Source organism: Blastomonas sp. SL216 (genome assembly GCA_026625625.1).
Taxonomy (GTDB): Bacteria; Pseudomonadota; Alphaproteobacteria; order Sphingomonadales; family Sphingomonadaceae; genus Blastomonas.
Genome location: CP113055.1, coordinates 689900 through 805242 on the forward strand (window position 1 = coordinate 689900; position 115343 = coordinate 805242).

General features: G+C 64.0%; 109 protein-coding genes, 3 tRNA genes and 1 other RNA gene (2 of these 113 running past the window's edge). 83 read left to right on the forward strand and 30 right to left on the reverse strand.

What is annotated here, in order from left to right; genetic code table 11:
- The 3 genes in view from OU999_03240 to OU999_03250 are tightly spaced (at most 10 nt apart) and all read left to right on the forward strand, a layout consistent with a single transcriptional unit that may run on beyond the window.
- Positions 1-461 carry the 3' end of an intradiol ring-cleavage dioxygenase gene (locus OU999_03240; GenBank protein WAC24225.1) on the forward strand. The gene continues 469 nt to the left of window position 1, outside the view, so 461 of the gene's 930 nt are visible here — the last part of the coding sequence; the start codon falls outside the window, past its left edge; the stop codon is at positions 459-461.
- A 10-nt stretch (positions 462-471) separates the two neighbouring features.
- A complete protein-coding gene (locus tag OU999_03245) occupies positions 472-1212 on the forward strand; it encodes a response regulator transcription factor (protein WAC24226.1) in 741 nt (246 codons plus the stop codon).
- A 3-nt stretch (positions 1213-1215) separates the two neighbouring features.
- Positions 1216-2535 carry a HAMP domain-containing sensor histidine kinase gene (locus OU999_03250; protein ID WAC24227.1) on the forward strand — a complete coding sequence of 440 codons (1320 nt, stop codon included), beginning with the start codon at positions 1216-1218 and terminating at the stop codon, positions 2533-2535.
- Positions 2536-2592: 57 nt separating this feature from the next.
- Here the strand turns inward: OU999_03250 and OU999_03255 are convergent, their stop codons facing one another.
- Positions 2593-3072, reverse strand: a complete 480-nt coding sequence (locus tag OU999_03255) for a peroxiredoxin (protein WAC25334.1) — start codon at positions 3070-3072, stop codon at positions 2593-2595.
- 217 nt (positions 3073-3289) lie between these two features.
- Between OU999_03255 and ahcY the strand changes: the two genes are divergently transcribed.
- The 9 genes from ahcY (at position 3290) to trxA (ending at position 19664) form a co-directional block, all read left to right on the forward strand.
- A complete protein-coding gene (ahcY, locus tag OU999_03260) occupies positions 3290-4708 on the forward strand; it encodes an adenosylhomocysteinase (GenBank protein WAC24228.1) in 1419 nt (472 codons plus the stop codon).
- Between the two features lie 269 nt (positions 4709-4977).
- The gene (locus tag OU999_03265; protein WAC24229.1) at positions 4978-8175 is read left to right on the forward strand and encodes an amidohydrolase family protein; all 3198 of its coding nucleotides are present in this window, start codon (positions 4978-4980) and stop codon (positions 8173-8175) included.
- 134 nt (positions 8176-8309) lie between these two features.
- A complete protein-coding gene (locus tag OU999_03270; protein WAC24230.1) occupies positions 8310-10658 on the forward strand; it encodes a PAS-domain containing protein in 2349 nt (782 codons plus the stop codon).
- A complete protein-coding gene (gene tsaE / locus OU999_03275) occupies positions 10655-11116 on the forward strand; it encodes a tRNA (adenosine(37)-N6)-threonylcarbamoyltransferase complex ATPase subunit type 1 TsaE (protein WAC24231.1) in 462 nt (153 codons plus the stop codon). The genes OU999_03270 and tsaE overlap by 4 nt, the downstream gene beginning before the upstream one ends.
- Complete coding sequence (locus OU999_03280; protein WAC24232.1) at positions 11107-12099, forward strand: phosphotransferase; 993 nt, start codon at positions 11107-11109, stop codon at positions 12097-12099. Before tsaE ends, OU999_03280 begins: the two co-directional genes overlap by 10 nt.
- A gap of 29 nt (positions 12100-12128) precedes the next feature.
- Positions 12129-12824: a nucleotidyltransferase family protein gene (locus OU999_03285; GenBank protein ID WAC25335.1), complete on the forward strand. Its 696-nt coding sequence runs from the start codon at positions 12129-12131 to the stop codon at positions 12822-12824.
- On the forward strand, positions 12817-15792 hold the full coding sequence (locus tag OU999_03290) for a PD-(D/E)XK nuclease family protein (protein ID WAC24233.1): 2976 nt from the start codon (positions 12817-12819) through the stop codon (positions 15790-15792). The genes OU999_03285 and OU999_03290 overlap by 8 nt, the downstream gene beginning before the upstream one ends.
- Positions 15789-19244, forward strand: a complete 3456-nt coding sequence (addA, locus tag OU999_03295) for a double-strand break repair helicase AddA (GenBank protein WAC24234.1) — start codon at positions 15789-15791, stop codon at positions 19242-19244. The genes OU999_03290 and addA overlap by 4 nt, the downstream gene beginning before the upstream one ends.
- A gap of 93 nt (positions 19245-19337) precedes the next feature.
- Complete coding sequence (gene trxA, locus OU999_03300) at positions 19338-19664, forward strand: thioredoxin (protein ID WAC24235.1); 327 nt, start codon at positions 19338-19340, stop codon at positions 19662-19664.
- Between the two features lie 4 nt (positions 19665-19668).
- On the opposite strand, the gene OU999_03305 is transcribed toward trxA, so the two are convergent.
- From OU999_03305 to OU999_03330, 6 genes are all read right to left on the reverse strand, one after another.
- Positions 19669-20463, reverse strand: coding sequence for an inositol monophosphatase (locus OU999_03305; GenBank protein WAC24236.1), 795 nt, complete (start codon positions 20461-20463; stop codon positions 19669-19671).
- Entirely contained in the window at positions 20460-21068 is a 609-nt protein-coding gene (locus OU999_03310; GenBank protein WAC24237.1) for a glutathione S-transferase family protein, read from the reverse strand. The genes OU999_03305 and OU999_03310 overlap by 4 nt, the downstream gene beginning before the upstream one ends.
- Before the next feature lie 5 nt (positions 21069-21073).
- On the reverse strand, positions 21074-22300 hold the full coding sequence (gene argJ / locus OU999_03315; protein WAC24238.1) for a bifunctional glutamate N-acetyltransferase/amino-acid acetyltransferase ArgJ: 1227 nt from the start codon (positions 22298-22300) through the stop codon (positions 21074-21076).
- A gap of 120 nt (positions 22301-22420) precedes the next feature.
- Positions 22421-22504, reverse strand: a tRNA-Leu gene (locus OU999_03320).
- Between the two features lie 70 nt (positions 22505-22574).
- Entirely contained in the window at positions 22575-24023 is a 1449-nt protein-coding gene (locus tag OU999_03325; GenBank protein ID WAC24239.1) for a coniferyl aldehyde dehydrogenase, read from the reverse strand.
- 92 nt (positions 24024-24115) lie between these two features.
- A complete protein-coding gene (locus OU999_03330; GenBank protein WAC24240.1) occupies positions 24116-25294 on the reverse strand; it encodes a PQQ-dependent sugar dehydrogenase in 1179 nt (392 codons plus the stop codon).
- A gap of 158 nt (positions 25295-25452) precedes the next feature.
- Between OU999_03330 and OU999_03335 the strand changes: the two genes are divergently transcribed.
- The 4 genes from OU999_03335 to OU999_03350 all read left to right on the forward strand — a co-directional run bounded on the left by OU999_03335 (position 25453) and on the right by OU999_03350 (position 28742).
- Positions 25453-26043 (forward strand): ribonuclease HII, encoded by a 591-nt coding sequence (locus tag OU999_03335; GenBank protein WAC24241.1) that lies wholly within the window; start codon positions 25453-25455, stop codon positions 26041-26043.
- Positions 26044-26392: 349 nt separating this feature from the next.
- Positions 26393-27418 (forward strand): site-specific DNA-methyltransferase, encoded by a 1026-nt coding sequence (locus tag OU999_03340; GenBank protein WAC25336.1) that lies wholly within the window; start codon positions 26393-26395, stop codon positions 27416-27418.
- Entirely contained in the window at positions 27418-28527 is a 1110-nt protein-coding gene (gene folP, locus OU999_03345; GenBank protein WAC24242.1) for a dihydropteroate synthase, read from the forward strand. Before OU999_03340 ends, folP begins: the two co-directional genes overlap by 1 nt.
- Positions 28528-28541: 14 nt before the next feature.
- Entirely contained in the window at positions 28542-28742 is a 201-nt protein-coding gene (locus tag OU999_03350) for a hypothetical protein (protein ID WAC24243.1), read from the forward strand.
- A gap of 502 nt (positions 28743-29244) precedes the next feature.
- Here the strand turns inward: OU999_03350 and katG are convergent.
- Both katG and OU999_03360 read right to left on the reverse strand, forming a co-directional pair.
- On the reverse strand, positions 29245-31455 hold the full coding sequence (katG, locus tag OU999_03355) for a catalase/peroxidase HPI (protein ID WAC24244.1): 2211 nt from the start codon (positions 31453-31455) through the stop codon (positions 29245-29247).
- 208 nt (positions 31456-31663) lie between these two features.
- Positions 31664-31740: transfer RNA gene (locus OU999_03360), tRNA-Pro, on the reverse strand.
- A 145-nt stretch (positions 31741-31885) separates the two neighbouring features.
- Between OU999_03360 and thyA the strand changes: the two genes are divergently transcribed.
- From thyA to OU999_03380, 4 genes are all read left to right on the forward strand, one after another.
- Positions 31886-32851, forward strand: a complete 966-nt coding sequence (gene thyA / locus OU999_03365; GenBank protein WAC24245.1) for a thymidylate synthase — start codon at positions 31886-31888, stop codon at positions 32849-32851.
- Between the two features lie 118 nt (positions 32852-32969).
- Positions 32970-34244 carry a 3-methyl-2-oxobutanoate dehydrogenase (2-methylpropanoyl-transferring) subunit alpha gene (locus tag OU999_03370; protein WAC24246.1) on the forward strand — a complete coding sequence of 425 codons (1275 nt, stop codon included), beginning with the start codon at positions 32970-32972 and terminating at the stop codon, positions 34242-34244.
- Positions 34245-34270: 26 nt separating this feature from the next.
- A complete protein-coding gene (locus OU999_03375; protein ID WAC25337.1) occupies positions 34271-35275 on the forward strand; it encodes an alpha-ketoacid dehydrogenase subunit beta in 1005 nt (334 codons plus the stop codon).
- 6 nt (positions 35276-35281) lie between these two features.
- Positions 35282-36565, forward strand: coding sequence for a dihydrolipoamide acetyltransferase family protein (locus OU999_03380; protein ID WAC24247.1), 1284 nt, complete (start codon positions 35282-35284; stop codon positions 36563-36565).
- A 37-nt stretch (positions 36566-36602) separates the two neighbouring features.
- On the opposite strand, the gene OU999_03385 is transcribed toward OU999_03380, so the two are convergent.
- Entirely contained in the window at positions 36603-37070 is a 468-nt protein-coding gene (locus OU999_03385; protein WAC24248.1) for a hypothetical protein, read from the reverse strand.
- A gap of 182 nt (positions 37071-37252) precedes the next feature.
- Between OU999_03385 and OU999_03390 the strand changes: the two genes are divergently transcribed.
- Both OU999_03390 and OU999_03395 read left to right on the forward strand, forming a co-directional pair.
- The gene (locus OU999_03390; protein ID WAC24249.1) at positions 37253-38422 is read left to right on the forward strand and encodes an AI-2E family transporter; all 1170 of its coding nucleotides are present in this window, start codon (positions 37253-37255) and stop codon (positions 38420-38422) included.
- 55 nt (positions 38423-38477) lie between these two features.
- Positions 38478-38554, forward strand: a tRNA-Asp gene (locus tag OU999_03395).
- Positions 38555-38625: 71 nt separating this feature from the next.
- Here OU999_03395 and OU999_03400 read toward each other — a convergent pair.
- The 5 genes from OU999_03400 to OU999_03420 all read right to left on the reverse strand — a co-directional run bounded on the left by OU999_03400 (position 38626) and on the right by OU999_03420 (position 40188).
- Positions 38626-38835, reverse strand: coding sequence for a DUF2842 domain-containing protein (locus OU999_03400; protein ID WAC24250.1), 210 nt, complete (start codon positions 38833-38835; stop codon positions 38626-38628).
- Positions 38832-39437 (reverse strand): 5-formyltetrahydrofolate cyclo-ligase, encoded by a 606-nt coding sequence (locus tag OU999_03405; protein WAC24251.1) that lies wholly within the window; start codon positions 39435-39437, stop codon positions 38832-38834. Before OU999_03405 ends, OU999_03400 begins: the two co-directional genes overlap by 4 nt.
- Positions 39438-39481: 44 nt before the next feature.
- Positions 39482-39638, reverse strand: a non-coding RNA gene (ssrS, locus tag OU999_03410) — 6S RNA.
- An 8-nt stretch (positions 39639-39646) separates the two neighbouring features.
- Entirely contained in the window at positions 39647-40024 is a 378-nt protein-coding gene (locus OU999_03415) for a cell division protein ZapA (GenBank protein ID WAC24252.1), read from the reverse strand.
- Between the two features lie 5 nt (positions 40025-40029).
- The gene (locus OU999_03420) at positions 40030-40188 is read right to left on the reverse strand and encodes a hypothetical protein (protein ID WAC24253.1); all 159 of its coding nucleotides are present in this window, start codon (positions 40186-40188) and stop codon (positions 40030-40032) included.
- A 246-nt stretch (positions 40189-40434) separates the two neighbouring features.
- On the opposite strand from OU999_03420, the gene tkt reads away from it, so the two are divergent.
- The 6 genes from tkt to thiE all read left to right on the forward strand — a co-directional run bounded on the left by tkt (position 40435) and on the right by thiE (position 46780).
- On the forward strand, positions 40435-42408 hold the full coding sequence (gene tkt / locus OU999_03425; GenBank protein WAC24254.1) for a transketolase: 1974 nt from the start codon (positions 40435-40437) through the stop codon (positions 42406-42408).
- Positions 42409-42444: 36 nt separating this feature from the next.
- Complete coding sequence (gene gap, locus OU999_03430; GenBank protein ID WAC24255.1) at positions 42445-43452, forward strand: type I glyceraldehyde-3-phosphate dehydrogenase; 1008 nt, start codon at positions 42445-42447, stop codon at positions 43450-43452.
- A 36-nt stretch (positions 43453-43488) separates the two neighbouring features.
- Positions 43489-44679: a phosphoglycerate kinase gene (locus OU999_03435; protein ID WAC24256.1), complete on the forward strand. Its 1191-nt coding sequence runs from the start codon at positions 43489-43491 to the stop codon at positions 44677-44679.
- A gap of 53 nt (positions 44680-44732) precedes the next feature.
- A complete protein-coding gene (locus OU999_03440; protein WAC24257.1) occupies positions 44733-45632 on the forward strand; it encodes a fructose bisphosphate aldolase in 900 nt (299 codons plus the stop codon).
- A gap of 72 nt (positions 45633-45704) precedes the next feature.
- Positions 45705-46136 carry a hypothetical protein gene (locus OU999_03445; protein ID WAC24258.1) on the forward strand — a complete coding sequence of 144 codons (432 nt, stop codon included), beginning with the start codon at positions 45705-45707 and terminating at the stop codon, positions 46134-46136.
- Positions 46133-46780: a thiamine phosphate synthase gene (gene thiE / locus OU999_03450; GenBank protein ID WAC24259.1), complete on the forward strand. Its 648-nt coding sequence runs from the start codon at positions 46133-46135 to the stop codon at positions 46778-46780. Before OU999_03445 ends, thiE begins: the two co-directional genes overlap by 4 nt.
- On the opposite strand, the gene OU999_03455 is transcribed toward thiE, so the two are convergent.
- Positions 46721-46948, reverse strand: coding sequence for a hypothetical protein (locus OU999_03455; GenBank protein WAC24260.1), 228 nt, complete (start codon positions 46946-46948; stop codon positions 46721-46723). The two genes, thiE and OU999_03455, sit on opposite strands and share 60 nt — an antisense overlap.
- Before the next feature lie 237 nt (positions 46949-47185).
- On the opposite strand from OU999_03455, the gene efp reads away from it, so the two are divergent.
- Together efp and OU999_03465 are read left to right on the forward strand one after the other, a co-directional pair.
- A complete protein-coding gene (gene efp / locus OU999_03460) occupies positions 47186-47749 on the forward strand; it encodes an elongation factor P (protein WAC24261.1) in 564 nt (187 codons plus the stop codon).
- Positions 47750-47761: 12 nt separating this feature from the next.
- On the forward strand, positions 47762-48580 hold the full coding sequence (locus tag OU999_03465) for an inositol monophosphatase family protein (GenBank protein ID WAC24262.1): 819 nt from the start codon (positions 47762-47764) through the stop codon (positions 48578-48580).
- A 21-nt stretch (positions 48581-48601) separates the two neighbouring features.
- Here the strand turns inward: OU999_03465 and OU999_03470 are convergent, their stop codons facing one another.
- A complete protein-coding gene (locus tag OU999_03470) occupies positions 48602-49051 on the reverse strand; it encodes a YbjN domain-containing protein (GenBank protein WAC24263.1) in 450 nt (149 codons plus the stop codon).
- Between the two features lie 249 nt (positions 49052-49300).
- Here OU999_03470 and ndhC point away from each other — a divergent pair, with 249 nt between their 5' ends.
- The 26 genes from ndhC to OU999_03600 all read left to right on the forward strand — a co-directional run bounded on the left by ndhC (position 49301) and on the right by OU999_03600 (position 71587).
- On the forward strand, positions 49301-49666 hold the full coding sequence (gene ndhC / locus OU999_03475; GenBank protein WAC24264.1) for an NADH-quinone oxidoreductase subunit A: 366 nt from the start codon (positions 49301-49303) through the stop codon (positions 49664-49666).
- Positions 49636-50229 (forward strand): NADH-quinone oxidoreductase subunit B, encoded by a 594-nt coding sequence (locus OU999_03480; protein ID WAC24265.1) that lies wholly within the window; start codon positions 49636-49638, stop codon positions 50227-50229. Before ndhC ends, OU999_03480 begins: the two co-directional genes overlap by 31 nt.
- Positions 50230-50279: 50 nt before the next feature.
- Complete coding sequence (locus OU999_03485; protein ID WAC24266.1) at positions 50280-51017, forward strand: NADH-quinone oxidoreductase subunit C; 738 nt, start codon at positions 50280-50282, stop codon at positions 51015-51017.
- 20 nt (positions 51018-51037) lie between these two features.
- A complete protein-coding gene (locus OU999_03490; GenBank protein ID WAC25338.1) occupies positions 51038-52252 on the forward strand; it encodes an NADH-quinone oxidoreductase subunit D in 1215 nt (404 codons plus the stop codon).
- Complete coding sequence (locus OU999_03495) at positions 52240-52584, forward strand: nuclear transport factor 2 family protein (GenBank protein WAC24267.1); 345 nt, start codon at positions 52240-52242, stop codon at positions 52582-52584. The genes OU999_03490 and OU999_03495 overlap by 13 nt, the downstream gene beginning before the upstream one ends.
- Positions 52584-53255, forward strand: a complete 672-nt coding sequence (nuoE, locus tag OU999_03500) for an NADH-quinone oxidoreductase subunit NuoE (GenBank protein ID WAC24268.1) — start codon at positions 52584-52586, stop codon at positions 53253-53255. The genes OU999_03495 and nuoE overlap by 1 nt, the downstream gene beginning before the upstream one ends.
- Positions 53252-53422, forward strand: a complete 171-nt coding sequence (locus tag OU999_03505; protein WAC24269.1) for a hypothetical protein — start codon at positions 53252-53254, stop codon at positions 53420-53422. Before nuoE ends, OU999_03505 begins: the two co-directional genes overlap by 4 nt.
- Positions 53419-54720, forward strand: coding sequence for an NADH-quinone oxidoreductase subunit NuoF (gene nuoF / locus OU999_03510; GenBank protein WAC24270.1), 1302 nt, complete (start codon positions 53419-53421; stop codon positions 54718-54720). The genes OU999_03505 and nuoF overlap by 4 nt, the downstream gene beginning before the upstream one ends.
- A complete protein-coding gene (locus OU999_03515; GenBank protein WAC24271.1) occupies positions 54717-55352 on the forward strand; it encodes a hypothetical protein in 636 nt (211 codons plus the stop codon). The genes nuoF and OU999_03515 overlap by 4 nt, the downstream gene beginning before the upstream one ends.
- Positions 55353-55393: 41 nt before the next feature.
- A complete protein-coding gene (locus OU999_03520) occupies positions 55394-55984 on the forward strand; it encodes a hypothetical protein (protein WAC24272.1) in 591 nt (196 codons plus the stop codon).
- A complete protein-coding gene (nuoG, locus tag OU999_03525; GenBank protein ID WAC24273.1) occupies positions 55977-57995 on the forward strand; it encodes an NADH-quinone oxidoreductase subunit NuoG in 2019 nt (672 codons plus the stop codon). Before OU999_03520 ends, nuoG begins: the two co-directional genes overlap by 8 nt.
- Positions 57992-59035, forward strand: coding sequence for an NADH-quinone oxidoreductase subunit NuoH (gene nuoH, locus OU999_03530; GenBank protein ID WAC24274.1), 1044 nt, complete (start codon positions 57992-57994; stop codon positions 59033-59035). The genes nuoG and nuoH overlap by 4 nt, the downstream gene beginning before the upstream one ends.
- 5 nt (positions 59036-59040) lie before the next feature.
- Entirely contained in the window at positions 59041-59520 is a 480-nt protein-coding gene (gene nuoI / locus OU999_03535) for an NADH-quinone oxidoreductase subunit NuoI (protein ID WAC24275.1), read from the forward strand.
- Positions 59521-59627: 107 nt separating this feature from the next.
- Complete coding sequence (locus OU999_03540) at positions 59628-60242, forward strand: NADH-quinone oxidoreductase subunit J (protein ID WAC24276.1); 615 nt, start codon at positions 59628-59630, stop codon at positions 60240-60242.
- Positions 60239-60544 carry an NADH-quinone oxidoreductase subunit NuoK gene (gene nuoK, locus OU999_03545; protein ID WAC24277.1) on the forward strand — a complete coding sequence of 102 codons (306 nt, stop codon included), beginning with the start codon at positions 60239-60241 and terminating at the stop codon, positions 60542-60544. The genes OU999_03540 and nuoK overlap by 4 nt, the downstream gene beginning before the upstream one ends.
- 5 nt (positions 60545-60549) lie before the next feature.
- A complete protein-coding gene (gene nuoL / locus OU999_03550) occupies positions 60550-62547 on the forward strand; it encodes an NADH-quinone oxidoreductase subunit L (protein WAC24278.1) in 1998 nt (665 codons plus the stop codon).
- Position 62548: 1 nt separating this feature from the next.
- Positions 62549-64090 (forward strand): NADH-quinone oxidoreductase subunit M, encoded by a 1542-nt coding sequence (locus OU999_03555; protein WAC24279.1) that lies wholly within the window; start codon positions 62549-62551, stop codon positions 64088-64090.
- Entirely contained in the window at positions 64090-65553 is a 1464-nt protein-coding gene (nuoN, locus tag OU999_03560) for an NADH-quinone oxidoreductase subunit NuoN (GenBank protein ID WAC24280.1), read from the forward strand. The genes OU999_03555 and nuoN overlap by 1 nt, the downstream gene beginning before the upstream one ends.
- Positions 65550-66260, forward strand: a complete 711-nt coding sequence (locus OU999_03565; GenBank protein ID WAC24281.1) for a biotin--[acetyl-CoA-carboxylase] ligase — start codon at positions 65550-65552, stop codon at positions 66258-66260. The genes nuoN and OU999_03565 overlap by 4 nt, the downstream gene beginning before the upstream one ends.
- A 32-nt stretch (positions 66261-66292) precedes the next feature.
- Positions 66293-67069: a type III pantothenate kinase gene (locus tag OU999_03570; protein ID WAC24282.1), complete on the forward strand. Its 777-nt coding sequence runs from the start codon at positions 66293-66295 to the stop codon at positions 67067-67069.
- A 4-nt stretch (positions 67070-67073) separates the two neighbouring features.
- A complete protein-coding gene (locus OU999_03575) occupies positions 67074-68744 on the forward strand; it encodes a ribonuclease J (protein WAC24283.1) in 1671 nt (556 codons plus the stop codon).
- Positions 68745-68777: 33 nt separating this feature from the next.
- Entirely contained in the window at positions 68778-69056 is a 279-nt protein-coding gene (locus OU999_03580; GenBank protein ID WAC24284.1) for a DUF1467 family protein, read from the forward strand.
- A gap of 169 nt (positions 69057-69225) precedes the next feature.
- Positions 69226-69393: a hypothetical protein gene (locus OU999_03585; GenBank protein WAC24285.1), complete on the forward strand. Its 168-nt coding sequence runs from the start codon at positions 69226-69228 to the stop codon at positions 69391-69393.
- 162 nt (positions 69394-69555) lie between these two features.
- On the forward strand, positions 69556-69765 hold the full coding sequence (locus tag OU999_03590) for a cold-shock protein (protein WAC24286.1): 210 nt from the start codon (positions 69556-69558) through the stop codon (positions 69763-69765).
- A 120-nt stretch (positions 69766-69885) separates the two neighbouring features.
- On the forward strand, positions 69886-70392 hold the full coding sequence (locus tag OU999_03595; GenBank protein WAC24287.1) for a hemerythrin domain-containing protein: 507 nt from the start codon (positions 69886-69888) through the stop codon (positions 70390-70392).
- 70 nt (positions 70393-70462) lie between these two features.
- Complete coding sequence (locus OU999_03600; GenBank protein ID WAC24288.1) at positions 70463-71587, forward strand: ATP phosphoribosyltransferase regulatory subunit; 1125 nt, start codon at positions 70463-70465, stop codon at positions 71585-71587.
- On the opposite strand, the gene OU999_03605 is transcribed toward OU999_03600, so the two are convergent.
- Positions 71584-72603, reverse strand: coding sequence for an alpha/beta hydrolase (locus OU999_03605; protein ID WAC24289.1), 1020 nt, complete (start codon positions 72601-72603; stop codon positions 71584-71586). The genes OU999_03600 and OU999_03605 overlap by 4 nt on opposite strands.
- A gap of 195 nt (positions 72604-72798) precedes the next feature.
- On the opposite strand from OU999_03605, the gene OU999_03610 reads away from it, so the two are divergent.
- The 4 genes from OU999_03610 (at position 72799) to grpE (ending at position 76697) form a co-directional block, all read left to right on the forward strand.
- Entirely contained in the window at positions 72799-74088 is a 1290-nt protein-coding gene (locus OU999_03610; GenBank protein WAC24290.1) for an adenylosuccinate synthase, read from the forward strand.
- 80 nt (positions 74089-74168) lie between these two features.
- Positions 74169-74990: a MarR family winged helix-turn-helix transcriptional regulator gene (locus OU999_03615; protein WAC24291.1), complete on the forward strand. Its 822-nt coding sequence runs from the start codon at positions 74169-74171 to the stop codon at positions 74988-74990.
- A gap of 55 nt (positions 74991-75045) precedes the next feature.
- On the forward strand, positions 75046-76086 hold the full coding sequence (hrcA, locus tag OU999_03620) for a heat-inducible transcriptional repressor HrcA (protein WAC24292.1): 1041 nt from the start codon (positions 75046-75048) through the stop codon (positions 76084-76086).
- A complete protein-coding gene (gene grpE, locus OU999_03625; GenBank protein ID WAC24293.1) occupies positions 76083-76697 on the forward strand; it encodes a nucleotide exchange factor GrpE in 615 nt (204 codons plus the stop codon). Before hrcA ends, grpE begins: the two co-directional genes overlap by 4 nt.
- A 67-nt stretch (positions 76698-76764) precedes the next feature.
- On the opposite strand, the gene OU999_03630 is transcribed toward grpE, so the two are convergent.
- The gene (locus OU999_03630) at positions 76765-77232 is read right to left on the reverse strand and encodes a vgr related protein (GenBank protein ID WAC24294.1); all 468 of its coding nucleotides are present in this window, start codon (positions 77230-77232) and stop codon (positions 76765-76767) included.
- Positions 77232-77684 (reverse strand): copper chaperone PCu(A)C, encoded by a 453-nt coding sequence (locus OU999_03635; GenBank protein WAC24295.1) that lies wholly within the window; start codon positions 77682-77684, stop codon positions 77232-77234. Before OU999_03635 ends, OU999_03630 begins: the two co-directional genes overlap by 1 nt.
- 197 nt (positions 77685-77881) lie before the next feature.
- Here OU999_03635 and dnaK point away from each other — a divergent pair, with 197 nt between their 5' ends.
- Both dnaK and dnaJ read left to right on the forward strand, forming a co-directional pair.
- Positions 77882-79783: a molecular chaperone DnaK gene (gene dnaK / locus OU999_03640; protein ID WAC24296.1), complete on the forward strand. Its 1902-nt coding sequence runs from the start codon at positions 77882-77884 to the stop codon at positions 79781-79783.
- A 117-nt stretch (positions 79784-79900) separates the two neighbouring features.
- The gene (dnaJ, locus tag OU999_03645; GenBank protein WAC25339.1) at positions 79901-81037 is read left to right on the forward strand and encodes a molecular chaperone DnaJ; all 1137 of its coding nucleotides are present in this window, start codon (positions 79901-79903) and stop codon (positions 81035-81037) included.
- Between the two features lie 25 nt (positions 81038-81062).
- On the opposite strand, the gene aguB is transcribed toward dnaJ, so the two are convergent.
- The 5 genes from aguB to OU999_03670 form a co-directional block, all read right to left on the reverse strand.
- Positions 81063-81911 carry an N-carbamoylputrescine amidase gene (aguB, locus tag OU999_03650; protein WAC24297.1) on the reverse strand — a complete coding sequence of 283 codons (849 nt, stop codon included), beginning with the start codon at positions 81909-81911 and terminating at the stop codon, positions 81063-81065.
- Positions 81908-82264, reverse strand: a complete 357-nt coding sequence (locus OU999_03655) for a DUF3147 family protein (protein WAC24298.1) — start codon at positions 82262-82264, stop codon at positions 81908-81910. The genes aguB and OU999_03655 overlap by 4 nt, the downstream gene beginning before the upstream one ends.
- A gap of 61 nt (positions 82265-82325) precedes the next feature.
- Positions 82326-83174 carry a methyltransferase gene (locus OU999_03660; GenBank protein ID WAC24299.1) on the reverse strand — a complete coding sequence of 283 codons (849 nt, stop codon included), beginning with the start codon at positions 83172-83174 and terminating at the stop codon, positions 82326-82328.
- Positions 83175-83254: 80 nt separating this feature from the next.
- Positions 83255-84256, reverse strand: a complete 1002-nt coding sequence (locus OU999_03665; protein WAC24300.1) for an agmatine deiminase family protein — start codon at positions 84254-84256, stop codon at positions 83255-83257.
- Positions 84257-84262: 6 nt separating this feature from the next.
- A complete protein-coding gene (locus OU999_03670; GenBank protein ID WAC24301.1) occupies positions 84263-85942 on the reverse strand; it encodes a M28 family metallopeptidase in 1680 nt (559 codons plus the stop codon).
- Between the two features lie 245 nt (positions 85943-86187).
- On the opposite strand from OU999_03670, the gene OU999_03675 reads away from it, so the two are divergent.
- The 12 genes from OU999_03675 (at position 86188) to OU999_03730 (ending at position 100148) form a co-directional block, all read left to right on the forward strand.
- Entirely contained in the window at positions 86188-86829 is a 642-nt protein-coding gene (locus OU999_03675) for a sigma-70 family RNA polymerase sigma factor (protein WAC24302.1), read from the forward strand.
- Between the two features lie 56 nt (positions 86830-86885).
- On the forward strand, positions 86886-89606 hold the full coding sequence (locus tag OU999_03680; GenBank protein WAC24303.1) for a bifunctional [glutamine synthetase] adenylyltransferase/[glutamine synthetase]-adenylyl-L-tyrosine phosphorylase: 2721 nt from the start codon (positions 86886-86888) through the stop codon (positions 89604-89606).
- 16 nt (positions 89607-89622) lie between these two features.
- Positions 89623-90087, forward strand: coding sequence for a peroxiredoxin (locus tag OU999_03685; GenBank protein WAC24304.1), 465 nt, complete (start codon positions 89623-89625; stop codon positions 90085-90087).
- Positions 90088-90513: 426 nt separating this feature from the next.
- Positions 90514-91182, forward strand: a complete 669-nt coding sequence (locus OU999_03690; GenBank protein WAC24305.1) for a M23 family metallopeptidase — start codon at positions 90514-90516, stop codon at positions 91180-91182.
- Positions 91183-91378: 196 nt separating this feature from the next.
- Positions 91379-92917: an acyl-CoA synthetase gene (locus OU999_03695; protein ID WAC24306.1), complete on the forward strand. Its 1539-nt coding sequence runs from the start codon at positions 91379-91381 to the stop codon at positions 92915-92917.
- A gap of 3 nt (positions 92918-92920) precedes the next feature.
- Positions 92921-94213 carry a cytochrome P450 gene (locus OU999_03700; GenBank protein WAC24307.1) on the forward strand — a complete coding sequence of 431 codons (1293 nt, stop codon included), beginning with the start codon at positions 92921-92923 and terminating at the stop codon, positions 94211-94213.
- A gap of 121 nt (positions 94214-94334) precedes the next feature.
- Complete coding sequence (locus tag OU999_03705; protein ID WAC24308.1) at positions 94335-95762, forward strand: aldehyde dehydrogenase family protein; 1428 nt, start codon at positions 94335-94337, stop codon at positions 95760-95762.
- Positions 95763-96018: 256 nt separating this feature from the next.
- Positions 96019-97191, forward strand: a complete 1173-nt coding sequence (locus OU999_03710) for an acetyl-CoA C-acetyltransferase (GenBank protein ID WAC24309.1) — start codon at positions 96019-96021, stop codon at positions 97189-97191.
- Positions 97192-97377: 186 nt separating this feature from the next.
- Positions 97378-98160, forward strand: coding sequence for an SDR family NAD(P)-dependent oxidoreductase (locus OU999_03715; protein ID WAC24310.1), 783 nt, complete (start codon positions 97378-97380; stop codon positions 98158-98160).
- 64 nt (positions 98161-98224) lie between these two features.
- On the forward strand, positions 98225-99091 hold the full coding sequence (locus tag OU999_03720) for a crotonase/enoyl-CoA hydratase family protein (protein ID WAC24311.1): 867 nt from the start codon (positions 98225-98227) through the stop codon (positions 99089-99091).
- The gene (locus tag OU999_03725; GenBank protein ID WAC24312.1) at positions 99084-99719 is read left to right on the forward strand and encodes a TetR family transcriptional regulator C-terminal domain-containing protein; all 636 of its coding nucleotides are present in this window, start codon (positions 99084-99086) and stop codon (positions 99717-99719) included. Before OU999_03720 ends, OU999_03725 begins: the two co-directional genes overlap by 8 nt.
- 99 nt (positions 99720-99818) lie before the next feature.
- Positions 99819-100148, forward strand: a complete 330-nt coding sequence (locus tag OU999_03730) for a hypothetical protein (GenBank protein WAC24313.1) — start codon at positions 99819-99821, stop codon at positions 100146-100148.
- 195 nt (positions 100149-100343) lie between these two features.
- Here OU999_03730 and OU999_03735 read toward each other — a convergent pair whose 3' ends face one another.
- Complete coding sequence (locus OU999_03735) at positions 100344-100778, reverse strand: DUF2147 domain-containing protein (GenBank protein ID WAC24314.1); 435 nt, start codon at positions 100776-100778, stop codon at positions 100344-100346.
- An 89-nt stretch (positions 100779-100867) separates the two neighbouring features.
- On the opposite strand from OU999_03735, the gene OU999_03740 reads away from it, so the two are divergent.
- The 3 genes from OU999_03740 to OU999_03750 all read left to right on the forward strand — a co-directional run bounded on the left by OU999_03740 (position 100868) and on the right by OU999_03750 (position 104046).
- A complete protein-coding gene (locus tag OU999_03740) occupies positions 100868-102073 on the forward strand; it encodes a right-handed parallel beta-helix repeat-containing protein (protein WAC24315.1) in 1206 nt (401 codons plus the stop codon).
- Positions 102070-103095: a hypothetical protein gene (locus OU999_03745; GenBank protein WAC24316.1), complete on the forward strand. Its 1026-nt coding sequence runs from the start codon at positions 102070-102072 to the stop codon at positions 103093-103095. Before OU999_03740 ends, OU999_03745 begins: the two co-directional genes overlap by 4 nt.
- Before the next feature lie 78 nt (positions 103096-103173).
- Complete coding sequence (locus OU999_03750; GenBank protein WAC24317.1) at positions 103174-104046, forward strand: S-methyl-5'-thioadenosine phosphorylase; 873 nt, start codon at positions 103174-103176, stop codon at positions 104044-104046.
- Positions 104047-104056: 10 nt separating this feature from the next.
- Here the strand turns inward: OU999_03750 and OU999_03755 are convergent, their stop codons facing one another.
- Positions 104057-104914: an oxygenase MpaB family protein gene (locus tag OU999_03755; GenBank protein ID WAC24318.1), complete on the reverse strand. Its 858-nt coding sequence runs from the start codon at positions 104912-104914 to the stop codon at positions 104057-104059.
- A 148-nt stretch (positions 104915-105062) separates the two neighbouring features.
- On the opposite strand from OU999_03755, the gene OU999_03760 reads away from it, so the two are divergent.
- The 6 genes from OU999_03760 to OU999_03785 all read left to right on the forward strand — a co-directional run bounded on the left by OU999_03760 (position 105063) and on the right by OU999_03785 (position 113404).
- Entirely contained in the window at positions 105063-107675 is a 2613-nt protein-coding gene (locus OU999_03760) for an EAL domain-containing protein (protein ID WAC24319.1), read from the forward strand.
- Between the two features lie 65 nt (positions 107676-107740).
- Positions 107741-108364 carry a YceI family protein gene (locus OU999_03765; protein ID WAC24320.1) on the forward strand — a complete coding sequence of 208 codons (624 nt, stop codon included), beginning with the start codon at positions 107741-107743 and terminating at the stop codon, positions 108362-108364.
- An 85-nt stretch (positions 108365-108449) separates the two neighbouring features.
- The gene (locus OU999_03770; GenBank protein WAC24321.1) at positions 108450-110246 is read left to right on the forward strand and encodes an arylsulfatase; all 1797 of its coding nucleotides are present in this window, start codon (positions 108450-108452) and stop codon (positions 110244-110246) included.
- Positions 110247-110298: 52 nt separating this feature from the next.
- Positions 110299-111327 carry a glutathione S-transferase family protein gene (locus tag OU999_03775; GenBank protein ID WAC24322.1) on the forward strand — a complete coding sequence of 343 codons (1029 nt, stop codon included), beginning with the start codon at positions 110299-110301 and terminating at the stop codon, positions 111325-111327.
- Positions 111324-112985, forward strand: a complete 1662-nt coding sequence (locus OU999_03780) for a sulfatase (protein ID WAC24323.1) — start codon at positions 111324-111326, stop codon at positions 112983-112985. Before OU999_03775 ends, OU999_03780 begins: the two co-directional genes overlap by 4 nt.
- Complete coding sequence (locus OU999_03785) at positions 112985-113404, forward strand: hypothetical protein (protein ID WAC24324.1); 420 nt, start codon at positions 112985-112987, stop codon at positions 113402-113404. Before OU999_03780 ends, OU999_03785 begins: the two co-directional genes overlap by 1 nt.
- Here OU999_03785 and OU999_03790 read toward each other — a convergent pair.
- The 3 genes in view from OU999_03790 to OU999_03800 are tightly spaced (at most 32 nt apart) and all read right to left on the reverse strand, a layout consistent with a single transcriptional unit that may run on beyond the window.
- The gene (locus tag OU999_03790; GenBank protein WAC24325.1) at positions 113361-114296 is read right to left on the reverse strand and encodes an SUMF1/EgtB/PvdO family nonheme iron enzyme; all 936 of its coding nucleotides are present in this window, start codon (positions 114294-114296) and stop codon (positions 113361-113363) included. The genes OU999_03785 and OU999_03790 overlap by 44 nt on opposite strands.
- Positions 114293-114877, reverse strand: coding sequence for a TetR/AcrR family transcriptional regulator (locus OU999_03795; protein WAC24326.1), 585 nt, complete (start codon positions 114875-114877; stop codon positions 114293-114295). Before OU999_03795 ends, OU999_03790 begins: the two co-directional genes overlap by 4 nt.
- A gap of 32 nt (positions 114878-114909) precedes the next feature.
- On the reverse strand, positions 114910-115343 hold the 3' portion of the coding sequence (locus tag OU999_03800; GenBank protein ID WAC24327.1) for a DUF1330 domain-containing protein. It continues 49 nt past the right edge of the window; only the last 434 of its 483 coding nucleotides appear in the window; its start codon lies off the right edge, out of view — the gene reads right to left on this strand; it ends in the stop codon at positions 114910-114912.

Genomic DNA, 115343 nt, shown 5'->3' on the forward strand with positions numbered 1-115343 from the left:
ACAACAGCTGCGCGCCGCTCGCCAATTATGCCATCTACCTCTGGCATGCCGATCAGCTGGGCCGCTATTCGCTCTACGACCTGCCCGCCGAGAGCTATCTGCGCGGGCTTCAGGTCACCAATGCCAGCGGTCAGGTGACCTTCACCACCGTCGTCCCCGGCTGCTATGCCGGGCGCTATCCGCACATTCATTTCGAGCTGTTCACATCGCTGGCCAACGCCACGCGCGGCAGCTTCGCCCGGCTGATCTCGCAGTTCGCGCTGCCTGCAGATGCCTGCAGCACCGTCTATGCCTCGAGCGGCTACACGACGAGCGCGAGCAACTTCCGTTCGGTCTCCATCGCCAATGACAATGTGTTCGGCGACAACAGCAGCGCGCAGATCACGGCGATGACCATGGCGATGAGCGGATCGGTTTCAGCGGGTTATACCGCGACTGCGACCGTCGCCATTGCAACCTGACATGCGCGCCATGGCAGTTGCATCGTCCGCCGCGCCGGGCAATGGTGCACAGGCCATGGCGGGGGAAACGATCATAGTCGTCGATGACGATCTCGGCCTGCGCAGCCTGATATGCGAGTATCTGGCAGCGCAGGGCTTCGAGGTCCACCCGTCCGAAAGTGTCGCGGCCTTGCGCAGGCTCATGGAAACCGTCCGGCCTGACGTGATCATCATGGATGTCATGATGCCGCAGGAAGATGGGCTGGATGGCATGCGCTGGCTGCGCCAGCGGTCCGATGCTGCCTGCATCATGCTGTCGACGCTTGCGGCCGATGTTGATCGCATTGTCGGGCTGGAGCTTGGGGCGGACGATTATATCGCCAAGCCCTGCAATCCCCGCGAGCTGCTGGCGCGGGTCCGCGCCGTGTTGCGACGCCGGTCGTCAGGGTCGATTGCTGCGGCAGAGGATAACACGCCAGGTTGGACGTTCGATACCCGCCACTGGCGGTTGATGGCCCCCGATGGCCGCCAGCCCGACCTGTCGACGCATGACCTGCGCCTTCTGGACGCGCTGGTCGAGGCGCAGGGCAGGGTGCTGTCGCGCGATCAGCTGATGCAGGCGCTCGATCCCGATGCGGAGAGCTTTGACCGGTCCATCGACGTGCAGGTCAGCCGGTTGCGGCGCAAACTGGCGGATTGTGGCGGCCAGGCGCTGATCCGCACCGTGCGGGGCTTTGGCTACGGCCTGGGGCTGCCCGTTCGGCGGATATAGGCAATGGCGGCAACAAGCCCTGGGTCGTGGTGGTCGCGCCGACCGATCTTCTGGCAGGTGTTTACACTGGTCATTGTCGCGGTGCTGCTGACAGCGGCGGCCATGCTGACGCTGACGTTCGTCGGGCCGCCTTCGCGTCCCGCGCCGACGGTGATCGCTGATATCGCTGCGAGCCTGCGCGCTGGGCCTGTCCGACCGAATAACGGCCGCCCGATGACGCTGACGCGCAGTGTCGCTCCGCCATCGCCCCAGACGGGAGAAGTGCGTGCGCCATGGCTCGAAGCCGCGCTGACGCCATTGCTCGCCGCGCCTGAGGGGGCAGGCACCGAGCCGTGGGTGATCGCCTATTCCTCCGAGCAGCCCGGGCCGCGCAGAAGATCGGCCGAGCGCGAGGTGCGCGGCACCGTGACTGTCGGGTGGCGGCAGGGCAGGGTCTGGCAGGTGCTGCGATCGCATCCTTCGCCGACGGAAACGCAATGGGTGATCACGTTCGCGCTGGCCGTCGGTGCCGTGCTGGCATTCATTCTGGCCTGTGCCTGGTTTGTCGTGCGGGCGATAGCGCAGCCCTTGTCGGCATTGGCGGATGCCGCTGAATCGGCCCGGATAGGCCAGCCATGGTCGGGCCCCGACGGTCCGGCCACTCCGGAAGTGGCAAAGCTGGCAGCTGCTCTGGCGAGTTTCGATGCCCGGCAACGCGATCATGTGCGTCAGCAGACGACGATGCTCGCGGGCATCGCGCATGACCTCGGCACGCCACTGACCCGCCTGGCCTTTCGCGCCGAAACCCTGAGCGACCCGCAGCGCGAGGCAGCCAATTCGGACATCGCCCTGATGCGCGGGCTTATCGGCAGTTCGCTGGCGCTGGCGCGCAGCAGCATGGCGCGCAGCGAACTGGTGGACATGCACCACCTCGTCCATGCGGTGATTGCGGCGAGCTGGCAGGAAAGTGCGCCGTTGCAGGTCACGGCATCGCCCGGATTGACCGTGGAAGGCGAACCTGTCGCGCTGCAATGCCTGGTGCAGAATCTGGTGGACAACATGCAGCGCCACGCAGGCGGCGGCCGGATCAGCCTGATCGAGCGCGACGCCATGGCGGTGCTGCGCGCAGAGGATCACGGGCCAGGCTTTCCTCCAGACCTGCTGAGCCAGCTGGGATCACCCTTTGTGCGGGGAGAGCCTTCGCGCAACGCGATGACCGGGGGCAACGGCCTGGGGCTGGCGATCGCCAGGACGATTGCCGAACGCCATGGCGGGGGGCTGACACTGGGCAATCTGGATCAGGGCGGTGCCTGGGTGGAGGTGATACTGGCGCGCCAGACATGAAAAGGGCGCAGCAGCCAAAGCTGCCACGCCCCTCTTGCTATCCGGTCAGACCAGAAATCAAAGCTGGTCGAGCATGTAATCCGCGCTGCTGACCTTGAAGTCGCCCGGCTCTTCGACGAACAGCTTGTCGACCACGCCGTCCTTCACGACCATCGCGAAACGCTGGCCGCGCTTGCCCATGCCGAAGCCGGAGCCGTCCATCGTCAGGCCCAGGGCTTCCACGAAATCGCCGTTGCCGTCGGCCAGCATCGCGATCGAATCGGCATTGGCCGACTTGCCCCAGGCACCCATCACGAATGCATCGTTGACTGCGGTGCAGGCGATCTCGTCGACACCCTTGGCCTTCAGCGCATCGGCCTTTTCGACAAATCCGGGCAGGTGGCGGGCCGAGCAGGTCGGCGTGAACGCGCCAGGAACCGAGAACAGCGCCACGGTCTTGCCAGCGAAATAATCCTTGGCTTCGACCTGCTGCGGGCCTTCGGCGGTTGCGCGAACGAACTTGGTGTTGGGGATGGTATCGCCGACTTTGATCATGATCCTGTCTCCTGCTGGGCAATTGAAACCGGGCTGCATGTTGTCCCGTCTTGGGCGCAATGCAAGGGGGCACGGCCAGGGTTGGCGGAATTGGCGCCATGACGTACATAATAGCATATAAAGGAATCTTTATATTTGCCTGAAAGAGCGAGTCTGGCTATGGGGGCGCAGTTTCCGATCGCCCCGTTGGCCAGTAGGACAGACATTCAGGAGATATAGCGTGGCCAGTGCCCCGACCCTCGACCGCAACGATTATGTGGTTGCAGACATTTCGCTCGCCGATTTCGGACACAAGGAAATCGCGATTGCGGAAACCGAAATGCCCGGCCTGATGGCGATCCGCGAAGAATATCGCGCCGCTCAGCCGCTCAAGGGTGCCAAGATCACCGGCTCGCTGCACATGACCATCCAGACCGCCGTTCTCATCGAGACGCTGGTGGCACTGGGCGCCGAAGTGCGCTGGGCAACCTGCAACATCTATTCGACCCAGGACCATGCCGCTGCCGCCATCGCCGCGCAGGGCATCCCCGTTTTCGCCATCAAGGGCGAGACGCTGGAAGAATATTGGGAATATGTCGATCGCATCTTCGACTGGGGCGCCGAAGAAGGCACCACCTGCAACATGATCCTCGACGATGGCGGCGATGCCACCATGTACGCCCTGTGGGGCGCGCGCGTGGAAGCCGGTGAAGAGCTGTTCACCCCGACCAACGAGGAAGAAGAGTGCTTCGTCAAGGTTCTGAAGCGCCGTCTGGCCCAGACCCCGGGCTACCTCACCAAGACCGTGCAGAACATCAAGGGCGTTTCGGAAGAAACCACCACCGGTGTGCACCGCCTGTATGATCTCGCCAAGAAGGGCAAGCTGCCTTTCCCCGCGATCAACGTGAACGACAGCGTCACCAAGTCGAAGTTCGACAACAAGTACGGCTGCAAGGAATCGCTGGTCGACGGCATCCGTCGCGGTACCGACGTGATGATGGCCGGCAAGGTCGCTGTCGTGTGCGGCTATGGCGATGTCGGCAAGGGTTCGGCTGCTTCGCTGCAGGGCGCCGGCGCCCGCGTGATCGTGACCGAAATCGATCCGATCTGCGCGCTGCAGGCAGCAATGGACGGCTTTGCCGTGCAGACGCTGGAAGACGTCGTGTCGACCGCTGACATCTTCGTCACCACCACCGGCAACAAGGACGTCATCACGCTCGATCACATGCGCGCGATGAAGGACATGGCGATCGTCGGCAACATCGGTCACTTCGACAACGAAATCCAGGTTGTCGCTCTCGAGAACATGAAGTGGACCGAGATCAAGCCGCAGGTCGACATGGTCGAATTCCCCGATGGCAAGCGCATCATCATGCTGTCGAAGGGTCGTCTGCTCAACCTCGGCAACGCCACCGGCCATCCCAGCTTCGTGATGTCGGCCAGCTTCACCAACCAGGTGCTGGCGCAGATCGAACTGTTCAGCGGTGCGAACAAGTATCAGAACGACGTGTACGTGCTGCCCAAGCACCTGGACGAAAAGGTCGCCCGTCTGCACCTCGCCAAGCTGGGCGTGAAGCTGACCGAACTGACCAAGGAACAGGCCGCCTATATTGACGTGCCGCTCGCCGGTCCGTTCAAGAAGGACGAATATCGCTACTGATTGCGCGCTCTGCCGCTGGTTCGGCAGAGGCAATCCCAAAGCCCGCTCCGCGTCATCGCGGGGCGGGTTTTTTGTTGCGTGCGGCAAGGGTTGCGAACGCGGATTTTGCTTGCCCTGCTGACAGGCGCGGAGCGACCGTCGCGCCCATAGCGGCCCCATCCATGCGTGGGGCTTTCTGGCACCGGTTGCAGTTCATCGTTTTGCCATTGCGCTTGCGCCCGTGGCGGCTAGCCTTGTCGTATACGAACAAGATTCTGGGGACCATCATCATGAAAGCACTGCGTTTTTCCGCCGCCCTTGCGGCGCTTGCCATCGCCATGCCCGCGCTGGCGCAGGAAAAGCCCGCTAGCTGGGACGTCAACGCGCCGCCGATGAAGACGCGGACCATCCCGATCAAGGTGGACGAGGGCACCTGGATGAACCTCGACGTCAGTCCCGATGGCAGCCGCATCGTCTTCGATCTGCTCGGTGACATCTACACCATGCCCATCGCGGGCGGCGCGGCTACGCGGATCGCCGAGGGCCTGGCCTATGAACAGCACCCGCGCTTTTCGCCCGATGGCAAGCGCATTGCCTTCACCTCGGATCGCGGCGGCGGCGACAACATCTGGATCATGAACGCCGACGGTTCCGACAAGCGCCAGCTGACCAAGGAAAGCTTCCGGTTGCTCAACAACCCCAGCTGGAGCCCCGACGGCCAGTATATCGTCGCGCGCAAGCATTTCACCACCGGGCGTTCGCTCGGCACCGGGGAGCTGTGGCTGTACCATGTCAGCGGCGGCAACGGCGTGCCGCTGGTCAAGCGGCCGAGCGAAGCGCACCAGAAGGAGCTGGGCGAGCCGATCTTCGCGCCCGATGGCAAGGGCATTTTCTACAGCAAGGATACAACGCCGGGTCCGATCTTCGAATATGCGCAGGACAGCAACGGCCAGCTGTTCGTGATCGACCGCTATGACATGGCGACCGGCAAGGTCGAGCGCGTCACCGGCGGCCCTGGCGGCGCGGCGCGACCCCAGCCTTCGCCCGATGGCCGCTATCTTGCCTTTGTCCGGCGCGAGCGGGCCAGGACCAAGCTCTATGTCCGCGACATGCTGAATGGCGAGGAGCGCAAGATCTACGACGATATGGACCGCGACGTGCAGGAAACCTGGGCGGTGCACGGCGTCTATCCGAACATGGGATGGACACCCGACAGCAAGCGCCTGATCTTCTGGGCGGGCGGCAAGATCCGGGCGATCGACATGGCGAGCGGCGCGCAAAGCGTCATCCCGTTCAGCGTCAACGACACGCGCAGCATCATCGACCCCATCCGCCCGCAAAAGCCGGTTGCGCCCGATACCGTGGCGGTCACCATGCCGCGCTTTGCCAGCGTCTCGCCCGATGGCAGCCGGATGGTGTTCGAGGCGCTCGGCAAGCTGCACCAGCAGCCCGCAGGCGGCGGTGCAGCACAGCCGCTGGTCAGCAACGGTGGCACCGATTTCGAGCTGTTCCCCGCCTTTTCGCGCGATGGCAGCCAGATCGTCTATGTCAGCTGGGATGATGAACGGCTGGGCGAGCTGCGCATTGTCGGTGCAGGCGGCGGCGAAGCCCGCACGATCAGCCGCACCCCAGGCCATTATCGCCGCCCGCAATTCTCGCCTGATGGCCGTTTTGTCGTTTACGAGGCGGGCAGCGGCGGCGGGCTGACGTCGGATGCCTGGGGTGTGCAGCCGGGCGTCTATCTGCTCGATATCGCCAGCGGTCAGACCCGGCGGATCACCCAGGATGGCGGCGAACCGCATTTCGGCGCGAGCGGCGACCGGGTCTATTTCAGCAAATATGCAGGCGGCAAGCTGGCACTGGTCAGCACCGATCTGAACGGTGAGGCCGAGCGTACCCATGCCAGCGGCGATCTGGTCAGCGGCTATGCGCTCTCGCCCGATGGCAAGATGCTCGCCTTCCGCCAGAATTATGCTGCATTCGTCATGCCCTTCATGGCCGGCGCGGTCGATCTTGGTGCGGGCAGGGGCGGCGGCGCGCTTCCCGCGGTCCAGGTGAGCCAAGGCGGCGCGACCTTCCTGCAATGGTCGCATAATGGCGCTCAGCTCAACTGGTCGCTGGGCCCGGTGGTCTATTCCGCCAATGCCGCGAGCGCGATTGCCAGCGGACCCGTCGCCAAGACCGATGCGAAATTCGCATCGCCAAAGACCGGCGTGGCGATCAATGTCACCGCACCTGCCGACAAGCCTTCCGGCACCGTCGCCTTGACCAATGCGCGCATCGTCACCATGGCCGATGACACGGGCGGCATCATTGATCGCGGCACCGTGCTGGTGCGCGACAACCGCATCGTTGCCGTCGGCGCGAATGTCGCCGTTCCTGCGGGCGCACAGACGGTCGATGTCGCGGGCAAAACGATCATCCCAGGTCTGGTCGACGCGCATGCGCACGGACCGCAGGGGCAGGACGATCTGGTGCCGCAGCAGAACTGGAGCGCGGTCGCGCATCTGGCGATGGGCGTGACCACCATCCACGATCCCAGCAACAGTGCCGCCGAAATCTTCCCCGCTGCCAGCTATCAGCGGGTCGGCAAATATCTCGCCCCGCGCATCTTCTCGACCGGAGAGGTAGTCTATGGTGCCAAGGCGGCGGGCATCTTTGCCGAGATCGACAGCCTCGCCGATGCGCGTGCGCACACCACGCGGCTGAAGATGCAGGGCGCGCACAGTGTCAAGAACTACAACCAGCCACGCCGCGAGCAGCGCCAGCAGGTCGTCGCGGCAGCTCAGGCCGATGGTCTGGCCAGCGTGGCAGAAGGCGGATCGCTGTTCGGGCAGGACATCACGATCATCGCCGATGGCAACACGACGCTGGAGCATAACATCCCGCAGGAACGGCTGTACGAGGATGTCCGCAGCTTCTTCGCGCAGAGCAAGGTCGGCTATACGCCCACTCTGGTGGTCACCTTTGGCGGCATGGGCGCGGATCCCTATTGGCGGTCGCACACCGATATCTGGCAGCACCCGATCCTCAGCAAGCACGTACCCCGCCGCAAGCTGGAAGCGACCAGCGTGCGGCGCGAGATCGGGCCCGAAGAGGATTATGCCGATACCGCCTCTGCGCGCGAGGCAGCAGCGCTTGCCAAGCGCGGGGTGCCGGTGGGCATCGGTGCGCACGGCCAGGAAGAGGGACTCGCCTCGCACTGGGAGCTTTGGAGCTTCGTCAAGGGCGGCATGACGCCATTGGAGGCGCTGCGCACCGCGACGATCTGCGGCGCGCGCTCGCTGGGCTTTGACAAGGATATCGGGTCGATCGAACCGGGCAAGCTGGCCGACATGGTCATCATCAATGGCGATCCGGTCGCCGATATCCGCCAGTCCGACAGGATCACCCATGTCATGCTGAACGGGCGGCTGTACGAAGTGCCGACGATGAACGAGACACTGACCGGCAATGCCAGGCTGCGCAAATGGTATTGGGAGAAGTGACGGGCAGAAATTCTCCCCCGGCGGGCTGGGGGAGGATTTTCTCCACACCCCGTTTTGCTCCACCCCCATATTGCGCTACGGCCAATGATGATGACGCGGACGCCTTTTTTCATCCCTGAACCCATGAGTCGCCCATGCTGGTAAGCAATGGCGGGCTGTTCCTGATCGCCATCGTCCTGGCCGTGTGGACCGGTGCGGCCATCTGGGCGCTGGTGACCGGCCTGCAGATGCGCCGGGGTGCGGGTACCGCGCGCCGGCAGTTGCGGCGCCTGACCCGGCTGATCGATTCCGGCCCGGCTATCCCGCTGATCGTGCGATCCGACTCGCGGATCGAGGGGCCCGAGCGCGTGGCGCGCTGGCTGGGGCTGGAAAAGCTGCCCCCCTATCTTGCCGAGCTGTCGCAGGAAGGACGCGGGCTGACGCGCGAAGTGCTCGATCTGCTGGGGCAGAAGATCACTACCGCGCAGAAAAGCGGTGCACCGTTCGAAATGGCCGTCGCCGCCGCAGGGTCGAACCGCCGGTTGCGGATCGAGGGCAGGCTTGCCGACCCGCAGACCATCGCGCCCGGCGCGGTGCTGCTGTGGTTCTATGATGCGACCGAGAGCGAAACCCGCATGGCGGCGCTGGCCGAAGCGGAAGCCGAGACGCGGCGTGCATTCGATGCGCTGTCCGGCCTGATCGAGGCTGCGCCCATCCCGATGTGGTTCCGGCGCGAGGACCTGTCGCTGCTGCTGGTCAACAGCGCCTATGTCGAGGCGGTCGGCGGCAGCAGCGCTGGAGAGGTGGTGCAGGCCGGTCAGGAACTGGTCGAGACCGTCGACGGCCTCACACCGCTGGCGGTTGCCGCGCGTGCGCTGGAGGTCAATGCTCCGTCGCGGCGCACCGTCACCACCACGATTGCAGGCACCCGCCGGGCGATGGAGATTGTCGATCTGCCTATCAGGGGCCGCGGCATTGCCGGCTATGCGATCGATGTGCACGACCTGATCCTGGCGCGCCAGGCGACCGAACGTTTCCGCGATGCGCAGCGCGACATGCTGGACAATCTCTCGGCGGGCGTCGCGCAGTTCGATGCCCAGCGCCGCCTGATCTTCGTCAACCAGCCCTTTGTCCGCATGTTCCAACTGAAGCCGCAATGGTTGCAGGACGGGCTGGAGTTCGAGCGGCTGATCGACCGGATGCGTGAGGCTGGCCGCGTGCCGCAGGTGCGTGACTTCCCCGCCTGGCGCGACGAGAAGCGCGAATGGTTCCAGTCTGCAGCCCCGGTCGAGGACAGCTGGCTGATCGCCGATGGCACGCATCTGCGCGCTATTGCCCAGCCCACCCCGGACAATGGCCTGTTGCTAATCTTCGAGGATCGCACCGAGCAGGTGCAGCTGGCGAGCGCCCGCGACACGCTGCTGCGCGTGCGGACCGCGACCTTCAACAACCTGTATGAAGCGCTCGCGGTCTTCACCTCGGATGGCCGCCTGCATCTGTGGAACACCCGTTTCGGCGCGGTTTGGGAGGTCGACGAGGCCGAACTCGCCAAGCATCCGCGTGCCGACGAGCTGCTCAAGGCCATCGCGCCGCAGCTCAAGCGGCCTGCCCAGATCTCCGCGCTGCGCGAGGTGATCCGCTCGGCCACGCTCGATCGCACCCAGCGCGCTGGGCAGCTGGTGATGAAGGATGGACGGGTGTTCGATTTCGTCGGCATTCCGCTGCCCGATTCGAGCGCGTTGTTCACGATGATCGACGTGTCCGACGCCAAGCGAATGGAGGACGCCCTTCGTGAGCGCAACGAGGCGCTGGTCGAAGCCGATGCGATCAAGACCAAGTTCCTCGCGAACATGAGCTATGAATTCCGCACGCCGCTGACCTCGATCGGCGGCTTTGCCGAGCTGCTGGCAAGCGGTGTGGCAGGTCCGCTGTCCGAACAGGGTCAGGATTATGCCAAGGCGATCATCGACTCAGTAGAGCGGCTGTCGGCGCAGATCAACATGGTGCTTGACCTCAGCCAGAGCCAGGCCGGCACGCTGCCGCTCAAGCGCGAGCCGACCGACATCGGTGCATTGCTGGTCGATGTTGCCAAGGGCGTGGCCGGGCTGGCTGGCGGGCGGAACATTGCGCTCGAACTCGACGTCAATGGCGGCCCTGGCATGGCCGAGGTCGATCGCGCGCGCTTTGGCCAGGCGATCACGGCGGTGGTCGACAATGCATTGCGCTACACGCAGGAGGGCGGCCGCGTGCTGCTGCTGGGGGATCGTTTCCGTGGCAAGCTGCGCATCGTGGTGTCGGACAACGGCCCCGGGCTCGATGCCCGTGCGCAGGCGCGTGCGCTCGATGGCGTGCTCCAGGCCGACGAAGCCGGCGGCAAGCCGCTGACCAAGCGTTCGGGCCTGGGCCTGCCGCTCGCCAAGAACCTGATCGAGGCGCATGGCGGACGGATGGAGCTGGTCAGCGAACCCGGCGCGGGCACCATCGTCACGATCCTGATGCCGTGATGCTGACGCTGTCTTCGCTGGACGCCATGCAGCGCCTGGGCGTGTTGCTCGCCGAAAAGGCACGGCCTGGCGATACCATCGCGCTGTCGGGCGATCTTGGCGCGGGCAAGTCGACGCTGGCGCGCGCCATTCTGGGCGCGCTCGGCTTTGCGGGTGAGGTGCCCAGCCCGACCTTCGCGCTGATCCTTCCTTACGACCCGCCCGAGGTTCGGATCCCGGTCATTCATGCCGATTTCTACCGGCTGGATGGAGCGATGGAGCTCGACGAGCTGGGGCTTGATGCCGGTGATCCAGCGCTGCTGATCGCCGAATGGCCCGAGCGTATTGGTGGGTTGGCGGGTCCCGATACGCTGCAATTGCGGATCGAGGGGAGCGATGCTAGCGAGCGCCGGATTATGGCGGCGCCCGGCACGAACTGGCAGGCGCGCTGGCGGCAGATTGCAGGTGAATGGTGTTGAGCGAGCGTGAACAGGTTATCCGTGACTTTGCCGATGCGCATGGCTGGTCGGCGGCAGACATTGAGCCTATCCTCGGCGATGCCTCGTTCCGGCGCTATTTCCGGGTCGTGGAGCCCAGCCGTGGCGCGATCCTGATGGACGCGCCGCCGCCCGAGGAGGATCCGAAGCCGTTCATTGATGTCGCGCGCTATCTGACCGCGCAGGGCCTGCGCGCGCCCGATATATTCGCCGCCGATGCCGAGGCCGGGCTGGTGCTGCTCGAGGATTTTGGCGATGCGCGGATGCGCGAGACGGTCGATGCAGGCGATGCCGAAGCCGAGCGCGCAATCTATCGCACGGCCATCGAAACGCTGGTCGAGCTCCACCAACGTCCGCCCGCCGATGTTCCGGCTTATGATCGCGCGGTCTACCAGCGCGAGGCGGGATTGCTCACCGAATGGTATTGCCCCGCGCGCGGGCTCGAGGTGGATGCCGATGGCTATGCTGCTGCCTGGAACGCCGTTCTTGACGGCATGGACCCGGCTGCGCCCCAGGTTACCGTTCTGCGCGACTATCATTCGGAAAACATCATGCTGCCGCCGGATGGTTCGCAGGGACTGATCGATTTCCAGGACGCGCTGATCGGCGATCCGGCCTATGATCTGGTCTCGCTGCTCCAGGACGCGCGGCGCGATGTGTCCGAGGCGCTGGAGGCCGAGATGCTGGCGCATTATCGCGATCTGGCGCGTCCGGATTACGATTTCGACACCGCCTATCATGTGCTTGGCGCGCAACGGAATGCGAAGATCGTCGGCATCTTCGTGCGGCTGTGGAAGCGCGACGGCAAGCCGCGCTATCCCACGATGATCCCGCGTGTCTGGGCGGCGATGGAGCGCGATCTCAGGCACCCCGCGCTGGCTCCGGTCGCGCGCTGGTTCGATGCGCATATCCCTGCCGAGCTGCGCGATCCTGCAGGAACGCTGGGCGGAAAGTTCGCCCTGTGAGCGGCGCACCCGAAATCGCGCACACGGCGATGGTGATGGCCGCAGGTCTCGGCAAGCGCATGCGTCCGCTTACCGTCACAACGCCCAAGCCGCTGGTGCGCGTGGCGGGCAAGCCGCTGGTGGACCATGTGCTCGATCATCTGGGCGAGGCCGGCATGCGCCGCGTGATCGTCAACGTCCATTATCTCGCCGATGCACTCGAGGCGCATCTCAGGGCGCGTGAATGGCCGTTCGAACTGATGATCTCGGATGAGCGCGACCTGCTGCTCGAGACCGGCGGAGGTCTGGTCAAGGCGCTGCCGATGATCGAGGAAGATCCGTTCTTCTGTCTGAACAGCGACAATATCTGGCTCGAAAGTGCCCGTTCCTGTTTTGACGAGCTGCGCGCCGCCTGGGATGACAGCCAGATGGACGCGCTGCTGCTGGTGGTGCCGCACAGCCGCGCCAACAACTATTCGGGCGTGGGCGATTTCCATCTCGACCAGATGGGCCGTATCCGCCGCCGCAAGCCGGGCTATGTCGCGCCCTATATCTATACCGGCATCCAGCTGCTGTCGCGCCGCCTGCTGGTCGATCCGCCTTCGGGCGCCTTTTCCACCAACATCCTGTGGAACCGCGCGATGGAGCAGGGGCGGCTCTTCGGCATTTCGCATATGGGCCAATGGTTCGATGTCGGTACTCCCTCCGCGATCCCGCCCACGGCAGAGGCGCTGCTGAATGCCTGAAGCCCGCCAGCCTGCGGTCTATGCCATCGGGGCGCAGCGCGGGTTTGCGGACGTTCTGGCGAGCGGTCTGCTCAAGCGCTTTGGCGGCGACCCGCTGGGGCTGGCGCGGACGACACTGCTGATCCCCAACCACCGTGCCGGGCGGGCGATTACCGAAGCTTTGGTACGCCATGCGGCGGACGGCCTGCTGTTGCCGCGCATGGTGCTGATCGGCGATATCGACCTTGATGAGAGCCTGGGCGCGCTGCTCGACCCGTTGGGTGACGGGGCTGAGGTACCGCCAGCCGTCGATCCGCTGGAACGCCGCTTTCGGCTCGCGGCACTGATCGCGCGCGAAGGGGCAGGGCGGGCAGGCGCGCACGACCCGGCAGAGGCGCTGCGGCTGGCCTGCGAATATGCCCGCGTGCTCGATCAGCTGCAGATCGAAGAAAAGACGCTGGACGATCTCGACAGCATCGATGTCGAGGCCGATCTGGCCGAACATTGGGCTGAGGCGCGCGATCTGTTCCTGTGGGTCGGGCGCGCCTGGGCGGCAGACCTGATCGCCATGGGCCGCATCGACCCTGCCGACCGCCGCAACCGGCTGCTCGACAAGGCGGCGCAGCGTTGGCGCGAACAGCCGCCGCAGACACCGATCATTGCCGCAGGGATCACCACCGCCGCGCCTGCCATCGCGCGGCTGCTGCGCAATATTGCCGATCTGCCGCAAGGCATGGTGGTGCTGCCGGGGCTCGACCTGGAGATGGACGAGCTGCTCTGGACGGCGATCGGCCATCCGGTGACCACCCCGCCTGCGCTGGGCAGCGAGCCTGTCGAAAAGCCGGCGGTCACCCATCCGCAATATCACCTCAAGCAGCTGCTCCATGCGATGAGCGTCTCACGCGCCGAGGTGCAGCCGTGGCAGGCGGAACCCAGGACTGGTCCGGCGGCGGATCGCGCCCGTTTGCTGCGCAGCATTTTCCTGCCCGCACGGCTCAGCGATCGCTGGGTGACGTTGGAGGCCGCCGACCGGCGCACCAGGGGAATCCGGATCGTCGAGGCGGAAAATCCGGACGAAGAGGCCCAGGCCATCGCGCTGATGGTGCGCCAGGCGCTCGACGAGCCCGCGCGCCGCGTCGCCATCGTCACGCCCGACCGGTCGCTGGCCGCACGGGTGATCGCGCATCTGAAGCGGTGGGAGATCGACGCCGATGACAGCGCCGGGGAGGCGCTGCCGGTTACACCGCCGGGGCGGTTCCTGCTCGCGGTCGCGCAATGCCTGGCCGATGATTTCGCGCCGGTGGCCTTGCTCGATCTGTTCAAGCACCCGCTTGCCCAGCCAGGCGAGGCCAGGCTGGCCTGGCTCGACGAGGTGCGCCAGCTTGACCGTCGGCTTCGCGGCCCGCGCCCTGCACCTGGGCTGCGTGGCATCGACATTGCCATCGGCAACCGCCCGTTGCGCGAATGGTGGGCTGCCGCCAAGGCGTTGCTCGCGCCCATCGGCGCCTGGCCGCGCGATCCGCAGCCCTTGTCGAAGACCGTGGCCGCCATTGCTGCTGCGGCTGATGCGCTCAGCAACCAGGCGGTCTGGACCGGGCTGGCAGGGCGCTGCGCCTCCGATCTGGTGCAGCAGTTGCTGGCGCGCACCGATGCGCACGACCCGCTGGTCACACCATCGCAGGCAGCCACTATCCTGTCGCGACTGATGCGCGAAAAGGCGGTGCGTCCGCCTTATGGCAAGCATCCGCGCGTCGCGATCTATGGCCTGCTGGAAGCGCGCCTGCAAAGCGCCGACCTGGTCATCTGTGCGGGGTTGAACGAGGGCGTCTGGCCGCAGATTCCCTCGCCCGATCCGTGGCTGGCACCGATGGTGCGCACCGCCTTGGGCCTGCCGCCGCTCGAAATGCGCGTCGGGCTGGCCGCGCAGGACCTGGCCGGGGCGCTGGCCTCGGCCGACGTGGTGCTGACCCGGGCCCGGCGCGATGGCAGCGCGCCGACCGTCGCCTCGCGCTTTCTGCTCCGCCTGCAGGCGGTCGCGCCCGATCGGCACATGGAGGATATGGATGCGCTGGCGCTGGCGCGCAGGCTCGACCGGCGTCTGCCGCCCCAAAGGATCGACAAGCCCGCGCCAAGGCCGAGCGCGGAGCAGCGGGTGAAGCGGCTGTCGGTGACCGAACTCGACCGGCTGCGCGCAGACCCCTTTGCCTTTTACGCCAAGCGCATCCTGGGCCTGCCCGCCCTCGACCCGGTCGATGCCGAACCGAGCGCGGCATGGCGGGGAACGCTGGTCCACGAAATCCTGGAACTGTGGCACCGCGACGACGCGCTCGATCCTGCATTGCTGGTGCCGCGCGCCAATCGCTTCCTGGAGGCGGCGAACGTGCATCCGCTGATCAAGGCCTTGTGGCGGCCCCGGCTGGTTGCTGCGCTTGAATGGATTGCCGAGCAGACCGAGACGCTTGCTGGCGAGGGACGCAAGATGATCGACGCCGAACGGGCCGGCACCTTCATGATCGGCGAGGTCGAGATTCGCGGCAAGGCGGACAGGATCGACCGCATGCCCGACGGAACGCTGGCGATTGTCGACTACAAGACCGGCAAGCCGCCCAGCGCGCGGCAGGTGGAGGCGGGGTTCGCGCTGCAGCTCGGCCTGCTGGGGATGATGGCGGAACGTGGCGGCTTTGTCGCCGAAGGGGACCAGCCCGCGATTGGCGGCAAGGCGAGCGGCTTCGAATACTGGTCGCTCACCCGCAGCAAGTCGGGCGATTTCGGCTATGTCGACAGCCCCGTGGGCCGCAAGGGCCGCGAACTGACCGCCGACAATATGCTTCCGACCGCAGAGAAATTCCTGCGTGAGGCGCTCGACACCTGGATCCTGGGCCATGCGCCGTTCGAGGCCAAGCTGGTGCCCGATCAGGCAACCTATACCGAATATGACCAGCTGATGCGGCTCGCCGAATGGTATGGGCGGCAGGGGAGCGGCCGATGAGTGGTGGTTCCGGCCTTCCCCTGCTGCAGGGCGACCAGGCGCTGGCGGTCTCGCCGGCCGATCAGGTGTGGCTCAGCGCCTCGGCGGGCACCGGCAAGACGCAGGTGCTGACCTCGCGCGTCTACCGCCTTTTGCTCGAACCCGGGGTCAACCCCGATGCGATCCTGTGCCTGACCTTCACCAAGGCTGGCGCGAGCGAGATGGCGAACCGCATCAATGCGCAGCTCGCCGCCTGGGTGCGGATGAGCGACACCGCGCTGGGTGCGGACCTTGCCAATATCGGCGCGCCGGTGGATGCGGACACGCTGATCCGCGCGCGCCGCCTGTTCGCGCGCGTCCTCGATGCGCCGCAGGGCGGCCTGCGCATCCAGACGATCCACAGCTTTTGCCAGTCGCTGCTCGCAAGCTTTCCCGAAGAGGCGGGGCTGGCCCCTGGCTTCAAGCCGATGGAGGATCGCGATCGTATCCAGCTGGCGCGCGACACGCTGGGCGCCATGCTGATCGAGGCAGCGCAGCGCGGCGATGCGAGGCTGTCCGACAATCTCGAAGCCCTGAGCCTCAAGCTGGGGGCGGAGGCCACAGAAAGCTTCCTGATGCGCTGCGCCGCGCGGCCCGATGCGATGGACGCGCTGACCGGCGACATCCGCCCCTATATCAACGCGGCCCTGGGGCTGAAGCGCGACGAGGACGGCAGCGGCCTTGCAGCGATGTGCAGCGATGCGGTGTTCGACATTCCCAATCTGGAAGCGCTGCAGGACAGCAATGTCCGCTGGGGGACGAAGACGGGCATGGAGGTCGCCGGCAAGATTCAGGCCTGGCTCGACATGGATGCCGCGGCGCGGCTGGAAAATCTGGATCTTGTCTGGCTCGCGGTTGCCAAGGCCGATGGCGACCCGCGCAAATGGGAAAGCTTTTCGGCCAAGGTAGACCCCGATTATTTCGACAAGGCGGAGAGCCTGTACAGTGACCTGAAGGCGTTGAAGGACCATGCCGCGCTGGTCGCGTTCTCGGGCGAGTTTTCCCGCGCGCTGGAGGTCGGCCGCGATTTTGCCTGGCGCTTTGCCGAGGCGAAACGTCAGGCCGGCCTGCTCGATTTCGACGACCTGATCCGCGCGGCTGCAAACCTTCTATCGGGCCGGACGATGGCGCAGTGGATCGCCTTCAAGCTCGACCAGCGCTTCGACCATGTGCTGGTCGATGAGGCGCAGGATACCAACCCCAGCCAATGGGCGATCGTGCGCGGCCTGATCGACGATTATTTCACCGGGCTGGGCAGCAAGGCCGATCGCTTTCGCACATTGTTCACGGTCGGCGATTTCAAGCAGGCGATCTTCGGCTTCCAGGGCACCAGCCCGCAATATTATGCCGCCGCGCGCGTGCGCATCGGTCAGCAGGCTCTGGATTCCGGCCAGCCATTTCTTGATCTCAGCCTCGATCGCAGCTTCCGTTCGACCCAGCCGGTGCTCGACATGGTCGATGCCGTGCTCGACCGGCTGGGCCCGCAGGCGCTCGGCATCATGGACGATGTCCTGCCCCTGCATGAAGGGCGCAAGGGGCCGGGCATGGTCGAACTGTGGCGTCCGGTGGGCGAGGGGATCGAGGATGCCGATGAGGGCGGCGAGGGCGAGGATGCCGAAGAATGGCTGTCGGGTGCGGACCGCAGGTTTGCCGAACAGCTCGCCGATCGCATCGCCGGCTGGCTGAACCCGCAATCGTCGCACCGGCTGTGGCTGGAGCGGCGGTCCGATGGTCAGCCCGGCTGGGCCGGCGCGGGCGATATCATGGTGCTGCTGCGCCGCCGCGGTGACCTCGCTTCGCTGATTGTCGCGCGGCTATATGCCGCAGGCGTGCCGGTGGCGGGGATCGACCGGTTGCGCCTGGGCCAGCCGCTTGCGGTGCAGGATCTGATCGCGGCGATCCGCTTTGCGCTGCAGCCGCTCGATGATCTGACCTGCGCCGCCCTGCTGGTCTCGCCGCTGGGTGGCTGGACGCAGGAAGAGTTGCTGCAATACGGTTATCGCCCGGAAAAGCGATCGTTGTGGCCGCATCTGCGGGACCTGGCCGAGAGCGATCCGGCGCTGGGCGCAAGGCTTGCGCCGCTTTATGCGCTGCTGGTGATGGCGGACTTCGGTACGGCCTATGATTTTCTGGAACAGGTGCTGACAGGGCCGGTGCAGGGCCGCGCCAGGCTGGTGGCGCGGTTGGGCGAAGAGGCGCTTGATCCGATTGCCGAACTGCTCGCGCTGGCGCAGAAATTTGCCGCCAGCCATGATGGCGGGCTGCAGGCGTTTCTCCACTGGTTCGATGCCGGCGACGAAGAGATCAAGCGCGAGCTGGCCGGGCAGAGCGACATGGTGCGCGTGATGACGGTGCACGGCTCCAAGGGCCTGCAGGCCCCGATAGTCATTCTCGCCGATGCCTGTGTCGATCCGACGCGCAAGGTGGATTCGAGCTTCGACTGGCCGGTCGAGATCGTCGGCCGCGATGCACAGATTACCCTGCCGGTCTATTCGCTCCCCAAGGCGCAGCGCATCGGCCCGCTCGCCGAGGCGCATGATGCCGCGCGCGAAGCGGACATGCAGGAGCACTGGCGGCTGCTCTATGTCGCGATGACCCGCGCGGCGGAGCGGCTCTATGTCGGTGGCACCCTGGGCAAACGGGCAAAAGAGCCGCCCGCTGAAAGCTGGTATGCGGCCATCGAGGCAAGCTTTGCGGACAAGGGTTGCGACTGGATCGATGCGGGTGAAGGCGCATGCCGCCGTTTCGGGACCGCCGCCGCGCCGGTGCCACGTGCAGACCCGGTGATTGCGGACACGCCGCCACAGGCGGAGGCGCTGCCAGACTGGGCGCTCACCCCGGCCGCGCCCGAGCAGCGCCCGCCGATCCCGCTCGCGCCATCGTCGCTGGGCAAGGACGATGTGGCGAGCCCGCCGCTGACCGGACCCGATCGCGAGCGTGCGGCGAAGCGCGGTCTGATCATGCACAGCCTGTTCGAACGGCTCCCGGCGCTGGCGCCCGAGCAGCGGCGAGAGGCGGCGCGGCGCTGGCTGGCGCGACAGCATGACATCGAGGATGCAGCCGAGGCCGATGCGATCATCGATCCGGTGTGCGCGGTGATCGATCACCCGCAATTTGCCGATGTCTTCCAGGAAGGAGCGCTGGCCGAAGCGCCGATTGCCGCAGTGGTGGGTCCGAACGTTGTGTCGGGTACGGTTGATCGGCTGCTGGTCCAGGAAGACCGCGTGCTGGTAGTCGATTTCAAGACCGGTCGCCGCCCGCCCCGATCGATCGATCAGCTGCCCGTCGCGCATGTCCGGCAGATGGCCGCCTATGTCGCGGCGCTGCGCCTGATCTTTCCGGGCCGGTTTGTGCAGGCCGGGCTGCTTTATACCGCTGCACCGCAGCTTTTCCTGTTGCCCGACGACCTGCTGGCAGCGACGAAGCTGGATTGAATCACCCCATATGAATAGTTGGCCTGCCCCGGCTTGAGCCGCGCCGCGCCAACGCTTACATGCAGGGTCAAGTTACGAACAAGGAGTTTTCCCATGGCAACCACTGCAGTCAGCGACGCGAGCTTCGAAGCCGATGTCCTGAAGTCCGACAAGCCCGTTCTGGTCGATTTCTGGGCCGAATGGTGCGGCCCGTGCAAGATGATCGGCCCCGCTCTTGAAGAGATCAGCGACGAGCTGGCCGACAAGGTCACCATCGCCAAGATCAATATCGACGACAACCCCGATGCCCCCGCGAAATACGGCGTGCGTGGCATTCCCACGATGATCCTGTTCGACAAGGGCCAGATCGTCGAAACCAAGGTCGGCGCAGCCCCCAAGAGCGCGCTGAAGAGCTGGCTGGAAGGCGCGCTTCCGGCCTGAGCCGTCAGATGATGATCGCCGCTGCCTTATCCCACATCGCTGGGCTGGCGGCGGCGAGCATGCCCTTGCGCTGGTCGCCGGGGCGATAGGGCGATCCGTCCAGCCGCGCGGCCTTGCCGCCTGCTTCCAGGGTGAACAGCACGCCCGCGGCATGGTCCCAGGGCAATGTGCGCTCGAACAGCGTCACGTCATTCTGCCCCAGCACCAGCCGGGGATATTGCTCTGCTGCACAGCGCGGAATATCCACCATCGTGAATCGGCCATCGATCGCCGCCGTCAGCGCAGCGCGGCGGTCGTCGGGGATGAACATCGTCGAGATCGCGGCAATCGGCAGTGCTGCGCCGCTTTCGCGCGCCATCACCTGCTGCTCGTTGATATACGCGCCGCCGCCAAGCAGGGCGTGGCACATGCGGTCGGCTAGCGGGTCGTAGAGCCAGCCTGCTACCGTTTCGCCTCCCTCGACCAGCGCGATGATGATGCCGAACGGCGGGTGGCCATGGGCGAAATTGTGCGTGCCATCGATGGGATCGATGATCCACGCGGTGCTGTCGTTGACGCGCTCGATCAGCGCCGGGTCAGCGGCTACGGCTTCCTCGCCGACGATGCTGGCATGCGGCAGGATCGCCGCCAGTCCTGCGCTCAATCGCCTTTCGCTCTCCTTGTCGGCGACGGTGACCAGGTCGCCGGGCGATTTCTCGTCGATCTGGTGCTGCGCGAGGTCCTGATAGTGATGCAGCACCACTTCGCGGGCGACGGTGCGGATCAGGTCGGAAACGGGAGCGTGGAGCGGATGCATCATGTCAGCGGGATCATCACATTGTCGGCATAGCCGGGGCGGGCGGTCATCCGCTCGTACCAGTCCCGCAGGTGCGGAAAATCGGGGCGCGGCATGGCCAGAGTAAACCACGTATGAACGTAGGTGCCCATCGGAATATCCGCTATGCCGAAGCTGTCGCCGGTAATCCACGGCTGCTGGGCCAGCAGGGCGTCGAGCATGGCCATCATCCTGGCCGTTGCATCGGAACCCTTGGCGATGACCGCCGGATCGTGCCGTTCGACCGGCTGGCGCACCAGCATCAGAAAGACATCGCGCTGGGCATCGGCAAAGCCGAACTGCCAGTCCATCCACTTGTCCGCCGCAGCGCGCTCGCGCGGATCGGCGGGCCAAAGGTGCGGAGCATGAGCGTGCGCCAGATACCGCAGGATCGCATTCGATTCCCAAAGCACCAGGCCGTTGTCCTCGATGGTCGGGATCAGCGCATTGGGATTGAGCGCCAGATAGGCCTCATCCATGCCGAATTTCCCGCCGACGTCATGGCGTATGTAATCGAGACCGATTTCTTCAGCCGCCCACACCACCTTCTTGACGTTGTGCGAGTTGAGGCGGCCCCAGATGGTCAGCATGCGGCTCAGCTCCGGTAATCGGCGTTGATCGAGATATAGCCATGGGTCAGGTCGCAGGTCCACACGGTGGCGCGGCCATCGCCTAGGCCCAGGTCAGCCTCGACCAGAATGTCGCTGCCCTTGAGATGGGCGGCGACCGGGGCCTCGTCATAGCCGTTGACGACCTCGCCTTGCGCGGCGACCTCGACCCCGCCGAAGCGGATCGAGAGCAGGTCGCGCTCGGCGGGCTCGCCGGCCTTGCCGACCGCCATGACAACGCGGCCCCAATTGGCATCCTCGCCTGCGATCGCGGTCTTGACCAGCGGCGAATTGGCGATCGACAGCGCGATGTGATGCGCGCTCTCGTCGGATACCGCGCCGGTCACCCGCACTTCGATGAACTTGCTCGCGCCTTCGCCATCGCGCACCACCAGATGCGCCAGCTGGCGGCACAGATCGGTGAGCGCGGCGGCAAATGCGTCCGCGCCGGGGCTGTCCATATTGTCTAGCCGCGCATGCCCGGCTTGGCCGGTGGCAAAGGCCAGCACCGTGTCGCTGGTCGAGGTGTCGCTATCGACGGTGATGCAGCTGAAGGTGCGCCGGTTGGCGGCGCCGAGCATCTCCTGCAACAGCGCCGGAGCAATGGCGGCATCGGTGAAGATATAGCCGAGCATCGTTGCCATGTCGGGCGCGATCATCCCCGAGCCCTTGATCACGCCGATGAGCTGGACCTTGGTATCGCCGATCATCGCGCTGGTCGTGGCGGCCTTGGGGAAGGTGTCGGTGGTGCCGATGGCGTCGGTCAGCGCGCGCCAGTCGCAAGGTTCGGCGCTGAACGCGGCCTCCAGCCCTGCCCGCGCCTTGTCCTGCGGCAGGGGGACGCCGATCACGCCGGTGGCCGAGACGAAAATCTCCTCCGCTGCGCAGCCGAGGCGGGCCGATGCAGCTTCGACCAGCAGTTGCACCGCCGCGCGGCCCTTGCCGCCGGTGAAAGCATTGGAATTGCCGGCGCTGACGATCAGCGCGCGCGCCTGACCCTGGGGCAGGGCGGCGCGGCACCATTCAACCTCGGGCGAGGGGCATTTGCTCGTCGTGGTCACGCCTGCAACGCTCGTCCCGGCGACCAGCTCGACAAAGCTCAGGTCACAGCGGTCCCAATCCTTGTAGTGCGCGCGCGCCACGCGCGGCGTGACGCCGGCAATCGCGGGCAGTGCGGGGAAGGGAAGCGCAAGTGGGGAAACCGGGTGAGTCATGTTGCCGTCCAGACCATCAGAAAGACTGGATGCGGCCCTAATCGCTATCTGGCCAAGCGCAAGCTCTTTGCCAGCGTATCGCCGCCAATGCTGATGGGATCCAATGCTGTCCGGAAATTCTGGTGCGGGCGGTCGGACTCGAACCGACACTCCTTGCGGAACCGGATTTTGAGTCCGGCGCGTCTACCATTTCACCACGCCCGCGCAGCAGCGGCAGCCTATAGCGCCTTGCCCGCGTCAGGCAAGGCGCAAAAGCCGCCGCTCGATCAGATGATCACAGCTTGAAATCGCGGGCGATCGCCTTCTTGGTGGCATCGCCATAAGGCGGCAGGAAACCGCCCAGCTTGGCGACATCGATGCGCGGCTGGCTGTAGATGGACTTGGCATGGCTGAAGGTGCGGAAGCCGTCGAGCCCGTGATAATTGCCCATGCCCGAGGGTCCGACGCCGCCGAACGGCAGGTCTTCCATCGCGACGTGGAAGATCGTGTCGTTCAGGGTCACGCCGCCCGAAATGGTGCGGTCGGTGACCTTCTTTGCCTCGTCCTGGTTTTCGCCGAAATAATAGAGCGCCAGCGGACGGTCGCGGCCGTTAACGAAATCGATCGCCTCGTCGACGGTCGCATAGGTCTTGACCGGCAGGATCGGGCCGAAGATTTCGTCCTGCATCACCTTCATGTCGTCGGTGACGTTGCGCAGGATGTGCAGCGGCATCTTGCGGCTGTTGGCGGACTTGAAATCCTCGCCCGCCGGATTGACCTCGATCACCTCTGCGCCCTTTTCCCGGGCATCGTCGAGATATCCGGTCAGCCGCTGGTGGTGCCGCTCGTTCACGACGGCGGTATAGTCGTCGTTGGTCAGCAGCGTGGGGTAGAGCGTGGCGGCGGATTGCTGGATATTCTCGATGATCTCGCGCTCATCCTCGCGCGGGACATAGAGATAGTCGGGCGCGATGCAGATCTGCCCGGCGTTGAGCATCTTGCCCATGGTGATCCGCTGCGCTGCCTTGGCCTTGTCTGCGCCGCGCCCGACAATCGCGGGCGACTTGCCGCCCAGTTCCAGCGTGATCGGCACCAGGTTCTTGGCAGCTGCGCGCATGATGTGATGGCCGACGCTGGTAGCGCCGGTGAACAGCAGGTGGTTGAACGGCAGCTCGGAAAAGGCCTGGCCGACCTCGGGCCCGCCGGTGAAGAATGCGACCTCGCTCGCGTCGAAATAGCGCGGCCCCAGCTCGGCGAGCAGGTTCGAGGTGTTCTCGGTATATTCGCTGTTCTTGATCATCACCCGGTTGCCCGCAGCGAGCGCGCCGATGGCAGGCGTGAGGCACAGCTGGATAGGGAAGTTCCACGGCGCAATGACGCCGACCACGCCCAGCGGCTGATATTCGACACGCGCGCGCGCACCCAGCAGGCCCAGCGGGAACTGCACGGAGCGCTTTTCAGGCTTGGCCCAATCGTCCATGTGCTTGAGCGCATGACGCGCGCAGTTGAGCACCGCAACGATATCAGTCATCTTCGACTGGTCGGCGCTGCGATGGCCGAAGTCCTCGCTCATCGCGGCCACCAGCGCATCGCCATTGTCGTGCACCAGCTTCATCATGCGGCGGATGCGGTCCTTGCGCGCCGCCATCGGCACCGGCAGTTCGGCGAGGAATGCCTTTTTCTGCCGCTCCAGAATTTCTTCAAGCTGATCCGCCTTGAGCGGTGCGTCTGCCAAAGTCGCCATTCATCGTCTCCCGGTTATATGTTTAACACGAGCCATATCGCGATAGGTTGCGAATTGAAATGCCATTTGCCCGGTTACCGGGCGGGATGGGGTTATTTGGGCGGGGTAAGCTTCAGCAACCGGCCCTGCGAACCGCGTGCGCCATCTTCCAGCAGCCAGATTGCGCCATCGGGGCCCTGTTCGACCTCGCGAATGCGGCCTTCCATCGTCCAGTTGTCGGCCTTTTCCGCCTTGTCGCCGTCCAGCTTGACGCGGACCAGCGCCTGGGCACCGAGCGCGCCGAGAAATGCGCTGCCCTTCCAGGCGGGGAACAGGTTGCCCGAATAGATCATCAGGCTGCCCGGCGAGATGGCCGGGTTCCAGAACGCCTTGGGCGGCTCGAAGCCATCGCCGGGGGCATGGTCGGGAATGTCGCGGCCGTCGTAATGATTGCCATTCGATACCTTGGGATAGCCGTAATTGGTGCCGCGCTTGACCAGGTTCAGCTCGTCACCGCCCTGCGGCCCCATCTCGCTGTTCCACAGGTTGCCGGCGCTGTCGAAGGCCAGACCCAGCGGGTTGCGATGGCCATAGGACCAGATCTGCGCCTTGATGCGGCCCTGGTCGTACATCGGATTGTCCGACGGAATGCCGCCGCTGGGCGTCAGGCGCACGATCTTGCCCAGATTCTGGTCGAGGTCCTGCGCGGGATCGAACTTCTGCCGCTCGCCGGACGAGATATACATCATGCCATCGGGGCCGAAGGCGATGCGGTGGCCGTAATGGCCCTTGCCTGCAACCTTGGGCTCCTGCCGCCAGATCACCTGCATGTCCTTGAGCGAGGCGGCACCATCATCGGCCATGACCAGCTTGGCGCGCGCCACGGCTGCACCGCTGGTATCGCCTTCGCCCTTTTCGGCAAAGCTCAGGTACACATAGCCGTCATTGACGAAATCGGGCGAGATCACGACATCGCCCAATCCGCCCTGGCCGCCATAGGCGACGTCGGGCGTGCCGCTGACATCGACCGCGCTGGTCTTGCCGTCGGTGGCAAAGGTGACAAGCTTCAGCTTGCCCTTTTTCTCCGTCACCAGCGCACGGCCATCGGGCAGGAAGGTCATCGCCCAGGGCTCGTCGAACTGCGTCACCACGGCGGTGTCGAACGGCACGGTATCGATCGGCGAGATCGCGGCGACGGCATCGCTTTCCTCTCCGCTGGCCACGGCCTTGTCGCTGCTGTTGCAGGCGATCAGGGCGAGCGGCAGGGCTGCGCAAAGGGTCAGTCGGTGCATCCGTGTAACTCCGTTCATCATGGGTTCGATCATCGCTATCCGGGGGGAGATTGCAAACGATTCGGCCGCGTTTTCAATGCGGCAATTTTCAATGGGGGCCACCTCTTGCGGTCGCAAGGGGCTTGCGGCACAGACGCTTCATGACGTCCGCCGGTTCCATGCCCATGATCGATAGCGCAGCGCTCGAAGCGGGCGTCGACGAGGCGGGCAGGGGGCCGCTGGCAGGGCCGGTGGTGGCCGCTGCCGTCATCCTGTGCCCGGACGGAATTCCCGGGCTCGCCGACAGCAAGACGCTGAGCTTTGCCAGGCGCGAGAAGCTGGAGGCGGAAATCCGTGCCCGCTGCGTGTTCGGTATCGGCATGGCGAATGTCGAGGAGATCGACAGCATCAACATCCTGCAGGCAACGATGCTGGCGATGACCCGCGCGGTCGATACGCTGGTCAGCGCCCTGGGAGAGGTTCCGGGCGAGGTGCTGGTCGACGGCAACCGCCTGCCGCGCTGGGGCTATCGGGCGCGGGCGATCGTCAAGGGCGATGCGCTGCATCCGTGCATCTCTGCCGCGTCGATCCTGGCCAAGCAGGAGCGCGACCGGATGATGCGCGCGGCCGCGGCCGACCACCCGCAATATGGCTGGGACCGAAACATGGGCTATGGCACGGCCGAGCACCTTGCGGCATTGCGTCAGCATGGCCCGACGCCGCATCACCGCCGCAGCTTCGCCCCGGTGGCGCAGGCCTGTCTTCTCTGACCTCAAAAAAAATTGCTGCCCGAGTCTTCGCGGCAACACCACCAGTGGTTGAGTCTCGCCTGGTTAACGGGACTCAACATGTGGATTTGGACTCATTGTGTTCCGCATGGGCAATGACCCGTTAACCATTTGAACACCCGGATTCCCTAGGGTTTTGGCCTTGACCGATGGTCGCCAAGGACTCATTCAGGGCCCTGTTCCGAGGGTTTGCGGGGGGTACAATATGGTTCAGATCGGCGAAATGATGGCACCTGTGGCGCGCAAGGCCAAGGCGCCGCCGCGTGTGCGCGTGTCGCCGCGCCCGGCACTGCCGCTCAACCAGATCCTGAAGGGCGACTGTATCGAAGAGATGCGCCGCCTGCCGACGGGCTCGGTCGACATGATCTTTGCCGATCCGCCGTACAACCTGCAGCTGGGCGGCGATCTCTATCGCCCCGAGGGCAGCCGCGTCGATGCGGTCGACAATGACTGGGACAAGTTCGACACCTTTGCCGCCTATGACCGCTTCACCCGTGAATGGATGACCGAGGCGCGCCGCATCCTCAAGCCCGATGGCTCGCTCTGGGTGATCGGCAGCTATCACAATATCTTCCGCTGCGGCGCGACGCTGCAGGATCTGGGCTTCTGGATCCTCAATGACATCGTCTGGCGCAAGGCCAACCCGATGCCCAATTTCCGCGGCACGCGCTTCACCAATGCGCACGAGACGCTGATCTGGGCGTCGCGCGACGAGAAGTCGAAATACACGTTCAACTATCGCGCGATGAAGACGCTCAACGACGAGCTGCAGATGCGCTCCGACTGGGTGCTGCCGATCTGCGGCGGCCAGGAGCGGCTGAAGCGCGGCGGCACCAAGGCGCACCCGACGCAGAAGCCCGAGGCCTTGCTCTATCGCATCCTGCTCGCCTGCACCAATCCGGGCGATGTCGTTCTCGACCCGTTCTTCGGTACCGGCACCACCGGTGCGGTCGCCAAGCGTCTGGGCCGCGACTGGATCGGCTGCGAGCGCGATCCCATCTATTGCGAAGTCGCCGAAGAGCGCATCGCCGCCGCGCTGCCGCTCGATGAATCGGGCTTGAAGACGATGCAGTCGCCCAAGAGCCAGCCGCGCGTCGCCTTCGGCACTTTGGTCGAGACAGGCTATGTCCCCGTCGGCACCGTGGTGTGTGACAAGGCGCGCAAGCACCGCGCCACGATCCGCGCCGATGGCTCGCTGCTCTCGGGCGAGCATAGCGGTTCGATCCACAAGGTTGGCGCGCTGCTGCAGAACGCGCCGTCGTGCAACGGCTGGACCTGGTGGCATATCGAGACCGATGACGGCCTCAAGCCACTCGACAGCCTGCGCCAGACCTATCTGCTTGCCACCGAGCCGTGATGAGCGCCGCGCGCGTCTATGTGCGCCCCGTGGGTCTGGCGGAAAGCCCGCAGACCTTCGACGGGGCGACGATCCGGCTGGGGCACAGCCTGGTCTGGTGCCATCTGGTCGCGCTGGAAAGCTATGAGGGCGGCAGGCTGGTCGCACGGCAGATCGTGCCGGTAGATCGCGTTGCCGAGGCGCTGAACGCGCTGCCGTCCGATCAGGCCGAGCGTGCGCAGGCCCAGTTCGCCAACCTGTCGCGCGCGCATCCGTCGCTGCAACTGGGCGAGCGCGTGCTGCGCTTTGATCAGCCGCAGGTGATGGGTATCTTGAACGTCACGCCGGACAGCTTTTCCGATGGCGGGCGGTTCACCGATGATCCCGCAGGGGTGCGCGACGCCGGTTTCGCGATGCTGACCGCAGGCGCTTCGCTGATCGATATCGGCGGCGAATCCACCCGGCCCGACGCGCCGGTGGTGTGGGAGGGCGACGAGATTGCTCGCGTGGTGCCCGCGATCCAGGCGCTGGCGCACAGCGGCGCGATCCTTTCGGTCGATACCCGCAAGGCCGCCGTCATGGAGGCAGCGCTGGAGGCGGGCGCGCATATCGTCAATGACGTCTCGGCGCTGCTCTACGATGATCGCGCTCTCGATGTCGTCGTGCGGTCTGGCTACCCGGTGGTGCTGATGCACGCGCCGTCGCAGGGGGCGAACCCGCATGCGGGGGGCGGCTACGGCCATGTCGTCACGGATGTCTTCGACTGGCTGGAGGCGCGCGTTGCCGCCGTGGTCGCGGCAGGCGTGGCGCGCGAGAAGGTGATCGTCGATCCGGGCATCGGCTTCGGCAAGTCGCTCGCCGACAATCTGGCGCTGATCAATGCGCTGCCTTTGTTCCACGCACTCGGCCAGCCGATCCTGTTCGGCGCGAGCCGCAAGCGGATGATCGGCGCGTTGTCGAACGAGGCCCCGGTCGATGCGCGGCTCGGCGGATCGGTCGCGCTGGCGATGAGCGCCATCGGCAGCGGCGCACAGATCGTCCGCGTCCATGACGTCCCCGAAACCGTTCAGGCCGCCCGCGTCTGGCGCGGCCTGCGCGATGCCGCCTTGACGGTGCCGGGTCTGGACTGACAGAGGGCTCGGGCATGACCAGCTTCGTCCTCTCCATCGCCATGCTGACCGCCATCGCGCTGATCTTCGGCGCGATCGCTCTGTTCCGCCGCGGCCAGCGCAAGCAGCCCGCTTTGATGCTGGTGCTCGCGGTGGTGATGATCGCGAATGTCGTGATCTGGTCGATGCCGACGAAGAGCGGGCAATCGCTGGCGGAGACGGAAACGCCCAAGTAAATTAGGTCCGCTCTCTGCCCTTCAGGGGAGAGATGCGAAGGCTTATCAGCAACGCTGATTAGCCGCAGCTGAGAGGGGGCAGCGCGATGCGCATTCCCCCCTCCCAACCCTCCCCCCTAAAGGGGAGAGGGCTTCACCGGCCCGCCCCGATACGCACCACCAGAACTCCCCTCCCTGCAAGGGAGGGGCAGGGGGTGGGTGAGCGCGCGCAGCGCGCCAGCAACGGTGGACCCAGACGCCGACCCACCCCTAACCCCTCCCTTGCAGGGAGGGGAACGCGCATCACTCAACCTTCAATTCAAGCGGCCCCAAAGCATCCCCGCTCATCCTGAGCCGCGGGCGTCAGCCCGCGAAGTCGAAGGACCCGCGCCCACCCTGGCCATATAGCGGGGCCTTCGACAAGCTCAGGCTGAGCGGAGGGGAGCAGTCACCGAGGTTCGCCACAAAAAAGCCCCGGACATCGCTGCCCGGGGCTTCTGTATTCGCTTAGCTCAGCACCAGCTCATTCCACATCGAACCGGTCGGCGTTCATGACCTTCACCCAGGCGGCGATGAAGTCCTGCACGAACTTCAGCTCGTTGCCGCGTTCGGCATAGACTTCGGACACCGCGCGCAATTGCGAGTTGGAGCCGAAGACGAGGTCGGTGCGCGTGGCGTGCCAGCGGGTTTCGCCGGTGGCGCGGTCCCAGCCGACGAACTCTTCGTCGCCGCTCTCGTCGACGGTCTTCCAGGCCGTGCGCATGTCGAGCAGGTTGACGAAGAAGTCGTTGGTCAGCAGGCCCGGACGATCGGTGAGCATGCCCTTGCTGCTGTTGCCGGCATTGGCACCCAGCACGCGCAGGCCCGCCACCAGAACTGCCAATTGCGGGATCGACAGGCCGAGCAGATGCGCGCGGTCGAGCATGATCTCCTCGGTCTTCACGGTCTGCCGGGTGGCAAGATAGTTGCGAAAGGCATCGGCGCGCGGTTCGAGCGGCTCGAAGCTCTCGGCGTCGGTCTGCTCATCGCTTGCATCGCCGCGTCCGCAGAGGAACGGCACCGAGACATCGAAACCGGCGTCACGCGCCGCCTTTTCGACCGCCGCGCTGCCCGCCAGCACGATGGCATCGGCGACCGACAGTTCGCCGCGCAGCTCCTCGATCTTCGCCAGGACCGTCGCCAGTTCCGCCGGATCGTTCACCGCCCAGTCCTTTTGCGGGGCCAGGCGGACACGCGCGCCATTCGCGCCACCGCGATGGTCGCTGCGGCGATAGGTTGAGGCCGACGCCCAGGCCGCCTTGATGAGCGCGCTCATCGGCAGGCCGCTCGCCAGGATCGCCGTCTTGAACGCTTCGACCGCCGCGTCGGAAGGCGTGGAGCCCGCCGGAACAGGGTCCTGCCAGATCAGGTCTTCAGCCGGCACTTCGGGGCCAAGATAACGGACCTTGGGCCCCATGTCGCGATGGGTCAGCTTGAACCAGGCACGGGCAAAGGCATCGTCGAGCGCCGCCTGATCGTCGCGGAAGCGTTCGGAAATCTTGCGATAGTCCGGGTCCATCTTCAGCGCCATGTCGGCGGTGGTCATCATCGTCGGCACCTTCTTCGAAGGATCGCGCGCGTCGGGCGCCATGTCTTCCGGGTCCGGGTTGATCGGCTGCCACTGCTGCGCACCCGCCGGGCTGCGGACGAGCTCATAGTCGTACTTGAACAGTAGGCGGAAATAGTCGCCGCCCCATTGCGTGGGGTTGGGCGTCCAGGCGCCTTCGATGCCCGACGTCGTGATATGGCCGCGCTCGATCTGCTCAGCATCGGTCGCCCAGCCAAAGCCCATCAGCTGCATTGCCTCGGATTCGGGCGCGCCGCTCAGCTGATCGGCGGGCACCGCACCGTGCGCCTTGCCGAAGGCGTGACCACCAGCGGTCAGCGCGACGGTTTCCTCGTCGTTCATCGCCATGCGATCGAAGGTGATGCGCATGTCGCGCGCCGACTGCAGCGGATCGGGCACGCCGCCCGGACCTTCGGGATTGACGTAGATGAGGCCCATCTGGATCGCGGCCAGCGGGGCTTCGAGCTCCCATCCCTTGTCGGGCTGGATGCGGGTTTCCGCGCCGGTATCGACCCAGGCTTCCTCGGTGCCCCAATAGACGTCGCGCTCGGGCTCGAACACATCGGCACGGCCGCCGCCAAAGCCGAACACCGGGCCGCCCATCGATTCGATCGCGACATTGCCGGTGAGGATGAACAAGTCGGCCCAGCTGATATGCTTTCCGTATTTCTGCTTGATCGGCCACAACAGGCGGCGTGCCTTGTCGAGATTGCCGTTATCGGGCCAGCTGTTGAGCGGGGCAAAGCGCTGCTGCCCGCTGCTCGATCCGCCACGCCCGTCGGCGGTGCGATAGGTGCCCGCGCTGTGCCAGGCCATGCGGATGAAGAAGGGGCCGTAATGGCCGTAATCGGCGGGCCACCAGGGCTGTGAGTCGGTCATCAGCGCGGTCAGGTCGGCCTTCAGCGCCGCATAATCGAGCTGCTTGAAGCTTTCCGCATAATCATAATCCGGCCCCATCGGGTCGGGCGAGGTGCCGTTCTGCGTCAGGATGTCGAGTTGCAGGGCATCAGGCCACCAATCGCGGTTGGTCCGCCCGAGCAGCGCGCGAACGCCGCCGTCCTTGCCCGAAAACGGGCAATTGCCGCCCATGCCGCCGTTCTTGCCTACGCTACCCGTCTTCATGTCCATGGCGTTTCTCCTTCATCAATCGAATGACGCTAACATAGGAAAGTTCCATGACAGGATGAAACGATCAAACTGGGTCAGTTCAATCGACCTGGTCGATTAAGTCGCGTTTGTACAAAAGCTGTCCGGCTGTAACATACACGCGGATCGACGCAGCGCCGAACCCAGAGATCATGGGTTCGGGCGGCTTGCAGATGACGTTATAGATAAATGGTCGGGGAGAGAGGATTCGAACCTCCGGCCCCTGCCTCCCGAAGACAGTGCTCTACCAGGCTGAGCTACTCCCCGACCCAGACTTCATGGTGCCTTGCGGCGCCTGGGAGGCAGGGGCGTGCCTATAGCCACGGGTTTCGCAGACTGCAAGCGGCCTTTTGAGCTTTTCTTTGGGGGGCGGCGGTGACGGCGGGCGGGGCGCCATGCTAGGCACCATGTCATGGATAGCGCATTGCAGAGTCGCGCGCCCGATGCGGCAGCGCAGGATCATTTCGAATGGCAGTATCTGGACCTGATGCGGCAGGTCTGGACCCGCGGGCATGAACGTTCGGACCGCACCGGCGTGGGCACGCGTTCGCTGTTCGGGGCGAACATGCGCTTCGACCTTGCGGACAATGCCATCCCGTTGCTGACCACCAAGCGAGTCTATTGGAAGGCCGCAGCGCGCGAGATGCTGTGGTTCCTCACCGGAGAGACCAATATCCGTCCGCTGGTGGAGCAGGGAGTGCATATCTGGACCGACTGGCCGCTCGACAGCTATCGCAAGGCCACGGGCGAGGCGATCGATCGCGATGCGTTCGAGGCGCGAATCATCGCTGATGCCGCTTTTGCCGAACGCTGGGGTGATCTGGGGCCGGTCTATGGCAAGCAATGGGTCAACTGGCCGGTTTACGAACCGGCAGGCGAGGGGCTGTTCCGCCAGCGCGAGCAGGGGATCAACCAGATTGCCGAGCTGGTCGAAAGCCTGCGCCACAATCGCGGGTCGCGCCGCCATATCTTCGAAGGCTGGAATGTCGCCGAGCTCGACCAGATGGCGCTGCCGCCGTGCCACAAGACCTATCAGTTCTTTGTCGCCCACGGAAAGCTGACCGGCCTGCTCTACCAGCGGTCGTGCGATCTGGCGCTGGGCGTGCCGTTCAACATCTTTTCCGCCGCGCTGATCACCCGCATGCTGGCGCAGCAATGCGATCTGGAGCCGGGCGAGCTGATCTGGAACGGCGGCGACGTGCACCTTTACCTCAACCATCAGGAACTGGTCGAAACCCAGCTGGCCCGAACCCCCGCGGGCGCGCCCAGGCTGGATATCGTGCGTCGCCCGGACAGCATTTTCGACTATCGGATCGAGGATTTCGAGGTGCGCGATTATGCCCCCCAGGCGCATATCGCAGCGCCGGTCGCGGTGTGAAGGGCAGCACTATTGACCTATCGAGAATCTTGAAATAATATGTCTCGACAGTGCAATTAGTCGAAAGGCCATCAAGAGCCCTCCCGGCGCGTTGCACGCCAGCCCGAGAGGATATTTGATGGCCGAAGGTCCAGCCCGCACGAACCTGCAGCCGCTAGCACTGCACGTTCCAGAGCCTCGCTCGCGCCCTGGCGATCCGGTCGATTTCAGCGATGTCGTTGTCCCGGCTGCAGGCAGCATAGCGCGTCCTGACGAGGCGGTTTCTCCGCACGATATGCGCGATCTGGCCTTTGGGCTGGTGCGCGTGCTTGATGATGAACACAAGGCGGTCGGGCCCTGGGACCCGCGGCTTTCATCCGAAACGCTGCTCAAGCTGCTGCGTACCATGGCGCTGACGCGCGCGTTCGACGAGCGGCTGTATCGGGCGCAGCGCCAGGGCAAGACCAGTTTCTACATGAAGTGCACTGGCGAGGAAGCGACGTCGGTATCCGCCGCTGCCGCGATGCAGGGCGATGACATGGTCTTTCCCAGCTATCGCCAGCAGGGCATCCTGATGTGGCGCGGCTATCCGCTGGTCGAGATGGTCAACCAGATCTATTCGAACGCGGGCGATAAGCTGAAGGGCCGTCAGCTGCCGATCATGTATTCGGTGCCCGAACTGAGCTTCTTCACCATTTCGGGCAATCTCACCACGCAATATCCGCAGGCCGTGGGCTGGGCGATGGCGAGCGCGATCAAGGGAGACACGCGCATCGCCAGCTGCTGGTGCGGCGAGGGTTCGACGGCAGAAGGGGACTTCCACAGCGCGATGACCTTTGCCTCGGTCTACAACGCGCCGGTCATCCTCAATGTCGTCAACAACCAATGGGCGATCTCGAGCTTTTCGGGCTTTGCCGGCGCCGAGCGGACCACCTTTGCCGCGCGCGCTTTGGGCTATGGCATTGCCGGCTTGCGCGTCGACGGCAATGATGCGCTGGCGGTCTATGCCGCGACCCGCTGGGCCGCCGAGCGCGCGCGCGCCAACAAGGGCCCGACGCTGATCGAGCATTTCACCTATCGCGCCGAAGGGCACAGCACCTCGGACGATCCGTCCGCCTATCGCAGCGCGCAGGAAAGCGCCGAATGGCCGCTGGGCGATCCGATCCACCGGCTGAAGCAGCATTGCATTGGTCTGGGCATCTGGGACGACGCGCGCCATGCCGCGATGGACCTGGAACTCGCCGAGATGGTCAAGGCCGCGACCAAGGAGGCCGAGAAGAACGGCGTGCTGGGTCATGGCATGCACCAGCCGTTCGAGACGATGTTCGAGGATGTGTTCGAGGAACTGCCCTGGCATCTGCAGGAACAGATGGCGCAGGCGCTGGAAGAAAGGGCCGCAAAATGGCCGAAGTGATGACGGCGGACAGCGACATCCGCACGATGAACATGATCGAGGCGATCAACAGCGCGCTCGACGTGATGATGGAACGCGACGGCAATGTCGTGGTGATGGGCGAAGACGTGGGCTATTTCGGTGGCGTTTTCCGCTGCACCGCGGGCCTGCAGAAGAAATACGGCAAGACGCGCGTGTTCGACACGCCGATCAGCGAGTGCGGCATTGTCGGCGTCGCGGTGGGGATGGGCGCCTATGGCCTGCGTCCGGTGCCCGAAATCCAGTTTGCAGACTATATCTATCCCGGCATCGACCAGCTGATCTCTGAAGCGGCGCGGCTTCGCTATCGGTCGGCGGGCGAATATATTGCGCCGATCACGGTGCGCTCGCCCTTCGGCGGCGGCATTTTCGGCGGTCAGACGCACAGCCAGAGCCCCGAAAGCCTGTTTACCCATGTCGCGGGTCTCAAGACGGTGATCCCTTCAACGCCCTATGACGCCAAGGGCCTGCTGATCTCGGCGATCGAGGACAATGACCCGGTCATCTTCTTCGAGCCCAAGCGCATCTATAACGGCCCGTTCAGCGGCTATTATGATCGCCCGGTCGAACCCTGGTCCAAGCATGCGGCCTCGTCGGTGCCGACTGGCCATTATCGCATCCCGCTGGGCAAGGCGAATGTCGTGCGCGAAGGCGAGGGGCTGACCATCCTGGCCTATGGCACGATGGTGCATGTCGCGCTGGCCGTGGTCGAGGCGAACAAAGTCGATGCCGAAGTCATCGATCTGCGCACGCTGCTGCCACTCGACATCGAGACGATCGAGGCGTCGGTGAAGAAGACCGGGCGCTGCCTGATCGTGCACGAGGCGACGCGGACCAGCGGCTTTGGTGCCGAGCTTTCCGCATTGGTGCAGGAACGCTGCTTCTATCACCTCGAAGCGCCGGTCGAGCGCGTCACCGGCTTTGACACGCCCTATCCGCACAGCCTGGAATGGGCATATTTCCCTGGCCCGATCCGCATCGGTCGCGCCATTGCCAAGATCATGAAGGACTGACCCGCCATGGCCACTTATACCTTCAACCTGCCCGATATCGGCGAAGGCATTGCCGAGGCGGAGATTGTTGCCTGGCACGTCAAGATTGGCGACCGAGTCGAGGAAGACGGCCGCATCGCGGACATGATGACCGACAAGGCGACGGTGGAGATGGAATCGCCGGTGTCCGGCATCGTCACCAGGGTCGCAGGCGCCGAGGGCGATGTCATCGCCATCGGTTCGATGCTGGTCGAGATCGAGATCGAAGGCGAGGCGGGCGGTGATGCGCCTGCGGCTGAAAGCACCCCTGCGCCCGCGCCGGCACCCGAGGTGATTGAGGCAGAGACGCCCAAGGCACCGCAGGTGGCGGTAGCTGCGCCTGCAGCCGCGCCCGCACCCGCTGCACCCAAAGCAGAAGCGGTCGAACCATCGCGTCCTGCGCAGAGCGGCAGCGAGGCCGGTGACAAGGTGCTGGCTTCGCCCGTCGTGCGCCAGCGTGCGCGCGATTTGGGCATTGACCTGGCCAAGGTGCGTCCGGCCGAAGGCGCGCGCATCCGCCACGCCGATCTCGACGCGTATCTGAACTATGGCGGCACCCGCGCCGGGCCGGGCCGCGCCGCCGACGAGGAAATCCGCGTGATCGGCATGCGCAAGCGGATTGCGCAGAACATGGCCGAATCCAAGCGCCATATCCCGCACTTCACCTATGTCGAGGAAATCGATGTCACGAAGATGGAGGATATGCGCGGCGAGATGAACGCCTCACGCGGCAATCGGCCGAAGCTGACTGCCCTGCCGATCCTGATCGCGGCGATCTGCAAGACGTTGCGCGAATATCCGATGCTCAACGCGCGCTATGACGACGAGGCCAATGTGGTGACCCGCTTCGGCGCGGTGCATCTGGGCATCGCGACGCAGACCGATGCCGGGCTGATGGTGCCTGTGCTGCGCGGTGCCGAGTCCCTGAGCGTCTGGGACATGGCGAGCGAGATTGCGCGGCTTGCCGATGCGGCGCGCAGTGGCAAGGCGAAGAGCGAGGAACTGTCCGGATCGACACTGACGCTGACCTCGCTGGGTCCGCTGGGCGGCATTGCGACGACCCCGGTGATCAACCGGCCCGAAGTCGCGATTATCGGCCCCAACAAGATCGTGGAGCGGCCGATGGTGGTCGATGGCACGGTGGTCATTCGCAAGATGATGAACCTGTCGATCTCGTGCGATCATCGCGTGGTCGACGGCTATGACGCAGCCAGCTTCGTCCAGGCGCTCAAACGCCGGATCGAGACGCCGATCTATATCTTCGCGGATTGAACGTGGGTCCCCCTCCCGCTGATGGGAGGGGATAGTCTCAGCGCACGATCGCGCGGAAGGTGACGCGGCGCGTTTCGCCCTGCATCAGCCGGTCGCCGACGCGCCAGCGCAGGTGCGTGACGTCTTCCGGATTGGCAGGGCGCCAGCCGCCATTGCCCAGCGACACGCGCAGCGCCGAAAGAGGGCCCCAACTGCGGCCGCCATCGATCGACACGATCTCGCTGCCATCGACGGTCTCGTCGAGCCGCACGGTGCGGGGCAGGGGATTGGTGACGGTAAAGCCCTGGACCGGGCGGTTGCCGGTGTTGCGATATTCGACGACATAGATCAGGCGCTCGCCCGAACTGACCTGGCGGGCCGGTTCCAGCCGCACCCGTCGTGCGCCGTTGCCCTGCGGTGCGATTCGCTCCACGAAGATGGAAGACTTGGTCATGACATCGCCCGATGCCATGGCCGCCACAGGCGTCAGCATGGCGGACAGCGCGATTGCGGTGCGCAGAAGCATTCAAAACCCCGATTTGCCCCCGCCGGGAGAAGTCCGGCTGACAAGATCGGTAAAGCCCATCTTCCAACATATGGTTAACGCTCTGGCAGGAAGTATGAATCCGCGCCGCCGGATTGTGCCCAGCATGCTGGACGGATATAGCCGAAACCTGCCCGGTTTTCGGGCCAAGGGCCCTGTTGCGCATGTCTTTACCTCCATCCGATCGCACGGTTACCGATGAACTGCGGCGCGACCGCTTGCTGGCGGCGCTGGCGCTGATCGCTGGCGTTGCGCTGTTCCTGGCCTTTCCCTTCGCGATGCGCGCCGGGGCGGAGTTCTTCCTGCCGCTCGCCGTCGCCATCGTGCTGTCGATCGCGCTGGTGCCCGCGCTGGAATGGATGGAGCGCAGGGGCCTGCCTTCCATGGCGGCGGCGTTCCTGTGCCTCGTCCTGTTCCTGACGATCGCCAACGGCGCGCTGGCGGTGATCGTGGTGCCGGCGACCGACTGGTTCCTGGCGCTGCCCGACCGAATCCCCAAGATCATGGAAAACCTTGCCCCGCTGATCGATCTCTATTCGGATCTGCAGCGGTTCGTGGACGATACCACGCGGCTGGTGTCGGGATCGATGGTCAAGGCGCAGGCTGCGGCGACCAGTTCACCCGAATCGCTGCTCGACCTGTTCGCCAGCGCCGCGCCCGGCGTGGCCTTGCAGATGGCGTTCGTCATCCTGCTGATCTTCTTCTTCCTGGCCGGCTGGACCAAGCTGCGTGAGAACGCCATCAACAGCCGTGGCAGCTTTACTGGCGCGATGGCGACCGCACGGGTGATCCAGAATGTCGTCTCGGCGACATCGGCCTATCTTACCACGATCACCGTCATCAACCTGCTGCTGGGCCTGTCGGTTGGCGTGGTGGTGTGGATGCTGGGCATGGAATCGCCTGCGATGTGGGGTGGCATCGTCGCGCTGCTCAACTTTGTCCCTTATCTCGGGCCGGTGCTCGCAGCGGTACTGCTGGCACTGGGCGGGCTGATGAGCTTTGGCGATCTGGGCACGGCGCTGATTCCCGCCAGCGTGCAGATCGTTTTTCACCTGGTCGAGGCGAATCTCATCACGCCGGCGGTGCTTGGCCGCAGGCTGACGATGAACCCGCTGCTGATTCTCGTCTCGCTGAGCTACTGGGCCTGGGTCTGGGGCACGACCGGCGCGCTGCTCGCGGTGCCGCTGCTGATCATCATCCAGACCGTCGTGGCTGCGGCGGGCAAGCCGGATATCGCCGGTTTCCTGTTCGAATCGGGCACGCTCACGCGGCAACCGCGCGATGCGGAAACTTCAGCAACAGAGCCACTTTCGCCGGTTCGCGGGAAAAATTGAAAGAGGCTGTTGACAGGCGGCGAGGTCGCTTCTAGTGGCAGCGCTCCAACGCGATGCGGGTGTAGCTCAGTTGGTTAGAGCGCCGGCCTGTCACGCCGGAGGTCGCGGGTTCGAGCCCCGTCACTCGCGCCATTGGACTGGTGGATATTCCGCCCCAATGGTCACTCGCAAGCGTTGGAAACCCCTTAAAAATTTCGCAAAGATCAGGCCCGCCAGCGGCCTGTTTCCATCCAGATCATCAGCGGCCGCATCGGCGCGATCCAGATGATTCCCGCAACGCAATAGATCACCGATTGCACCGCGATGTGCCAGCCGCCGATGATGCTGGAAAAGCTGGCGACGATCACCGCCCAGATCGTGATGATGGCCAGGATGGCGAAAATGCCCACGGGCTTGCGCAGGGTCGGCTTCATCGAAATTCTCTTTCCTCGATCGGCAGCAGCACCTGCTGCTCGGTGATCACCGCATCGAGCGGCATGTCATGATCATCGGTCGGCACGCGCTCTGCCTGCTGCACTGTCCAGCCCAGCCCGATTCGCCGCGTGGCGGGGTGCGCGGCGCACCAGCCGTCATAATGGCCGCCGCCCTGTCCCAGCCGGTTGAGCGCGTCGTCAAACGCCACCAGCGGCATGAACAGCGCGTCGGGCACCACTTCGGGCATGGCGGCATGCGGCTGCGGACCCCAGGGGCCCTGTTCGAGCGTTTCGTCCGATCCGGTCCACAGGCGGAAACGCATCGGCCCTGCCTGCTCGCGGGTCCAGGGCAGCGCGATCATCTTGCCCAGATCCAGCAGGTGCATGGCATAGCGCTGGGTCGGTACCTCGCCGGGGACGGCGCGATACAGGCCGACGAACTCAGCCTGCTCGATCAGCGGCAGGATGGCGCGGGGAGGGCGGCCGAAGATCAGAGCGCGGTGCGCATCCGGCAGGGCCTGCCAATGCGCCAGCCGTGCCGCGCGCATCGCGCGACGCATCTGGCGCTTCTGGCTGATCACATCGGTCAAAAGCTCGCCCATTCCTGGCTGTTGGGGAAATGCTGGCCCGGTCGTGCCGGGCAAAGGGTGGAACCGCCTTGGCCGTTTGCTGGAATATCCTCTGACGCCAGTAACGTCAGGTGGGCGCCGTGTGCCTCTGGCCGGAGCCAGGACAGGGACAGCTCCCTTGGAAGATGTATCGCCTCAGGGATGTTCTCTGCAGCTCGTACCAGGCAGTCCCGATATATGATTTAGGGCTGTGCGGTCTGGTTCTCAAGCCCTGCTGCCAGATTCTCGATCCGCTGCGCCAACCGCTCGATAGCACGCGCTGCCATCTCGGTATCATTGTCATGCGTCAGCAGGTCGCCCTGTTGCGGCTTTGCCGGTTCGACCTTGGCCGCCTGCGCCGCCAGCGCCTCGGCGGCGCGGTCCTGTGTTTCGGCGAGCTCATCGGCCAGCAGCAGCCCGGCAAACAGCAGTGCGCGGGTTTCGGTCAGCCCGCCCGAGGCACTGGCCTTGCGCGCGGCGGTGTCCAGCATCGTGCCGAGCCGCGCCAGATGCTGTTCCTCGCCGGGCTGGCAGGTCACGCTGTAGAGTCGTCCGCCGATGGTCAGGCGCATGTCGGGCATGGTGCTTACTCCGCCTTGGCCAGCAGCGCATCAATGCCGACCAGCGCGTCGGCGGCAGCGGCCTTGAGCATCGCGTGGCGCTCCAGCAACTCATCGCTGGCTGCGATCGTGTGCGACTGGAGGTTCTCGGCGAGCCCGACATGCGCCGATTCCAGCCGCGTCAATGCTCGCTCCAATTGTCCGATAGCAAGGATAAGTCGTTCATTTGCCATGGAATGACCTTATCAACAAATGCTGCAAAATCAACTTTCGGACAAACTGTGTCTTTTGCGGAACTTGACGCGGTGCACCATGGACACCAAAGGGTGACGCCAAAGCCGACTCGGCCTGCGGATATGCATAGGCACATTCCTGATTTCGCGCAGGCACATAGGCTCTGATCAAGGATCAGCAGGGAGTTTCAAAGGGCGATGTCCGTTCAGTTTCAAGATCTCGCCAACGCCATTCGCGCACTGTCGATGGATGCGGTTCAGGCTGCCAATAGCGGCCATCCCGGCATGCCGATGGGCATGGCCGATGTCGCCACCGTGCTGTTCGGCGAATATCTGAAGTTCGATGCCAGCGCCCCGGATTGGGCGGACCGTGATCGGTTCGTGCTGTCTGCAGGCCATGGATCGATGCTGATCTATTCGCTGCTGCACCTCACCGGATATGCGCGCCCGACGATCGAGGACATCCGCAATTTCCGCCAGCTGCACAGCCCGTGCGCCGGTCACCCTGAGAATTTCGAGCTGGCTGGTGTCGAATGCACCACCGGCCCGCTGGGCCAGGGGCTGGCCATGGCGGTGGGCATGGCGATGGCCGAGCGGCACCTGAATGCCGAATTCGGCGACGAACTCGTCGATCACCGTACCTGGGTGATTGCCGGCGATGGCTGCCTGATGGAAGGCATCAACCACGAGGCCATCGGCCTTGCAGGCCATCTGAAGCTGGGCCAGCTCAATGTGCTGTGGGACGACAACCGCATCACCATCGATGGCGCGACCGATCTTTCGACCAGCGAAGACATTCGCGCCCGCCACACCGCTGCCGGTTGGCATGTCGTCGATTGCGACGGCCATGATGCCGATTCGATCCGCGCTGCGCTCAGCGCAGCAGTCGCCGATCCGCGCCCGTCGCTGATCGCCTGCGCCACCGTGATCGGCAAGGGCGCCCCCAACAAGCAGGGGACTTCTGCCACGCACGGTTCGCCTCTGGGCGCTGCCGAGGTTGATGCCGCGCGTGCGGCGCTCGGTTGGCAGCATGCGCCGTTCGATATCCCGGAGGATGTTCGCGCCAGCTGGGCCGCTTTTGGCCGGCGCGGCGCAGAATCCCATGCCGCCTGGGCCGAACGGCTCGCCGCATCGGACAAGGCCGCAGAATTCAAGCGCCGCATGGCGGGCGAACTGCCCGCCGGCTTCAGCCTGTCGCAGCATGTCGCCGCGCTGCTCGCCGAGCCGCAAAAGGTCGCAACGCGCAAGGCATCCGAGCTGGCGCTCGAAGCGATCAACCCGCGCCTGCCCGAAACGGTGGGCGGATCGGCGGACCTTACCGGATCGAACAACACCAAGACCGCCGGCCTGGGCGTGTTCAGCGCCGCCAATTATGGTGGCCGCTACGTCAATTACGGCATCCGTGAATTCGGCATGGCCGCAGCGATGAATGGCCTGGCGCTGCATGGCGGAGTCATCCCCTATGCCGGCACCTTCCTGGTGTTTTCCGACTATGCCCGTGCCGCGATCCGCCTGTCGGCGCTGCAGCGCCAGCGTGTCATCTATGTGATGACGCATGACAGCATCGGCCTGGGCGAAGACGGCCCGACCCATCAGCCGGTCGAGCATGTCATGAGCCTGCGCATGATGCCGAACCTGCTCACTTTCCGCCCCGGTGACGCGGTGGAGACGGCAGAATGCTGGGAAATTGCGCTCCAGGCGTCGGCGACTCCGACAGTGCTGGCGCTGACTCGGCAGAATCTGCCCCAGTTCCGCCGTGTCGAAGCCGAGGGCAACCAGAGCGCGCGCGGCGCTTATCGCATCAAGGTGGCGGGCAACAAGCGCCAGGTGGTGCTGATCGGCACTGGGTCCGAAGTGTCGCTGGCATTGGCGGTGGCCGACCAGCTGGAGGCCGCCGGCATCGGTGCGGATGTCGTCTCGATGCCGTGCTGGTCGCTGTTCGATGCGCAGCCCGAAAGCTATCGCAACGACCTGCTGCCCGCCGATGTCCTCAAGGTCTCGATGGAGGCAGGCGTTACCTTCGGTTGGGAACGTTATGTCGGCCGCGATGGCCTCAGCTTCGGCATCGACAGCTTTGGCGCCTCGGCGCCGGCAGAGGCGCTGTTCGACCATTTCGGCCTCACGCCCGACAAGATCACCCCCGCCGTGCGCGCTGCGCTGGGGCAGGGCTGACACCCATATCAAAGAATTGAAAGCAGGAGAATTTCCATGGCAGTCAAGGTTGCAATCAATGGTTTTGGCCGCATCGGCCGTCTGGTCGCGCGCGCGATCCTGGAGCGGACCGATCATGATCTGGAACTGGTCGCGATCAACGACCTGGGCGATGCCAAGGCCAATGCCCTGCTGTTCAAGCGTGACAGCGTCCATGGCGCATTCCCCGGCACCGTCGTAGCCGAAGGCGACAGCATGATCGTCAACGGCAAGGCGATCAAGGTGACCGCAGAGCGCGACCCCGCCAAGCTGCCGCATGGCGCGATGGGCGTTGACATCGCTCTGGAATGCACCGGCTTCTTTGCCGACAAGGACAAGGCGAGCGCGCACCTGACCGCAGGTGCCAAGCGCGTGCTGATCTCGGCACCCGCGACCGGCGCGGACAAGACCATCGTCTATGGCGTCAACCATGACGTGCTGACCGCCGACGATCTGGTCGTTTCGAACGCCAGCTGCACCACCAACTGCCTCGCGCCGATGGCCAAGGTGCTTAACGATCTCGTCGGTATCGAGCGCGGCCTGATGACGACGGTGCACAGCTATACCAACGACCAGAAGATCCTCGACCAGATCCACAGCGACATGCGCCGTGCGCGCGCCGCCGCCATGTCGATGATCCCGACCACCACCGGTGCAGCGCGCGCCGTCGGCCTGGTGCTGCCCGAACTGAAGGGCAAGCTTGACGGTTCGGCGATCCGTGTGCCGACCCCGAATGTCAGCCTGGTCGATCTGACCTTCACCCCGGGCCGTGACACCACGGTCGAGGAAATCAACGGCGCGCTCAAGGCCGCTGCCGAAGGTCCGCTCAAGGGCGTGCTGGCCTATACCGACGAGCCGCTGGTCTCGATCGACTTCAACCACGATCCGGCCAGCTCGACCATCGACAGCCTGGAAACTGCGGTGATCGACGGCAAGCTGGTGCGCGTGATCAGCTGGTACGACAATGAATGGGGCTTCTCGAACCGCATGGTCGACACCGCTGGCGTCATCGCCGGGCTGCTCTGATCGGATCGGCCTCACAAAAGGGAAGAAAGCCAGCGCATGTTCAAGACCCTCGATGACCTGATTGCCGATCGCCACGGCCTGGCGGGCAAGCCCGTCCTGGTTCGCGAAGACTTGAATGTGCCGATGCACGAAGGCCGGGTATCCGACGATACCCGGCTGCGTGCGGCGATGCCGACGCTGGCCGAACTCGCCGATCATGGCGCCAAGGTGCTGGTGCTCGCGCATTTCGGCCGCCCCAAGGGCAAGGTCGATCCCGAATTCACGCTGCGCCCGATCGCGCATGCGCTGGCCGAGGTGATGGGCCGTCCGGTCGGCTTTCTCGAATCACCCGATCGTCACGCCATCGACGTGCTCGATCCGGGCAGCATCACCGTGCTGGAGAACAGCCGCTTCTTCCCCGGTGAGGAGAAGAACGACCCGGTTCTCGCCAGGCAGATGGCGGCGCTGGGCGATTTTTATGTCAACGATGCCTTTTCCGCCGCGCACCGCGCGCATGTGACGACCGAAGGGTTGGCGCATGTGCTGCCCGCCTTTGCCGGTCGCCAGATGGAAGCGGAGCTGAAGGCGCTGGAGGCCGCGCTCGGCTCGCCCGAACATCCGGTAGCTGCGGTCGTCGGCGGCTCCAAGGTGTCGACCAAGCTCGATGTGCTGACCCATCTGGTTGGCAAGGTCGATCATCTGATCATCGGTGGCGGCATGGCCAATACCTTCCTCGCCGCGCGCGGGGTCGATGTCGGCAAGTCGCTGTGCGAGCATGATCTGGCCGATACCGCCAACGCCATTCTGGAAGCGGCCGACAAGGCAAATTGCACCGTCCATCTGCCGTATGACGTCGTGGTGGCCAAGGAATTCGGCGCGAACGTGCCGTGCCGCACCGCCAATGTGCACGAGGTCGAACCCGATGAAATGATCCTCGATGTCGGCGCGGCCGCGGTCGAGGCGTTGTCCGATGTGCTCAAGACGTGCCGCACCCTGGTGTGGAACGGACCGCTTGGCGCGTTCGAATATCCGCCGTTCGACACGGCAACGGTCGCGCTTGCCCGCACGGCAGCGGCGCTGACCCGCGAAGGCACTCTGGTATCGGTGGCAGGCGGCGGCGATACCGTTGCTGCGCTCAACCACGCTGGCGTTGCCGATGATTTCTCTTTCGTTTCAACCGCTGGCGGTGCTTTCCTTGAATGGATGGAAGGCAAGGAACTGCCCGGCGTCAAGGCGCTGCACAGCTGAGAGCGCGTATCAACAATCAACCATAAGCCTGCAAACTTCAGGGAAGAACCATCATGACCGACACCGCAGTTTTCAACGAGATGCTTGCCAAGATCGAGAGCGGCCAGGGCTTCATTGCCGCGCTGGACCAGAGCGGTGGTTCGACTCCCAAGGCACTCAAGGGCTATGGCATCGAAGATGGCGCCTGGGGCAGCGACGAGGAGATGTTCGCCCTGATCCACGGCATGCGCAGCCGCATCGTCACGTCGCCCTGCTTCAATGGCGACAAGGTGATCGGCGCGATCCTGTTCGAACGCACCATGGATGGTGAAGCGGGCGGCAAGAGCGTGCCTGCGCTGCTGTGGGAGCGCGGTGTGGTGCCCTTCCTCAAGGTCGACAAGGGCCTGGAGGATGAAGCGGACGGCGTGCAGCTGATGAAGCCGATCGGCGGCCTGGGCGACCTGCTCGAGCGCGCCAAGGCTTTGGGCATTTTCGGCACCAAGATGCGCTCGGTGATCAACTCGGCTTCGGCGTCCGGCATCGCCGCGATCGTCCAGCAGCAGTTCGAAGTGGCGGGCGAAATCCTCGACCACGGCCTGATCCCGATCATCGAGCCTGAAGTGAACATCAAGAGCGAGACCCGCGCCGAGTGCGACGCTATCCTGCTTGCCGAGCTGAAAAAGGCGCTGGACGCGCTGCCCGAGGGTCGCCGCGTGATGCTGAAGCTGTCGCTGCCCGCCAAGGCCGATCTGTTCGCCGATCTGGTCGCGCACCCTGCGGTGATCCGCGTGGTTGCGCTTTCGGGCGGTTTCAGCCGGGCAGAGGCCTGTGTCGAACTGGCCAAGAACCCCGGCGTGATCGCCAGCTTCTCGCGCGCCTTGCTCAACGATCTCAAGCACCAGATGAGCGACGAGGAATTCGACGCCTCGCTTGGCGGCGCGATCGACGAGATCCACGCTGCCTCGGTTGCCTGACACATGGTGGCGAGCGGTCCTGTTCCGGCAGGGCCGCTCCGCTTCCATTACCATCGCGGCATCGCGCCGATGATGTGGGTGCTGATCGGGCTCAGCGGGATCGAACTGTTCGTCGTGCATTTTCTGCTGGCGTTCTGGAACGCTCATGTGGCGCTGGCGGCATCGGTCGTGAGCCTTGCCACGATCGCCTGGCTGGTGGCCCTGATCCGCTCGATGCGACGGCTGCCGGTCGTGCTGGATGAATCAGGCCTTGTGATGCGTGTCGGCACGTTGCGGCGCCATGATGTCCGGCGCGACAATATCGCCGCTGTCCGCACGAGCTGGGAATCGGGCGCGGAAAAAGCGAAATCGGTGTCCAACCTGGCCTTGATTGCCTATCCCAATGTGATGATCGATCTTGTCCAGCCGATGCAATCCGGACGCCGGGACATCCGCACCATTGCCCATCGACTTGATGATCTGCCCGCCTTTCTGGGCGCACTGAACCACGGACGACAGCCATGAGCGACCCTGATTGCCAGCTTTACCTGATCTCGCCGCTCGACACCGGCGGGGATTTCCCGGATCGGTTGCGCGCCGCCCTGGAGGGCGGGCCGGTCGCGGCCTTCCAGTTTCGCGTCAAGGACATGGACCAGCACGCCGCCGCGCGGCTGGCTGCACCCTTGCAGGCGATCTGCGCCGAGCATGACTGCGCGTTCATCGTCAATGACAGCGTTGCGCTGGCCAAAAGGCTGGGGGCCGATGGCGTTCATCTGGGGCAGGGCGATGGCGACCCGCGCGAGGCCCGCGATGTGCTGGGACGCGACGCCCAGATCGGTGTGACCTGCCACAACAGCCGCCATCTGGCGCTCGAAGCCGGGGAAGCAGGCGCGGATTATGTCGCGTTCGGGGCTTTCTACCCCAGCAGCACCAAGCAGGCGAAATATCAGGCCGAACCGGAAATCCTGAACTGGTGGTCGTCGATGATGGAGCTGCCCTGTGTGGCCATAGGCGGTATCACCACCGCCAACGCCGCTGCACTGGTCGAGGCCGGGGCAGATTTTCTCGCGGTTTCAGGCGGCGTGTGGAACCATGCGGATGGGCCGCAATCAGCCGTGCGAGAGTTCCTTGCGATCATGGCCCAGGGCCGCGGCACAGGCGCGGGCTGAACCCTCCAGCCGGGTGAGGTAGCTGACAAAGTCCGCCTCAAACTCCTCCACGCCGGGCAGCGCATCTCCGCGCCCCGAATGCGCCGAGGCGATTTCGTTGCGTGAACGGCCAAAAATGCCGGCGGCGGGCGTCTTGATGCTGAACAGTGGCATGGTCTTCTGGTCCAATCCCCGGCGGCTTCATAGCAGCTTTGGGGCTGTGTCTCATCTACAATCTGCAGTTTGCGTTAGATAGGAAGAAAGCGTCATTGTGGGGGGCTGATCGGCGGGTGCGGCCTTTGCGTCGACGGATGCCATGTGTCGTCCGTTCTGCCGCACGCGAGCCGTCCAAAATCCTTGCCATGCCCGCATCATGCGCCTAGAGGGCCTGTCCATTCCCTGAAATCCAATGGAAACGAGCCTCGCATGAAGATCAGCGGTGTCGATATTCGCCCCGGCAATATTCTGGAACATGAAGGTGGCATCTGGAAGGTTGCCAAGATTCAGCACACCCAGCCCGGCAAGGGTGGTGCGTTCATGCAGGTCGAGATGAAGAACCTGGAAGACGGCCGCAAGACCAATATCCGCTATCGCAGCGCCGATACGGTCGAGAAGGTGCGTCTGGATACCAAGGATTTCCAGTTCCTGTTCGCCGATGGCGACGACTATGTCTTCATGGACCAGGAAACCTACGACCAGATCACCATCGCCGCCAAGCTGCTGGGTGACGAGGCTGCCTTTCTGCAGGACGGCATGCAGGTCACGCTCGAAATGTACGACGAGCGCCCGATTTCGGTGCAGCTGCCCGACCAGATCGAAGCCACGATTGTCGAGGCTGATGCCGTGGTGAAGGGGCAGACCGCTTCGTCGAGCTACAAGCCCGCGATCCTCGACAATGGCGTGCGCGTCATGGTGCCGCCGCATATCAGCAGCGGCACGCGCATCGTCGTTGATGTCTACGCCAAGGAATATGTCCGCAAGGCGGACTGATCGGACCTATCCATGCCTGCCATCTCAGCCATCATCCGTGTCATGGAAAGCGCCGCGCGCAAGGCGGGCGGCCGCCTGCGGCGTGACTTTGGCGAGGTGGAGCACCTGCAGGTCTCGCAAAAGGGCCCGGCGGACTTCGTCTCCAAGGCCGACCAGCGCGCCGAACGCATCCTGTATGACGAGCTGAGCAAGGCACGGCCCGGCTGGGGCTTTCTGCTGGAAGAGGGCGGCGACATTCCTGCCGAGCCCGGCAAGCCGCGCTTCATCATCGATCCGCTCGACGGCACCAGCAACTTCCTGCACGGCATCCCGCATTTCGCGATCTCGATCGCGGTGCAGGAACCGACGCTCGACGGCAAGGGCTGGGGCGAGATCAGTGCGGCGCTGATCTATCAGCCGGTTACCGACGAAAGCTATTGGGCAGAAAAGTCGCGCGGTGCGTGGCTGCACGACCGCCGCCTGCGTGTGTCGGGTCGGCGCAATCTCAACGAAGCGCTGATTGCGACGGGCATTCCGTTCCTTGGTCATGGCGACATGGCTGAATGGACCCGCATCTTCGGCGCGATCGCGCCCGAGGTTGCCGGTATCCGCCGCTTCGGTGCGGCTTCGCTCGACCTGGCCTGGCTTGCCGCCGGCAAGTTCGACGGCTTCTGGGAAAGCGGCCTCAAGCCTTGGGACGTTGCAGCAGGCATCCTGCTGGTGCGCGAGGCAGGCGGATTCGTCACCGATTATCGCGGCGGCAGCCAGCCGATGGAGCGCCAGCAGGTGATTGCCGGAAACGACGCGCTGCATTCGCGGCTGCACAAGCTGCTGGTCGGCGCGCTGCGCTGACCAGCCAGGCATTGTGCCGGATCACTCGGTCACATACCGCCGATATTGCTGCATCTGGTCCAGCCAGACGCTCAGATTCTCGTTGAACACCGCCTGCGGTATGCCGCCCTTGTCGGTATCGACGTCCATCACCAGCACCGGATCATTCTCGTTGTCGCGATAGGCGCGGACGAAGCGCTTGGTCGCGTTCCATTCGTTGAGCTTGTCGAGGCTGAAGCCCTTGCGGTCGTTGAACCCGAAATAGAATTGCACCGTGGCGCAATTGGCCTTGGCGTCGTCGCAGTTCATCAGCGCGACAAGAAAGGGCATGTCATCATAGGCGCTGCGGATATAGGGATTGCCTTCGCCCGTCTTGAGTTCGCTCGGCAGGCCGCGCGCCTTCAATACGGCAGCGATGGTGTCCGGCCTGGTGGCGGTCACATTCTGCGCCTGGGCGGGCAGGGCGATCATCGCCGCCAGTGCCGTTGCCACCCCAAAAACCCCTGATTTCAAACCCCTCATCGTTTCGAATCCCTCCAGTGCCAGGCTGTCCGCTGCACTCTGCATGTCTTTTTGCACAGCTGCCCTTTGCGGACTGTGCCCAAACGCACAGAAATGCGCAACTTTTGATGACTTTTGCCGGCTTGTGCATTGCCGCAAAAAAGGGGGTGTTGCGGCTTGCGATAGCCGGGCCGCTGGCCTAAAGACGCCCGAAGCAACACGCACGAATGGGACGCGCGCATGGCCGAATATCTGCCGATCCTGCTGTTCCTGGCGGTCGCTCTGCTCTTGTCGGTGGCGTTTGTCTTTCTGCCGATCGGGGTGTCGCGGCTCACAGGCGCAAACAAACCTTCCGTCGCCAAGCTGAGCGAATATGAATGCGGCTTCCCCGCGTTCGAGGATTCGCGCAGCCAGTTCGACGTCCGTTTCTACCTCGTCGCCATCCTGTTCATCATCTTCGATCTGGAAGCGGCATTTCTGTTCCCCTGGGCGGTGTCGCTCGAACAGATTGGCTGGGCGGGCTGGGCCACCATGATGGTGTTCCTGTTCGAACTCGTCATCGGCCTTGTCTACGCATGGAAAGTGGGAGCACTCGATTGGGAGTAAATCCGCAAAATTCCGGCCTTGTCACCAGCCCGTCCGGCGCGGTCGTTCCGGCCGCCGGGACGCTGCCTGACGCCGGATTCTTCAACGACATCAATGCCGAGGTTTCGGACAAGGGCTTCCTCGTCACCTCGACCGAAGAGCTGTTCCAATGGGCACGCACCGGTTCGCTGTGGTGGATGACCTTTGGCCTTGCCTGTTGCGCGGTGGAAATGATCCACGTCAACATGCCGCGCTATGACATGGAGCGCTTTGGCGTCGCGCCGCGCGCCTCGCCGCGCCAGTCGGACGTGATGATTGTCGCAGGCACGCTCTGCAACAAGATGGCCCCGGCGCTGCGCCGCGTCTATGACCAGATGTCCGAGCCGAAATATGTGATTTCGATGGGCAGCTGCGCCAATGGCGGTGGCTATTATCATTACAGCTATTCGGTGGTGCGGGGCTGCGACCGCATCGTGCCGGTGGACATCTATGTCCCCGGATGCCCGCCGACCGCCGAGGCTCTGCTCTACGGCGTGATGCAGTTGCAGCGCAAGATCCGCCGGGTGGGCACGATCGAGCGTTGATTTGATTGGTGAAGGGCCCGCTGTGGAGGCGGGCCGGTTAAGGGACGCACATGGGACATTCGGCACCACGTTATGCCGTTCTCGATGGCCTGGGCGACGCTGTCGCCGCCACGCTGGGTGACCGGTTGCTGGCGACGCGCTTTGCGCAGGGCGAATATTGCTTCACCGTGCGCCGCGAGGCGGTGGCCGAAGCACTCGACCTGCTGCGCGACCTGCACGAGTACCAGCAGCTCATGGAAATCGCAGGCGTCGATTATCCCGACCGGGCTGAACGGTTCGAGGTGGTCTATTGCCTGCTCAGCCTGACGAAGAACCACCGCATCCGCGTCGCCTGCACGACCGACGAGGACACCCCGGTGCCGACCGTCACGCATATCTGGGAGGTCGCTGGCTGGCTGGAACGTGAAGTCTACGACATGTACGGCGTGATCTTCGCCGGCAATCCGGACCTGCGCCGTATCCTCACCGACTACGGCTTCCGCGGCCATCCCTTCCGCAAGGACTTCCCGCTCACCGGCTATAGCGAGATGCGCTATTCGGAAGAGCAGGGCCGTGTGGTCTATGAGCCGGTGAAGCTGGCGCAGGACTTCCGCAATTTCGATTTCACCTCGCCCTGGGAGGGTGCGGATTACGTGCTGCCGGGTGACGAGAAGTCGCTGGGCGGTCCGCCCCAGGCGCCGACGCCCAAGACGACCGATAAGCCGTCTGACACCGGCGCGGGGGCAGCTGCCAACAAGGAAGCCGCCAAGCCCAGCGAGAACGCTCCCACCAAGGAGGACAAGGCATGAGTGCTGAGTCGCTTCAGGATATGACCGCCGAAGCTCTGGTCGAACAGGATTCGACGTCCGGCGATCTGGAAATCCAGAACTACACGATCAATTTCGGGCCCCAGCATCCCGCAGCGCACGGCGTGCTGCGCATGGTGATGGAACTGGACGGCGAGATCGTCGAGCGGATCGATCCGCATGTCGGCCTGCTGCATCGCGGCACCGAAAAGCTGATCGAGTACAAGACCTATCTGCAGGCTTTGCCCTATTTCGACCGGCTGGATTACTGCTCGCCGCTCGCGATGGAATACAGCTATGTGCTGGCGATCGAGAAGCTGCTGAACCTGGAAGTGCCGCTGCGCGCCCAGTATCTGCGCGTGCTGTTCGCCGAGCTGACCCGCATCTGCAACCACATGCTCAACCTGGGTGCGCATGTGATGGACGTGGGTGCGATGACGCCCAACCTGTGGCTGTTCGAAATTCGCGAGGATTGCCTCAACTTCTTCGAGCGCGCTTCCGGTGCCCGCATGCACAGCGCCTGGTTCCGTCCCGGCGGCGTGCATCAGGACGTTCCGCTCAAGCTGCTGACCGATCTGGCCGACTGGCTCGACACCTTCCCCAAGCTGTTCGAGGATTCGATGAGCCTGGTGGTCGACAACCGCATCTTCAAGCAGCGCAACGTCGATATCGCCGTGGTGTCGAAGGACGATGCGGTGCGCTGGGGCTTTTCCGGCCCGATGATCCGCGGCAGCGGCATTCCCTGGGATCTGCGCAAGTCGCAGCCTTATGATGTCTATGACCGCATGGAGTTCGACATCCCCGTCGGTACGCGCGGCGACTGTTATGACCGGTTCATGGTCCGTGTCGAGGAAGTGCGCCAGTCCGCCCGGATCATGCGCCAGTGCCTCAACGAAATGCCCGAAGGCCCGATCGCCTCGTCGGATCGCAAGGTCGTGCCGCCCAAGCGCGGCGAGATGAAGCAGTCGATGGAAGCACTGATCCATCACTTCAAGCTCTATACCGAAGGCTTTCACGTTCCGGCGGGCGAAGTCTATGTCGCGACCGAAAGTCCCAAGGGCGAATTCGGCGTGTATCTGGTCAGCGATGGCTCCAACAAGCCCTATCGCTGCAAGATCCGCCCGACCGCGTTCAGCCATCTCCAGGCGATGGAGTTCATGAGTAAGGGGCACATGCTGTCCGATGCGACCGCCATTCTGGGGGCCATCGATGTGGTGTTCGGGGAGTGCGACCGGTGAGCGACAGGCTGGCGGTGGCTGAGGCAATGATTGCGCATTACAATGCGCAGGATGCCGATGCCTATGTCGCGCTGATGACCGAGGATGCCTGCGAGGCAGGCTATCGCGGTGCCGTGCTGCGCGAAGGACGCGAAGGCGTGCGTGCGGGCCTCAAGGCCATGTTCGCCGAATTTCCCCAGAACCGCGCCGACATCCTGTCGGGCCATGTGCTGGGCGAGACGGTGGTTCTGCACGAAAAGGTCGCGCGCTCGGCCGATGCCGAACCGTTCGAGGTCATGTCGATTTACAGTTTTGAAGGCGACAAGGTGTCGCGCGTGGAGTTTATCCGCTGATGGCTGACGCAGCCCATATTCCCGATGAAGCCGAAACCCGCGCCCGCTGGGGTGCGTTCGCGTTCTCGCAAGACAATCTTGCCAAGGCGAAGACCATCATCGCGCGCTATCCCGATGGGCGTCAGCGCAGCGCGGTGATGCCGCTGCTCGATCTGGCCCAGCGCCAGGTGGGTGCAGAGACGCAGACCCAGGGCTGGCTGCCGGTGCCGGTGATCGAATATGTCGCCGCGATGCTCGATATGCCGTATATTCGCGCCTATGAGGTGGCGAGCTTCTACACCATGTACAATCTCGCGCCCGTGGGCCGCTATCATGTCCAGGTCTGCGGCACGACGCCGTGCCTGTTGCGCGGCAGCGATGACGTGATGGCGGCATGTGCCAACAAGGGTCTGGTCAAGGGCAAGACCACGCCCGACGGCCTGTTCACGCTGACCGAAGTCGAATGCATGGGCAATTGCGCGAATGCGCCGATGGTCCAGATCAACGACGACAATTACGAGGACCTCGATTACGATCGCACGATCGGCATTCTCGAGGCGCTCGCGGCGGGCGAAAGCCCCAAGACGGGCACCCAGATTCCGGGTCGCCACACCAGCGAACCCGAAGGCGGGCCGACCACGCTGAAACAGATGGTCGATGCCAACCATGATTATCGCGGGGAATGGGGATGACCCAGCCCGTCAAGGCCGGCGTTCCGCTGCTCGGCATCATTTTTCTCGCGCTGGCGATCTTCAAGTTCATCAATGGTGATGGCTGGGTTGTCTGGGCGATATTGGCATTTTTGTTCGGCGGTTTCGGTATTTTCAGCCGCAGCCGGTCGGGAGGAAGCAACTCGTGAGTCTCGCTGACAAGGATCGCATCTTCACCAACGTCTATGGCTATCAGCCGTGGAACCTGAAGGCAGCGCAGGCGCGCGGCGACTGGGACAATACCAAGGACCTGATTGCCTGGGGCCAGGACAGGATCATTGAGGAAGTGAAGGCTTCTGGCCTGCGCGGACGCGGTGGTGCGGGCTTCCCCACCGGCATGAAGTGGAGCTTCATGCCCAAGGAATCGAAGGACGGTCGTCCGAGCTTCCTGGTCATCAACGCCGACGAATCCGAGCCCGGCAGCTGCAAGGATCGCGAGATCCTGCGTCACGATCCGCACAAGCTGATCGAAGGCGCGCTGATCGCCGGTTTCGCGATGCGCGCGCGCGCCGCCTATATCTATGTTCGCGGGGAATATATCCGCGAGGCAGAGGTGCTGCAGGCTGCGGTCGACGAGGCTTATGAAGCCGGCCTGATCGGCAAGAATGCCTCCAAGTCGGGCTTTGACTTCGACGTGTTCGTCCATCGCGGTGCGGGCGCGTACATCTGCGGCGAGGAAACCGCGATGATCGAAAGCCTGGAAGGCAAGAAGGGCCAGCCGCGCCTCAAGCCGCCGTTCCCGGCAGGCGCGGGGCTTTATGGCTGCCCGACCACGGTCAACAACGTCGAATCGATCGCGGTGGTGCCCACCATCCTGCGTCGCAGCGCTGCCTGGTTCGCCAGCTTCGGCCGCGAGAACAACAAGGGCACCAAGCTGTTCCAGATCAGCGGGCATGTCGAAAAGCCCTGTGTGGTCGAGGAAGCGATGAGCATCTCGTTCCGCGAACTGATCGAGCGTCATTGCGGTGGCATTCGCGGCGGCTGGGACAATCTGCTTGCGGTGATCCCAGGCGGATCGTCGGTGCCGCTCGTGCCCGCCGCGCAGATCATTGATGCGCCGATGGATTTCGACGGCCTGAAAGAGGTCGGCTCGGGCCTTGGCACCGCCGCGATCATCGTCATGGACAAGTCCACCGACATTGTTCAGGCGATCAGCCGCTTGAGCTATTTCTACAAGCACGAAAGCTGCGGCCAGTGCACCCCGTGCCGCGAGGGCACCGGCTGGATGTGGCGCGTCATGGAGCGCATGCGCACGGGCGATGCTGATATCAGCGAGATCGATACTCTCTACGAAGTCACCAAACAGGTCGAAGGGCACACCATCTGCGCTCTGGGCGATGCCGCCGCCTGGCCCATCCAGGGCCTGATCCGGCATTTCCGCCCCGAGATGGAACGCCGCATCATCGAGAAACAGGGAAGTGTTTCAATGATGGAGGCTGCAGAATGAGGATGTTGGCAAAGGCAACGCTGGCCGCTCTGGCCATGGCATCGGTTAACGCTCCCGCGCATGCGCAGGGGCCGGGCTGGTGGAACGTTCCCGAAGATGCCGTCAAGGCGACGCTCAAGCGTTATGGCCTGGGCGGTGCGGATACGATGCGTGCCTTTGCCCTCTGCGCAGTCAAGCGGAACCCGAAATTTGTCGAGGCGCTGCTGGATACCCGGCAGGAGAGCCTGGAAGAGCGGGCGGCGTCGCGTCGCCTGACCCAGGCGAATTTCGACTGCATGCCTTCGGGCGACTTTACCTTGGGCGGCATGTCGGTGCGCGGCAGCCTGGCCGAAGCTATGTTCTGGACCAAATATTCGGGCGCCAATGTCGAGGCGCTCGCCGTTCGTTCGGACGAGGCAGGGGAGAAGGAGCGCTTTGCCGATTGCGCCGCCGATGGCAGCCTGGACGAGGTTCGCGCGCTGATCGCCACCGCTCCCAAGAGCCCTGAAGAGGGCGCAGCGCTCTCCGCGCTGATGCCGCGTCTGCGCGAGTGCATCGCCAAGACCAGCTTCAGCTCGATGGACAATGCTTCAGCCCGTTCGCTGGTGGCAGAGGCACTGTATCGCGCTGCCAAGCGCAGCACGGCGAGCTGATCCTCATGGTGCGCGCCAGCCTCTCTCTGCTTGCAGCAGCCATGCTCGCAACCCCCGCGATCGCGGGGGCGGCGGAGCCTGTGCTGGTGCCCAAGCAGCAGGTTGTTTCCGATTTTGCCGCCTGCGTGCTGGAACAGGAACCCGAAAGGGTGCGCGCGTTGCTGGCAAGCGAAGTTGGCACTGCCGAAGAACGCGCCCTGGCCAAGCGGCTGATGGAAGGCACCGCCAGTTGCGCGCGTGGACGCCCTTTTATCACGATGCGCACCGGCGAGGCACGCGGCGCGCTGGCGGAAGCTGTGCTCAAGGCTGATGCGGCGCTCGCGGGCCATGCCGAGGCGCTGGGTCCGCAGCAGATGGATCGTCCGACCGAGACCGAAGGCCGGCGTTTCGTCATTGCCTATGGCCGCTGCCTGGCGGGCACTGCCCCGGTTCAGGCGCGCGCGCTGATCGCGACGGACTATGACTCGGCGCAGGAGCGGGCCGCGATGATGGCGTTTGATGGCGCGCTCAAGGACTGCATGCCGATCGGTTTCAACTACCAGCTCAACATCCGCGACGTGCGCAATCACGTTGCCACTGCATTGTACGACCGGGCGATCGCTGCGTCCGGTGGTGGAGACAAGAATGCCTAAGCTTACCGTCGACGGGATCGAGGTCGAAGTCCCCCAGGGTGCGACCGTGCTGCAGGCCTGCGAGGCCGCCGGCAAGGAAATCCCGCGTTTCTGCTATCATGAGCGGCTGAGCATTGCCGGCAACTGCCGCATGTGCCTGGTCGAGGTGAAGCCCGGGCCGCCCAAGCCGCAAGCCAGCTGCGCGCTGCCCGCGATGGACAATCAGGAAGTCCGCACCAACAGCGACATGGTGAAGAAGGCGCGCGAAGGCGTCATGGAATTCCTGCTGATCAACCACCCGCTCGATTGCCCGATCTGCGATCAGGGCGGCGAATGCGACCTGCAGGACCAGTCGGTCGCTTATGGCCGCGGCGGATCGCGCTATGACGAAAACAAGCGCGCGGTGACCGAAAAGTACATGGGGCCCATCATCAAGACGGTGATGACCCGCTGCATCCACTGCACCCGCTGCGTGCGCTTTGCCGAGGAAGTTGCCGGAACCGAGCAGATCGGTGCGGTCGGGCGCGGCGAGAACATGCAGATCACCAGCTATCTCGAAAAGGCGGTCTCGTCCGAGCTTTCGGGCAATGTCGTCGATCTGTGCCCGGTCGGCGCGCTGACCTCGCGGCCCTATGCGTATGAAGCACGGCCCTGGGAGCTGAAGAAGACGCTCGGCATCGACGTGATGGATGCGGTCGGCACCAATATCCGCTTCGACAGCCGGGGCAGGGAAGTGCTGCGCGTGCTGCCGCGCGTCAATGACGACGTCAACGAAGAATGGGCGCACGACAAGACCCGTTATGCGGTCGATGGCCTGATGCGCCGCCGTCTCGACAAGCCCTATGTCCGCCGTGAGGGCAAGCTGGTTCCGGCAAGCTGGGGCGAAGCGTTCCAGGCGATCGCCGATGTGCAGGCCGGATCGAGCGTCGCGGCGGTCGCCGGCGACCTGCTAGATTGCGAGACCATGTTCGCCGCACGCGAACTGCTCGGCCTGATGGGGTCGAGCCTCATCGAAGGCCGTCAGACCGGCCTGAAATACGACGTGTCGAGCCTGGCTGCAGTCAATTTCAACTCGACGCTGAACGGCATCGAGACCGCTGACGCTATCTTGCTGGTGGGCACCAACCCGCGCTGGGAAGCGCCGCTGGTCAACACCCGCATCCGCAAGGCGATCAAGCATGGTGCCAAGGTGTTCGGCATCGGTGCCGAAATCGACCTCACCTACAAGGTCGAATGGCTGGGCAATGACATGGGGCTGCTGGCGAAGCTGCCCGATGCGGTTGCCGAGGCGCTGAAGGGCGCCAAGCGGCCCGCGATCATCCTGGGCGGCGGCGCGCTGGCGGTTGAGGGCGTGCATGGCGCGGCGCTGGCGCTGGCTGAAAGCTTCAATGTGGTCCGCGACACCGAAGATGGTCCGTGGAACGGCTTTAACGTGCTGCACATGGCGGCATCGCGCATGGGCGGGCTGATGCTCGGCTGGGCGCAGCCCGGCGGTATCGCCGATCTGGTCGCCGCCAAGCCGAAGCTGCTGTTCGCGCTGGGCGCGGACGAGGTGGACTTCAGCAAATTCGATAGCAGCTTCAAGGTGTTTGTCGGCCATCATGGCGACAAGGGCGCTGCCGCTGCGGATGTCATCCTGCCCGCTGCGGCTTACCCTGAAAAGAACGGCACCTATGTCAACGTCGAGGGCCGGGTGCAGATGAGCGACAAGGCCGTGTTCGCGCCGGGCGATGCCCGCGAGGACTGGTCGATCCTGCGCGCGCTGTCCGAGGTTCTGGGCCACAAGCTGCCGTTCGACAGCTTTGCCGAATGCCGCGCGGCGATGGTCGCTGCGGTCCCGGCGCTGGGTGTCGAAGGCCTTGCCAGCTATGACTGGGCGCCGCCCAAGCTGGCAGCCAGCCCGTCGGGCGAAGTCGGCTATCCGATCAAGGACTTCTACCTCACCAATGCCATCGCCCGTGCCTCCGCGACGATGCAGCGCTGCTCGGCTGAACTGCTGCACGGCGAAGAGATGCTGGAGGCCGCAGAATGACCGAGTTTTTCCAATCCGCACTGGGCACCGGCTGGGGCTGGTTCGTCGCCAACCTCATCCTGATCCTGCTCATCGCTTTGCCGGTGATGCTGTCGGTTGCGATCGTCATCTATTTCGATCGCAAGATCTGGGCGGCCATGGCGCTGCGGCGCGGGCCGAACGTCGTCGGACCCTTTGGGATCCTGCAGAGCTTCGCCGATGCGGCCAAGGTGTTCCTGCAGGAAACGATCATTCCCTCGAGCGCCAACAAGGGCCTGTTCCTGCTGGCACCGATCATCACCTTCACTGTGGCATTGCTCAGTTGGGCGGTGATCCCGTTCGATCAGGACATGGTGCTGGCAGACCTCAATGTCGGCCTGCTCTACATCCTCGCGATCAGCTCGCTGGGCGTGTACGGCGTCGTCATCGCCGGATGGTCGTCGAACTCGAAATATCCGTTCTTTTCGGCGCTGCGTGCATCGGCGCAGATGATTTCGTACGAAGTCTCGATCGGCTTCATCATCATCTCGGTGGTGCTGTGGACCGGCAGCTTCAACTTGAACGACATTGTCGAGGCGCAGCGCGGCCATGGCCTGGGCTTCGTCAACTGGTACGGCTTCAACCTGCTGCTCTTCCCGATGGCGGTGATGTTCCTCATCTCGTCGCTGGCCGAAACCGCGCGCGCGCCGTTCGACCTCACCGAGGCAGAGAGCGAGCTGGTCGCGGGGTATCAGACCGAATATTCGTCGATGGCCTTCGCGCTGTTCTGGCTGGGCGAATATGCCAACGTGCTGCTGATGTGCACGCTCAACGCGGTGCTGTTCTGGGGTGGCTGGCTGCCGCCGGTCGATTGGGCGCCGCTCTACGCCGTGCCGGGAATCTTCTGGCTGATCCTCAAGATTTCCGCGTTCTTCTTCATCTTCAGCTGGGTCAAGGCGACCGTTCCCCGGTACCGCTATGACCAGCTGATGCGGCTGGGCTGGAAGGTGTTCCTGCCCATTTCGCTGCTGTGGATTTTCCTGGTGTCGGGTTACCTGATGCTGACGAAATACGGGGTCTGATAAACATGTTGCAGACGATCAAGGCGTTCACGCTCTATGAGTTCGTGAAGGCCCACGCGCTGACGCTGAAGTATTTCTTCAAGCCCAAGGCGACGATCAATTATCCGTTCGAGAAGAACCCGCTGAGCCCGCGTTTCCGCGGCGAACATGCGCTGCGTCGCTATCCCAACGGGGAAGAGCGCTGCATCGCGTGCAAGCTGTGCGAGGCGGTTTGCCCGGCCCAGGCGATCACGATCGAGGCCGAACCGCGCGAGGACGGCAGCCGCCGCACGACGCGCTACGATATCGACATGACCAAGTGCATTTACTGCGGTTTCTGTCAGGAAGCCTGCCCGGTCGACGCCATCGTCGAGGGGCCGAACTTCGAATATGCGACGGAAACCCGCGAGGAGTTGATCTACGATAAGGGCAAGCTTCTTGAGAATGGCGACAAATGGGAACGAGCCATTGCCGCCAACCTTGAAGCCGATGCCCCTTATCGTTAAGGCGCACTCGAATTCGATTCACGCATGGTTCTGATGTCCGCTGGGAGAGGCGGGCAGGGGCCTGATACAAGACCAGCTCGATTGGGCGCATCGGGGGCTGTAAAGCTTTGATCCAGATATTTGCCTTCTACCTGTTTGCCTCGGTGGTGATCGCCAGCGGTGCATTCACGATCCTCGCGCGCAACCCGGTGCACTCGGTGCTCTGGCTGATTCTTGCGTTCTTCAACGCTGCGGGACTGATGGTGCTGATCGGTGCAGAGTTCATCGCGATGCTGCTGGTCATCGTCTATGTCGGCGCGGTCGCGGTGCTGTTCCTGTTCGTCGTGATGATGCTCGACATCGACTTTGCCGAGCTGCGCGGCGGCTTCATGAAGAACCTGCCGCTCGGCCTTGCACTCGCGGCCGTGTTCCTGGCGGAGCTGGTCTTCGGGATCGGCGCTTACCAGGCCGGCAACATCGCGCTGGGTGAGCATGCCCTCAACCCCCCGCGCATGGGTGCCAGCAACATTCAGGCGGTCGGTGAACTGCTCTACACCCGGTACATCTTCCTGTTCGAAAGCGCAGGCGTCGTGCTGCTGGTTGCCATGGTCGGCGCGATCGTGCTGACCCACCGCAAGCGCGCTGGCGTCCGTCCGCAGAATATCGGTTCGCAGGTCCGTCGTCGCCCCGAAGAGGCGACGCGCAATACCCAGCCTGCGGTTGGCCAGGGGGTCCAGCTATGATCGGCATCGAGCATTATCTCGTGGTCAGCTCCATCCTGTTCGTGATGGGCGTGCTGGGCATCTTCCTGAACCGCAAGAACGTGATCATCATCCTGATGGCGATCGAACTCATCCTGCTCGCGGTGAACATCAACCTCGTCGCGTTCAGCGTGTTCCTGGGCGACATGGTCGGCCAGGTGTTCGCGATGTTCGTGCTCACCGTTGCTGCCGGCGAAGCCGCAGTGGGGCTTGCCATTCTCGTCATCTATTTCCGTGGCCGCGGCACGATCGCGGTTGACGATATCAACCAGATGAAGGGTTGAGGCACATGAGCATTACCCTCATCGTATTCCTGCCGCTTCTGGCAGCGATTGTCGCGGGCCTGGGCAACCGGATCATCGGCAATGTGCCCGCCAAGCTGGTGACGACCGCCGCGCTGTTCGTCGCCTGCGGCCTCAGCTGGCCGATCTTCCTGGGCTTCTTGAGCGGCACCACCACCGAATATGTCGTGCCGGTGCTGTCCTGGCTGCGCTCGGGCGATCTGCAGTTCGACTGGGCGCTGCGCGTCGACACGCTGACGGCGGTGATGCTTGTCGTCGTGACCTCGGTCTCGGCGCTGGTCCACCTGTACAGCTGGGGCTATATGGACGAGGATCCGGATCAGCCGCGCTTCTTCGCCTATCTGTCGCTCTTCACCTTCGCGATGCTGATGCTGGTGACCGCTGACAACCTCGTCCAGATGTTCTTCGGTTGGGAAGGCGTCGGTCTGGCCTCTTACCTGCTGATCGGCTTCTGGTTCCGCAAGCCCAGTGCCAATGCTGCCGCGATCAAGGCGTTCGTCGTCAACCGCGTCGGTGACCTTGGCTTCATGATGGGCATTTTCGGCACCTTCCTGGTATTCGGTACCGTGTCGATCCCTGCGATCCTCGAAGCTGCTCCCGGCATGGCGGGTTCGACCATCGGCTTCCTTGGTGGCCGCTTCGACCTGATGACCGTGTTGTGCCTGCTGCTGTTCATCGGCGCGATGGGCAAATCGGCGCAGCTCGGCCTGCACACCTGGCTGCCCGATGCAATGGAGGGCCCGACCCCGGTGTCGGCGCTGATCCATGCCGCGACCATGGTGACCGCAGGCGTGTTCATGGTGTGCCGCCTGTCGCCGATGTTCGAAACCAGCCCGACGGCGCTCACCGTGGTGACCGTGGTCGGTGCGTGCACCGCGCTGTTCGCGGCGACCGTCGGCCTGGTCCAGACCGATATCAAGCGCGTCATCGCCTATTCGACCTGCTCGCAGCTGGGCTACATGTTCTTCGCTGCTGGCGTCGGTGCCTATGGCGCGGCAATGTTCCACCTGTTCACGCACGCCTTCTTCAAGGCTTTGCTGTTCCTCGGCGCGGGCTCGGTTATCCATGCGATGCACCACGAGCAGGACATGCGCTATTATGGCGGCCTGCGGAAGCACATCCCGCTCACCTTCTGGGCGATGATGGCAGGCACGCTGGCGATCACCGGCGTCGGTATCGTCGGTGTCGCGGGCTTTGCCGGCTTCTATTCGAAGGACGGCATCATCGAAGCCGCGTTCGCGAGCGGAACCCAGGTCGGCCAGTTCGCCTTCACCATCGGTGTGTTCGCTGCGCTGCTGACCAGCTTCTACAGCTGGCGTCTGATCTTCCTGACCTTCTTCGGAAAGCCGCGCTGGATCCAGTCCGAGCATATCCAGCACAGCGTCCACAAGACGCCCGAACAGGCTGGCGCGGACACCACCGGCGGCTATCACCCGCATGAAAGCCCGCTGCCGATGCTCATTCCGCTGGGCGTGCTGACGGTGGGTGCAGTGGCAGCCGGTTTCGTCTTCCATCACGCGTTCATCGACGCCGAACATGGCGCAGCGTTCTGGAACGGCAGCCTGTTCTTCAACTCGCACCTGATGCACGAAATGCATGAAGTGCCGCTATGGGTGAAGTTGGCGTCGACCGTCGCGATGCTGATCGGCCTGGTGACCGCGATCCTGATGTATCTGGTCAACAACAGCCTGCCGGCCAAGGTCGCAGGGGCGCTGTCGCCGCTCTACACGTTCTTCCTCAACAAGTGGTATTTTGACGAGCTTTACAACCACATCTTCGTCAAGCCCTCCATGGCGCTTGGCCGCTTCTTCTGGAAGGTCGGCGATGAGGGGACGATCAACCGTTTCGGTCCGGATGGCGCGGCGGTGCTGGTCACTTCCGGTACGCGTGTGGCGATGAAGCTGCAATCCGGTTTTCTCTATAGTTATGCGCTGGTGATGCTGTTGGGCCTTGTGGCTGCGCTGACCTGGCTGATGGTGCGCTGACATGAACGATCTGGGCTTTCCTATCCTGTCGCTGATGCTCGCCGTGCCGATGGCGGCAGCGGTTGCGTGTCTGTTCGTCGGCGCCAATGCCGCGCGCTGGATCGCGCTGCTGGCGACCCTGGTCGATCTGGCGCTGGGCATCGTGCTGTGGATGAACTTCGACATTGGCGGTGCGCAGTGGCAGTTCGTCGAGAAGGCGGCATTGTTCGACCGGTTCAGCTGGGCGCTGGGCATCGACGGCATCGCGCTGATGCTGATCATGCTCTCGGTCTTCCTGATGCCGATCTGCATCGGCGCGAGCTGGGAAGCGATCCAGACGCGCGTCGGCGAATACATGGCCGCGTTCCTGCTGATGGAAGTGCTGATGATCGGCGTGTTCGCCGCGCAGGACATCTTCCTGTTCTACATCTTCTTCGAGGCCGGCCTGATCCCGATGTACTTGATCATCGGCATCTGGGGCGGTGCGAACCGCATCTACGCGTCGTACAAGTTCTTCCTCTACACCCTGCTCGGATCGGTGCTGATGCTGATCGCGATGTTCTGGATGGTGAACGAGGCAGGCACGTCCGACATTCCGACGTTGATGGCCTATGACTTCCCGGTCGAGGCGCAGGCCTGGCTGTGGCTGGCCTTCTTTGCGAGCTTCGCGGTGAAGATGCCGATGTGGCCGGTGCACACCTGGCTGCCCGATGCGCACGTGCAGGCGCCCACGGCAGGTTCGGTCATCCTGGCAGGCGTGCTGCTGAAGATGGGCGGCTATGGCTTCATCCGTTTCTCGCTGCCGATGTTCCCTGAAGCCTCGGTCGATTACATGTGGCTGGTGCTCGCACTGTCGATGGTCGCTGTCGTCTACACCTCGCTGATCGCGCTGGTGCAGAGCGACATGAAGAAGCTGATCGCCTATTCGTCGGTCGCGCATATGGCGATCGTCACCGTCGGGCTGTTCGCGTTCAACCGTCAGGGCCTGGAAGGCGCGCTGGTGGTGATGCTCAGCCACGGTCTCGTATCGGGCGCGCTGTTCCTGTGCGTCGGCGTCATCTACGACCGGCTGCACACCCGCGAGATCGACCGTTACGGCGGCCTTTCGATCAACATGCCGCGCTATGCGCTGCTGTTCCTGCTGTTCACCATGGCCTCGATCGGCCTGCCGGGCACCAGCGGCTTTGTTGGCGAGTTCCTCTCGCTGGTGGGCGTCTATGAGGTGTCGAGCTGGGCAGCGATCGTCTGCACCACCGGCATCATCCTGGGCGCGGCCTATATGCTCTATCTCTATCGCCGCGTGGCCTATGGCGTGATCAAGTCCGATGACGTCGCCGCCATGCCCGATCTCAACAAGCGTGAAATCGCGCTGCTGCTGCCCATCGCGCTCGTCGTGCTGTGGATGGGCGTTTACCCCGAAAGCTTCATGGCACCGATGCGCAAGGATGTGGGCGCGCTCGAAGCGCGGCTCGCCTCGGTCAAGCCCGCGGGCGACGCGCAGGTGCAAATGGGCAAGGCTCCGGCACTGGTGCCCGCCGCCCATGCTGAAAAAGGCCATCACTGATGAATTACGCGCTCTGGTTCCAGCTGGCCTCGCCGGAAATCGTCCTCAGCATCTCCAGCCTCGTCCTGCTGCTGATCGCGGCCTGGGGCGGTGCACCGTCGTCGCGCCTGGTGAGCATTCTCACGGTCACGGCGCTGTTCGGTGCGCTGGCGCTGTCGTTCAACTTCCTGCTGAACCCCAGCTTTGCCGAAGGGGCTGATGCGTTCTACGGCCAGTACCGCATGGACCGCTTCGCCTCGCTCTCCAAGGTGCTGGTGTTCCTCTCGGCCATCGGCTGCATCATCGTTGCGCCCAAATTCTTTGCGCGCGGCAACCTGATGCGCCCGGAATATCCCATCCTTATCCTGTTCGCGACCATCGGCATGGGCCTGATGGTCTCGGCGGTCGATCTGCTGACGCTGTATATCGGCCTCGAGATGCAGAGCCTTGCCGCTTATGTGCTGGCCAGCTTCCTGCGCAGCGACGACCGTTCGGCCGAAGCGGGCCTCAAATATTTCGTGCTCGGTGCGCTGGCGAGCGGCATCCTGCTGTTCGGCATGTCGCTCCTCTACGGCTTTACCGGCACGACCAGCTTTATCGGCATCCAGACCGCATTTGCCGATGGCGTCTCGACCGGAGCCCTGTTCGGCATCGTCTTCGTGCTGTCGGGCCTGGCGTTCAAGATCAGCGCGGTGCCGTTCCACATGTGGACGCCCGACGTCTATGAAGGCGCGCCGACCCCGGTCACCACCTTCTTCGCCACCGCGCCCAAGGTCGCCGCCATGGCGCTGACCATGCGCGTTGCCATCGAGGCGTTCGGCGGCCAGCAGGCGGTGTGGCAGCAGATCGTGATCTTCGTGGCGCTGGCCTCGATCATCCTGGGCGGTGTCGCCGCGATCGGCCAGACCAACATCAAGCGCCTGCTTGCCTATTCGTCGATCAACAATGTCGGCTTCATCCTGATCGGGCTTGCCACCGGCACCGAGGCAGGCGCATCGGCGATGATGACCTATCTGATCATCTATGTCGCGATGACGCTGGGCAGCTTCATCTGCGTGCTCGACCTCAATGACCGCGAAGGTCGCCCGGTCGAAGACATTGCCAAGCTCGCAGGCCTGTCCAAGACGCGTCCCGGTCTCGCCGCGGCAATGGCCGTGTTCATGTTCAGCCTGGCTGGCATCCCGCCGCTGTTCGGCTTCTGGGGCAAGTTCGTGGTGTTCGATGCAGCGGTGGCAGCAGGTCTGATCCCGCTCGCAGCAGTCGGTATCGCAGCCTCGGTGATCGGCGCGTTCTATTATCTCAAGGTCGTCAAGGTGATGTATTTTGATGAGCCTGCCGATGTCATCGCGCCGAGCGATTCCACTGCGCGCATGGCGCTGGTGACGCTGACCGCGCTGTTCGTATCGCCGCTCGGCTATTTCGCTACGCTGGCGCTCAGCCCGGTCACGGCAGGCGCGGCCAAGGCACTGTTCTGGGCAGCGTGATCGAAACGGTCGCGCTGACCGGCTCCACCAATGCCGACATGATGGTGCGCGCCCAGTCTGGCGCGCCCGAAGGCCTGTGGTTGCGAGCCGAGCAGCAGGACGGGGGCAGGGGGCGGCTCGGCCGTCAGTGGTTGAGCCCGATCGGCAACCTCTATTGCAGCACCCTGGTGCGGCTGCGACCCGATGATCCGCCAGCGCATCTGCTCGCCTTTGTCACGGCATTGGCGGTGTTCGATACGGTGCTTCAGATTCTGCCAGAAAGCGGCGCGCGGCTGAAATGGCCCAATGATGTGCATGTCGCAGGCGCAAAGCTTGCGGGCATATTGCTGGAGCGGCGCGGCGATGCGGTTGTCGTCGGTATCGGCATGAATGTCGCGCTCGCGCCCGATGTGCCGGGGCGCGAGGTCACCTGCCTGCGCGATCTTGGCGCGATGGTGCAGATTGACGCGGCCTGCGTCCTCGAACTGCTCACCGATCGCTTTGCCGCGCGCGTCGCCCAGTGGCGCGCGGTTGATGCTGCAACGCTGCTTGATGTCTGGTGCGCTGCCGCGCATAAGCCCGGCGAAGCGATGGCGGTGCAGCGAGGGCCGGATGACCGCATCGAGGGTGTTTTTGACGGCCTGTCCAGCGATGGCGCACTGCGGCTGCGCCTGGCAGACGGTCGTATCGAAACGGTCAGCGCCGGCGATGTCCATCTTGTCGGCTGATCTGGCCATGTTGCTTGTAAGGGGTGTTCAACATGCTGCTTGCGATTGATGTCGGCAACACCAATGCCGTGTTTGCCCTGTTCAATGGACGCACGATCAAGACCCGCTGGCGGATATCCACCGATCCGCGGCGGACGGCGGACGAATATGCGGTGTGGCTCAATCAGCTGCTCGCGCTTGAAGGCTTTGTCCGGCAGGATATCGCCAATGTCATCATCTCGACCGTCGTGCCGCGCGCGCTGCACAATCTGCAGATGCTGTCGCGCAAATATTTCGATGTCGAACCGCTGATTGCCGGTGTCGAGCCTGCCGACTGGCGCATCCAGATCGACGTCGATGAACCGCGCTCGCTGGGGGCCGACAGGGCAGTGAACAGCATCGCGGCGCACGCTCTGCATCCCGGCGACTTGATCGTCATCGACTTTGGTACGGCAACCACCTATGACGTTGTCGATTATACCGGCGCTTACAAGGGCGGCATCATCGCACCAGGGATCAACCTGTCGCTCGATGCCCTGGTCAGCGCCGCAGCCAAGCTGCCCCGCATTGCGATTGAGATTCCGGGCACCGATGGTTCGGTGATCGGACGCAATACCGAAGACCAGATGCAGATCGGGGTATTCTGGGGCTATGTCGCGATGATGGAAGGGCTGGTGGCCCGGATGCGCGCGGAAATCGGCCGCCCTGCCAAGGTGATCGCCACGGGTGGGCTGGCCGTGCTGTTTGATCAGCACACGACGATATTTGATGCGGTCGAACCGGACCTGACGTTGCAGGGCCTGGCGATGATCGCCGAAAGGGCATTTTGAGTACATGACACCCGGAAAAGAACTGTTGTTCCTGGCCCTTGGCGGGTCGGGCGAAATCGGCATGAACGCCAACCTTTATGGCTGTGACGGCAAATGGGTCATGGTCGATCTGGGCATGACGTTCAGCGATCCCGCCTATCCGGGGGTTGAACTCGTATTTCCCGACCTCGAGTTCATCGAGGAACGCGCCGAGGACCTGCTCGGCATCGTGCTGACGCACGGGCATGAGGACCATATCGGCGCGCTGCCCTATCTCGCGGCGGACCTGGGCGTGCCGCTGTTCGCCACGCCCTTCACCGCCGATCTGATCCGCCGCAAGCTGGAAGAGCAGGGGCTGGTCAAGGATGTTACGCTGAACGTCATCGAGAATGACGGCAGCCTGCAGCTTGGTCCCTTCGGCTTCCGCTATCTGCCGCTTGCGCACTCGATTGCCGAGGGCAATGCGCTGCTGATCGAGACGCCTTATGGCCGCATCTTCCATACCGGCGACTGGAAACTGGATGACGAGCCGCTGATCGGCGTGCCCTCGACGCCCGAGGCGCTGACCCGGCTGGGCGATGACGGCGTGCTGGCGCTCGTCTGCGATTCGACCAATGTGTTCAATCCCGAAAGCTCGGGCTCAGAAGGCGATGTGCGCGATGCGCTGATTGCGGCGGTCAAGCCGCTCAAGGGACGCGCGCTGATCACCACCTTCGCCTCCAACGTCGCCCGGCTGCATACGCTGGGCGAAGTCGCGCGCGCGACCAACCGGCAGCTCTGCGTGGCGGGCCGCTCGCTCGACCGCATCATCGCGGTTGCCAAGGCCAACGGCTATCTGCTCGACCTGCCCGAACTGGTCGATTTCGACACGGCAATGGGCCTGCCCCGGCGCGAGCTGCTGGTCGTTGCCACCGGCGGCCAGGGCGAGCCGCGCGCCGCACTGGCACGCGTTGCGGAGGGCAATCACCAGATCAAGCTGGAAGAGGGCGACACCGTTCTCTTCTCTTCCAAGGTCATTCCCGGCAACGAGATCGCCATCGGGCGGATCCAGAACCGGCTGGCAGCCGATGGCATCCAGATGATCACAGACCGCCAGGCCGATATCCATGTATCGGGTCATCCCGGCCGCCCCGAGCTTGCCGAGATGTACCGCTGGATCCGGCCCCAGGTGCTGGTCCCGGTGCATGGCGAAATGCGGCACATGGCCGAGCAGGCCCGTTTCGGCCTCGAGATGGGCATTCCCAAGGCCGTGGTGCAGAAGAACGGCGATCTCGTGCGCCTCGCTCCCGGCGATCCCGGAGTGATCGGGCATGAACGCGCTGGTCGCCTGGTGCTCGATGGCGATGTCATCCTGCCCGCCGATGGGCTGACGATGGGCGAGCGGCGCAAGCTGGCCTTGAATGGCCAGGTCAGCGTTGCGGTAGCACTCAACGCCAAGGGCCGCCTGGTCGGCAATCCTGTGCTGCGCCCGCTGGGCCTGCCGGTCGAGGACGATCTTGATGCATTCATCGCCGAGGCAGTGGAGGATGTGCGCGAGGCGATCGAGAAGCCGCCCGCCAAGTCCAAGGGCAAGGCGCGTGGCCCGCACACCGTGGATGATGTGCAGGAAGCCATCCGCCTGGCCGTCCGCCGCGCCGCGACGCGCTGGACGGGCAAGAAGCCAGTGGTCACGGTCTTGATGATCGAGGCTGCCTGACCCATTTGAGCGCTGCAACCAGGGGCTTGAAACATGAGCTGGACGAGCATTCTCGCCATTTATCTGCTGTTCTGGGTGATCACGGCTTTTGTCGTGATGCCCTTTGGCATCCGCACGGCGGATGAACTCGGCGTCGAAAAGGTGCGCGGCCAGGCCGATAGCGCGCCCGCCAATTTCAGGCCCCTGCGCGTCATGGCGATCACCACAGTGCTGTCTGCTGTGGTCTTCGGGCTGTTCTATGCCAATTACATGAACGGGTGGATCGGCGCTGAAGACGTCAACATTTTCGGGAAGCCGCCGGGCGCGCAATAGGCGTTTCACCGCAGAAATACCAGTTTCTGCAATTGGCGTGAGACTTTTGAAGGCTTTGCTGTTATAGCGGCTTTATCGCGTGATCCTGATCCCAAGCCTACACGCGACTGAGAGACCTGCGGCGCCGCTGCTCCACGCTCTTGCTTGTATAGCAAATTGAGCGACAGCCATGCCCGACATCAACCAGCTCTTCGAGAATCTGCATATCGCGAATCTGCGCGCGCTGCACGCCCCCACCGGCGGCGAGCGTGCGACGCAGCGCGGCCATGTGCAGCACCATCGCGCGCGCCTGCACATCCATGCCTATCCCCAGCCGGGCAGCTTCACGCCCGTCTGACGCTATCGGGGCGAGCCGGAAATCGGCCGCGCCCTTTCTTCTCTCGCAATGGCCGGAGCCGGGCGTTGCAGGGGTCGCACTCGATCTTCCGGCTCCAATCGCGTGGCAAGGAATGTCCACTTTTTCTGTGGCCTGCCGCGTTCTACTCTTAAGGAAATGACTATGCCTATTGGCACCGTAAAGTTTTTCAACGCCGACAAGGGCTATGGCTTCATCCAGCCCGATGACGGCGGCAACGACGCCTTCGTGCACATCAGCGCCGTCGAAGCGTCGGGCATGCGCACGCTCGATCGCGACCAGCGCGTGAATTTCGAGCTGGAACAGGACCGTCGCGGCAAGATGGCGGCTGTCCGCCTGTCGGCTGCTGCCTGACCGGTTGCTGAAAGACTGCGGGGCGGCCTGGCCGCTCCGCAGATCGGCCCGGCCGCAAACGTTTACACAGGGTTAAACTCTCGGTGCTATCGAGGCTCTCGCTAAAGAGAGGGTCGCCCGATGCTCGAGAAACTTCTGCATGATCATGCCGTCCTGCGCGAGCGGGGAGAGAGGCTTATCGCCCTTCTCGACCTGCCAGCCATGCCGGACCCGCAGGTCCTTGCGCACACGCGCTGGCAGCTCAGCAGCCACGTGATGCAGCATCTCGCGCTCGAGGAGCGCTATCTCTACGCCAAGCTCCTCTCCGACCCTCGGCCGCATGTGCGCGCCTTGGGCGAGTCCTTTCAGCGCGAGCTGGCGGCGCTGTACGCCGACTATTCGGAACAGGGCAAATACTGGACCCAGGAACGGATCGCGGCCGATTGGGACGGTTACAGGCACCCCGCCAAGGCGCGTGCGCTGACCATGTTCGCGCGTGCCGAGCGCGAAGAGGCCGAGCTCTACCCGCTGATCCAGGGCGCTTCGATCGATGTTTCGACGCATGCTCCGCACACGTCCAACTGGACGCGCGATGCGTTCGCGATCAAGGATGCCATGACCCAGGCATCTTCGCCTGTTGCCCGGTAACCGAGACGCTTGGCGCTTTCGCGTCCTTCCAAGGTTTTCCCGCCGCAGCTAATCGTCTAAGCGCTGCGCCATGTCTGAAGCGAATCCCGATATCCTGCCGGCTGGACTGGCCGATCTGCTGCCCCCGCGTGCCGAACAGGCCGCCTGGCTGACCCGCAACGCCATGCAGGTGTTCGCGGGCCATGGCTATGACCGGGTGTCGCCGCCGCTGGTCGAATATGAGCGGTCGCTGGCCACGCGGATGCAGGGCACGGGGCGCCAGCATCTGTTCCGCATGGTCGATCCCTCGTCGATGCGGACCTTGGCGATCCGTTCGGACATTACCGTCCAGGTCGGCCGCGTTGCCACGACGCTGATGGCGGGCGTGCCTCGCCCGCTGCGGCTCAGCTATGCCGGGCAGGTGCTGCGCATTTCGTCGGACCAGCTCAACCCGGAGCGCGAACGGCTGCAGATCGGCGCGGAGCTGATCGGACATGACAATATCGCCGCGGCGCAGGAAGTGGTGCGGATCGCCATCGAGGCTCTGGTTCAGGCTGGGGCCACCGGCATCACCGTCGACCTGACCTTGCCCGATCTGGTCGATACGCTCGCCACCACCGCCTTTCCGCTGCCCGCAGGCATGATCGGTGCGGTTCGGCGCGAGCTCGACATGAAGGATGCTGGCGGCCTCACCGCGCTCGGTGCCGATGCCTATCTGCCGTTGCTCTATGCCATGGGGCCGTTCGGTGAAGCGATCGACGCGCTTGCCGCAATCGATGCCGGCGGCGTGCTGGCCAGCCGCATCGGTGCCTTGCGCGAAATAGCAGCGGCGCTGCCCGATGATGTCACCGTGACGCTCGATCCGACCGAACGCCATGGCTTTGAATATCAAAGCTGGTTCGGCTTCTCGCTCTATGCCGATGGCTGCCCAGGCGCGCTGGGCCGTGGCGGCACCTATGCCATCCCCAACGGCAAGGGCGGTGAAGAAGTGGCGACGGGCTTTTCGCTCTATCCCGACGCGCTGCTGGACCTCGGCGTCCAGGCTGAAGGGCAGGGCGCGGGCAAGCTGTTCCTGCCGCTGGATCACGACCGCAATGTCGCTGCACGATTGCGCGCGATCGGATGGCGCACTGTCGCGGCGATCACCGCAGACGATGATGCCGCCGCTCTGGGATGCACCCACCGCCTGGTCGGTCAGGACTGCGTTCCGCTCTAGACGCTGCGCAGAAAGCCCGCCACCAGATCGGTCTGGCGGTTGCCGCTTTCACCCAGTTCGCGGTTGATCGTCATGTGCGATTCCCCTTCGAGCGATTCCAGCTGCACCTTTGCTCCAGCTTTCTGTAGCGCCTGGGCCAGCGCACTGGACTGCGCCCGCGCATCGTCGCGCCCGGCAACATGCAGGATCAGCCAACGCGGGGCATTGGGTGCGGCAGCGTGCCGGGTGGGCGAAAGCCGCGCCTGGCGGGCGGGGTCGCTGCCGAAGGCTGGTTCATAGATGCGCTTGGTCATCAGCTTGCCCTGCTGCATCTGCGCGGCGACATCATAGCCAGCCCCGTCAAGCAGGATCACGCCGGCCAGGCGGCCCATGTCTGCCCCCAGCCATTGCGGATCGGTGCCGACCAGTGCGGAGAGATGCGCGCCTGCGCTATGGCCCATCACGATGATGCGATCCGGATCAAGGCCGAGCGTTGCCGCATCGCGCTTGAGCCGCGTGATCGCGGCGGCGACATCGGCGGCCTGTTGCTCCACCGGCGCATCGGGAAGCAGCCGATAGCCGACCGAGGCGAACGCCCAGCCCTGTGTGTTGATGAAATCGGGCTTCTGCTGGACCATGTCCTTGCTGCCATTGCGCCAGCCGCCGCCATGGACATAGACGACCAGCGGATAGCCCTTGGCGGGGCGGGGGCTGTCGGGTCGGTAGAGGTCGACCTGCTGCATCGGATCGCTGCCATAGACGATGGCCTGCCCGCGCGCGGTGGTGGCCGTGCTGGTATCGCTCTGCCGCATCCGCTTCGCCATGGCCTGCATCATCTCGGCCTTGCACTGCGATGACAGCGCATCCTTCTTTTCGCGCAGGCATTCGCGCATCTCTTCGCGATTGAAGCCGCACAGCTTGACAACCTCGCGCCGACAGTCGCGGGAGAGCAGCCGCTCGCGCCCAGCCCCTTGCTGCGCCAGCACCGGTGCGATCAGCATTCCGGCGGCGATTACGATCAGGCCTTTCTTCAACATCGTTGCTGTCCTTCCAGCCCTTGCCGTGGTGCAGATTGCCGTGCGGATCGGCCTGCGGTCCACCCTCGAACTGCATCAATTTGTATCAGTGTTTGCCGCAACGGACTGGACGCCGCCGCCTGCCACCACTAGGACGGCCCCGCTTCGCGCGTGGCGGCCCCATGCGCATCACTTTTTCGAAAAAGGGTTGGTTCCGTGGCCAATGTAACCGTGATCGGTGCCCAATGGGGCGATGAGGGCAAGGGCAAGATCGTCGACTGGCTGGCGGAACGCGCCGATGCGGTCATCCGCTTCCAGGGCGGCCATAATGCCGGGCATACGCTGGTGATCGGCGAGAAGGTGTTCAAACTGTCGCTGCTGCCCTCGGGCATCGTGCGCGGAACCTATAGCGTCATCGGCAACGGCGTCGTGCTCGATCCCTGGGCACTGCGCGATGAGGTCGAGAAGCTGCGGGGCCAGGGCGTCGATATCACTCCGGAAAATCTGGCGATCGCCGACAACTGCCCGCTGATCCTGCCTTTCCACCGCGATCTCGACGCACTGCGCGAGGACGCAAGCGGCCAGGGCAAGATCGGCACCACCCGGCGCGGCATCGGCCCGGCTTATGAGGATAAGGTCGGAAGGCGGGCGATCCGCGTGTGCGATCTGGCGCATCTGGATGCGCTCGATCCGCAGCTTGACCGGCTGTGCGCGCATCACGATGCGCTGCGCGCCGGTTTTGGCGAGCCGCCGATCGACCGCGCGGCGCTGCTGGCAGAGCTGGCAGAGATCGCGCCGTTCGTGCTCCAGTTCGCGCAGCCGGTGTGGAAGCGCCTGGGCGAAATCCGCCGCGCGGGTGCCCGCATGCTGTTCGAAGGCGCGCAGGGCGTGCTGCTCGATGTCGATCACGGGACCTATCCGTTTGTCACCTCGTCGAACACCATCACCGGCTCGGCATCGGGCGGCAGCGGCCTTGGCCCTCAGGCGAGCGGCTTCGTGCTGGGTATCGTCAAGGCCTATACCACGCGCGTCGGGTCGGGGCCTTTCCCCACCGAGCTGGAGGATGAAATTGGCCAGCGGCTGGGCGAGCGCGGCCATGAATTCGGCACCGTCACGGGGCGCAAGCGCCGCTGCGGCTGGTTCGATGCGACGCTGGTGCGGCAGAGCTGCGCGGTCGCCGGGGTCACCGGGATCGCGCTGACCAAGCTCGACGTGCTCGACGGGTTCGACAAACTCAAGATCTGCACCGGCTATCGCCTCAACGGCAAGGTGCTCGACTATTTCCCTGCCCATGCGGGCGATCAGGCCGCGGTTCAGCCGATCTACGAGGAAATGGACGGCTGGCACGAATCGACGGCTGGCGCGCGCAGCTGGGTTGACCTGCCTGCGCAGGCCATCAAGTATATCAAGCGTGTGGAGGAGCTGATCCAGTGCCCGGTGGCGCTGGTGTCAACCTCGCCCGAGCGTGAGGATACCATATTGGTCCGCGATCCCTTCGCGGACTGATATTCCAGGGCAGGGGGGATTGGATGTCTGAAGACGCGGCAATGGGTTTCGTTGATTGGCCAGCGTCATCTGCGACATCTTTGACCATCATCGCTGACGGGCCAGAAACCGCCGACATGATCGTGGCAGCAGGATGGGCCGTTAGCGATCACGCCCAGGCTGCCGATATCCTGGCACTCGACTGGCGAGCGCAGGTCCCGAACCCATTCCCTCACACAGCCACCGATTGCGGCCTGCTGGTCCTGGTCAGCCTGGCGACGATCGATGCGGCGGATGCCTTGCTGGCAGGGCACAGCGCACGGTTCGTCTTCGGCACCAGCCCAGCCCTGATCGCAGCCGAACTGTCAGAGCTGGGCAGCCTGGTGCGGGGCGCCCGCGCTGCTGACCCCAGCAGTGACGAGCGCGCGCGGCTCCAGTCGCTTGCCATGGAGCTGGCGCGACTGGCAGAACAGCTCGGCGCGATATCTGAAGACGATGACGCGTCCGGTGCCGCGCTGGCAGACCGGGGGCTTGCCTATCAAGCCGAGGATCCGCTCGATCGCGCGCCGGCCCGGCCACCCAGCGTCCAGCGCATCCGCCATCTGATTGCGATGCGGCGGCTGCGCGACCGTTTTTTCAGCGCAGAGCTGTTTGCCGATCCTGCCTGGGACATTCTGCTCGATCTTGCCGCCTCGCGATTGGAAGGAAAGCCCGTATCGGTCTCCAGCCTGTGCATCGCCGCTGCGGTCCCGCCCACCACCGCCTTGCGCTGGATCCGGATGATGACCGATCAGGGGCTGCTGGAACGGCGCGCTGACCCTGCCGATGCGCGGCGCATGTTTGTCGATCTGTCTGATGCGGCGTTCGATCAGCTGTGCGGCTGGTTCGCGCTGGTGGAAGCCCGCGGCGGCCTGGGCGTGTGATCACGGCGTTGCGTGCTATCTTGGCAGAGCGGGCGCTTCTGCCTAGTTTGATCGGATGACCAGTCCGTTCACCGAACTGAACGACCGTGCGCGCGACGTCTTCCGCATCGTTGTCGAGAGCTATCTCGACACCGGCCTGCCGGTCGGCTCGCGGACGATCTCCAAGTCGTCGACCGTCAACCTCTCACCCGCGTCGATCCGCAATGTCATGCAGGATCTGGAGGAGCTGGGCCTGCTCGCCGCGCCGCATACCAGCGCGGGCAGAATGCCGACCGAACAGGGGCTGCGGCTGTTCGTCGATGGCATGATGCAGGTGGCCGAGCCGTCTGCCGAGGAGCGCGCGGCGATCGAAAAGCAGCTCGAGAGCGCCGGGCCTATCGAGGCGGCGCTCGCGGCGACGACGCAGGCGCTGTCGGGGCTTTCGGCATGTGCCGGCATCGTCATGGTGCCGCGCCGCGAACCTGTTCTGAAGCAGATGAGCTTCGTCCGCCTGTCCGACAGCCAGGTGCTCGCAGTGCTGGTAGGGCATGATGGCAGCATCGAGAACCGCGTGCTCGAAATGGACCGGCGGGTGACCGAATCCATGCTGATCCAGGCGGGCAATTTCATCACCGCGCGGCTCGCCGGGCGCAGCCTGCCCCAGGCGCTGGCTGCGCTGGAGGCTGAAATTCAGGCCGAGCGTGCCGAGCTGGACAATGCCAGCTCCGATCTCGTGCGCCGGGGGCTCGCGATGTGGTCGCGCGACGGGTCGGATCGTCCGGTGCTGATCGTGCGCGGCCAGGCCAATCTGCTCGACAACGAGGCGGTGTCCGATCTGGAACGCGTACGCCGTCTGCTCGATGAACTTGAAGCGATGCAGGACATTGCCCATCTTCTCGACAGCGCCCGCGAGGCAGGATCGGCCCGCATCTTCATTGGAGCGGAAAACAAATTGTTTTCGCTTTCAGGGTCATCCGTGATAGCGGCGCCCTATCGTGACGGCGAGGGCCGTGTTGTCGGCGTGGTCGGGGTCATCGGCCCCACCCGCCTCAATTATGCGCGTATTGTGCCGATGGTGGACTTTACCGCGCAGAGCCTGACCCGATTGTTGAAATGAGCAGGAATACCGTGATTCAGGACGAAACCGTGACGCAGAATGACCCCAGCAAGCCCGTCGATCTCGATGCCGAAGCCGCAGCCGAGCTTGAGGGCGTGCCGGATAGCCTGAAGGAACAGGGCGACGGCCAGGCCGCGCTGGAAGAGCGCATCGCCGCGCTCGAAGCCCAGCTGGCTGAGGCGAAGCAGGAAGTTCTCTACGCGCGCGCCGATACGCAGAATGTCCGCCGTCGTCTTGAAAAGGATGCGCAGGATGCACGGGCCTATGCCGCCACCGGCTTTGCCCGCGATATCCTGTCGGTGTCGGACAATCTGACCCGTGCGTTGCAGGCGATTCCCGAAGATGCGCGGCATGACGAGGCGTGGAAGGGTCTGGTCGTCGGCCTGGAAGCGACCGGGCGCGAGCTTGAAAGCGTGTTCGGCAAGCACGGCATCTCGCGCATTGCCGCGATCGGGCTGCCGCTCGATCCGAACCAGCATCAGGCGATGATCGAACTGCCCAGCGACGAGGCCGAACCCGGCACCGTCGTGCAGGAACTGCAGGCCGGGTACATGATCAAGGACCGCCTGCTGCGTCCCGCGCTGGTAGCGGTGGCCAAGAAGCCGGATTGATTGACGGATAGCGGACATCAGCCGCACCCCCGCCTGCGCGGGGGTGACGACCGCATGCCTGCGATTATCAGACGGGAAACGGCAATATCTGCCGATAGGTCTCGATCGACGGCGCGCCGGGCACCTTGGCGCCCTGGCGCAGCATGAAGGCATGGCGGACCAGTTCCGCCTGCTGTTCGATGCCATATTTGCCGAAGCGCTGCCCAGGCTTGATCGCATAATCATAGCGGCAGAACGGGTGGCGCTTCAGCGGCAGGAACAGGCCCTGCTGATATTGCCAGACATGCACCATTTCATGGATGAACAGCGCCTGGCGTGACAGGCTGGCGCAGCTGAAATCATCGCAATAGGCGGTTCCGCCGGGGTGGAAATGGATGTGCCCCATCGGCGCCATGATGGTGCGCTTGGGCTGGAAGAAAATCCATTTCTTCAGCCGGATACGCACCTTGTCATAGGCGATGGCGTCGCCGAAGACCGATCGGGCCAGGGCGATCTCCTGCGGGGTGAGCGGTCGGTCGATCGACGCGCGGTGCATCAGTGCGCCATGCCCTCGCCGGGCTTGATCGCCTTGATCGCGGCATCGACCGCAATCTTGTCACCGTTGGAGAACGAGAACACGAATTCCGCCGTGCCGGCCTTGCGCGCTGCGGCATCGACGCCCCACACCATCACATGCTTGCCGCCGGGCTTGAATTCGACCGTGCCGCGCGTCGGAACTGCAACGGCGGTGATCGGCTTCATCATCGACATGCCGTTTTCTTCCACCGTCTCATGCATTTCCAGCCGCAGGATGCTGGGCGAAGAAATCGAGCGCAGCACCGTATCTGACGGGCCGCCCTTGATCGTGAAATAGAGCACCGAAGGGCTGTCCTCCACCGGGGAGAGCTGAACATGCGCATTTTCCACCAGCAGTTGCGCGGGCGGCTGGCACCCGGCCAGCAGCGCCATGGCAAGGCCGGCAAAAAGCAGAGTCAGCGAACGCAGCATCGGTGATTTCTCCCTCGTCATCCTGTGCCGGAACAGGCCAGCACAGCCGTGAGCGTGATGTAGATGCTGCGATGCCTTGTGCCAAGGGAAAGGAACCCTATATCCGCCGTCGGGGACGGAATTGCCGGATGCTTGGGGGCATGACGGCAGTTCGTATTCTTTCATCTGCATATCGAAAGTTACGTGGGAAAAGCATTATGGCAAAAGTAATCGGTATCGACCTTGGCACCACCAACAGCTGCGTGTCGGTGATGGACGGCGACAAGCCCAAGGTGATCGAAAACGCGGAAGGCGCGCGCACCACGCCGTCGATCGTCGCCTTCACCAAGGATGGCGAGCGTCTTGTCGGTCAGCCTGCAAAGCGCCAGGCCGTTACCAACCCTGAAAACACCGTGTTCGCGGTCAAGCGTCTGATCGGCCGTCGTTTCGACGATCCGCTGACCAAGAAGGACATGGAACTGGTGCCCTATAACATCGTCAAGGGCGGCAACGGCGATGCCTGGGTGCAGGCCGGCGGCAAGGACTATTCGCCTTCGGAAATCAGCGCGTTCACGCTGCAGAAGATGAAGGAAACGGCCGAGAGCTATCTGGGTGAAACCGTCACCCAGGCGGTCATCACCGTGCCTGCCTATTTCAACGACGCCCAGCGTCAGGCCACCAAGGATGCGGGCAAGATCGCCGGCCTTGAAGTGCTGCGGATCATCAACGAGCCGACCGCGGCAGCGCTCGCTTACGGCCTCGACAAGAATGACGGCAAGACCATCGCGGTCTATGACCTTGGCGGCGGCACCTTCGATATCTCGATCCTCGAGATCGGCGACGGCGTGTTCGAGGTGAAGGCCACCAATGGCGATACCTTCCTGGGCGGCGAGGACTTCGACTCCAAGCTGGTCGAGTTCCTGGCCGAAGAGTTCAAGAAAGCCGAAGGCATCGACCTCACCAAGGACAAGCTTGCCCTGCAGCGTCTGAAGGAAGCTGCGGAAAAGGCGAAGATCGAGCTGTCCTCGGCCCAGACCACCGAAGTCAACCTGCCCTTCATCACCGCCGACCAGAACGGCCCGAAGCACCTGGTGAAGACCATCAGCCGTGCCGACCTGGAAAAGCTGGTTGCAGACCTGATCAAGCGCACGCTCGATCCGTGCAAGAAGGCGCTGGAAGACGCCGGCCTCAAGGCTGCCGACATCGATGACGTCGTGCTGGTGGGCGGTATGACCCGCATGCCGCGCGTGCGCGAAGTGGTGAAGGAATTCTTCGGCAAGGAACCGCATACCGGCGTGAACCCCGACGAAGTCGTCGCCATGGGCGCGGCGATCCAGGCGGGCGTGCTGCAGGGCGACGTCAAGGACGTGCTGCTGCTCGACGTGACCCCGCTGTCGCTGGGCATCGAGACGCTGGGCGGCGTGTTCACCCGCATGATCGACCGCAACACGACGATCCCGACCAAGAAGTCGCAGACCTATTCGACCGCTGACGACAATCAACAGGCCGTGACGATCCGCGTCTTCCAGGGCGAGCGTGAAATGGCGGCGGACAACAAGCTGCTCGGCCAGTTCGACCTGGTCGGCATCCCGCCGGCACCGCGCGGCGTGCCGCAGATCGAGGTCACGTTCGACATCGACGCCAACGGCATCGTCAACGTGTCGGCCAAGGACAAGGGCACCGGCAAGGAGCAGGTGATCCGCATCCAGGCATCGGGCGGCCTCAGCGACGCCGATATCGACCAGATGGTCAAGGATGCCGAGCGCTTTGCCGAGGAAGACAAGAAGCGCCGTGAGGCAGCCGAGGCGAAGAACAACGCCGAAAGCCTGCTGCACAGCACCGAAAAGCAGCTGGAAGAGCATGGCGACAAGGTCGATGCCGCCACCAAGGGCGAAATCGAAACTGCGATTGCCGAGCTCAAGACGGCTGTCGAGGGCGGTGATGCCGATGCCATGAAGTCGAAGACCGAGGCGCTCGCCCAGGCGGCGATGAAGCTGGGTCAGGCGATCTACGAGAAGGAGCAGGCCGCAGCGGCGTCTCCGGCGGCAGAGACTGCACCGGCTGAGGACAATGTCGTCGACGCCGAGTTCTCGGAAGTTGACGGCGACGCGAAAAACTGATTGCCGGATTGATGTTCGACAGTCCGGCCGGGCGGGACTGCGGGGCAGGGGTGGTGCATGCCGCCCCGGCACCGCGATCCCGCCCGGTCGCTGCATGATGAATCGCGACCCATGACCATGACCACAGCCAAAGATTATTACGAGCGGCTTGGCGTCTCGCGCAACGCGGACGATGCCACGCTCAAATCCGCCTATCGCAAGCTTGCGATGCAATGGCACCCGGACAAGAACCCGGGCGATGCCGATGCGGAAGCCAAGTTCAAGGCGATCAGCCAGGCCTATGATTGCCTGAAGGACCCGCAGAAGCGCGCTGCTTATGATCGCTATGGCCATGAAGCCTATGAAAGCGGCATGTCCGGCGGTGGCGGCGGTCACGGCGCTGCGGGCGGCTTTTCCGATCTGGGCGATATCTTCGACACCATATTCGGCGGCGGCTTTGGCGGTCAGGGCGGGCGTCGCGGCCCGGTGCGCGGCGCGGATCTGCGCTATGACATGGAGATCAGCCTGGAAGAGGCCTATCATGGCAAGTCCAGCGAGATCACCATCGATGTGGCGGCGACCTGCGACACCTGCGATGGATCGGGCGCGGAGCCGGGCACCAAGGTGCGCAGCTGCAACCTGTGTGGCGGAAGCGGCAAGATGCGCGCGCAGCAGGGCTTTTTCGTGGTCGAGCGCACCTGCCCCAATTGCCATGGCACCGGTCAGGTGATCGAAAATCCCTGCCGTACATGTCGCGGCGAGGGCCGGGTCGACAAGCAGCAGACGCTCTCGGTCGATATTCCGCCGGGCGTCGACAACGGCACCCGCATCCGGTTGTCGGGCAAGGGCGAGGCCGGCCCCAAGGGCTCTCCTCCGGGCGACCTGTACATCTTCATCCATGTCGCGCGCCACCGCATCTTCGAGCGCGATGGCACCACGCTGATCACGCGTGCGCCGATCAGCATCACCACCGCCGCGCTGGGCGGCGAGCTGGAAATTCCGGGTCTTGACGGCAAGCGTCACCGCATCCCGATCCCTGCGGGCATCCAGTCGGGCAAGCAGTTGCGCCAGCGCGGCGCAGGCATGCCCGTGCTGCAGGGCCGGGGCACTGGCGATATGGTGATCCAGATCGATGTCGAGACGCCGACGCGTCTCAGCGCAAAGCAGAAGGAATTGCTGCGCGAATTCCAGGCGACCGAGACCGGTCAGGAAAGCCCGGAAAGCACCGGCTTTTTCGCCAAGCTGAAGGAAATGTGGGACGGTATCGGCGAATAAGGCGGGATCGCTCCCGCCTTATGCTTCAGATATCCTGCGCCAGCCGTCCGTAGAGTTCGGGGCGGCGATCGCGGAAAAAGCCCATGCCCGCGCGGTGCTTGCGCGCCTGCGCCAGATCGAGCGTCGCGACCAGCACGCCGGTTTCCTCCGCGCCATATTCGAGCACCAGATCACCCCATTCGTTGGTGATGAAGCTGTGGCCGTAAAAGCTCTGGTTGCCCTCGGTGCCGATGCGGTTGCTGGCGATCACCGGCATGCAATTGGACACCGAATGCCCCTGCATCGCGCGCCGCCACATGCGGCTGGTGTCGAGGTCCGCGTCATAGGGTTCCGATCCGATCGCGGTGGGGTAGAACAGCAGTTCAGCGCCCATCAGCGCCATGGCGCGCGCGGTTTCAGGGTACCATTGGTCCCAGCAAATGCCGATGCCGATGCGCGTGCCGCACACATCCCACACCTTGAACCCGGTGTTGCCCGGGCGGAAATAGAATTTCTCCTCATAGCCCGGCCCGTCGGGGATATGGCTTTTGCGGTACACGCCCATGATCTCGCCTTCGGGGTTGATCATGGCGAGCGAGTTGTAATGATGCGGCCCGTCGCGCTCGAAAAAGCTGGTCGGGATCGCCACCTTGAGCTGTTTCGCCAGCCTGGCCATCGCGCGCACCGAGGGATGATCGGTCGTGGGATGCGCGGTCGCAAACAGCGCTTCATCCTCGACCTGGCAGAAATAGGGCCCTTCAAACAATTCGGGCGGCAGGATGATGTCCGCGCCCTTGTCGGCTGCGTGCGCAACAAGATCGCTGACCGCATCGATATTCTCGGCCACGCCGCCGCCCAGCGGCAGCTGCAGCGCAGCAACGGTAATTTCGGTCATAGCGAGACGTTTATCCCTAATCGGGGCAGGATCGCGACCGTGCCCAGGTACAAGATCATGGTCAGTCCGCACCCTGCGCCCAGCGATGGCCAGAAGCCGATGCCGGCGCGGAGCATCCACGGAATGAGCAGGAACATGGGCAGCGTCGGCAGGAAATACCAGAAGGCTGCGCTGACATAATTGGCGACCAGCTCACGGTCGCCGCTGTCGTTCCACAGCCAGATCATGCCGAGCGTCGAGACGAGCGGGATAGAGGCGACAAGCCCGCCCAGCCCGGGGCTGCGCCGGGCGACGATGGCGATGATCGCCACCAGAACGCCGGAAATCACCGCCCTCAGCACGAATGCGCCCATGTTCGCCCCCCGGCTCCAATCCGCTCGCCGCCGCCCATGGTGAGCAGCGGCGAGCCGGTGCTTACTTCTTGCGGAACAGCAGCGTCATGCGGTCCGATTCACCGATCGCGGCATATTTCGCACGGTCCTGGTCCTTCAGCGCATAGTTCGGCGGCAGCGTCCAGACGCCATCGGGATAGTCTGCGCTATCCTTGGGGTTGGCGTTGACCTCGCTCTTGCCGACCAGTTCGAAGCCATGCTGCTTGAACATGGCGATCACGTCGGCTTCCTTCAGATAGCCCTTGGAGCCATCGACATAGGCCGCAGGCGCATCGGCCTTGGCGCGGTGCTGTTCGATGCCGATCATGCCGCCGGGCTTCAGCATCTTGTGCATTGCATCAAGCTCGCTGCCCAAAATGCCCCAACGGTTCATGTTGTGCAGCATGCGGAAGATGAAGATGCGGTCGACGGTGGCATTGAGTTCGGCCGGGACGGCATTGGTGACATAGGCGTTGATCTTGCCCGCCGCGATGCCGGTCGCCTTGGCGGCGCGATCGGGATAGCTGGTCGGATAAGCGGCCATCTGCGCCTTGCGCTGCTCGTTGAACGCCGGTGCCGTCGGGGATACGCCCAGCGCCACGTATTTGCCGCTGTCGACGGTCAGCGGGGCCAGGATCTTGGTGTACCAGCCGGCATCGGCCGCATATTCCGCGATCACCATGTTCGGCGCGACCTGGAAGAATTCCAGCGTTTCCTTGGGGTGGCGATACTGGTCGCGCGCCTTGTCTTCACCGCGGAGGTCCGCGGAGACGGCAGCGTCGATCGCGGACGAGGCAGTGGTGCTGCCGGCTTCAGCTGCCATCACCGGTGCGGCAGCGAGCAGGGGCAGGGCGGTCCCGGTTATCAGGGCAGACAGGATGAATGTGCGCATGGGGGCAATCCTCTTTGTGGTTGGTGCGGGGAAATGTGGATGCTTGCAGTGACGCGCTATACCCCGCGCGGGCGGGGCGATCAATCGAGCGCGGGCATCTGCTGGCTGGCGCAGTGGAAGCTCCCGCCGCCCGCCAGCACTGCGTCGGCACGCAGACCGATCGTGCGCCGATCCGGGAAGCAGGCGCCGATCGCCTGGACTGCTGGCGCGTCCGATGCGGTCGTGTAGGTCGGCACGACCACGAGATGGCTGGTGATCGCAAAGTTCATATGGCTGGCCGGCTGCACCTTCATTTCACCCTCGGCATCGACGCGCTCGACCAGGCCGGGCGAAGGGATGGGCACGACCTGCAGCCCGAAGGCCTCGGCGCGGCGGCGGGCATCGGCATAGATGGCCGCATTGGGATCATCCGCGCCGCTCGCCACCGGCACCGCCAGCGTGCCGGGTGCAACAAAGCGCGCCAGGTTGTCGACATGTCCGTCGGTATGATCGTTGATCAGGCCATCGCCCAGCCACAACAGGCGTTCGATCCCCAGGTCGCGCCGCAGCCGCGCCTCGATTTCGGCGCGCGACAGATGCGGGTTGCGGTTGGGGTTGAGCAGGCACTGTTCGGTGGTGACGCCGACACCCGTGCCATCGACATCGATCGCGCCGCCTTCGAGCACCCAGTCGGCACGCGCGCTGGCCAGCATCGCCTCATCCGCCAATGCCTTGCCGATTTCGGTATCGCCCGGCATCACATATTTGCCGCCCCAGCCGTTGAAGCCGAACAGCTGCGCGCGCAATTCCCCTGCCGCCGCTCGTACGACCAGCGGTCCGGTATCGCGCAGCCAGATATCGCCATAATGGTGCACGCGGATATCGACGCCATCGCCTGCCAGTTCGCGCGCGAGCGCGGCGTGCTCTGCATCGGGGCAGACCAGCCGTGCCGCCTGCCCGCTTTCGGCGACAGCACGGGCAAAGGCCGCAATCTCAGCCTGGGCCGCATCGAGGAAACCGCCCCATTCGTCGGCAAGGTGCGGAAAACCGATCCACAGCCATTGCTGCGCGGCCCATTCGGGCGGCATCATCTGCTCGGTCATGGTCGCTTACTTTCCTGCCCGGCTCTTGTCGCGAATGGCGCGGAATTCGTCGCCATCCACCCAGTTGGGCCATGCCTGCGACATCGCCAGGCTGCGCCCGATGCGGTAATAGAGCGAGAGATCGGCGATCACGCCCGACCAGTCCCAATTGGGGTTATACTCGTCCTTGGGGCCATGATAGCGGTTGACGGTATAGTCCTTGGCCGCCGCCTCGCCGGCTTGCTTGCCGCCGTTCACCAGATCGTCGCCGCCATCGATATACAGCATCGGCACGCCCTGCTTGGCGAGGCTGAAATGGTCCGACCGGTAATAATAGCCGTTCTGCGGCATCGCGTCGGGCTGAGCCACGCGGTCCACGGATTTGAGCGCAGCGTTGAGGAAATCATCGAGCTGCGACTTGCCCTTGCCGACCACGGTGACGTTGCGCGCAGGGCCGGCCATCAGGAACGCATCCATGTTGATGCCGCCCGCGGTCTGCGCCAGCGGATAGACGGGGTTCTCGCCGTAATAGGCCGATCCGAGCAGACCCGATTCTTCGCCGGTGACCGCGAGGAACACGATGCTGCGATCGGGCGCGCCCGCCTTGGTGAACGCTTCTGCCAGCGCGACCAGTGCGGCGGTTCCGGTGGCATTGTCGACAGCGCCGTTGCAGATGTCATCGCCGTCATCGGCGGGTTTGCACCGGCCCAGATGGTCCCAATGCGCGGTGTAGAGCACATATTCGTCAGGACGCTTGGCCCCCGGCAGGATGCCGATGATGTTGTTCGATTCCATCGTCTGGATGGCATTGGCGAACGAGACCGAAGCCTTGACCCCCAGCGGCACGGGCTTGAAGCCCTTGCGCCTGGCAGCGGCACTCAGCGCGGTCAGATCCTGGCCCGCGCTGGCCAGCAGCTTTTCGGCGGCTTCCTTCTGGATCCAGCCATTGGCCTGGGTCTGGCTCGCGCCCTTGTCGGCGCTTTGCGCAAAGAATTGCGGGCCGGTCCAGCTCGATTCCACCACGCCCCAGCCATAGGCGGCGGGCACGGTGTCGTGGACGATCAACGCCGCGGCCGCGCCCTGGCGAGCGGCCTCTTCGTACTTGTAGGTCCAGCGGCCATAATAGGTCATCGCCTTGCCGCCGAATTCGCCGTTCAGGTCCGGGCTGTCATAATCGGGGTCGTTGACCAGGATGACGACGGTCTTGCCGCGCACATCCAGCCCCGCATAATCGTTCCAGCCCTTTTCCGGCGCGTTGATGCCATAGCCGACGAACACGACCTCGCTATCGGCAATGTCGATCGCAGGGGCTTCGCGATAGCTGCCGATCACCATGTCCTTGCCATATTCGAAGCTGAGCGGCGCTGCCCCGCCGGTGATGGCGAGCGGGCTGATCTTTCCGGCCTCGATGCTGACCAGCGGCACCTTCTGGAGCCAGCTGTCGCCATTGCCAGGCTTCAGCCCAGCCTGGGCAAAGCGTTCGGTCATCAGGGCGATGGTTTTCTGTTCACCGACGCTACCGGGCGCCCGGCCTTCAAATGCGTCCGAGGACAGCATCCGAGTGACGTCCTTCATCGTAGTTTCGGAGACCGGCTGGGGGGCAGTTTCCGGAATGTCGATCGACGTCGCCTGCTGGGCCGCCAATGGGGTTGCCGCCAGCAGCGCGAGCGGAGCGCTTGCGAGTTTGAACAGGGTCTTGAGATACATGGTCGCTCTTTTCGCAGGGAGGTTGGAAGCGCGGACACCTTGCCCGCCATGCCATGCTGTTTGCCACCCGCGCGCAGGGCAGGCAAGCAGATCGATCCGCCGCCCATCGACGCATGCTTGTGATTTGCAACGAATTTCCGTATCGCCGACGAGAAAGTTGACATGTGTAAGTGACGGGCAGTCGGCAGCCGCTTCGAATCGCCGCCTGCCTTTTCCCCGAGGGTTGAAAGTCAGGCCTTTCCGCTATGGCGTTTGACAGTACCGCTGACGCCGCGCCAGAGGCTGGTCCGCCGCTGGATGATGAGGCGTTCAAGGCTCAGCTTGCCGCGCTGATCCCGCACTTGCGCGCTTATGGTCGCTCGCTCAGCGGCAATCGCGATGTGGCGGACGATCTCGTCCAGGACACCATGCTCAAGGCCTGGGCAGCGCGCGGTCGGTTTTCCGCAGGCACCAACATGCGCGCGTGGACCTTCATCATCCTGCGCAATTCCTTCCTGTCGCAGCGTCGGCGCGCGCGGTTCACCACCGAATGGGACGATGTCGTGGCCGACCGCATCCTGTCGATGCCGGCGGGGCAGGGCGATCAGCTTCACCTGGCCGATGTCCAGCGCGCGTTGATGCAGCTGCCCGAAAGCCAGCGCGAGGCCCTCATCCTGGTGGGGGCGGGTGGCTTTTCCTATGAGGAGGCCGCCGATATCTGCGGCGTTGCCCTGGGCACGATCAAGAGCCGTGTCGCGCGCGGGCGGTCTGCGCTCGCGGCGCTGATCGAGGAGACGGTCGCCAGCGACAGCAGGGGCCAGCGCACCGCCGATCCGATGGCGGCGATCATGGCCGATGTCGACCGGGTCAGCGGCGGGCTCGTCGGCCGCACGGACGACGACGAATAAGCCGTCGCGCCATCTGGTGATTGCCCGGCGTCACGACGACGGCTAGCAACGCGCGCATGTCGAGCCACACCAGCCTTGCCGATGCGCAGCAGCGCGCTGCGCTCCACGCCCCCTTTCTGGCGACAGCGATGGAGCGGAACCCCGACCTTCTCGCGCGCCTTGGCGAGACTGGGCTGGATGCGTGCCTTGCCTGGCTCGGCGAGCAGGATGCCGCGTTGCCGGTGAGCCAGGCGTTGCGGCGGCGCAAGAACGCGCTCGCGCTAGTACTGGCGATCGCCGATCTTGCGGGAATGGTTACGGTCGACCAGGTGACCCGTGTGCTGTCCGATTTTGCCGATCAGGCGCTCGATGCGGCTCTGGCCGATGTCATCGCGCGCCGCACCCCCGATGCCGGGGTGCAGGGCTTTGCCGTGATCGCGCTCGGCAAGCATGGCGGGCAAGAGCTCAACTACTCGTCGGATATCGACCCGATCTTCATCTATGATCCGGCCACTCTGCCCTGTCGCGGGCGCGAAGAGCCTGCCGATGCTGCGCAGCGTATTGCGCGGCAACTCATTGATATGATGAGCGCAAGGGACGGCGATGGCTATGTCTTCCGGATGGATTTGCGGCTTCGTCCCGCAGCCGAGGTCACCCCGCTCGCCATACCGGTGGATGCGGCGCTGTCGCACTATGAATCGCAGGCGCTGACCTGGGAACAGGCAGCCTTTATCCGCGCGCGTGCCGCTGCTGGTGACCGCGTGCTGGGCCAGTATTTCATGGATTCGCTGCGCCCCTTCATCTGGCGGCGCTCGCTCGACTTCGGCACGATCGACGAGATTGCCGCGCTGACCCGGCAGATCCGCGATCACTATAACAAGGGTCAGCTGCTCGGTCCGGGCTTTGACCTGAAGCGTGGGCGCGGCGGCATTCGCGAGGTCGAATTCTTCACCCAGGCGCATCAGTTGATCCATGGCGGGCGCAATCCGGCGCTCCGCGTGCGCTCCACATTTGACGCGCTTCAGGCACTCGCGGCGGAGGGGATCATCCCTGCGCAGGAGGCCGACCTGCTGGCAGGCCATTATCGCACCTTGCGCACGTTCGAGCACCGGTTGCAGATGGTCGACGATCAGCAGACGCACAGTCTTCCGCACGATCCGGCGGCGCTCGACAATGTGGCGCGGCTGCATGGCCTCAGCGATGGCCCCGCGCTGGTGGCCGCGCTGGAGCCGGTCACCGATGATGTCGCGAAAATCTATGATGGCCTGATAGCTTCGCAGCGCGGGCAGGGCGACGATCATGGCGTGCAGCTCAGCAACGATCCCGAATTGCTGGCCGAAGCCCTGGCCCATGCCGGGCTGGACCAGGCCGAGGCGCTGGCCGAAAGGGTGCAGGCCTGGCGCGGCGGCGCCGTGCGGGCGCTGCGCACGGGGGCGGGGCGCAAGGCGTTCGAAGAGGTGCTTCCGGCGCTGCTCGCCGCCTTTGCCGAAGCGCCCGATCAGGCGGCGGCGATCAACCGTTTCGATGATCTGCTGCGGCATCTGCCCAGCACGGTGAACGTGTTCCGGCTGCTGCAGGCGCGGCCTGCGCTGATGCAGACGCTGATCGACATATTGAGCCATGCGCCGCCGCTGGCGGAATCGCTGGCGCGGCGGGGCGATCTGCTCGACGGACTGATCGATGCGAGCGCGTTCGATCTTGTCGGCAGCGTCGAGCAGATCGTCCAGCGCCTGTCGCGCGAGGAGCCGGGCGACGATTATCAGCAGCGACTGGACGCGGTGCGGGTCCGTGTTGGCGAGATGCGCTTTGCGCTGGGGGTGCAGCTGATCGAGGGCAAGCACGATCCGGTCGACATTGCTGGCGGCTATGCCCGGGTTGCCGAAGCCGCGATCTGCCGCCTCGCCGATTGCGCGGTGCGGGAGTTCACTGCGGTGCATGGCGAGATGCCGGGCAGCGAACCGGTGATCCTGGCGCTGGGCCGGCTCGGCGGCGGAGCACTCACCCATGCGTCGGATCTCGACCTCATCTTCCTGTTCAGCGGCGAGATCGGAGAGGAATCGGATGGCAAGCGTCCGCTGGGCAGCACGCAATATTACAACCGCCTTGCGCAGCGGATCATCGCGGCGCTCTCCGTACCGACAGCGGCAGGCGCGTTGTACGAGGTGGATACCCGCCTAAGGCCCAATGGTGCGCAGGGGCTGCTGGCGGTGTCCTTTGCCAGCTTTGCCGAATATCAGCGCGAACAGGCTTGGACCTGGGAACATATGGCGCTGTGCCGTGCGCGCGTGGTTTATGGATCGGACGAAAGCCGGGCCCGGCTTGAGGCGATCATCGGCGATGTGCTGAACGCCGAGCGATCTGCAGAGGCGGTCATGGCCGCCGCGCTGAAGATGCGGACCGATATCGCCGCGCATAAAAAGCCGCTGGGGCCGCTGGATGTGAAGCTGCTCCCCGGCGGGCTGGTCGATCTGGAATTCATCGTCCACACGCTGCAGCTGGTGCACCATAAGGGTTTTCACCCCGATCTGCGCCTGGCGATCGATGCACTGGTGCAGCAGGGGCTTGTCGATCCCTCGCTTGCTTCGGCGCATGACCTGATGACGCGGCTGCTGGTCACCTTGCGGCTTGTCGCGCCCGATTGCAGCACGCCGCCGGTTGCGAGCCAGGTGCTCGTTGCGCGGGCCTGCGGGTGCGAAAACTGGGCGATGCTGCTGGCGTCGGTGGAATCGGCGCGGGCCGGTGTTCAAACCGAATGGCAGCGCCTATTTGGGGCGAGCGCGCCAGCAAGCAGCGCTTGAGAGAAGAGGACAGACCATGACCGACATCGGTGACAGCATTCCCCCGGTTCCGCTGACCCTGCCTGATGGCAGCAGCATCTCCGCTGCAGATTATGCGGGCAAGGCCTGGGTGCTGTATTTCTACCCCAAGGACGATACCAGCGGATGCACCAAGGAGGCGCAGGAGTTCAGCGCCGAGATGGCGGCGTTCGAGGCTGCCGGCGTTTCGGTTCTGGGCGTATCCAAGGACCCGCCGAAGAAGCACCAGAAGTTCATCGAGAAATACGACCTGACCGTGCCGCTGGCGAGCGATGCCGAGACCGACGGACTGGCCGAGGCGATGGGCGTGTGGATCGAAAAATCGATGTACGGCAAGAAATATATGGGGATGGACCGGTCGACGTTCCTGGTCGGCAAGGATGGCAAGGTCGTCCGCGTCTGGCGCAAGGTCAAGGTTGCCGGCCATGTCGCAGAGGTGCTCGCAGCAGCCCGTTCGCTCTGACATTTCTGCGCCGAATCATCGTTAATATGCACAGGGTCCGCCAAGGCTGTTGGCGGGCCCTTTTTGCTGCAATGGCCGAAATTTCCAATCATCGGGCGGGGCAAAAGGTTAACGAGAGCGCGCAGAACACGCCTTCAGGCGATGATTCTTGCGCTCCAGCACCCCGGAATCGGTCCCAAAATCGGCATATTTTTGCGCGATTAAACGACTCAACGTGCCAGCCAGCCGGTTTAACGCGCGGTCAGCGGTTGCGGGTTGCAGTGCACAAACCTTTCCCTCTACCCATGATCCTACGAAATCGGAGGGAAGGGGTTCCAACGATTTTTGTGTTTTTCTGCCCCGCCTCACCTGAGGCTGGGGACAAGAAGGACAGCTGCAAGGGCCTCATGGTCAGGCGGTTGCCCGATAACAAGGTGCTGAATATTCATGGTCGCAACCAGAATTGTCGCAACGGTCCTTACCACCACCACAGCCGGTCTGCTGTGCGCTGCATCACCCGCCTTTGCTGAAGGCAATTCCACCGATGTCGCCGCTGCCGTACCGCAGGTTTCGACCGAAAACGCACTCGGCGCCCAGGACACAGAATTTCGCGCTCTCTTCGCTGACTGGAAATCCCTCGAAAATCGCGAAACCGGACGGGTCTCCATCCCTTCGCGCAAGCCGGTTGATACCTTCAAGTTGACCAGCCAGTACGGCTTCCGCGCCGATCCGTTCGCCGGACGCCGCGCCCGCCACAAGGGCCTGGACATGGCAGGCCCGATCGGTACGCCGATCTACGCCACCGCCGATGGCGTTGTCGGTCGCGCACAATGGGTCGGTGGCTACGGCCAGTATGTCGAACTGAACCACGGCGGCGAAATCCAGACGCGTTACGGCCACCTCTCGCAGATCCTGGTGCAGCCCAACCAGCGCGTCACCAAGGGCCAGGTCATCGGTCTGATGGGATCGACTGGCCGCTCCACCGGCAGCCACCTGCACTATGAAGTGCGCATCGCCGGAAACTCGGTGAACCCGATGCCCTTCATCTCCTCGCGCGATTACCTGCTGGCGATGCAGGATGGCGGCAAGGTTGCCCAGGGCGGCCCTGCCGAATAATCGCTCCGGTTTTTCACATTTCCTGACATCAAGCGCCGGATTGTCCGGCGCTTTTTGTTTCTGCGCTCTGCGCGCGCCGCTTTCCCATTGCTTTAATCGCGCGATTAAACAATGATGCTCTCCATTATCGGGAATCGTTACGGAACGCGCCGAATGGCGGGCCAGACCATTCCGTTGATCAGGAGGGAATGTCGCAATGCATCCATCGGTCCATGCCCAGAGCCAGGGTGAAAAACCTGCGGTAATCATGGCGGGCTCGGGGCAGCAGGTCAGCTATGCTCAGCTCGACCGCCGCTCGAACCAGGTCGCGCACTATCTGCGCCAGCAGGGCATCGGCATCGGGGATACCGTGGCGCTATGCCTCGAAAATCGCGCCGAATATTTCGATATCGTCTGGGGCGCGCAGCGGGCGGGCCTGATCTTCGTGGCGATTTCCAACCGGCTGACGGCGGACGAGATCAGCTATATCCTCCAGGATAGCGGCGCGAAGCTGCTGTTCACGTCCAACTATCTTGGTGCGCAGCTCGGTGCGATCGCCGCTGCCTGTCCCGATGTTCCGGTCGCCAATCTGGACGATGCCGATGCGGTCGCCGCGATCAGCGCGATGCCCGCCACACCCATAGCCGATCAGCGCGCAGGATCGGACATGCTCTATTCGTCCGGCACGACGGGCCGCCCCAAGGGCGTGCGGCTGCCGCTTCCCGAAGATGGCGACATTGCCGCCAGCAACACGCTGGTCATGCTGGCCCAGGGTGCGTTCGGCTTTGGCCCCGACAGTATCTATCTGTCGCCTGCGCCGCTCTATCACGCCGCGCCGCTGCGCTGGTGCATGACGGTGCACAAGCTGGGCGGCACCGTGATCGTGATGGAGAAGTTCGACCCCGAAAATGCCCTGGCGCTGATCGAGAAATACAAGGTGAATGTCAGCCAGTGGGTGCCGACGCATTTCACCCGGATGCTCAAGCTGCCCGAAGCGGTGCGGAGCCGATATGATGTGTCGAGCCTCAGGTCTGCCGTCCATGCCGCTGCGCCCTGTCCGGTTCCGGTCAAGCAGGCGATGATCGACTGGTGGGGCCCGGTGCTGAAGGAATATTATGCCGGCACCGAAGGCAACGGCTTCACCTTTGTCTCGAGCGAGGACTGGCTGACGCACCAGGGTTCGGTCGGTCGCGCGCTGCTCGGCACGATCCGCATCTGCGACGAAGAGGGAAGGGAAGTGCCCGCGCGCACCGAGGGCACCGTGTTTTTCGAGGGCGGCGGGAAGTTCGAATATCACAATGATGCCAGCAAGACCAAGGAAGCAACGCATCCGCAAGGCTGGACGACCCTGGGCGATGTGGGCTGGGTGGACGAGGGGGGCTTTCTCTACCTCACCGATCGCAAGAGCTTCATGATCATCTCGGGCGGAGTGAACATCTACCCGCAGGAGATCGAGAACCTGCTCGTCAGCCACCCGAAGGTCGCCGATGCCGCCGTCATCGGGGCGCCATGCCCGGACATGGGCGAGCGTGTGGTGGCGATCGTCCAGCCGCTCGATCTGGCCGATGCCGGTGACGATCTGGCCGCAGAGCTGTCCACCTATCTGCGCGGGTCGCTCTCCGGCGTGAAGATGCCGCGCCAGATCGATTTCCGCGACGAGCTGCCCCGGCACGCCACGGGCAAGCTCTACAAGCGGCTGCTGCGCGACGAATATTGGGCTCAGGCCAAGGCGGCCGAAGCCGGGGCAGGAGCCTGAACCATGGCGACCATTGCACCCTCCGTGCTGCCGCCGGAGATTTCCTCGGCCATCGTCAACCCAGTCGCTTATGGCGAGTGGAATGGCATCAAGGAAAAATTCCGCTGGGCGCGCGACAACATGCCCGTCGGTCTTGTCCAGGCGGAGGGCTTCATGCCCTTCTGGGCGATCACCCGGCATGACGACATCATGACGGTGAGCAAGGACAACGCCCGGTTCCTCAACGCGCCCAAATCGGTGGTGCTCGGCCCGGTCGCGGTGCAGATGCTGACCCATATGATCACCGGCGGCAGCCCGCATCTGGTGCGCTCGCTGGTGACCATGGATGCGCCCGAGCACATGGATTACCGCAAGCTGACGCAGAGCTGGTTCATGCCCAAGAACCTGGGCAGCATCGAAGAGAAAATCCGCGGCATCGCGCGGGCCTCGGTCGATGCGATGCTGGCCACCGGCGGGTCGTGCGATTTCGTCCATCAGGTGTCGGCGCTCTACCCGCTGCACGTCGTGATGCAGATTCTCGGCGTCCCGCACGAGGACGAGCCGCTGATGCTCAAGCTGACGCAAGAGATGTTCGGCGGCGAGGACCCTGATCTCAACCGCGCCCGGTCGGTCGAGCTGACGCCCGAACAGGTCACCCAGTTCGTCATCGAAGCGGTGCGTGACTTCGAGGGATATTTCATGAAGCTGGCGGCCGATCGCCGCGCCAACCCGCAGGACGATGTCGCCACCGTCATCGCCAATGCGGTGGTCGATGGCGAACCGATCAGCGATCGCAATGCTGCCGGCTATTATATCATCGTTGCAGCTGCCGGCCATGATACCACGTCGGCCTCGACCGCAGGGGCAATGTGGGCGCTGGCCAAGGACCCGGAACAGTTCGCCCGGATCAAGGCCGATCGCAGCCTGCTGCCCGGCCTGATCGAAGAGGCGATCCGCTGGACCACGCCGGTGCAGCACTTCATGCGCACCGCGGCAGAGGATTGCGAGATCGGCGGACAGCGCATCGCCAAGGACGACTGGCTGATGCTGTGTTATGTCTCGGGCAATCATGACGAGCGGGTATTCCCCGATCCCGACCGGTTCGATGCCTCGCGCAGCCCCAATCGGCATGTCGCTTTCGGGGCGGGCGTCCACCAGTGCCTGGGCCTGCATCTGGCGCGGCTGGAAATGCGCATCCTGTTCGACGAGCTGCTCGACCGGATCGACAGCGTCGAGCTGGCCGGAACACCGCAGCGCGCCAGCAGCACCTTTGTCGGCGGGCCCAAGACCCTGCCGATCCGGTTTGTCGCGGCATGAGGTGCAGGATGAAATGATAGTGGTTTGCGGCAGGCGCTCGGTATAGCCTGTCGCACGACCTTATATGATAACAGCCCGGGCCGCTGGCACCGGGTACGCTTCACAGGAAAGGAATGTTGCGATGGTTCAGCAGTACAGCGTCCTCATCAACGGCAAGCTGGAAAAGCCCGGCAAATGGATCGATGTCGTCAACCCCGCCAACGAGCAGGTGATCGGCCAGGTTCCCGATTGCGGGCAGGAAGAGCTGGACCGCGCCGTCGCGGCAGCGCGCGCTGCGTTCAAGACCTGGAAGCATGTGCCCATCGAGGAACGCCGCGCGGTCATCCAGAAGATTTCCGCCGCGATCAAGGCCAATGCAGATGAACTGATGCGGCTGCTGACCAGCGAGCAGGGCAAGCCCCATGCCCAGGCAGCAGGCGAAATCCATGGTGCCGCTGCCATGGCCGCAGCCCAGTCCACCCTGACGCTGGAAGACGAGATCAACGAGGATAGCGACACCCGGCTGTCGCGCACCCGCCGCGTTCCCGTGGGCGTGGTCGGCGGTATTGTGCCGTGGAACTTCCCGGTGATGATGGCGGTGCAGAAGATCGTCCCCGCGCTGCTTTCCGGCTGCACGATGGTGCTCAAGCCCTCGCCCTTCACCCCGCTCGCCACGCTACGGATCATCGAGCTGATCGCGGACGAAGTGCCCGCAGGCGTGCTCAATGTCATCACCGGCGGCGATGACCTGGGGCCGCTGATCACTTCGCACCCCGATATCGACAAGATCACCTTCACCGGATCGACCGCGACCGGCAAGCGCGTGATGGAATCGGCTTCGAAGGACCTCAAGCGCATTACGCTGGAACTTGGCGGCAACGATGCCTCGATCGTGCTGCCCGATGCCGACGTCAAGAAGGTGGCCGAGCAGCTGTTCTGGTCGAGCTTCACGAATGCCGGGCAGATCTGCGTCGCGGCCAAGCGCATCTATATCCACGAGGACATCTATGACGAGCTGTCCGCCGCGATCGCCGAATATGCCCGTCATGTGAAGGTGGGCGATGGCGCCGAACAGGGCACGGCCGTCGGCCCGATCCAGAACAAGAAGCAGTATGAGCGCGTGCTCGATCTGATCCAGGATGCCAAGGACAATGGCTACAAGTTCCTGGTGGGCGGCGATCACGATCCCTCGATCCCCGGCTATTATGTGCCGATCACCATCCTCGACAATCCGCCCGAAGATGCGCGCATCGTGGCCGAAGAGCAGTTCGGTCCGGTCATGCCGCTGATGAAGTTTGCGACCGTCGAGGAAGCGATCCAGCGCGCCAATGCGTCCGATTACGGCTTGGCCGGTGCGGTCTGGACCGGTAACCCGGAAGAGGGCGTCAAGGTTGCCGAGCAGCTGGAAACAGGCACGGTGTGGGTCAACGAATATCTCCACCTGTCGCCGTTCGCGCCGTTTGCCGGCCACAAGCAGTCGGGCTTCGGTGCCGAATATGGCAAGGAAGGCCTGCTCGAGTTCACCTATCCGCAGGTCATCACGGTGAAGCGCGAAAAGGCGCTGGCCTGAACAAGATCCTCCTCGAGCCTGTCTCGGGGAGGGGGACCATCCGAAGGGTAGTGGCGGGGAAGCAAGATCATGCCTGATTTTGCCTTCTCCCCCTCCACCCCACGCTTCGCGTCGCGGCACCCCTCTCCTGGTAAGCTGCAGGAGGATTTTTCTTTCCGTTGACGTAAGTCTCGACGCGGTTTAACCGTGCGATTAAATCCATCGCGGAGTCGGCCAGGATCAGTGCCGCCCCGCGTCATCTGCAAGGAGAGGCCTGATGGCTCATGCTTATATCGTAGACGCAGTCCGCACTGCTGGTGGCCGTCGTGGCGGCCGTCTTGCCGGTGTTCACCCGGTTGATCTCGGCGCGGCCGTGTTCGACGCCATTGCCGCGCGCAATGATTTCGATCCCAAGGCAATTGACGACGTCATCACCGGCTGCGTGATGCAGGGCGGCGAGCAGACCATGGACCTGGGTCGCAATGCGATCCTGGCGTCCAAGCTGCCCGACAGCATCCCTGCCGTCACCATCGACCGTCAGTGCGGATCGTCGCAGCAGTCGATGCAGTTTGCAGCGCAGGCGGTGATGAGCGGCACGCAGGACATCGTGCTGGCCAGCGGCATCGAAAGCATGACCCGCGTACCGATGGGTTCGACCGCCGTTCTGTACATGAAGGCCGGCATGGGCAACTACAAGTCGGCGCGGCTTGAAGAAGCCTTTCCGGGCGTGATGTTCAGCCAGTTCGATGGCGCGGAAATGATCGTCAAGAAGCATGGCCAGACCAAGGAGCAGCTCGACGCCTATTCGCTCGAGAGCCATCGCCGTGCAGCTGCTGCCACCCAGGCAGGTGCATTCGACAACGAGATCGTGCCGGTCGAGATCGAGACGCCCGAAGGCAAGGAATGGCACAAGATCGATGAGGGCATCCGCTTCGATGCCACGCTCGAAGGCATTGCCGGCGTCAAGCCGATTTCCGATGCGGGCGTGCTGTCGGCTGCCAATGCCAGCCAGATCTGCGACGGTGCCTCGGCAGTGCTGATCGTCTCGGAACAGGCGCTCAAGGATCATGGCCTGACCCCGCGCGCGCGCATCCATCATGTGTCGGTGACCGCCGGCGATCCGGTGATCATGCTCGAAGAACCGCTGTTCGCCACCGAGCGCGCGCTCAAGCGGGCAGGCATGAAGATCGACGACATCGATCTGTATGAAGTGAATGAGGCGTTTGCGCCGGTGCCGCTGGCCTGGCTGTCGTATCTCGGTGCGCACCATGACCGGCTGAACGTCAATGGCGGCGCGATCGCGCTGGGCCATCCGCTCGGCGCTTCGGGCACCAAGCTGATGTCCACCCTGCTCAATGCGCTCGAAAAGCGCGGCGGCAAATACGGCCTGCAGACGATGTGCGAAGGCGGCGGCCAGGCCAACGTCACGATCATCGAACGCCTGGGCTGACCGGCAATTTACCCCCTCTCCTGAACGGGGGGGGGAACCGCAAAGCGGTGGAGGGGCAATGAGCCCGTGCGGCGATGATCTTATGGCGCCGGGTTCGCTCTCCCTTCATCCGTTCTCTGGGCTGAAGCCTCCCCCCGCAGGGAGGGCCAGATACCTCAATCACCACCATTCAAACGGGGCTTAATCATGAAACTCGATTCCTCCATCTCTGCCGTCGTCACCGGTGGCGCTTCCGGCCTGGGTGCCGCGACCGCCCGCGCGCTTGCCGCCAAGGGCGTCAAGGTCGCCATTTTCGACCTGCAGGAAGAAAAGGGCACCGCGCTCGCCAATGAAATCGGCGGCGTGTTCTGCGAAGTGAACGTGACCGACGATGCCAGCGTCGATGCCGGCTTTGCAAAGGCCCGCGCCGCCATCGGCCAGGAGCGTATCCTGGTGAACTGCGCCGGAACCGGCAATGCGATCAAGACCGCCAGCCGCTCGAAGGAAGACGGCAGCATCAAGCACTTCCCGCTCGATGCCTTCAACTGGATCGTCCAGATCAACCTGGTCGGCACCTTCCGCTGCATCGCCAAGTCGGCCGCCGGCATGATGACGCTCGATCCGCTTCCCGATGGCGACCGCGGCGCGATCGTCAACACCGCATCGGTGGCGGCAGAAGACGGTCAGATCGGCCAGGCAGCCTATTCGGCATCGAAGGGCGGTGTTGTCGGCATGACGCTCCCGATCGCGCGTGACCTCTCCAGCGAGGCGATCCGCGTCAACACTATCCTGCCCGGCATCTTCAACACCCCGCTGCTGGCCGCCGCGCCGCAGCCGGTCAAGGATGCGCTGGGTGCATCGGTGCCGTTCCCCAAGCGCCTCGGCAATCCCGAGGAATATGCCCAGCTCGCCATGACCATGATCGAGTGCGGCTATTTCAACGGTGAAGATGTCCGTCTCGACGGCGGCATCCGCATGGCACCGCGCTGATCGCGATCGGGCCCTGCCAGGCGCAATGCCTGGCGGGGCCACGGCTTTTCCTGGAGGCGACCGCATGGACTATACCGCAATCCGCTACGCCGTGGCCGATGGCATTGCGACCATCACGCTGAGCCGCCCGGAAAAGATGAACGCCTTCACCAACACGATGATGGCCGAGCTGATCCACGCATTTGACGCGGTGGATGCCGATGATGCGGTCCGTGCAGTCATCATGACGGGGGAGGGCAGGGCCTTTTGCGCCGGAGCGGACCTTACGCCCGATGGCGGCGGCGGGCCTTTTTCCAGCGACGATCCGGTCACCGACTTTTCCGACGCGCGGGTGCGCGACGGTGGCGGTCTGCTGACGCTGCGGATCTTCCAGTGCAAGAAGCCGGTGATCGGCGCGATCAACGGCGCTGCCGTGGGCATCGGCGTCACCATGCAATTGCCGATGGACATGCGGCTGGCATCGACCAATGCCCGGTTTGGGTTCGTTTTCGCCCGGCGCGGGATCGTGCCTGAGGCAGCGTCGTCCTGGTTCCTGCCGCGCCTGGTCGGCCAGCAGCGCGCGCTCGAATGGTGCATGACCGGACGCGTGTTCGGGGCGGATGAAGCCCTGGCAGGCGGGCTGGTACGATCGGTTCACGAACCCGAGGACCTGATCCCCGCTGCGACTGCATTGGCGCGCGAGATCATCGACAATACCGCCCCTGTCTCGGTCGCGCTCACTCGCGCGATGCTCTGGCGTCTGCCTTCCGCACCGCACCCGATGCACGCGCACCGGGTCGACAGCCGCGCCATCTATACGCGTTCGCGCTCGGGCGACGCCGCAGAGGGCATTTCCAGCTTCCTCGAGAAGCGTGCGGCGAACTATCCCGATCGGGTTGCATCGGACATGCCGGTTTTCTATCCATGGTGGGATGAACCAGGATATGAATGACATCACCGCCGACGGTGAACTCAATGCGCGGGACCAGTTGATCGAAGCGGCCAGCCAGATCATGCGCGATGGCGATCAGGTCGACCTGTCGCTGAGCGAGCTGTCGCTGCGATCGGGGTTGAACAGCGCGCTGGTCAAATATTATTTCGGCAACAAGCAGGGGCTGATGCTCGCGCTGCTCGAGCGCGACATGCGCAACATCGTCAACAGCCTTGACGCGTTGCTGGCCAAGGATTTTGCGCCGGACGAGAAGCTGCGGGTGCATATCCGCGCGGTGATCGGCACCTATTTCCGCTTCCCCTATCTCAACCGGCTGTTGATGCGCATGGTGCGCGATGCGGCGCCAGAGGTATCGCGCAAGATCGCCGATGATTATCTGGTGCCGATATCAAAAGCCTATAGCCGGTTGATTGACGAGGGTGTCCAGAAGGGCCTCTTCCGCCCGATCGATCCGCAGCTTTTCTATTTCACCGTCACCGGAGCGGCCGATCGGTTCTTCTCCGCCCGATTGGTATTGCATCATTGCTTCGGTCTCAGCGAATTGACCGAGCAGATGCGCGACGATTATGCCGATCACACGCTTGACATCATCATGCCGGGGCTACTTGTGGCAAAATCGGGAATCTGACACCGGTTAACCGTGACGTTCTGACCAGCCAAAGGTTACATACGTTCGGATCACGGTAATAAACTTGCTCGTTTGGGTAATTTTCCATAAACGGGGCTGATGACGAAATCTGCCGCCCGATTCCCCGCTGACGCATCAGGTCATACCAATGCGCAAGATGGTTCTGCTCGGACCATTTCTGCAATCGATGAGCAAGCCTTTATCGAGGCTAGCGAGCGGTTGTCGCTTGCGCTTGATCAGGCTGCATCGGGGCGTACGCATGATGATATCGCGGTGGCGCGGCAGCGGCTGCGCGAACTCGCGGTAAGGCTGCGTGACGCAGGCTATTGGCGCAATGACAAGCATGGTCTGCGGGCGACCGTTTCGCTGCTGTGGCAAGCTGACCGCTATGTCAGTGAAATGGCCCTGAACAGGGCGAAGGGCGAATGACGCTCGCGGTCTGATCGACGAAAATTCTATTCTTCACACCTGCCGGGTCGCAACGGATGCAGGTATGAAGCGGTGGGCCGGCTGCGGCTTTGAGGCAAGTCCTGCGCCGGCCCACCATCGCGCTACAATGCGCAATGTTACAGTTTTATGGCAGATACTGTGCCAAAATGTAACGCTTCAATAAACCGTGACGCTTTACTTCGCGACCGTCCAAGTCTGCGCCTGGCAGAACATGGCGATACAGCCTTCGACGCTCAATGTGCCATTCTTGCCCGCAGTTACGATGGACCGATAGGTCTTGCCACTTTCCGGGTCATAAATCTTGCCGCGCCATTTCTTGCCATCGGCAACAAAGCCGGTGAGGATCGGCAGACCGACCAGCTTGCGCTTGCGCAGATTGGCGTCGGGGTTGTTGACGTCGGTCGTGACGCCGTTCTTCGGCTGCTCGATAAACCGGGTCAGTCGTCCGCACATGGTCTTGCCACACGGGGCGATCGTGACGACGGCGCGCTTGCCCTTGGTGTACCATTGGCCCTGAATGGACTCGGATGCATGGGCAGGCATGGCGGTCGCCAGCAGGCTTGCCCCCAAAATTGCGGCGAAAGCCGACACGCGCATATTGTTCTCCATTCAGCTTGCGATTAGCCTGTCTGCCAGCCCCGCTCTAGACGGGGGTGAAGCGGCGGTTCGCGCTGTTGATAACGCGGGGAGGGACGAGCATGAAGCGGAAACTTTCAGGTCTGGCATCACTGGTCGCAATCGCCATGGCAGCGCCTTTGGCGGCGAAGGATATTGCCGTCGCCCCCGGTGACGGTGCGCAGGAGCGGTTGCAGGAAGCCCTGATCCTCGCCCAGCCCGGCGATGTGGTGGTGCTGGGCGAAGGCCGGTTCGATCTGACCGACGGTCTGTCGCTCGACGTCGCGGGTGTCACGGTCAAGGGTGCTGGGCCCGACAAGTCCGTGCTCAGCTTCGCGAAGCAGATGGCGGCAGGCGAGGGGCTGCTGGTCACGTCCGACAATGTAGTGCTGCGCGATTTCGCGGTCGAGGACAGCAAGGGCGATGCGATCAAGTCCAAGGGCGCCGACAATATCGTCTATCACAACATCCGCGTCGAATGGACCGGCGGGCCCAAGGAGACCAATGGTGCCTATGGCATCTATCCGGTCGAGTCCGAAAATGTGCTGATCGATTCGGTGCTGGTCATCGGCGCGTCGGATGCCGGGATTTATGTCGGACAGTCGCGGAACATCGTTGTGCGCGATTCCGTAGCCCGCTTCAACGTTGCCGGAATCGAGATCGAGAACAGCTTCAACGCCGATGTGCACGACAATGTCGCGACCAAGAACACCGGCGGCATTTTGGTCTTCGACCTGCCCAACCTGCCGCAACAGGGCGGGCACAATGTGCGCGTGTTCGACAATGTCGTGGTCGAGAACGACACGCCCAATTTTGCGCCCAAGGGCAATATTGTCGCCAGCGTGCCGACAGGTACGGGCGTGATGGTGATGGCCAATCGCGACATCGAGATTTTCGACAATGTGTTCGAGGGCAACGGGTCTTCGAACATCATGATCATCGGCTATCGTCAGAAGTTCGAGGACGCGAAATACCAGCCGATGGTGCGCAATGTCCGCATCAGCGACAATGCGCATGGCAAGACCGGCTTTGCACCGAAATTTGCCGGTGGCGACATGCTGGCCGCAGCCTTTGGCGGCAGCGTTCCGCCGATCATCTGGGATGGTGTCGGCGGCGCAGAGGCGCAGGTCTTCTCCAGCGACGAAGTGCCGGTGCTCAACCTGGGCATGACCAAGTCCGATCAGCCGATCGAGACGGCGCAGCCGGCGCTCGCCAAGCTGACGGGCGATGCCGCGCCCAGGCTGCCCAAAATCGTGATGCCCGAAGCGATGGAAGCGGCCATCCGGTGAGAACCTGGGGCGTCCCGGCCGCGCTGGCGGCCGCCGCGCTGCTGACAAGCGCTGCGCCTGCGCCATTGTCGGTCAACGACACGGTGATCACCGCGCCGGGCCTTCCGAAAAAGCTCTCCGAATTCGGCTTTTTCAGCGGACCAGGCGTGGCGCGGCCGTCGCCGGTGCTGACCGCCTACAGCCTGAACACTCCGCTATTTTCCGACTATGCCGAAAAGCAACGCTTCATCTATCTGCCGGCAGGCGCACGGGTGGGTGCGGATTCATCGGGACGGCTCGCGTTTCCGGTCGGCAGCGCGCTGATCAAGACGTTCGGATACGGCATGGGCGCGGCCTTCCGTCCCATCGAAACGCGGGTGCTGCTGCGCCGCGCCGGCGGATGGGAAGCGCTGCCCTATGTCTGGAACGCGGATCTCAGCGATGCTGATCTGAAAGTTGCGGGCACGCGCCTGCCAGTGACGGTGACCCGGCCCAATGGCCAGAGCATCGCCATCAGCTATGCCGTGCCGAACAAGAACCAATGCAAGGAATGCCATTCAGCCGCGGGCGAAGTGGTGCCGATCGGCCCAGTGGCTGCCAATCTGAATATCGCGCCAGCATCGGCCAAGCCGTTCCGGGCGCGGATCGACTGGGCGGGCAAGCCGAACCTGGGCGACGGACCGGTGTGGAACGACCCCGCTACCGGATCGCTCGATGCGCGGGCGCGAGCCTATCTGATGGTCAATTGCGCGCATTGTCATAATCCGCAGGGATCGGCGAGCAATTCGGGCCTGTTCCTGTCCTATGCCGCTGCGTCAGATCGTGCTGCGACGGGTATCTACAAACGGCCGGTGGCAGCGGGCCGTGGCAGCGGCGGGCGCGATTTCGCGATCACGCCGGGACATCCCGACCAATCGATCATGATATACCGCATGGCGTCCACGGAGCCGGGCGTGGCCATGCCCGAAGTCGGGCGATCGATGGTGCATGAAGAGGGGGTCGCGCTGATCCGCGAATGGATTTCCTCGCTCCCCCAGGACTAGCGTCCAAGATTGGGGCTTGCGCCTGCCCGCGCCTGGTTTAGCAGAGGGGCGAAATCGGCGTTCTAGGGGCAGACCAGCATGAGCGAATGGACCATTGGCGTGATCGGCGGATCGGGCCTGTATGCGATTGACGGGCTGGAGGACGCGCAATCCATCCGCATCGACAGCCCCTTTGGCGAGGCATCGGATGATGTCGTCATCGGCACGCTGCACGGCCACAGATTCGTCTTCCTGCCGCGCCATGGCAAGGGCCATCGGCTGAGCCCGACCGACGTCAATGCGCGCGCGAATATCGATGTGCTCAAACGGGCTGGCTGCACCGATATCGTCGCGATCTCCGCCATCGGATCGCTGCGCGAAGAGCTTGCGCCGGGCAGCTTCGTGCTGGTGGACCAGTTCATCGACCGCACCGTGCACCGCAACAGCAGCTTTTTCGGCACCGGCATGGTCGCGCATGTCTCGATGGCCGATCCGGTCTGCCCGAGGCTCGCCACGCTCGCGGCGGGGGCTGCACGTGCAGCCGGGGCCCAGGTGCATGAGGGCGGAACCTATCTCGCGATGGAGGGGCCGCAATTTTCCAGCCGCGCCGAAAGCCATATGTACCGCTCCTGGGGCTGCGACGTGATCGGCATGACGGCGATGCCCGAAGCCAAGCTCGCGCGCGAGGCCGAGCTGCCTTATGCGCTGGTCGGCATGGTCACCGATTATGACTGTTGGCGCGAGGGCGAGGACCATGTCGAGGTCGGCGCGATCATCGCGCAGATGAACGCCAATTCGGCCAGGGCGCGCGAAATGGTGATCGAACTGGCCAAGACGCTGCCCGCAACCCGCGAGCCGAGCGCGATCGATACCTGTCTCGATTTCGCGCTGATCACGGCGCCCGAAGCGCGTGACCCCGCGCTGCTCGCCAGGCTCGATGCGGTCGCAGGACGCGCGCTGAAAAAGCGCTGAGGCGGGGCTTTCAGGCGCTGCTGGCGCCGCGCACCGTGCTGCCCTGAGCCAGCGCCCAGCGGGTGATCGCGGCCATGCCTGTCGTTCCGCCTCGCACCGCCAGCCGCGCGGGCAGCGAGATCGACAGCCCATGCATGGATCGCGCCCAGCGCGGCAACAGATCGACGCCCGCCTGCATGGTCATGTGGTGGAATGGCGCAAGCCGTGGCGTGGCTGCAGGCTGATGCAGCAACAGATCGGCAATCTCGCGCGTCCGCTCGTCGAAACGCAGACGAGGCCTGGCCTTGCGGACCATCTGCTGGGCCTCGCGATAGCTCATCGGTACGGGATCAGCGCCGAGTAGACGGCCCATTTGCGCCATTTCAGCGAAATAGCGGTCACGCTCGCGCATGCCCATATGCGGCTTGCGATAGCGAATGAAAGCCTCGAGGAAGCAGAGGCTCTCGGTCACATGCACCCAGGCCAGCGATTCCGGATCATTGGCGAAATAGGGCGTGCCATCGGGAAGGGTCCCACGCACATGATCATGGATACGCCGGATCCGCGCGATCTCGCCCAGCGCTTGCTCCCGGTCGCCATAGGTGGTGCGGGCAAGGAAAGCCGCCGTGCGGCGCAGGCGTCCGCGCATGTCCTGGCGGAAGACCGAATGATCCCATACGCCCGCGAGCACCCGTGGGTCGAGCATCTGCAGCAGCAACGAGGCGATGCCGCCGATCATCATCGGCGTGACATCGCCATGGACCTGCCAGCAGACCGATTGCGGCCCGAACAAGCCATTGTCCTGCCTTGATATTTCGATGACCTGCCCGCCCGGTTCCGCAAAGATGCGGCGGATTTCGGTTCCGATGGAATCGCGCAGGCTTGGCATGGGTTCAATATGGGCCCGCACGCGCCTTTTGCCAACGCCTCGCTGCTTCTTTCCCGCGACGGCAACATCCTTGATTTTACACCGGTTTGACCCCGTCCTGAGGGTGTTGGTAACGCTTTGCTAATCGCGCATATCTATGGCTGTAGCGATGTTCGGACAGAAGCAATCAGAACTGGCAGTCGGGGATTCAGGCACCGCCGGTCTCTTGTCCGCGCGGTCGCTGCTGGCCATTTGCGCCCTGTGGCCGGTGGTCATGGGCGTGCGTGCGGTTGCCATGTTGCTTGCTGCAGGGGCGACCGGCTTTGCCGCGGCTATTCTGACACTGCCTTTCATGGTGGCGGCATCGCTCTCTGTCGTCATCGATCTTGCTATCTTTCTGCCCGGGCGCAGCGATGCCTTCCGCAAGGCGCTGGGCGACAGCTTTCCGACCATGCTCTCGGCTATCGTGTGCGTGTCGACCGTGTGCTTTTCCTTCGCCGTTGTCAGCCTTGTTTCCGACAGTTCAGAAGCGAGCATCCTGATCGGGATGATGGCGCTGCTTGGCGCGCTGCTCCCGACCATGGCCGTGCTGGCGCCGCACCGGATGCTGATGTTCCTTGCGTGCATGGCAACCGGCCTGGGCGTACTGCTGGCGGCCTGGGACCTTCGCTTCGCGCTGGGCACCCTGGTGTTCCTGCCCGCGATGCTGATGATCGCGCTGATCCGCAGCAAGGATGATCGCGAGCAAGAAGCCGCGCTGGACCAGCAGAAGCTCAACCATGAGCGCGCGCGCTGCCTGCTGACCGATTATGAAAAGTCCGGGCGGGGCTGGTTCTGGGAAACCGATCGGCACGGCCGCATCGTGTATATCAGCGCAGAGGCAGTGATTGCGATCGAGGCTGATCCTGCGACCATCATCGGCCAACCACTGAGCTCGGTGATCTGCTCTCCGGGATCGGAAGGCGGCGGCAGCGAGCGGACGTTCAACTTCCATTTCTCGGCGCGTACAGCCTTTAGCGATCTGGCGGTGCGCGTCGCGCAGTCCGAGGAAGAGCGTGCCTGGTCGCTGTCCGGCGCTCCATTCTACAACGAGTTCGGCCAGTTCGTGGGCTTTCGCGGCCATGGTACCGACCTGACCGAGGTCAAGCGCTCGCACGAGGCGGTCACCCAGCTTGCGCGCTATGACAATCTGACGGGGCTGGCCAACCGCCTGTACATCAAGGAACTGTTCGAAAAGGCGCTGACCGGTCATCGCGGAGAGCCCAGCCCTTGCGCGCTGTTCCTGCTCGATCTCGACCGGTTCAAGCAGGTCAACGACACGCTTGGCCATCCCATTGGCGATGCGCTGCTCAAGCAGGTGTCGGAGCGTCTGAAGCGGACCATCGGCGATAGCGGCGAGGTTGGACGGCTCGGCGGCGACGAATTTCAGGTGGTGCTGCCCGGCATCATCAGCGAGGATCGGTTGGCCGATATCGCCCGCTCGGTGATCATCAACCTCAGCCATCCGTATATGGTCGAAGGCAACCAGATCGTCATCGGCGCATCGGTGGGCATTGCCATTGCCGATGGACGCCAGCACCCCGGTGCGGAAACGCTGATCCGCAATGCCGATCTCGCGCTGTACTCCGCCAAGGAAAACGGCCGCGGCATCTGGAAGTTCTACAGCGAGGACATGCACAAGGTCGCGCATGAACGCCGCGCGCTCGAAGGCGAACTGCGCGCCGCGCTGCAGGCAGGCGGCATGAGCATCGCCTATCAGCCGGTGGTCAATGTTGCGACCGAAACGATCAGCGGCTTCGAGGCGCTGGCACGCTGGAACCACCCGGTGCGCGGGCCGATCAGCCCCGGAGCCTTCGTCCCGATCGCCGAGGAATCGGGCCTGATCATGCAGCTGGGCGAATGGGTGCTGCGAACCGCCTGTGCGGATGCCGCCAACTGGCCCAAGCAGGTCCGCATCGCCGTCAACGTCTCGCCGATGCAGTTTGCAGACCCGGCTTTTCCGTCGATCGTGCTCAACGCGCTCGCGCAGAGCGGGCTGGAGCCCGAGCGGCTGGAACTGGAAATCACCGAAAGCGTGTTTCTGGACGACAAGCTCGACGCCACGCGCATCTTCGAGCGACTCAAGGGCATCGGGGTCCGCCTGGCGCTCGACGATTTCGGCACCGGCTATTCGGCGCTGGGTTATCTGCGCAGCGCGCCGTTCGACAAGATCAAGATCGACCAGAGCTTCGTGCGCGGTGCTGCGCAATCGGGAAGCGCCAACAGCGCCATCATCCGCTCGATCGTCTCGCTGGCCGAGGCATTGAACATGGAAACCACCGCGGAGGGCGCGGAGACGATCGACGAGCTCGAACTGATCCGCTCGCTGGGGTGCAGCCATGTCCAGGGCTATATCTATGGCAAGCCGGTGGGCCTGGTCGAGGCCACCGAGCGGCTGGCAGGGCTGGACAGCCATGTCGAGCCGATCGGTCATCAGCGCAGCCGCGAAACCCGCTACAAGGTGCTGCGGACCATCGGCATCCACCATGACGGCTATTGCTACCCTGCGCGGATCAAGAACATTTCGCCCGGTGGCGCGCTGATCGAAGGGCTGTGGGATGTGCCTGCGGGCACCGAGTTCGATGTGGCGCTGGGTGCGAACATGAAGGTGCGGGCCGTGGCGCGCTGGTCCGTCGAGGATCGCTGCGGCCTGCAGTTCATCGTGCCGATCAGCCTGGAACGCTTCCGCCAGTCCAGCCCGCCGCAGATCGCAACCGGCTATCCCGAGCAGATGCGCGCCTGACCGGGTGACAGTGCGCGCCGAGAGGGCTAAGAACGCACGTTCAAGCCCTGGCTGGAGTCTGCTTCATGATCCGTTCGCTTCTTCCCGTTTCCGCGCTGTCGCTTGCTCTTGCGCTCGCTGCCTGTTCTGCGGGCGACAAGGCCGCCGAGGCCCCGCTGCCCGAAGGTGCCTGGCAATTGTCGGCGGACCAATCGAATGTGGGCTTTGTTTCGGTCAAGGCCGGCAATGTCGGTGAGGCGCACAGCTTCAAGAAGCTCTCGGGCGCGGTCGAGCCCGATGGCACCGTTGGCGTGGCGATCGATCTGGCCAGCGTCGATACCGGCATCGATGTGCGCAACCAGCGCATGCGCGACATGCTGTTTGAGGTCGCCAGTTTTCCGCAAGCCAAGCTGACCGCCAAGATCGATCCCAACGCGATCAAGGCGCTCAAGCCCGGCGAGCGCAAGACGATGACGGTACCGGTGACTCTGGACCTGCATGGCACCACCAACAGCATCGAGGCGGCGCTGACCGTGACGCGCCTGGCGGGCGATTCGGTGCTGGTCGAAACCGCCAAGCCGCTGATCATCGATGCGTCGGCCGTCGGGCTAGAGGCAGGCGTCGGCAAGCTGCAGGAAGTCGCCAAGCTGCCCGCGATCAGCACCGCGGTGCCGGTGACCGCTTCGCTGGTGTTCAAGCCCAAGACCTGACGCGCAACGCGCGGCTTGCGTCGCGTGATCATCTGTCATAGCCTCTGCCAAAAGGTGGTTGGGACCATCTGATGCGGGAGGATGCATGGCCGGGACAAAGTTCCTCGCGGCGATCGGTGCGGCGCTGACCCTGGCGGCCGCCGCGCCGCCAGCTGTGCCGCCGCAGCCCGTCGCAGCGCCAGCGCCCGCACCCACCCGCGCGCCCAATTTCGTGGTGCTGCTGGCCGACGATCTGGCGCTGATGGATCTTGGCATTTATGGCGGCGAGGCACGCACGCCCCATATCGACGCGCTGGCGCGGCGCGGGCGGATGTTCGGCCGCTATTACAGCTCGCCGCTCTGCTCGCCGTCGCGCGCGATGCTGCTCACCGGGCTGGACAATCACCGCACCGGCGTTTCCACCATTCCCGAAGTGATCCCTAAAGAGCATGTCGGCAAGAAGGGCTATACGCTGCGCTTCGAGCCCGGTGTCACAACGATATCGGCCCGCCTGAAGCAGCGCGGCTATCGCACCTATATGACCGGCAAATGGCATCTTGGCCATGACGCCGGGGATCTGCCCAATGCCCATGGCTTCGATCGGTCCTTCGTGCTCGACGCCTCGGGCGCGGACAATTGGGAACAGAAATCCTATATGCCCTATTATGCCACGGCGCCGTGGTTCGAGGATGGCAAGCCTGCGACACTGCCCAAGGATTTCTATTCCTCCCGGTTTCTGGTCGACCAGATGATCGACTATCTGGGCAAGGACGATCCGCAAAAGCCGTTCTTCGCCTATATCGGCTTCCAGGCGATCCATATCCCGGTTCAGGCCCCTCCGGAATTCACCCGCAAATACAAGGATAGCTATCGCGAAGGCTGGGCAGCGATGCGCAAGGCGCGCTGGCAGCGGGCGCAGGCAAGCGGGTTGATCCCCGAGGGCGCGCCGCTGGCCGATCCGCCCAAGGGCGCGCGCCGCTGGGAGAGCTTGCCGCCCGAGGAACAGGCGCTTTTCGCGCGGCACATGGCGATCAATGCGGGCATGATCGAGGCGATGGATCATCATATCGGGCGGCTGGTCGATCATCTCAAGCGCACCGGCCAGTATGACAATACGGTGTTCGTCTTCACATCGGACAATGGGCCAGAGCCCAGCAATCCGCTGGCGACATCGCGCACCATGCAATGGTGGCTCGACAATAACGGCTACAGCGTTTCGGCGGACAATTGGGGCGGGAAGGGCACCTATGCGTTTATCGGACCGGAATTCGCCAATGCCGCAGCCTCGCCTGGCGCGCTGTTCAAATTCTATGCGAGCGAAGGCGGCCTGCACGTGCCGATGGTGATGGCGGGCCCCGGAATAGCGCCTGCTCCACCAAGCATGGCGATGGCGACGGTCACCGATATCGCGCCGACACTGTTCGCGCTGGCCGGAGGGCAGGCCGATGCCGATGCGTTTGACGGCCGGTCGCTGGTGCCGCTGCTGACCGGGCAGAGCGAGACGGTGCGGTCCCCCGAGGTGGCGACCGGCTTCGAGGTGTCGGGCAATGCGGCGCTGTTCAAGGGCAGCTACAAGCTGGTGCGCAACCTCAAGCCTTATGGCGATGGCGTCTGGCGGCTGTTCGATATCGCCACCGATCCTAGCGAGACGCGCGATCTGAGCAAGGCCGAGCCGGCGAAATTCCGCGAGCTGATGGCCGACTATCGCGCCTATGCCAAGCGCAACGGCGTGCTGGAAATGCCCGATGGCTATGACTCGACCGTCCAGATCGCCAAGAACACCGTGCGCAAGATGGCCGCGCGCTATTGGTGGGTGCTGCTGGTCGCGGGGGTGTTCCTTGTGGCGCTGCTTTACGGCCTGGTGCGTCTGGTGCGGCGCAGGGGACGCCTGCGTCCGGCTTGACCCCATCCGCATATTGACATAGCCTGTGTCAATAAAACATGCGGAGGAGAGAATGCAGGCTGTCGAACTGCTCGGGGCGCCAGGTTCGCCCTATACGCGCAAGATGCTCGCGCTGCTGCGCTATCGCGGCATTGCCCACCGGATGATCTGGGGCAGCCATATGCAACCGCCCGCCAGATATCCGGTCCCCAAGGTCAAGCTGCTGCCGACCTTCTATTTCGGCGAGAGCGATGCCCGCGAGGCAGCGGTCGATTCCACTCCGATCATCCGTCGGCTGGAAGCCGACTTTCCGGGCCGGTCGGTGCTGCCCGATGATGAGCTGCTTGGCTTTCTGGATCTGCTGATCGAGGATTTTGCCGATGAGTGGATGACCAAGATGATGTTCCACTATCGCTGGCATTATGCGGCTGACGCGGCCAATGCCGGGCCGCTGCTGATCTTCTGGCAAAGCCCGACCTATCCCGACGAAGTGGCACAGCAGATGGCGGATGGTTTTGCCCGGCGGCAGATCGATCGCCTGTATGTCGTCGGATCGAACGACATCACCGCCCCGATCATCGAGGCGAGCTATCAGCGGCTGATCGGCATTCTCGATCGCGCTCTGGCGCGCACCGGTTTCGTGCTTGGCACACGGCCTTCAGCGGCCGATTTTGCGATCTATGGCCAGCTGACCCAGCTTGGCATTGTCGATCCGACGCCCGCTGCGATCATGGCGAAGAGCGCGCCGCGGCTTCGCGCCTGGCTCGACCGGGTGGAGGATCTATCGGGGCTGCCCGATGGCGACTGGCTGGACCATGATGCGCTGCATGATCATCTGGGCGAACTGCTGACCGAGATCGGACGGGTCTATGCGCCGTTCCTGATCGCCAATGCGCGCGCCGCAGCCGCAGGCCAGAGCGATTTCGAAACCGAGATTGACGGCAAGCGCTGGACGCAGCCGGTCTTCCCCTATCAGGCCAAATGCCTGGTCACGCTGCGCGCGGCGCGAGCGGCCTTGTCCGCCGATGCCAGAGCAGGGCTCGATCGGTTGATGGCCGGGACCGGATGCGAGGCCATCTTTGCCGAAGAGGCTGTGGCATGATCCGCCGCCTATTGCTTGGCCTGTTGCTGGTCGTGGTTGCCGGTGGCACCTGGGCCTGGTTCAACAAGAGCAAGGTCTTGCTGTTTGCCGCCTCGCATATGGGCAAGCACGAGATCGGCCCCAATCAGCCGGTCGTCTGGCAGAAGGGGCCTGACACGGCAGCTTTGCCCGCCGACAAGCGTCCGCCGAACATCGTGTTCATCCTCGCTGATGACCTTGGCATCAACGACATCTCGACCTTTGGTGGTGGTGTGGCGGGTGGAAAGGTTCCGACGCCCAATATCGACCGCCTGGCAGCCGAAGGCGCGATCTATTCGCAGGCCTATGCCGGAACCGCGAGCTGTGCGCCGTCGCGCGCGATGATCCTGACCGGGCGTTACCCCACCCGCACCGGATTTGAATTCACGCCCACGCCCGATGGCATGGGCCGGATCGTCAAGGCCTTGTCGGACGAGATGGACTCGGGCTTGCCGCCAGTGACCTATCTCGATTCCGCAGTGGAAGGTTCGCCCGACTTCGACGGCCAGGGCCTGCCCGGAAGCGAGCAGACCATCGCCGAGATACTGAAACCGGCGGGCTATCACAGTGTGCATATCGGCAAATGGCATCTGGGCGATGGTCCGGAATTCAGCGCCAATGCGCAAGGCTTTGACGAAAGCCTGTTGATGGCGAGCGCGATGCACCTGCCCGAGGACGATCCCAATGTCGTCAACGCCAAGGTCGATTTCGATCCGATCGACAAGTTCCTCTGGGCGCGGATGCAGTTTGCCACCAGCTATAATGGCGGGAAATGGTTCAAGCCAGGCGGCTATCTGGCCGATTACTGGACCGACGAGGCGATCAAGGTGATCGAGGCGAACCGCAACCGTCCGTTCTTCCTCTATCTCGCGCACTGGAATGTGCACACGCCGCTTCAGGCGACCAGGGCGGATTATGACGCGGTCGGCGACATCAAGCCGCATCGGCTGCGCGTCTATGCCGCCATGGTCCGCGCACTCGACCGCTCGGTCGGGCGGATCATGCAGTCGCTCAAGGATCAGGGGCTGGATGACAACACCATCATCGTGTTTTCCAGCGACAATGGCGGCGCGGGCTATATCGGACTGCCTCAGGTCAATGCCCCCTATCGCGGCTGGAAGCTGACTTTGTTTGAAGGCGGCATCCGCGTGCCGATGTTCGTGCGCTGGCCCGGCCGGATCAAACCGGGGACCAAGGTGGAAACCCCCGTTGCGCATATCGACCTGATGCCGACCTTCGCCAGGGCTGGCGGTGTGACATTGCCCGCAGGATTGCAGGTGGATGGCGTCAACCTGCTGGGCGATGATCCCGCCAATCCTGTTGGCAAGCGCACCGATGACGCGATCTTCTGGCAGAGCGCCTATTATCGCGTGGTTCGCCAGGGGGACTGGAAGCTGCAGGTCACCGAACGGCCGCGCAAGACCTGGCTGTTCAACCTGAAGGACGATCCCACCGAGAAGCGTGATCTTGCAGCGGCCAACCCGGCCAAGGTCGCCGAGCTCAAGGCGTTGCTCGACAAGCATCAGAAAAGCGCACGCAAGCCGCTCTATCCGCACACGATCGAAGCGCCTGTCGCAATCGACAAGCCCCTGGGCGTAAAGTTCAAGAAGGGCGATGCCCTGATCTACTGGCCCAATTGATGGCTGAGCTGCTGCCCCGGCTGGAACCGGTGCCCCCGTCGGCACCATCGCGTTTCCTGGCTGTTTGCGGCCTGCTCACGCTGATCCCCGGCACGATCCATGTGTTTCTGCCCGATGGCGGGGCAGGGGTGATTGCCGGGATCGATCTGGCGCGCGGTGGCGAGCGGACGGTGGCGATGTTCGCCTGGGCGGGCGCGACCCAGATGGTCTGGGGGCTGATGATGCTGGCCGTCGCTCTGCGCTACCGTGCGCTGGTGCCGCTGGCACTCGCGCTGATGCTGGCCGAGCGGACGCTGCATGCGCTCAATTTCTGGGTGCTCAAGGCCTTGCCGCACCACCCGCCGGAAAATTATGCGGTGCTGGTGGCGATCCCGCTTATCGCGCTGTTCCTGGTGCTGGCGCTGCGGCGTCGCGGATGATGCGGAAGCCGATATGGTTTGACGAAAAGTCGGTTTCCTGCGGCTGACGCGCTGCGGCGCGATAGCGCGCGCAGAAATTCGCGGCGCACAGCCAGCTTCCGCCCTTGATGATCATGTGCCGATCATCCGCCGGGCTGTCGGTCCATTCCCAGACATTGCCGATCAGGTCGTGCACGCCGTTGCGGTCTGCGGGGAAACAGCTGGCAGGCGCGGTGCCGGAAAAGCCGTCCTTGCCCTCATCCTTGGCGGGGAACACGCCCTGCCAGTGGTTGGCGCGTGGATTGCCGTTATCGTCGATGGCGCCCGAAAAGCGGTTTGCAGGATCGGGAAGGCCGCTGCTCGCGGCATATTCCCATTCCTCCTCGCTCGGCAGCCGCCCGCCGGCCCATTTGGCATAGGCGCGTGCATCGGCGAGCGTCACATGCACAACCGGATGGCGACCCTTGTCCCGGATGGTCGAGCCAGGCCCCTCGGGCGCAAGCCAGGTCGCGCCTCTGCGCAGCACCCACCGGCCATTCCGCCCCGCCTTGTCGCGCGCGAACACCGCCGATCCTGCAGCCGGATCGCCGGATGAGGCTGCCTTCTCGGCCTGGGTGACATATCCGGTCGCCTTGACGAAGGCGGCGAACTGATCGTTGGTCACCTCATGCGCCTGGATGGCGAAACCCTCGACCCGAAGCCGGATCGACGGACGCTCTTCGGGATAGAGAGGATCGGCACCCTTGATATAGGAACCTGCAGCCAGCGTGACGAACTGGCCTTCACGGAACATGTCGGCGGGGCATTCGCGCTGTGAGGCCTGCTGCGGCTCGGGCGCGGCGTCCGGCCCTGCGCTGCAGGCTGCGAGCGCGAGAATGCTCCCTGTCAGCAACAACCCGCGCAGCAGGATCAATCCACCAACCTCGAAATCGTCAGATGCACCACATCGGCAGCCTGTCTGGTGGTCAGCCCCTGGTCCTGGCGCAACCGCCGCCAGGTCTGGAAGCCCGCGCACATTTCCACGGCGGAAAACCGGGTCGCATCCTTGCGGACGGCGTCAGGAAGCACGCCTTCCAGCCCGGTGCGTTCAAGATGGACGAACCGTTCATAGTTGAGCATCAGATAGTCCGAACTGAACCGGCGGATGCTGGCCGCGATCTTCAGCGGCATGATGCGCTCATAGATCATCGCGCGCCGTTCGAGCAATTGGTCCAGCTGTGCGCGCCAGCCTTCGCCGGTGAACGGCTGCTGGATGATAGGCATGATCTCCGCTTCCATCCGTTCGGTCATCTCGCTGTAAAGGCTGTCCATTTCCTCGAAATGGCGAAAAACGGTGCGCGCGCTGACCCCGGCCTTTTCGGCGATTTCGGCAGCGCTGGGCTCCATCTTGCCGCCCATGATGATCTCGAGCATGGCATCGACAATCGCCTGACGGCTGCGTTCACTACGTTGCTTGCGTCCATCGGGATGGCGGATTGGGGGTGTCTGATTCATGTAAAACGGCATATCCCCAACATGGGCCTATGTCACCCCTTGGCGCCGACCAAGGACAGGATCTGCTGCATCCAGGGCATGTTCCGGCCTTCCTCGGACAGCACGGATTCGATGTTGAGCTGCCCATCCAGCCCGGCGCTGCGATGCACGGCGATCTCGCGCCATTCATCGGACATCGACATGCGCACCATATCGGCGCGCTTGGGGTAGACGCCGATCGCAACCTCGTCCCACAGCTCGCCGACCTGGCCGAGCGACAGGAAGGTGACATCGGCCACGAACATGGCAACGCCGCCGAAATTGGGCAGCAGCTTCGATACCGCGCGGCCATAGATCATATAGGCCTCGCGCCCGGTCAGATCGGTTTCGCGGCCATCCTCATAGACCGCCTTGTCCTTGAACTTGAGCAGGTTGATCATGAAGATCGGGCCGTCGGGCCCGGGCTGCATCATGCCCGCCAGCGTCT

Coding starts and splice junctions, on each gene's coding strand:
- OU999_03245 (WAC24226.1), top strand. CDS start 472: ATGGCAGTTGCATCGTCCGCCGCGCCGGGCAATGGTGCACAGGCCATG.
- OU999_03250 (WAC24227.1), top strand. CDS start 1,216: ATGGCGGCAACAAGCCCTGGGTCGTGGTGGTCGCGCCGACCGATCTTC.
- OU999_03265 (WAC24229.1), top strand. CDS start 4,978: ATGAAAGCACTGCGTTTTTCCGCCGCCCTTGCGGCGCTTGCCATCGCC.
- OU999_03270 (WAC24230.1), top strand. CDS start 8,310: ATGCTGGTAAGCAATGGCGGGCTGTTCCTGATCGCCATCGTCCTGGCC.
- OU999_03280 (WAC24232.1), top strand. CDS start 11,107: ATGGTGTTGAGCGAGCGTGAACAGGTTATCCGTGACTTTGCCGATGCG.
- OU999_03285 (WAC25335.1), top strand. CDS start 12,129: ATGGTGATGGCCGCAGGTCTCGGCAAGCGCATGCGTCCGCTTACCGTC.
- OU999_03290 (WAC24233.1), top strand. CDS start 12,817: ATGCCTGAAGCCCGCCAGCCTGCGGTCTATGCCATCGGGGCGCAGCGC.
- addA (WAC24234.1), top strand. CDS start 15,789: ATGAGTGGTGGTTCCGGCCTTCCCCTGCTGCAGGGCGACCAGGCGCTG.
- trxA (WAC24235.1), top strand. CDS start 19,338: ATGGCAACCACTGCAGTCAGCGACGCGAGCTTCGAAGCCGATGTCCTG.
- OU999_03305 (WAC24236.1), bottom strand. CDS start 20,463: ATGATGCATCCGCTCCACGCTCCCGTTTCCGACCTGATCCGCACCGTC.
- OU999_03310 (WAC24237.1), bottom strand. CDS start 21,068: ATGCTGACCATCTGGGGCCGCCTCAACTCGCACAACGTCAAGAAGGTG.
- argJ (WAC24238.1), bottom strand. CDS start 22,300: ATGACTCACCCGGTTTCCCCACTTGCGCTTCCCTTCCCCGCACTGCCC.
- OU999_03325 (WAC24239.1), bottom strand. CDS start 24,023: ATGGCGACTTTGGCAGACGCACCGCTCAAGGCGGATCAGCTTGAAGAA.
- OU999_03330 (WAC24240.1), bottom strand. CDS start 25,294: ATGCACCGACTGACCCTTTGCGCAGCCCTGCCGCTCGCCCTGATCGCC.
- OU999_03335 (WAC24241.1), top strand. CDS start 25,453: ATGCCCATGATCGATAGCGCAGCGCTCGAAGCGGGCGTCGACGAGGCG.
- OU999_03340 (WAC25336.1), top strand. CDS start 26,393: ATGCGCCGCCTGCCGACGGGCTCGGTCGACATGATCTTTGCCGATCCG.
- folP (WAC24242.1), top strand. CDS start 27,418: ATGAGCGCCGCGCGCGTCTATGTGCGCCCCGTGGGTCTGGCGGAAAGC.
- OU999_03350 (WAC24243.1), top strand. CDS start 28,542: ATGACCAGCTTCGTCCTCTCCATCGCCATGCTGACCGCCATCGCGCTG.
- katG (WAC24244.1), bottom strand. CDS start 31,455: ATGGACATGAAGACGGGTAGCGTAGGCAAGAACGGCGGCATGGGCGGC.
- thyA (WAC24245.1), top strand. CDS start 31,886: ATGGATAGCGCATTGCAGAGTCGCGCGCCCGATGCGGCAGCGCAGGAT.
- OU999_03370 (WAC24246.1), top strand. CDS start 32,970: ATGGCCGAAGGTCCAGCCCGCACGAACCTGCAGCCGCTAGCACTGCAC.
- OU999_03375 (WAC25337.1), top strand. CDS start 34,271: ATGAACATGATCGAGGCGATCAACAGCGCGCTCGACGTGATGATGGAA.
- OU999_03380 (WAC24247.1), top strand. CDS start 35,282: ATGGCCACTTATACCTTCAACCTGCCCGATATCGGCGAAGGCATTGCC.
- OU999_03385 (WAC24248.1), bottom strand. CDS start 37,070: ATGCTTCTGCGCACCGCAATCGCGCTGTCCGCCATGCTGACGCCTGTG.
- OU999_03390 (WAC24249.1), top strand. CDS start 37,253: ATGTCTTTACCTCCATCCGATCGCACGGTTACCGATGAACTGCGGCGC.
- OU999_03400 (WAC24250.1), bottom strand. CDS start 38,835: ATGAAGCCGACCCTGCGCAAGCCCGTGGGCATTTTCGCCATCCTGGCC.
- OU999_03405 (WAC24251.1), bottom strand. CDS start 39,437: ATGGGCGAGCTTTTGACCGATGTGATCAGCCAGAAGCGCCAGATGCGT.
- OU999_03415 (WAC24252.1), bottom strand. CDS start 40,024: ATGCCCGACATGCGCCTGACCATCGGCGGACGACTCTACAGCGTGACC.
- tkt (WAC24254.1), top strand. CDS start 40,435: ATGTCCGTTCAGTTTCAAGATCTCGCCAACGCCATTCGCGCACTGTCG.
- gap (WAC24255.1), top strand. CDS start 42,445: ATGGCAGTCAAGGTTGCAATCAATGGTTTTGGCCGCATCGGCCGTCTG.
- OU999_03435 (WAC24256.1), top strand. CDS start 43,489: ATGTTCAAGACCCTCGATGACCTGATTGCCGATCGCCACGGCCTGGCG.
- OU999_03440 (WAC24257.1), top strand. CDS start 44,733: ATGACCGACACCGCAGTTTTCAACGAGATGCTTGCCAAGATCGAGAGC.
- OU999_03445 (WAC24258.1), top strand. CDS start 45,705: ATGTGGGTGCTGATCGGGCTCAGCGGGATCGAACTGTTCGTCGTGCAT.
- thiE (WAC24259.1), top strand. CDS start 46,133: ATGAGCGACCCTGATTGCCAGCTTTACCTGATCTCGCCGCTCGACACC.
- efp (WAC24261.1), top strand. CDS start 47,186: ATGAAGATCAGCGGTGTCGATATTCGCCCCGGCAATATTCTGGAACAT.
- OU999_03465 (WAC24262.1), top strand. CDS start 47,762: ATGCCTGCCATCTCAGCCATCATCCGTGTCATGGAAAGCGCCGCGCGC.
- ndhC (WAC24264.1), top strand. CDS start 49,301: ATGGCCGAATATCTGCCGATCCTGCTGTTCCTGGCGGTCGCTCTGCTC.
- OU999_03480 (WAC24265.1), top strand. CDS start 49,636: ATGGAAAGTGGGAGCACTCGATTGGGAGTAAATCCGCAAAATTCCGGC.
- OU999_03485 (WAC24266.1), top strand. CDS start 50,280: ATGGGACATTCGGCACCACGTTATGCCGTTCTCGATGGCCTGGGCGAC.
- OU999_03490 (WAC25338.1), top strand. CDS start 51,038: ATGACCGCCGAAGCTCTGGTCGAACAGGATTCGACGTCCGGCGATCTG.
- nuoE (WAC24268.1), top strand. CDS start 52,584: ATGGCTGACGCAGCCCATATTCCCGATGAAGCCGAAACCCGCGCCCGC.
- OU999_03505 (WAC24269.1), top strand. CDS start 53,252: ATGACCCAGCCCGTCAAGGCCGGCGTTCCGCTGCTCGGCATCATTTTT.
- OU999_03515 (WAC24271.1), top strand. CDS start 54,717: ATGAGGATGTTGGCAAAGGCAACGCTGGCCGCTCTGGCCATGGCATCG.
- OU999_03520 (WAC24272.1), top strand. CDS start 55,394: ATGCTCGCAACCCCCGCGATCGCGGGGGCGGCGGAGCCTGTGCTGGTG.
- nuoG (WAC24273.1), top strand. CDS start 55,977: ATGCCTAAGCTTACCGTCGACGGGATCGAGGTCGAAGTCCCCCAGGGT.
- nuoH (WAC24274.1), top strand. CDS start 57,992: ATGACCGAGTTTTTCCAATCCGCACTGGGCACCGGCTGGGGCTGGTTC.
- nuoI (WAC24275.1), top strand. CDS start 59,041: ATGTTGCAGACGATCAAGGCGTTCACGCTCTATGAGTTCGTGAAGGCC.
- nuoK (WAC24277.1), top strand. CDS start 60,239: ATGATCGGCATCGAGCATTATCTCGTGGTCAGCTCCATCCTGTTCGTG.
- nuoL (WAC24278.1), top strand. CDS start 60,550: ATGAGCATTACCCTCATCGTATTCCTGCCGCTTCTGGCAGCGATTGTC.
- OU999_03555 (WAC24279.1), top strand. CDS start 62,549: ATGAACGATCTGGGCTTTCCTATCCTGTCGCTGATGCTCGCCGTGCCG.
- nuoN (WAC24280.1), top strand. CDS start 64,090: ATGAATTACGCGCTCTGGTTCCAGCTGGCCTCGCCGGAAATCGTCCTC.
- OU999_03570 (WAC24282.1), top strand. CDS start 66,293: ATGCTGCTTGCGATTGATGTCGGCAACACCAATGCCGTGTTTGCCCTG.
- OU999_03575 (WAC24283.1), top strand. CDS start 67,074: ATGACACCCGGAAAAGAACTGTTGTTCCTGGCCCTTGGCGGGTCGGGC.
- OU999_03580 (WAC24284.1), top strand. CDS start 68,778: ATGAGCTGGACGAGCATTCTCGCCATTTATCTGCTGTTCTGGGTGATC.
- OU999_03585 (WAC24285.1), top strand. CDS start 69,226: ATGCCCGACATCAACCAGCTCTTCGAGAATCTGCATATCGCGAATCTG.
- OU999_03590 (WAC24286.1), top strand. CDS start 69,556: ATGCCTATTGGCACCGTAAAGTTTTTCAACGCCGACAAGGGCTATGGC.
- OU999_03595 (WAC24287.1), top strand. CDS start 69,886: ATGCTCGAGAAACTTCTGCATGATCATGCCGTCCTGCGCGAGCGGGGA.
- OU999_03600 (WAC24288.1), top strand. CDS start 70,463: ATGTCTGAAGCGAATCCCGATATCCTGCCGGCTGGACTGGCCGATCTG.
- OU999_03605 (WAC24289.1), bottom strand. CDS start 72,603: ATGTTGAAGAAAGGCCTGATCGTAATCGCCGCCGGAATGCTGATCGCA.
- hrcA (WAC24292.1), top strand. CDS start 75,046: ATGACCAGTCCGTTCACCGAACTGAACGACCGTGCGCGCGACGTCTTC.
- grpE (WAC24293.1), top strand. CDS start 76,083: ATGAGCAGGAATACCGTGATTCAGGACGAAACCGTGACGCAGAATGAC.
- OU999_03630 (WAC24294.1), bottom strand. CDS start 77,232: ATGCACCGCGCGTCGATCGACCGACCGCTCACCCCGCAGGAGATCGCC.
- OU999_03635 (WAC24295.1), bottom strand. CDS start 77,684: ATGCTGCGTTCGCTGACTCTGCTTTTTGCCGGCCTTGCCATGGCGCTG.
- dnaK (WAC24296.1), top strand. CDS start 77,882: ATGGCAAAAGTAATCGGTATCGACCTTGGCACCACCAACAGCTGCGTG.
- dnaJ (WAC25339.1), top strand. CDS start 79,901: ATGACCACAGCCAAAGATTATTACGAGCGGCTTGGCGTCTCGCGCAAC.
- aguB (WAC24297.1), bottom strand. CDS start 81,911: ATGACCGAAATTACCGTTGCTGCGCTGCAGCTGCCGCTGGGCGGCGGC.
- OU999_03655 (WAC24298.1), bottom strand. CDS start 82,264: ATGGGCGCATTCGTGCTGAGGGCGGTGATTTCCGGCGTTCTGGTGGCG.
- OU999_03660 (WAC24299.1), bottom strand. CDS start 83,174: ATGCGCACATTCATCCTGTCTGCCCTGATAACCGGGACCGCCCTGCCC.
- OU999_03665 (WAC24300.1), bottom strand. CDS start 84,256: ATGACCGAGCAGATGATGCCGCCCGAATGGGCCGCGCAGCAATGGCTG.
- OU999_03670 (WAC24301.1), bottom strand. CDS start 85,942: ATGTATCTCAAGACCCTGTTCAAACTCGCAAGCGCTCCGCTCGCGCTG.
- OU999_03675 (WAC24302.1), top strand. CDS start 86,188: ATGGCGTTTGACAGTACCGCTGACGCCGCGCCAGAGGCTGGTCCGCCG.
- OU999_03680 (WAC24303.1), top strand. CDS start 86,886: ATGTCGAGCCACACCAGCCTTGCCGATGCGCAGCAGCGCGCTGCGCTC.
- OU999_03685 (WAC24304.1), top strand. CDS start 89,623: ATGACCGACATCGGTGACAGCATTCCCCCGGTTCCGCTGACCCTGCCT.
- OU999_03690 (WAC24305.1), top strand. CDS start 90,514: ATGGTCGCAACCAGAATTGTCGCAACGGTCCTTACCACCACCACAGCC.
- OU999_03695 (WAC24306.1), top strand. CDS start 91,379: ATGCATCCATCGGTCCATGCCCAGAGCCAGGGTGAAAAACCTGCGGTA.
- OU999_03700 (WAC24307.1), top strand. CDS start 92,921: ATGGCGACCATTGCACCCTCCGTGCTGCCGCCGGAGATTTCCTCGGCC.
- OU999_03705 (WAC24308.1), top strand. CDS start 94,335: ATGGTTCAGCAGTACAGCGTCCTCATCAACGGCAAGCTGGAAAAGCCC.
- OU999_03710 (WAC24309.1), top strand. CDS start 96,019: ATGGCTCATGCTTATATCGTAGACGCAGTCCGCACTGCTGGTGGCCGT.
- OU999_03715 (WAC24310.1), top strand. CDS start 97,378: ATGAAACTCGATTCCTCCATCTCTGCCGTCGTCACCGGTGGCGCTTCC.
- OU999_03720 (WAC24311.1), top strand. CDS start 98,225: ATGGACTATACCGCAATCCGCTACGCCGTGGCCGATGGCATTGCGACC.
- OU999_03725 (WAC24312.1), top strand. CDS start 99,084: ATGAATGACATCACCGCCGACGGTGAACTCAATGCGCGGGACCAGTTG.
- OU999_03730 (WAC24313.1), top strand. CDS start 99,819: ATGACGAAATCTGCCGCCCGATTCCCCGCTGACGCATCAGGTCATACC.
- OU999_03735 (WAC24314.1), bottom strand. CDS start 100,778: ATGGAGAACAATATGCGCGTGTCGGCTTTCGCCGCAATTTTGGGGGCA.
- OU999_03740 (WAC24315.1), top strand. CDS start 100,868: ATGAAGCGGAAACTTTCAGGTCTGGCATCACTGGTCGCAATCGCCATG.
- OU999_03750 (WAC24317.1), top strand. CDS start 103,174: ATGAGCGAATGGACCATTGGCGTGATCGGCGGATCGGGCCTGTATGCG.
- OU999_03755 (WAC24318.1), bottom strand. CDS start 104,914: ATGCCAAGCCTGCGCGATTCCATCGGAACCGAAATCCGCCGCATCTTT.
- OU999_03760 (WAC24319.1), top strand. CDS start 105,063: ATGTTCGGACAGAAGCAATCAGAACTGGCAGTCGGGGATTCAGGCACC.
- OU999_03765 (WAC24320.1), top strand. CDS start 107,741: ATGATCCGTTCGCTTCTTCCCGTTTCCGCGCTGTCGCTTGCTCTTGCG.
- OU999_03770 (WAC24321.1), top strand. CDS start 108,450: ATGGCCGGGACAAAGTTCCTCGCGGCGATCGGTGCGGCGCTGACCCTG.
- OU999_03775 (WAC24322.1), top strand. CDS start 110,299: ATGCAGGCTGTCGAACTGCTCGGGGCGCCAGGTTCGCCCTATACGCGC.
- OU999_03780 (WAC24323.1), top strand. CDS start 111,324: ATGATCCGCCGCCTATTGCTTGGCCTGTTGCTGGTCGTGGTTGCCGGT.
- OU999_03785 (WAC24324.1), top strand. CDS start 112,985: ATGGCTGAGCTGCTGCCCCGGCTGGAACCGGTGCCCCCGTCGGCACCA.
- OU999_03795 (WAC24326.1), bottom strand. CDS start 114,877: ATGAATCAGACACCCCCAATCCGCCATCCCGATGGACGCAAGCAACGT.